Source organism: Pseudomonas sp. AD21 (assembly GCF_002878485.1).
In the GTDB taxonomy this organism is placed as follows: Bacteria; Pseudomonadota; Gammaproteobacteria; order Pseudomonadales; family Pseudomonadaceae; genus Aquipseudomonas.
The window spans coordinates 8,660-120,396 of record NZ_NQYG01000016.1; the positions used below are offsets into that span (position 1 = coordinate 8,660).

General features: G+C 59.8%; 90 protein-coding genes. 39 read left to right on the forward strand and 51 right to left on the reverse strand.

Going from position 1 to position 111,737, the window contains the following annotated elements; all coding sequences use genetic code 11:
* Nucleotides 1–344: 344 nt before the first annotated feature.
* From PseAD21_RS12575 to PseAD21_RS12595, 5 genes are all read left to right on the forward strand, one after another.
* Nucleotides 345–2,009, forward strand: coding sequence for an AMP-binding protein (locus tag PseAD21_RS12575; RefSeq protein ID WP_102355960.1), 1,665 nt, complete (start codon nt 345–347; stop codon nt 2,007–2,009).
* A 15-nt stretch (nt 2,010–2,024) separates the two neighbouring features.
* A complete protein-coding gene (locus PseAD21_RS12580) occupies nt 2,025–2,786 on the forward strand; it encodes an SDR family NAD(P)-dependent oxidoreductase (RefSeq protein ID WP_102355961.1) in 762 nt (253 codons plus the stop codon).
* Nucleotides 2,787–2,798: 12 nt separating this feature from the next.
* Entirely contained in the window at nt 2,799–3,992 is a 1,194-nt protein-coding gene (locus PseAD21_RS12585; RefSeq protein WP_102355962.1) for an acetyl-CoA C-acyltransferase, read from the forward strand.
* Nucleotides 3,993–4,132: 140 nt separating this feature from the next.
* Nucleotides 4,133–5,260, forward strand: a complete 1,128-nt coding sequence (locus tag PseAD21_RS12590; protein ID WP_102355963.1) for an acyl-CoA dehydrogenase — start codon at nt 4,133–4,135, stop codon at nt 5,258–5,260.
* Between the two features lie 15 nt (nt 5,261–5,275).
* Nucleotides 5,276–6,049, forward strand: a complete 774-nt coding sequence (locus PseAD21_RS12595) for an enoyl-CoA hydratase (protein WP_025109814.1) — start codon at nt 5,276–5,278, stop codon at nt 6,047–6,049.
* Nucleotides 6,050–6,149: 100 nt separating this feature from the next.
* Here PseAD21_RS12595 and PseAD21_RS12600 read toward each other — a convergent pair whose 3' ends face one another.
* The 14 genes from PseAD21_RS12600 to arnB all read right to left on the reverse strand — a co-directional run bounded on the left by PseAD21_RS12600 (nt 6,150) and on the right by arnB (nt 21,873).
* Entirely contained in the window at nt 6,150–7,301 is a 1,152-nt protein-coding gene (locus tag PseAD21_RS12600; protein ID WP_102355964.1) for an acyl-CoA dehydrogenase family protein, read from the reverse strand.
* 3 nt (nt 7,302–7,304) lie between these two features.
* Nucleotides 7,305–8,411 carry an enoyl-CoA hydratase/isomerase family protein gene (locus tag PseAD21_RS12605; protein ID WP_102355965.1) on the reverse strand — a complete coding sequence of 369 codons (1,107 nt, stop codon included), beginning with the start codon at nt 8,409–8,411 and terminating at the stop codon, nt 7,305–7,307.
* A 285-nt stretch (nt 8,412–8,696) separates the two neighbouring features.
* On the reverse strand, nt 8,697–9,392 hold the full coding sequence (locus tag PseAD21_RS12610; RefSeq protein ID WP_102355966.1) for an HPP family protein: 696 nt from the start codon (nt 9,390–9,392) through the stop codon (nt 8,697–8,699).
* A gap of 154 nt (nt 9,393–9,546) precedes the next feature.
* On the reverse strand, nt 9,547–10,725 hold the full coding sequence (locus tag PseAD21_RS12615; RefSeq protein ID WP_102355967.1) for an MFS transporter: 1,179 nt from the start codon (nt 10,723–10,725) through the stop codon (nt 9,547–9,549).
* Between the two features lie 142 nt (nt 10,726–10,867).
* The gene (locus PseAD21_RS12620; protein ID WP_102355968.1) at nt 10,868–11,386 is read right to left on the reverse strand and encodes a GNAT family N-acetyltransferase; all 519 of its coding nucleotides are present in this window, start codon (nt 11,384–11,386) and stop codon (nt 10,868–10,870) included.
* A gap of 70 nt (nt 11,387–11,456) precedes the next feature.
* Nucleotides 11,457–13,055, reverse strand: a complete 1,599-nt coding sequence (locus tag PseAD21_RS12625) for a glycosyltransferase family 39 protein (protein WP_102355969.1) — start codon at nt 13,053–13,055, stop codon at nt 11,457–11,459.
* Nucleotides 13,052–14,431: a UDP-glucose/GDP-mannose dehydrogenase family protein gene (locus PseAD21_RS12630; protein WP_102355970.1), complete on the reverse strand. Its 1,380-nt coding sequence runs from the start codon at nt 14,429–14,431 to the stop codon at nt 13,052–13,054. The genes PseAD21_RS12625 and PseAD21_RS12630 overlap by 4 nt, the downstream gene beginning before the upstream one ends.
* The gene (gene arnF, locus PseAD21_RS12635) at nt 14,428–14,841 is read right to left on the reverse strand and encodes a 4-amino-4-deoxy-L-arabinose-phosphoundecaprenol flippase subunit ArnF (protein ID WP_102355971.1); all 414 of its coding nucleotides are present in this window, start codon (nt 14,839–14,841) and stop codon (nt 14,428–14,430) included. The genes PseAD21_RS12630 and arnF overlap by 4 nt, the downstream gene beginning before the upstream one ends.
* Nucleotides 14,838–15,182 (reverse strand): 4-amino-4-deoxy-L-arabinose-phosphoundecaprenol flippase subunit ArnE, encoded by a 345-nt coding sequence (gene arnE, locus PseAD21_RS12640; protein WP_102355972.1) that lies wholly within the window; start codon nt 15,180–15,182, stop codon nt 14,838–14,840. Before arnE ends, arnF begins: the two co-directional genes overlap by 4 nt.
* Nucleotides 15,179–16,828, reverse strand: a complete 1,650-nt coding sequence (gene arnT, locus PseAD21_RS12645) for a lipid IV(A) 4-amino-4-deoxy-L-arabinosyltransferase (protein ID WP_102355973.1) — start codon at nt 16,826–16,828, stop codon at nt 15,179–15,181. Before arnT (PseAD21_RS12645) ends, arnE begins: the two co-directional genes overlap by 4 nt.
* Nucleotides 16,825–17,709, reverse strand: coding sequence for a 4-deoxy-4-formamido-L-arabinose-phosphoundecaprenol deformylase (gene arnD, locus PseAD21_RS12650; protein WP_102355974.1), 885 nt, complete (start codon nt 17,707–17,709; stop codon nt 16,825–16,827). Before arnD ends, arnT (PseAD21_RS12645) begins: the two co-directional genes overlap by 4 nt.
* Entirely contained in the window at nt 17,709–19,700 is a 1,992-nt protein-coding gene (arnA, locus tag PseAD21_RS12655) for a bifunctional UDP-4-amino-4-deoxy-L-arabinose formyltransferase/UDP-glucuronic acid oxidase ArnA (RefSeq protein ID WP_064587512.1), read from the reverse strand. Before arnA ends, arnD begins: the two co-directional genes overlap by 1 nt.
* Nucleotides 19,697–20,728 (reverse strand): undecaprenyl-phosphate 4-deoxy-4-formamido-L-arabinose transferase, encoded by a 1,032-nt coding sequence (arnC, locus tag PseAD21_RS12660; protein WP_102355975.1) that lies wholly within the window; start codon nt 20,726–20,728, stop codon nt 19,697–19,699. Before arnC ends, arnA begins: the two co-directional genes overlap by 4 nt.
* Nucleotides 20,725–21,873 (reverse strand): UDP-4-amino-4-deoxy-L-arabinose aminotransferase, encoded by a 1,149-nt coding sequence (gene arnB, locus PseAD21_RS12665; RefSeq protein WP_102355976.1) that lies wholly within the window; start codon nt 21,871–21,873, stop codon nt 20,725–20,727. Before arnB ends, arnC begins: the two co-directional genes overlap by 4 nt.
* A 436-nt stretch (nt 21,874–22,309) precedes the next feature.
* Between arnB and xerC the strand changes: the two genes are divergently transcribed.
* A complete protein-coding gene (gene xerC, locus PseAD21_RS12670; protein WP_102355977.1) occupies nt 22,310–23,200 on the forward strand; it encodes a tyrosine recombinase XerC in 891 nt (296 codons plus the stop codon).
* Here xerC and PseAD21_RS12675 read toward each other — a convergent pair whose 3' ends face one another.
* The 6 genes from PseAD21_RS12675 to PseAD21_RS12700 form a co-directional block, all read right to left on the reverse strand.
* On the reverse strand, nt 23,201–24,259 hold the full coding sequence (locus PseAD21_RS12675) for an ABC transporter ATP-binding protein (protein WP_102355978.1): 1,059 nt from the start codon (nt 24,257–24,259) through the stop codon (nt 23,201–23,203).
* A complete protein-coding gene (locus PseAD21_RS12680) occupies nt 24,256–25,851 on the reverse strand; it encodes an iron ABC transporter permease (protein WP_102356043.1) in 1,596 nt (531 codons plus the stop codon). Before PseAD21_RS12680 ends, PseAD21_RS12675 begins: the two co-directional genes overlap by 4 nt.
* Before the next feature lie 3 nt (nt 25,852–25,854).
* Nucleotides 25,855–26,868 carry an iron ABC transporter substrate-binding protein gene (locus PseAD21_RS12685; protein WP_102355979.1) on the reverse strand — a complete coding sequence of 338 codons (1,014 nt, stop codon included), beginning with the start codon at nt 26,866–26,868 and terminating at the stop codon, nt 25,855–25,857.
* Between the two features lie 211 nt (nt 26,869–27,079).
* On the reverse strand, nt 27,080–28,597 hold the full coding sequence (locus PseAD21_RS12690; RefSeq protein ID WP_102355980.1) for a glycosyltransferase family 39 protein: 1,518 nt from the start codon (nt 28,595–28,597) through the stop codon (nt 27,080–27,082).
* Nucleotides 28,594–30,315 (reverse strand): lipid IV(A) 4-amino-4-deoxy-L-arabinosyltransferase, encoded by a 1,722-nt coding sequence (gene arnT / locus PseAD21_RS12695; RefSeq protein WP_102355981.1) that lies wholly within the window; start codon nt 30,313–30,315, stop codon nt 28,594–28,596. Before arnT (PseAD21_RS12695) ends, PseAD21_RS12690 begins: the two co-directional genes overlap by 4 nt.
* Nucleotides 30,316–30,616: 301 nt before the next feature.
* Nucleotides 30,617–31,297 carry a histidine phosphatase family protein gene (locus PseAD21_RS12700; RefSeq protein ID WP_102355982.1) on the reverse strand — a complete coding sequence of 227 codons (681 nt, stop codon included), beginning with the start codon at nt 31,295–31,297 and terminating at the stop codon, nt 30,617–30,619.
* A gap of 316 nt (nt 31,298–31,613) precedes the next feature.
* Here PseAD21_RS12700 and PseAD21_RS12705 point away from each other — a divergent pair, with 316 nt between their 5' ends.
* Nucleotides 31,614–32,927: a HAMP domain-containing sensor histidine kinase gene (locus PseAD21_RS12705; protein ID WP_102356044.1), complete on the forward strand. Its 1,314-nt coding sequence runs from the start codon at nt 31,614–31,616 to the stop codon at nt 32,925–32,927.
* On the opposite strand, the gene PseAD21_RS12710 is transcribed toward PseAD21_RS12705, so the two are convergent.
* The 5 genes from PseAD21_RS12710 to PseAD21_RS12730 form a co-directional block, all read right to left on the reverse strand.
* A complete protein-coding gene (locus PseAD21_RS12710) occupies nt 32,885–33,436 on the reverse strand; it encodes a membrane integrity-associated transporter subunit PqiC (protein WP_102355983.1) in 552 nt (183 codons plus the stop codon). The two genes, PseAD21_RS12705 and PseAD21_RS12710, sit on opposite strands and share 43 nt — an antisense overlap.
* A 16-nt stretch (nt 33,437–33,452) precedes the next feature.
* Nucleotides 33,453–35,108 carry an intermembrane transport protein PqiB gene (locus PseAD21_RS12715; RefSeq protein ID WP_102355984.1) on the reverse strand — a complete coding sequence of 552 codons (1,656 nt, stop codon included), beginning with the start codon at nt 35,106–35,108 and terminating at the stop codon, nt 33,453–33,455.
* Nucleotides 35,109–35,221: 113 nt separating this feature from the next.
* Nucleotides 35,222–36,523 carry an FAD-binding oxidoreductase gene (locus PseAD21_RS12720; RefSeq protein WP_102355985.1) on the reverse strand — a complete coding sequence of 434 codons (1,302 nt, stop codon included), beginning with the start codon at nt 36,521–36,523 and terminating at the stop codon, nt 35,222–35,224.
* Nucleotides 36,520–37,608: a polyamine ABC transporter substrate-binding protein gene (locus PseAD21_RS12725; protein WP_102355986.1), complete on the reverse strand. Its 1,089-nt coding sequence runs from the start codon at nt 37,606–37,608 to the stop codon at nt 36,520–36,522. The genes PseAD21_RS12720 and PseAD21_RS12725 overlap by 4 nt, the downstream gene beginning before the upstream one ends.
* Nucleotides 37,609–37,808: 200 nt before the next feature.
* Nucleotides 37,809–39,167, reverse strand: coding sequence for a glutamine synthetase family protein (locus PseAD21_RS12730; RefSeq protein ID WP_102355987.1), 1,359 nt, complete (start codon nt 39,165–39,167; stop codon nt 37,809–37,811).
* Nucleotides 39,168–39,328: 161 nt separating this feature from the next.
* Here PseAD21_RS12730 and PseAD21_RS12735 point away from each other — a divergent pair, with 161 nt between their 5' ends.
* Nucleotides 39,329–40,240: a helix-turn-helix domain-containing protein gene (locus tag PseAD21_RS12735; RefSeq protein WP_102355988.1), complete on the forward strand. Its 912-nt coding sequence runs from the start codon at nt 39,329–39,331 to the stop codon at nt 40,238–40,240.
* A 72-nt stretch (nt 40,241–40,312) separates the two neighbouring features.
* On the opposite strand, the gene PseAD21_RS12740 is transcribed toward PseAD21_RS12735, so the two are convergent.
* The 12 genes from PseAD21_RS12740 to PseAD21_RS12795 form a co-directional block, all read right to left on the reverse strand.
* A complete protein-coding gene (locus PseAD21_RS12740) occupies nt 40,313–41,362 on the reverse strand; it encodes a hypothetical protein (RefSeq protein ID WP_102355989.1) in 1,050 nt (349 codons plus the stop codon).
* 29 nt (nt 41,363–41,391) lie between these two features.
* Nucleotides 41,392–43,209, reverse strand: coding sequence for a hypothetical protein (locus PseAD21_RS12745; RefSeq protein ID WP_102355990.1), 1,818 nt, complete (start codon nt 43,207–43,209; stop codon nt 41,392–41,394).
* Between the two features lie 3 nt (nt 43,210–43,212).
* A complete protein-coding gene (locus PseAD21_RS12750) occupies nt 43,213–44,505 on the reverse strand; it encodes a hypothetical protein (RefSeq protein WP_102355991.1) in 1,293 nt (430 codons plus the stop codon).
* A gap of 19 nt (nt 44,506–44,524) precedes the next feature.
* Nucleotides 44,525–45,445, reverse strand: a complete 921-nt coding sequence (locus tag PseAD21_RS12755) for a hypothetical protein (RefSeq protein ID WP_102355992.1) — start codon at nt 45,443–45,445, stop codon at nt 44,525–44,527.
* 66 nt (nt 45,446–45,511) lie between these two features.
* The gene (locus PseAD21_RS12760; RefSeq protein WP_102355993.1) at nt 45,512–47,881 is read right to left on the reverse strand and encodes a hypothetical protein; all 2,370 of its coding nucleotides are present in this window, start codon (nt 47,879–47,881) and stop codon (nt 45,512–45,514) included.
* Between the two features lie 10 nt (nt 47,882–47,891).
* The gene (locus tag PseAD21_RS12765; RefSeq protein ID WP_102355994.1) at nt 47,892–49,034 is read right to left on the reverse strand and encodes a hypothetical protein; all 1,143 of its coding nucleotides are present in this window, start codon (nt 49,032–49,034) and stop codon (nt 47,892–47,894) included.
* Complete coding sequence (locus PseAD21_RS12770; RefSeq protein ID WP_102355995.1) at nt 49,013–50,458, reverse strand: alkaline phosphatase family protein; 1,446 nt, start codon at nt 50,456–50,458, stop codon at nt 49,013–49,015. Before PseAD21_RS12770 ends, PseAD21_RS12765 begins: the two co-directional genes overlap by 22 nt.
* The gene (gene eboE, locus PseAD21_RS12775) at nt 50,448–51,674 is read right to left on the reverse strand and encodes a metabolite traffic protein EboE (protein WP_102355996.1); all 1,227 of its coding nucleotides are present in this window, start codon (nt 51,672–51,674) and stop codon (nt 50,448–50,450) included. Before eboE ends, PseAD21_RS12770 begins: the two co-directional genes overlap by 11 nt.
* Nucleotides 51,671–52,555: a TatD family hydrolase gene (locus tag PseAD21_RS12780; protein ID WP_102355997.1), complete on the reverse strand. Its 885-nt coding sequence runs from the start codon at nt 52,553–52,555 to the stop codon at nt 51,671–51,673. The genes eboE and PseAD21_RS12780 overlap by 4 nt, the downstream gene beginning before the upstream one ends.
* Before the next feature lie 36 nt (nt 52,556–52,591).
* Nucleotides 52,592–53,362: an EboA domain-containing protein gene (locus PseAD21_RS12785; protein ID WP_102355998.1), complete on the reverse strand. Its 771-nt coding sequence runs from the start codon at nt 53,360–53,362 to the stop codon at nt 52,592–52,594.
* Nucleotides 53,359–54,249, reverse strand: coding sequence for a UbiA family prenyltransferase (locus PseAD21_RS12790; protein WP_102355999.1), 891 nt, complete (start codon nt 54,247–54,249; stop codon nt 53,359–53,361). The genes PseAD21_RS12785 and PseAD21_RS12790 overlap by 4 nt, the downstream gene beginning before the upstream one ends.
* The gene (locus tag PseAD21_RS12795) at nt 54,246–56,120 is read right to left on the reverse strand and encodes a 3-dehydroquinate synthase (protein WP_102356000.1); all 1,875 of its coding nucleotides are present in this window, start codon (nt 56,118–56,120) and stop codon (nt 54,246–54,248) included. Before PseAD21_RS12795 ends, PseAD21_RS12790 begins: the two co-directional genes overlap by 4 nt.
* Before the next feature lie 623 nt (nt 56,121–56,743).
* Between PseAD21_RS12795 and PseAD21_RS12800 the strand changes: the two genes are divergently transcribed.
* Nucleotides 56,744–57,259 (forward strand): cupin domain-containing protein, encoded by a 516-nt coding sequence (locus PseAD21_RS12800; RefSeq protein WP_102356001.1) that lies wholly within the window; start codon nt 56,744–56,746, stop codon nt 57,257–57,259.
* A 190-nt stretch (nt 57,260–57,449) separates the two neighbouring features.
* Here PseAD21_RS12800 and PseAD21_RS12805 read toward each other — a convergent pair whose 3' ends face one another.
* Nucleotides 57,450–58,061, reverse strand: a complete 612-nt coding sequence (locus PseAD21_RS12805) for a dTMP kinase (RefSeq protein ID WP_102356002.1) — start codon at nt 58,059–58,061, stop codon at nt 57,450–57,452.
* Between the two features lie 187 nt (nt 58,062–58,248).
* Between PseAD21_RS12805 and PseAD21_RS12810 the strand changes: the two genes are divergently transcribed.
* Nucleotides 58,249–59,376, forward strand: a complete 1,128-nt coding sequence (locus PseAD21_RS12810) for an aminotransferase class V-fold PLP-dependent enzyme (protein WP_102356003.1) — start codon at nt 58,249–58,251, stop codon at nt 59,374–59,376.
* Here the strand turns inward: PseAD21_RS12810 and PseAD21_RS12815 are convergent.
* The 4 genes from PseAD21_RS12815 to PseAD21_RS12830 form a co-directional block, all read right to left on the reverse strand.
* Entirely contained in the window at nt 59,369–62,509 is a 3,141-nt protein-coding gene (locus PseAD21_RS12815) for an efflux RND transporter permease subunit (RefSeq protein ID WP_256588143.1), read from the reverse strand. The two genes, PseAD21_RS12810 and PseAD21_RS12815, sit on opposite strands and share 8 nt — an antisense overlap.
* On the reverse strand, nt 62,506–63,672 hold the full coding sequence (locus PseAD21_RS12820; RefSeq protein ID WP_102356004.1) for an efflux RND transporter periplasmic adaptor subunit: 1,167 nt from the start codon (nt 63,670–63,672) through the stop codon (nt 62,506–62,508). Before PseAD21_RS12820 ends, PseAD21_RS12815 begins: the two co-directional genes overlap by 4 nt.
* Nucleotides 63,669–65,087, reverse strand: coding sequence for an efflux transporter outer membrane subunit (locus PseAD21_RS12825; RefSeq protein WP_102356005.1), 1,419 nt, complete (start codon nt 65,085–65,087; stop codon nt 63,669–63,671). The genes PseAD21_RS12820 and PseAD21_RS12825 overlap by 4 nt, the downstream gene beginning before the upstream one ends.
* Before the next feature lie 125 nt (nt 65,088–65,212).
* A complete protein-coding gene (locus PseAD21_RS12830) occupies nt 65,213–65,902 on the reverse strand; it encodes a response regulator transcription factor (protein ID WP_102356006.1) in 690 nt (229 codons plus the stop codon).
* Between the two features lie 117 nt (nt 65,903–66,019).
* Here PseAD21_RS12830 and PseAD21_RS12835 point away from each other — a divergent pair, with 117 nt between their 5' ends.
* From PseAD21_RS12835 to PseAD21_RS12845, 3 genes are all read left to right on the forward strand, one after another.
* Nucleotides 66,020–66,712 (forward strand): response regulator transcription factor, encoded by a 693-nt coding sequence (locus PseAD21_RS12835; protein WP_102356007.1) that lies wholly within the window; start codon nt 66,020–66,022, stop codon nt 66,710–66,712.
* Entirely contained in the window at nt 66,690–68,066 is a 1,377-nt protein-coding gene (locus PseAD21_RS12840) for an ATP-binding protein (protein ID WP_102356008.1), read from the forward strand. The genes PseAD21_RS12835 and PseAD21_RS12840 overlap by 23 nt, the downstream gene beginning before the upstream one ends.
* A 75-nt stretch (nt 68,067–68,141) precedes the next feature.
* A complete protein-coding gene (locus tag PseAD21_RS12845; protein ID WP_102356009.1) occupies nt 68,142–69,206 on the forward strand; it encodes a YncE family protein in 1,065 nt (354 codons plus the stop codon).
* Here PseAD21_RS12845 and PseAD21_RS12850 read toward each other — a convergent pair.
* The 4 genes from PseAD21_RS12850 to PseAD21_RS12865 all read right to left on the reverse strand — a co-directional run bounded on the left by PseAD21_RS12850 (nt 69,178) and on the right by PseAD21_RS12865 (nt 73,361).
* Nucleotides 69,178–69,627: a fe2+ zn2+ uptake regulation protein gene (locus PseAD21_RS12850; RefSeq protein WP_178082127.1), complete on the reverse strand. Its 450-nt coding sequence runs from the start codon at nt 69,625–69,627 to the stop codon at nt 69,178–69,180. The genes PseAD21_RS12845 and PseAD21_RS12850 overlap by 29 nt on opposite strands.
* 66 nt (nt 69,628–69,693) lie before the next feature.
* Entirely contained in the window at nt 69,694–71,934 is a 2,241-nt protein-coding gene (locus PseAD21_RS12855) for a TonB-dependent siderophore receptor (protein WP_102356010.1), read from the reverse strand.
* 109 nt (nt 71,935–72,043) lie between these two features.
* Nucleotides 72,044–72,445, reverse strand: a complete 402-nt coding sequence (locus tag PseAD21_RS12860) for a ParB N-terminal domain-containing protein (RefSeq protein WP_102356011.1) — start codon at nt 72,443–72,445, stop codon at nt 72,044–72,046.
* Between the two features lie 25 nt (nt 72,446–72,470).
* Nucleotides 72,471–73,361, reverse strand: coding sequence for a CoA ester lyase (locus tag PseAD21_RS12865; RefSeq protein ID WP_102356012.1), 891 nt, complete (start codon nt 73,359–73,361; stop codon nt 72,471–72,473).
* 616 nt (nt 73,362–73,977) lie between these two features.
* On the opposite strand from PseAD21_RS12865, the gene PseAD21_RS12870 reads away from it, so the two are divergent.
* The 12 genes from PseAD21_RS12870 (at nt 73,978) to PseAD21_RS12925 (ending at nt 89,106) form a co-directional block, all read left to right on the forward strand.
* On the forward strand, nt 73,978–75,372 hold the full coding sequence (locus PseAD21_RS12870) for a Y4yA family PLP-dependent enzyme (protein WP_102356013.1): 1,395 nt from the start codon (nt 73,978–73,980) through the stop codon (nt 75,370–75,372).
* A 14-nt stretch (nt 75,373–75,386) separates the two neighbouring features.
* Nucleotides 75,387–76,430: a PLP-dependent cysteine synthase family protein gene (locus tag PseAD21_RS12875; RefSeq protein WP_102356014.1), complete on the forward strand. Its 1,044-nt coding sequence runs from the start codon at nt 75,387–75,389 to the stop codon at nt 76,428–76,430.
* 28 nt (nt 76,431–76,458) lie between these two features.
* Nucleotides 76,459–77,619, forward strand: a complete 1,161-nt coding sequence (locus PseAD21_RS12880) for an NAD/NADP octopine/nopaline dehydrogenase family protein (protein WP_102356015.1) — start codon at nt 76,459–76,461, stop codon at nt 77,617–77,619.
* A 36-nt stretch (nt 77,620–77,655) separates the two neighbouring features.
* Nucleotides 77,656–79,506 carry an IucA/IucC family siderophore biosynthesis protein gene (locus PseAD21_RS12885; RefSeq protein ID WP_102356016.1) on the forward strand — a complete coding sequence of 617 codons (1,851 nt, stop codon included), beginning with the start codon at nt 77,656–77,658 and terminating at the stop codon, nt 79,504–79,506.
* Nucleotides 79,507–79,519: 13 nt separating this feature from the next.
* Complete coding sequence (locus PseAD21_RS12890; protein ID WP_102356017.1) at nt 79,520–80,764, forward strand: MFS transporter; 1,245 nt, start codon at nt 79,520–79,522, stop codon at nt 80,762–80,764.
* Between the two features lie 15 nt (nt 80,765–80,779).
* Nucleotides 80,780–81,964: an aminotransferase class V-fold PLP-dependent enzyme gene (locus tag PseAD21_RS12895; RefSeq protein WP_102356018.1), complete on the forward strand. Its 1,185-nt coding sequence runs from the start codon at nt 80,780–80,782 to the stop codon at nt 81,962–81,964.
* A gap of 85 nt (nt 81,965–82,049) precedes the next feature.
* Nucleotides 82,050–82,565, forward strand: a complete 516-nt coding sequence (locus tag PseAD21_RS12900; protein ID WP_102356019.1) for a sigma-70 family RNA polymerase sigma factor — start codon at nt 82,050–82,052, stop codon at nt 82,563–82,565.
* Nucleotides 82,566–83,543: a FecR domain-containing protein gene (locus PseAD21_RS12905; protein WP_102356020.1), complete on the forward strand. Its 978-nt coding sequence runs from the start codon at nt 82,566–82,568 to the stop codon at nt 83,541–83,543.
* A gap of 98 nt (nt 83,544–83,641) precedes the next feature.
* On the forward strand, nt 83,642–86,056 hold the full coding sequence (locus PseAD21_RS12910) for a TonB-dependent receptor (RefSeq protein WP_102356021.1): 2,415 nt from the start codon (nt 83,642–83,644) through the stop codon (nt 86,054–86,056).
* A 61-nt stretch (nt 86,057–86,117) separates the two neighbouring features.
* Nucleotides 86,118–87,299, forward strand: a complete 1,182-nt coding sequence (locus PseAD21_RS12915) for an ABC transporter substrate-binding protein (protein ID WP_102356022.1) — start codon at nt 86,118–86,120, stop codon at nt 87,297–87,299.
* A complete protein-coding gene (locus PseAD21_RS12920) occupies nt 87,296–88,357 on the forward strand; it encodes an iron ABC transporter permease (RefSeq protein WP_102356023.1) in 1,062 nt (353 codons plus the stop codon). The genes PseAD21_RS12915 and PseAD21_RS12920 overlap by 4 nt, the downstream gene beginning before the upstream one ends.
* On the forward strand, nt 88,351–89,106 hold the full coding sequence (locus PseAD21_RS12925) for an ABC transporter ATP-binding protein (RefSeq protein ID WP_102356024.1): 756 nt from the start codon (nt 88,351–88,353) through the stop codon (nt 89,104–89,106). The genes PseAD21_RS12920 and PseAD21_RS12925 overlap by 7 nt, the downstream gene beginning before the upstream one ends.
* 131 nt (nt 89,107–89,237) lie before the next feature.
* Here the strand turns inward: PseAD21_RS12925 and PseAD21_RS12930 are convergent, their stop codons facing one another.
* Nucleotides 89,238–89,642: a thioesterase family protein gene (locus tag PseAD21_RS12930; RefSeq protein ID WP_102356025.1), complete on the reverse strand. Its 405-nt coding sequence runs from the start codon at nt 89,640–89,642 to the stop codon at nt 89,238–89,240.
* Between the two features lie 282 nt (nt 89,643–89,924).
* On the opposite strand from PseAD21_RS12930, the gene PseAD21_RS12935 reads away from it, so the two are divergent.
* From PseAD21_RS12935 to PseAD21_RS12955, 5 genes are all read left to right on the forward strand, one after another.
* A complete protein-coding gene (locus PseAD21_RS12935; protein WP_102356026.1) occupies nt 89,925–91,106 on the forward strand; it encodes a ferritin-like domain-containing protein in 1,182 nt (393 codons plus the stop codon).
* Between the two features lie 10 nt (nt 91,107–91,116).
* Entirely contained in the window at nt 91,117–91,629 is a 513-nt protein-coding gene (locus PseAD21_RS29505) for a PaaI family thioesterase (protein ID WP_146011282.1), read from the forward strand.
* Nucleotides 91,616–91,879 (forward strand): acyl carrier protein, encoded by a 264-nt coding sequence (locus PseAD21_RS12945; protein WP_158242598.1) that lies wholly within the window; start codon nt 91,616–91,618, stop codon nt 91,877–91,879. The genes PseAD21_RS29505 and PseAD21_RS12945 overlap by 14 nt, the downstream gene beginning before the upstream one ends.
* Nucleotides 91,880–91,959: 80 nt before the next feature.
* Nucleotides 91,960–93,633: an AMP-binding protein gene (locus PseAD21_RS12950; protein WP_102356029.1), complete on the forward strand. Its 1,674-nt coding sequence runs from the start codon at nt 91,960–91,962 to the stop codon at nt 93,631–93,633.
* Nucleotides 93,630–94,205, forward strand: coding sequence for a thioesterase family protein (locus tag PseAD21_RS12955; protein WP_102356030.1), 576 nt, complete (start codon nt 93,630–93,632; stop codon nt 94,203–94,205). The genes PseAD21_RS12950 and PseAD21_RS12955 overlap by 4 nt, the downstream gene beginning before the upstream one ends.
* Before the next feature lie 158 nt (nt 94,206–94,363).
* On the opposite strand, the gene PseAD21_RS12960 is transcribed toward PseAD21_RS12955, so the two are convergent.
* The gene (locus PseAD21_RS12960; protein WP_102356031.1) at nt 94,364–95,929 is read right to left on the reverse strand and encodes a carbohydrate porin; all 1,566 of its coding nucleotides are present in this window, start codon (nt 95,927–95,929) and stop codon (nt 94,364–94,366) included.
* A gap of 168 nt (nt 95,930–96,097) precedes the next feature.
* On the opposite strand from PseAD21_RS12960, the gene PseAD21_RS12965 reads away from it, so the two are divergent.
* The 6 genes from PseAD21_RS12965 (at nt 96,098) to PseAD21_RS12990 (ending at nt 102,932) form a co-directional block, all read left to right on the forward strand.
* The gene (locus tag PseAD21_RS12965; protein ID WP_102356032.1) at nt 96,098–97,372 is read left to right on the forward strand and encodes an ABC transporter substrate-binding protein; all 1,275 of its coding nucleotides are present in this window, start codon (nt 96,098–96,100) and stop codon (nt 97,370–97,372) included.
* Between the two features lie 21 nt (nt 97,373–97,393).
* Nucleotides 97,394–98,356, forward strand: coding sequence for a carbohydrate ABC transporter permease (locus PseAD21_RS12970; RefSeq protein ID WP_102356033.1), 963 nt, complete (start codon nt 97,394–97,396; stop codon nt 98,354–98,356).
* Nucleotides 98,353–99,195, forward strand: coding sequence for a carbohydrate ABC transporter permease (locus tag PseAD21_RS12975; RefSeq protein WP_102356034.1), 843 nt, complete (start codon nt 98,353–98,355; stop codon nt 99,193–99,195). The genes PseAD21_RS12970 and PseAD21_RS12975 overlap by 4 nt, the downstream gene beginning before the upstream one ends.
* Nucleotides 99,196–99,222: 27 nt before the next feature.
* A complete protein-coding gene (locus PseAD21_RS12980; RefSeq protein ID WP_102356035.1) occupies nt 99,223–100,368 on the forward strand; it encodes an ABC transporter ATP-binding protein in 1,146 nt (381 codons plus the stop codon).
* A 29-nt stretch (nt 100,369–100,397) separates the two neighbouring features.
* Nucleotides 100,398–101,864 carry a glycoside hydrolase family 32 protein gene (locus tag PseAD21_RS12985; protein WP_371859062.1) on the forward strand — a complete coding sequence of 489 codons (1,467 nt, stop codon included), beginning with the start codon at nt 100,398–100,400 and terminating at the stop codon, nt 101,862–101,864.
* 75 nt (nt 101,865–101,939) lie between these two features.
* Nucleotides 101,940–102,932 carry a LacI family DNA-binding transcriptional regulator gene (locus PseAD21_RS12990; protein ID WP_102356037.1) on the forward strand — a complete coding sequence of 331 codons (993 nt, stop codon included), beginning with the start codon at nt 101,940–101,942 and terminating at the stop codon, nt 102,930–102,932.
* Nucleotides 102,933–103,100: 168 nt separating this feature from the next.
* Here the strand turns inward: PseAD21_RS12990 and PseAD21_RS12995 are convergent, their stop codons facing one another.
* From PseAD21_RS12995 to PseAD21_RS13005, 3 genes are read right to left on the reverse strand one after another with little or no spacing between them, the layout of a single operon-like run.
* Nucleotides 103,101–103,754: a DUF1266 domain-containing protein gene (locus PseAD21_RS12995; protein ID WP_102356038.1), complete on the reverse strand. Its 654-nt coding sequence runs from the start codon at nt 103,752–103,754 to the stop codon at nt 103,101–103,103.
* A 10-nt stretch (nt 103,755–103,764) separates the two neighbouring features.
* Nucleotides 103,765–104,985: a hypothetical protein gene (locus PseAD21_RS13000; protein WP_102356039.1), complete on the reverse strand. Its 1,221-nt coding sequence runs from the start codon at nt 104,983–104,985 to the stop codon at nt 103,765–103,767.
* Entirely contained in the window at nt 104,976–107,297 is a 2,322-nt protein-coding gene (locus PseAD21_RS13005) for a hypothetical protein (RefSeq protein ID WP_102356040.1), read from the reverse strand. The genes PseAD21_RS13000 and PseAD21_RS13005 overlap by 10 nt, the downstream gene beginning before the upstream one ends.
* Before the next feature lie 106 nt (nt 107,298–107,403).
* Here PseAD21_RS13005 and PseAD21_RS30305 point away from each other — a divergent pair, with 106 nt between their 5' ends.
* The 3 genes from PseAD21_RS30305 (at nt 107,404) to PseAD21_RS13015 (ending at nt 111,584) form a co-directional block, all read left to right on the forward strand.
* A complete protein-coding gene (locus tag PseAD21_RS30305) occupies nt 107,404–107,595 on the forward strand; it encodes a TspO/MBR family protein (RefSeq protein WP_158242599.1) in 192 nt (63 codons plus the stop codon).
* Nucleotides 107,596–107,784: 189 nt separating this feature from the next.
* Nucleotides 107,785–110,190 (forward strand): glucose/quinate/shikimate family membrane-bound PQQ-dependent dehydrogenase, encoded by a 2,406-nt coding sequence (locus PseAD21_RS13010; protein WP_102356041.1) that lies wholly within the window; start codon nt 107,785–107,787, stop codon nt 110,188–110,190.
* 104 nt (nt 110,191–110,294) lie between these two features.
* On the forward strand, nt 110,295–111,584 hold the full coding sequence (locus PseAD21_RS13015; protein ID WP_102356042.1) for a carbohydrate porin: 1,290 nt from the start codon (nt 110,295–110,297) through the stop codon (nt 111,582–111,584).
* Nucleotides 111,585–111,737 lie beyond the last annotated feature (153 nt).

Sequence of the window (111,737 nt, forward strand, 5' to 3'; positions counted from 1 at the left end):
TTGCAACTTGCCTGGCAGTCACAGGTGATCCCACCTCTGAAATGCATGCTCCCTGTGATTGCAGCTTGCCCGGCAGTCACAGGTGATCCCACCTTTGAAATGCATGCTCCCTGTGATTGCAGCTTGCCCGTCAGTCACAGGTGATCCCCCATTTGAAATGCAATTCCCTGTGGGAAGGGGCTTGCTCCCGAAGGCGCCAGTCCAGGCAGCGCATCTCTGGAATCTTGGCCAAACCAGTCATCCAACTTGATGGCTTTGACCATTGCCGCCTCCGCGCCGCAGCGCGACTATCCCTGTGTTGTTTACGGTTCCCAGCCTAATAAAAACACAGAGGGATTCTGGCAATGCGCGATTACTTGTCTGCCACCGAACAGTTCAACTATCAGCACACCGTGGACGCTGCGCTGAGCGGCTCGCTGGAGGCGCTCAACGCCTGCGTCGAATGTTGCGACCGTCACGCTTTGCCGGGGCGCATCGCGCTGTTCTGGGAGGGCCGCGACGGCGCCAGTGCGACGTACACCTTCAGCGACTTGCAGGACAAAGCTGCACGCTTCGCCAATTTCCTGCTCGCCCAGGGTGTGCAGAAGGGCGACAAGGTCGCCGGCCTGCTGCCGCGCAACATCGAATTGCTTGTCACCGTGTTCGCCACCTGGCGCATTGGCGCGGTGTATCAACCACTGTTCACCGCGTTTGGTCCCAAGGCGATCGAACATCGCCTGAACAGTTCCGGCGCCAAAGTGGTGGTCACCGACGCGACCAACCGGCCGAAACTCGCCGAAGTCGCCGATTGCCCGACCGTGGTCACCGTCGGCGGCGCCAAAGGGCAGGGCATCGTTCGTGGCGATTTCAGTTTCTGGGCCGAGCTGGCCAACTATTCCAATGTCTGCGAACCGGTCCTGCTGACGGGCGAAGACCCGTTCCTGTTGATGTTCACCTCGGGCACCACCGGCCCGTCGAAAGCGCTGTCGGTGCCGCTCAAAGCCATCGTCGCGTTCCAGAGCTACACCCGCGACGCGGTGGATCTGCGCCCCGAAGACGCGTTCTGGAACGTCGCCGATCCGGGCTGGGCCTACGGCATTTATTTCGGCGTCACCGGGCCGATGGCGATGGGGCATCCGATCACCTTTTACGATGGTCCGTTCACCCTCGAAAGCACCTGCCGGGTGATCAACAAATACGGCATCACCAACCTTACCGGCTCGCCGACCGCGTATCGCCTGTTGATAGCCGGCGGCAACGAATTCGCCAAGTCGATCAAGGGCAAGCTGCGCATCGTCAGCAGCGCCGGTGAGCCGCTGAACCCGGAGGTGATCCGCTGGTTCGCCGACAACCTTGGCGTGGTCATTCACGATCACTACGGTCAGACCGAACTGGGCATGGTCCTGTGCAACCACCACGGTCTGGAACACCCGATCCACCTCGGCGCCGCCGGTTTCGCCTCGCCGGGCCATCGCATCGTGGTGCTCGACGAGCACTACAACGAACTCGGCGTTGGCCAGCCGGGGATCCTCGCCATCGACCGCCCGCAATCGCCGATGTGCTGGTTCGGCGGCTACGAAGGCGTGCCGACCAAGGCCTTCGTCGGCAACTATTACCTGAGCGGCGACACCGTGGAATGGAACCCCGACGGCAGCATCAGCTTCGTCGGTCGCAGCGATGACGTGATCACCACGTCGGGCTATCGCGTCGGCCCGTTCGACGTCGAAAGCGCGCTGATCGAGCACCCGGCCGTGGTCGAAGCAGCAGTGGTCGGCAAACCGGACCCGGAGCGCACCGAACTGGTCAAAGCCTTCGTCGTGCTCAACCCGCAATACCGCGCGGAACCCGCGCTGGCCGAAGAGTTGCGGCAACACGTGCGCAAGCGTCTGGCCGCACATTCATACCCGCGTGAAATCGAATTTGTCAGCGAATTGCCGAAAACCCCAAGCGGCAAATTGCAGCGCTTTATCTTGCGCAACCAGGAAATCGCCAAGGCTCAAGAGGCCGCGGCGCACAACGTTTCAGCTTGAATCAGGAAGTCAGTCATGCAGATCGAGAACAAGGTTTTTATCGTCACTGGCGGCGCGTCCGGCCTGGGTGCGGCGACCGCTGAACTGCTGGTCAACGCCGGCGCCAAAGTGATGCTGGTGGACATGAACGCCGAAGCCGTTGCCGCCCAGGCCCAGCGCCTTGGCGCGCACAGTGTGGTGGCCGATATCAGCAATGAAGCTGCCGCCGAGGCCGCGGTGCAGGCGACTGTCAAAGCCTTTGGCAGCCTCAACGGCCTGGTCAACTGCGCCGGCGTCGTCCGGGGCGAGAAGATCCTCGGCAAAAACGGCCCGCATGCATTGTCCAGTTTTGCTCAGGTGATCAACGTCAATCTGATCGGCAGCTTCAATATGCTGCGCCTGGCAGCGGCGGCCATCGCCGAGAGCGAAGCGAATGCCGATGGCGAGCGCGGGGTGATCATCAACACCGCGTCGGTGGCGGCGTTCGACGGCCAGATCGGCCAGGCGGCGTATTCCGCCTCCAAAGGCGCAATCGCCAGCCTGACCCTGCCGGCCGCCCGTGAACTGGCGCGCTTCGGCATCCGCGTGATGACCATCGCCCCGGGCATTTTCGAAACCCCGATGATGGCCGGCATGACCCCGGAAGTCCGTGAGTCGCTGGCTGCCGGCGTGCCGTTCCCGCCGCGCCTGGGCAAACCGGCCGAGTACGCCGCGCTGGTTCGGCATATCATCGAAAACAGCATGCTCAACGGTGAGGTGATCCGTCTCGACGGCGCCTTGCGCATGGCCGCCAAGTAAGGAGGATTTTTCATGACTATTTCCAACGATCCGATTGTTATTGTCAGCGCCGTCCGCACCCCGATGGGCGGTTTTCAGGGCGAACTGAAAAGCCTCACTGCACCACAACTCGGCGCTGCCGCGATCAAGGCTGCAGTGGAACGCGCCGGGGTTGCCAGCGACGCGGTCGACGAAGTGCTGTTCGGTTGCGTATTGCCGGCAGGCCTCGGTCAGGCCCCGGCGCGGCAAGCGGCACTCGGCGCCGGGCTGGACAAATCCACCCGTTGCACGACAGTCAACAAGATGTGCGGTTCGGGCATGGAAACCACCATTCTTGCCCACGACATGCTGATCGCAGGCAGTGCCGATGTGGTGATCGCCGGCGGCATGGAAAGCATGTCCAACTCGCCGTACCTGCTGGACCGTGCCCGCGCCGGTTACCGCATGGGCCATGGCCGAGTGCTCGACTCGATGTTCCTCGACGGCCTCGAAGACGCCTACGACAAGGGTCGCCTGATGGGCACCTTCGCCGAAGACTGTGCCGAAACCAACGACTTCAGCCGCGAAGCGCAGGACGCCTTTGCCATCGCCTCGACCACCCGCGCCCAGCAGGCGATCAAGGACGGCAGCTTCAAGGCCGAGATCGTGCCGCTGACGGTGACCGTCGGCAAGGAACAACTGCTGATCAGCAACGACGAGCAGCCGCCGAAAGCCAAGCTGGACAAGGTTGCTTCGCTGAAACCGGCGTTCCGCGAAGGCGGTACCGTGACGGCGGCCAACTCCAGCTCGATCTCCGACGGCGCGGCGGCACTGGTGCTGATGCGCCAGTCGCAGGCACACAAACTCGGCCTGAAGCCGCTGGCGGTGATTCATGGTCACTCGGCGTTTGCCGACACCCCGGGCCTGTTCCCGGTGGCGCCGATTGGCGCAATCAAGAAACTGGTGAAAAAGACCGGCTGGGCGCTCGATCAGGTCGATCTGTTTGAGATCAACGAAGCGTTCGCCGTGGTGGCGATGGCCGCGATGAGCCATCTGGAAATCCCCCACGACAAACTCAACGTGCATGGCGGCGCCTGCGCGCTGGGCCATCCGATCGGCGCCTCGGGTGCGCGAATTCTGGTGACCTTGCTCTCGGCCCTGCGCCAGAAAGGCCTGAAACGCGGGATTGCGGCAATCTGCATCGGCGGCGGTGAAGCCACGGCCATGGCCGTGGAATGCGTCTATTGATCCACGCAATCCCCCTGTAGGAGTGAGCCTGCTCGCGATAGCGTCGTGTCAGTCAACATTTATGTCTATGACACACCGCCATCGCGAGCAGGCTCACTCCTACAAAGGGTATGCGGTGCGACTTAATTTAAGGATTCACCATGATTCCCAACGAAGACCAAACCCAGATCCGCGATATGGCCCGGCAGTTCGCCGAGGAACGGCTGAAGCCGTTCGCCGCCGAGTGGGATCGCGAGCACCGTTTCCCCAAGGAAGCCATCGGCGAGATGGCCGGGCTGGGCTTTTTCGGCATGCTGGTTCCGGAGCAGTGGGGCGGCTGTGACACCGGTTACCTGGCCTATGCCATGGCCCTGGAAGAAATCGCCGCCGGCGACGGTGCCTGCTCGACCATCATGAGCGTGCACAATTCGGTGGGGTGCGTGCCGATCCTCAAGTTCGGCAACGACGACCAACGCGAACGTTTCCTCAAGCCACTGGCCAGCGGTGTCATGCTCGGGGCTTTCGCCTTGACCGAGCCACAGGCCGGATCTGACGCCAGCAGCCTGAAAACCCGCGCACGCCTGGAAGGCGATCACTACGTGCTCAATGGCTGCAAGCAATTCATCACCTCCGGGCAGAACGCCGGGATCGTGATTGTGTTTGCGGTGACCGACCCGAGCGCCGGCAAACGTGGCATTACCGCGTTCATCGTGCCCACCGATTCGCCGGGCTACAAAGTCGCTCGGGTCGAAGACAAACTCGGCCAGCACGCCTCGGACACCTGCCAGATCCTCTTTGAAGACGTGAAAGTGCCGGTCGCCAACCGCTTGGGCGAAGAGGGCGAAGGCTACAGGATCGCCCTGGCCAACCTTGAAGGCGGACGGGTTGGTATCGCCTCGCAATCGGTGGGCATGGCCCGCGCTGCGTTTGAAGCGGCCCGCGATTACGCCCGTGAGCGCGACACCTTTGGCAAACCGATCATCGAGCACCAGGCCGTGGCCTTCCGCCTTGCCGACATGGCGACGCAGATCGCCGTCGCCCGGCAAATGGTGCATTACGCCGCCGCCCTGCGTGACAGCGGTCAACCCGCGCTGGTCGAGGCCTCGATGGCCAAACTGTTCGCCTCGGAAATGGCCGAGAAGGTCTGCTCGATGGCGTTGCAGACGCTGGGCGGTTACGGTTATCTCAATGACTTCCCGCTGGAACGGATCTACCGCGACGTGCGCGTCTGCCAGATCTACGAAGGCACCAGCGACATTCAGCGCATGGTTATTTCGCGCAATCTCTGACAAGGAATCTTGCCCATGACTTACGAAACGATTCTGCTGGAAAACCACGGCCGCGTCGGCCTGATCACCCTGAACCGCCCGCAGGCGCTGAACGCCCTGAACGCGCAACTGGTCAGCGAAGTGAACCACGCCCTCGATGGCCTGGAAGCGGATGCGAACATCGGTTGCATCGTCATTACCGGCTCGAAAAAAGCCTTCGCCGCCGGTGCCGACATCAAGGAAATGGCCGAGCTGACCTACCCGCAGATCTACATGGATGATCTGTTCAGCGACAGCGACCGCGTGGCCAACCGACGCAAGCCGATCATCGCGGCGGTCAATGGCTTCGCCCTCGGTGGCGGCTGTGAACTGGCGTTGATGTGCGACTTCATTCTGGCCGGCGACAATGCCAAATTCGGTCAACCGGAAATCAACCTCGGCGTGCTGCCGGGCATGGGCGGCACCCAACGCCTGACCCGCGCTGTGGGCAAGGCCAAGGCCATGGAGATGTGCCTGAGCGGGCGCCTGATCGATGCAGTCGAAGCCGAGCGTTGCGGCATCGTTGCGCGGATCGTGCCGAGCGATGAGTTGCTGGACGAAGCGCTGAAAGTCGCCGCCGTGATCGCCAGTAAATCGCTGCCGATTGCCATGATGGTCAAGGAAAGCGTCAACCGCGCCTTTGAGGTCAACCTGACTGAAGGCGTGCGCTTTGAACGCCGGGTGTTCCATGCGGCGTTTGCCACGCAGGATCAGAAGGAAGGCATGGCGGCGTTTGTGGCCAAACGGGCGCCGGAGTTTCAGGGCAAATAAAGCAGCGCCTGGGCTGACCTCATCGCGAGCAGGCTCACTCCTACAGGAGATTTGTGTACGACACAGATCCAATGTAGGAGTGAGCCTGCTCGCGATGCTTTTAGAGCTGGTAGTTCTTCAGCTCACGCGCAATCACCATCCGCTGAATCTCGCTCGAGCCTTCGTAGATCTGGGTAATCCGCGCATCGCGGTAGTACTTCTCGACCGGATAATCCTCCAGATACCCATACCCGCCATGAATCTGAATCGCCGAGGAGCAGACCTTTTCGGCCATTTCCGACGCGAACAGTTTGGCCTGTGAAGCCTCCGACAGACACGGTTTGCCCGCCGTGCGCAGGCGCGCCGCGTGCAGGATCATCAAGCGCGCCGCGTTGATTTGCATGTGCATGTCGGCCAGCAGGTTGGCGATGCTCTGGTGTTCGTTGATCGGCTTGCCGAACTGGATGCGATCACGGGAATACACCAGCGCCGCGTCGAACGCCGCCCGGGCGATGCCCAAGGCTTGCGCGGCGATGCCGATACGTCCGCCTTCGAGGTTGGACAGGGCAATCGCCAGGCCCTTGCCGCGCTCGCCGAGCAGGTTGGCCTGGGGAATGCTGCAGTTGTTCAGCGTCACCGCACAGGTGTCGGAGGCGCGGATACCCATTTTGTGTTCGGTACGATCGACGATGAAACCCGCAGTAGCGGTGGGCACCAGGAACGCGGAAATGCCTTTCTTGCCCAGATCCGGGTCGGTCACCGCAAACACGATCGCCAGTTTCGCCCGTTTGCCATTGCTGACGAATTGCTTGGCGCCGTTGATCACCCACTGGCCGTCGCGCAGTTCGGCGCGGGTGCGCAGGTTGTGCGCTTCGGAGCCGGCCTGCGGTTCGGTCAGGCAGAAACAGCCGATTACCTGACCGCTGGCGAGATCGGCCAGCCAGGTCTGTTTCTGCTCTTCGCTGCCGTAGTTCATTACCGGGCCGCAGCCCACCGAGTTGTGGATGCTCATGAACGCGCCGGTCGCGCCGTCGCCGGCAGAAATCTCTTCCACGGCCAAGGCGTACGCCACGTAATCGACGTAAGTGCCGCCCCATTCCTCGGGCACCACCATGCCCAGCAGGCCCAGTTCGCCCATCTTCGCTACCAGCGCGTCGTCGATCCAGCCGGCCTTTTCCCAGGCTTGCGCATGGGGCGCGATTTCGCCACGGGCAAAGTCCCGGGCCATGTCGCGGATCATCACTTGTTCTTCAGTCAGTTCGAGATCGTGCATGGCTCAGTTCCCGCTCTCATCAAACCCGTGGAAGAAACTCGCGACGTGCTCGGCGTCCAGCGCAGCGAGGGTCGGCGGGTTCCAGCGTGGTGTCTTGTCTTTGTCAATCAACAGGGCGCGTACGCCTTCGATCAGGTCGCCGCGCTCGAACCACTGGCGATCCAGATGCAGTTCGAGGGCGAAGCAGTGTTCCAGGCTCAGTTGCCGGCCGCGCCGGAGCATCTCCAGGGTCACCGCCATTGCCAGCGGTGAGCGGGTCTCCAGCAGGTCGGCAGTGGCGGTGGCCCACGCGTGGCTGTCGGCGACCGTGACCGCGCGCAGTTGCTCGACGATGCTCGGCACGTCCGGCAGGGCGAAGAAGTGGTCGATGACCGGGCGCAGTTTCTGCAGTGGTGCATCGGCCAGGGTCTGCACGCCGTTTTTCGCGAGCAGGCTCTGCAGGTCCTTGAGCGGTGTGTCGTGCCACTCCAGGTGATCGAGTTGCTCGTCCACGCTCGCCAGTTTGCAGCTGTCGACATACCAGTCGGCCAGCCCGCAATACAGCGCATCGGCCGCGCGAATCTGCACGCCGCTGACGCCCAGATAAATCCCCAGTTCCCCGGGAATCCGCGAGAGGAAATAGCTGCCGCCGACATCCGGGAAATACCCGATGGCCACTTCCGGCATCGCCAGACGGCTCTTCTCGGTGACCACACGCAGATCCGCGCCTTGCACCAGACCCATGCCGCCACCGAGGACGAAGCCGTCCATCAACGCCAGCACCGGTTTGCGGTAGTGGTGAATCGTCAGGTCGAGGGCGTATTCCTCGACGAAGAAGTCTTCATGCAGTGTGTCGCCGCTTTTGAAGCTGTCGTACAGGGAACGGATATCGCCGCCGGCGCAGAACGCCTTTTCTCCGGCACCGCGCAACACCACGGCGTGCACATTGGCGTCAGCGGCCCAAGCGTCGAGTTGGCGCTGCAACTGGCGAACCATGTCGAGGGTGATGGCGTTGAGACCGGCGGGGCGGTTGAGGGTCAGGTGACCGATGTGATTGCGAACCTCGGCCAGCACTTCGTTTTGCGTGGCATCCATGGACGGGGTCCGCGGGGATGAAGCCTGAGCAGTCATCACTAACTCCCTGCTTTTATTGTCTTTATTCGAGAAGCTCGCGCGCGAGCGTTGATGGATCGTAACAGTGCAAATTTGCCGTGTACAACGGGGATATGTGCACAGGCTGTCTGCGTTTTTGCATTGAGCACCGACCCTGTTGTGGCGAGGGGGCTTGCCCCCGTTCGGCGGCGCAGCCGTCGCAAATTCGCTGAGTCGGTTGAGCCACAAGGAAACCGCGAGCAGTTATGGGGCGCTTCGCGAGTCAACGGGGGCAAGCCCCCTCGCCACAGAGAAGCGCGATTGTCAGGTACGTTGTGACAGGACTTCACTGATACTGCGCCGTTTGGCGTGCAGCTCGCTCGCGTGAATCAGTTGCTCCAGATCCTCAGGCGTCACGTCGATGAAGGCTTCCATATCCGCCAGCGCCAACTTCAGGTCCTCGGCGGTAATTGCCTGGCTATCGACCGGTGCTACAGGTGGCGCAGGCTCAGCTGGGCGTTTCGGGTAGCGGATGCGCGTCAGGTTGTTGTAGGCCAAAGCGCTGAGCAGCATGCACGAAGCGGCCAACATCACTGGCTCCATGGCTTTCCAGTCCATGGCGATGGTGGCGGGATCGGCCAGCACCAGGGTCAGCGCGAGCGCGCCGGCCGGTGGGTGCAGGCAGCGCAGCCAGCACATCAGGATCAGCGCCATGCCTGCCGCCAGACACGCACTGCCCAAGGTGCGGCCGAGTACGTGGGCCACCAGTAACGCGACAACGCTGGCGCACAGGTAGCCGCCAATGATCGACCACGGTTGCGCGAGCGCGCCGGAGGATACGGCGAACAGCAGCACTGCCGACGCGCCCAGTGGTCCGATCAGGTGATACGCCACTTCATGGCCGAACACCTGACTGCACGCCCAGACGCTGAACAGAGTGCCCAACGCCATGCCGATGGCAGCGCGGCTCCATTCGGTGGGGCGGGTGTTGATGGCGGCGGGCAACCAGCGAGCGAGCATGTGAATCGGGTCCTTGCAGTAAATTCGAGGCAAAAAAAAGGACTTGTCCGTTTCGGAAAGTCCTCGAAGCGTTCCAACTATTGGGGGAGGAACGCGCACAGTGTGCCGTGCAATGTCGATGCTGACAAATTCATATTAATGCTGCTTCAGTGCATTATTGTTGAATTGTCGCCACGCGCCGTCCGCTGACAAAACATAAATCCCCGCCGAGGGCGGCCAGGGCGCTCAAGGCGTAGAACATGCTCGGCGCCGGCGTGTGCATCAGCAGGAACCCGCACATCACCGGACTCACGGCGCCGCCCAGTGCGGCCAGATTCTGCGCACCGTAGTAGCTGCCGCGCAGTTCTTCCGGGGCCAGCGTGTCGACAAACAGGAAATCCGCCGGGTAAATGATCATCTCGCCCAAGGTGAAGATGAACATCGCCACGCACCAGCCGACGAGGCTGTCCGCCAGGCTGAAGCCGATCAGGCCGACGATGAACAACGCGGTGCCGCCGGCAATCCAGAACCGCAGGTGTTCGCGCTTGAGGAAACGACCGATCTGGTATTGCAACAGGATCACGGTGATCGCGTTGCAGGCGAGCAGGGCGGCCATGGTGTCGAGCGTCTGTTGTTGGGTGTGGGTCGCCAGCAGGTATTGCGACAGGTACAGGGTGAAGCGCCCGTGAACCAGAGTGCTGAGCAGGCAGCCGAGGGTAAACAGGATCATCGTGCGGTCGTTTTTCAGGATGATCAGGGTGTTCAGGAAACTCTGTGGCGGGCTGCCCAGCGACACCGGACTGACCTGGCGGGAGACGCCCAGCAACAGGAAAATGCTGCCACCGGCAATCAGGCCCGCAACGATAAACGGCGCCGAGGGCCAGACTCCGGCAATCACCACGCCAATCATTGGGCCGACGGCGTAACCAATGTTGGTCAGCGTGTAGTTCAACGAGAACGCTTTCACCCGCTGGCCAACCGGCAGGTTTTCACTGAGGATCGCCTTGGAGCAGATCAGGAACAGCGCCGACGCGGTCTCGCTGATGATCAGCACCAGTGTGACCAGGTACAGATTCTGCGCGAAGGTCAGCAGGATCAGGCCAACCCCGCTGGAAAGCATGGTCAGAATCAATAGCCGGCGCTTGTCGAGCCGATCGATGATGTAGCCGCCATACAGCGAAAACAGCGTGGCACTGAACACTGCGATGCCCAGCAACAGACCGACGTCCTGCGGGTTGAGGCCCAGTTTGTTACTGAGGAATAGAGTCAGCAGCGGACTGATCAGGGCACGGCTGATGACGATGCTCAGCGAGGTGATCATCAGTCGGCGGATCAGGCGGGAGTAAGTGGCCACGGCAGTGCAAATGTCCTTATTTTTATGACGCGAAACCCTGTGGGAGCGAGCCTGCTCGCGAATGCCGGGTTTCAGGCGCCAACACAGTTAACTGAGAGGACGCTATCGCGAGCAGGCTCACGCCGACAAGGGATTTGTCGGCTCAGGGCAATATCAGGTGCATGGCGCAGCGTCGCTCGGCGGCAAAGCCGTGCTCGACTTCCTTTTGCAGTGCCTCGATCAAGTGCGCCTCAAGCTCACCCGGCGCAGCCACGACAAAGCCCATCCGCTGATAAAAAGGCGCATTCCACGGCACATCGCGAAACGTGGTCAGGGTCACGGCGCGCATCTGCCGGTGGCGCGCATGCTCAATCGCGGCCATCACCAGCCGGCGGCCCGCGCCCTGGCCCTGAAACGCCTGGCTGACCGACAGTTCTTCAATGTGCAGTTGGTTGCCGACGTCCAGCGCGCGGATAAATCCTGCGAGTTGCGCGGTCGCGCTTTCGGCAACCCAGACGTGGGCCTGTTCGATGGCCTGGCGGTGTTGTGCGGCGCTTGCCACGTCACTGTCGGCGAGCCAGGCGAGGGCAGGATCTACGCGAAACAGCTCGGCGGCCGAGCGTTCGATGGCGGGGAGGGCGGATGCATCAGTAGCCCGTGCGGGGCGAATCGTGAGGGTCATGTAAGCGTTGCCGATGGCTGCGATCGTTTGATCTTGAGAAAGACCCGAAGATCGCAGCCTTCGACGGCGTCTACAAGGGCTTGACGTACAACAGCACGTAATCGTTCTTGTCGAAGCTTCCCGTCACCACCGGTTGCAGGCCGGCCAGCGCGGTGCCTTGCAGTGTTTGCAGGTCCTTGCTGTCCATCATCAGCCACGCCGGGCCCTTGATGGCTTCGAGTTGCTGCACCGTCTCGGTGAACTGCGGCTGCAGGTCGTGCTCGACGTTGACCATGAACTTGATCGCCTTGGCGTCTTTGCCCATGCCGTGCAGCACCAGCGGTGCCGGATTGGCCTGGACCTGAGCGAACGCAGCGCGACTGAAGGTCTGCGTGTCGTACAGGCGGCGCTCCACCGGCTCCAACACCGCGGCATACACCGTCCACAACGCGAGGACCGAGCACAGCGCCAACACTTCGGCACGCCAGCGCGGGATCAGCAAACGCGACAAGGCGAGCAATTGCAGGGCGCCGAGCACGACCAATATCAGGGTGAGGCCGTTCAGTTGCTCGGGAAAGCGGCGCTTGGCAACCAACAGGACCACCATCAACAACCCCGGTGTCAGCAGCCACAGCCCTTGAATCACGCCACGCAGTACCCGGAATACCCGACCGTGCAGCACCTGGAACGGATACGCTGCGATAATCGCCGCCATTGGCAGCATCGGCAGCAGGTAACGCGCTTTCTTCGCCTGCGGAATCGACAGGCCGACCATCACGATCAAGCCGGCAGCCGCGCAGTATTGAACCAGGCGTAACGCCGGACCACGCTGATGCGGTTTGCTCAGCCAGGTCGCGGCCAACGCCAGGATTGCCAACGGATACGCCAGCGCGTAGTTGCCCATGGAGCTGGTGAAGTAATACAGCGAGCCGCTGACGCCTTCACTGCCATCCATGCGCCCCATGAACTGCATGCGGATCACGTCCTGCAAGAAGGCTTCGCCACCGCTGAGCTTCGCCAGCCACAACAGCAGGCCGACGCACGCGGCGAGCAGAATCGACGCCAGCACACCGAACACGAACAGGCGTTTCCACTCACGGTTGAGCAGGTAGTAACTGCAGAGCATGCCGGTTGGCACCACCAGACCGATCGGCCCGCGAATCCCGAAACCCAGCAACAGCAGGACAAAGATCAGCGGCCAGCGGCGGCGAGAGCCGAAGTGGTCGTGCGCGTAGCCCAGGTAAAACACCGACAGCGCCACGGCCGCCAGCATCAGGTCTTGCGACACCGCGCGCACTTCGGTGATGAAGGTGCTGGTGAGCATCAACAGCGCAATGCTGATCAAGGCCCAACGCTGCGAATGCACCGCCAGCAAGCGGTACATCAATGTCACGATCAGCGCACCGGCAATCGCGCTGGGCAGCCACGCAGTCAGGGTATTGACCGCACCGAAGGGCAGGGACAACAGCCAGATGAACAGCGTCGAAACCGCTGAATAATCAGCGTACGGCTGGCCGTAGGTGGTCGGGAATACGGTTGGCCCGTGTCTCAACATCTCTTGGGCAAACAGTACGAAGCGTGAATCGAAGCCAATGGGAGCCTGTCCGTAAACCCCGGCGATAAACAACAGCAGTGCCAGCAGCCCTGCGATCAGGGACTGCCGGCGGATGACAGGCGACAACGTGATCAAGCGACGACCGCGTTGTTAGGCCACTGTTGCAGCGGGATCGGCAATTTGCGCGAATCACCCCGGCCGATCGGGAAGTACTTGAAGCCATTGCGCGCCAGACGGTCGGCGTCGTACAGGTTGCGGCCGTCGAAGATCACCGGGTCTTTCAGGCGTTGCTGGATCAGGTCGAAATCCGGCGCCTTGAACTGCTGCCACTCGGTGCAGATGATCAGCGCATCGGAACCTGACAGCACCGATTCCGGGGTGCCCATCAGCATCAGTTTTTCTTCGTTGGGGTACAGATGCTGGGTTTCCTGCATCGCTTCCGGGTCGAACGCGCGCACGCTGGCGCCGGCGGCGAACAACGAGTCGAGCAATACGCGGCTTGGCGCATCGCGCATGTCATCGGTGTTCGGCTTGAACGCCAGGCCCCACAGGGCGAAAGTCTTGCCGCGCAGATCACCCTTGTAGAACGCATTGATGCGATCGAACAGCTTGTGCTTCTGGCGCTCGTTGATCGCCTCGACCGCTTGCAGCAGGTCGCTGGAGCAATGCGCCTGTTCGGCGCTGTGGATCAGGGCGCGCATGTCTTTGGGGAAGCACGAACCGCCATAACCGCAGCCCGGGTAGATGAAGTGATAACCGATGCGGGTGTCGGCGCCGATGCCCTGACGGACCGACTCGATGTCGGCGCCCAGGTGTTCGGCCAGTTCGGCGATCTGGTTGATGAAGCTGATCTTGGTCGCCAGCATGCAGTTGGCGGCGTATTTGGTCAGCTCGGCGCTGCGCAGGTCCATGAACATGATGCGGTCATGGTTGCGGTTGAACGGCGAGTACAGGTCGCGCATCACGTCGCGCACTTCGTCACCTTCGCAGCCGATGACGATGCGATCCGGACGACGGCAGTCGGACACCGCCGAACCTTCCTTGAGGAATTCCGGGTTGGAGACGATATCGAACTGCAGTTGACGGCCAGCCTTGTCCAGCGCGGCCTGAATGTGCGCGCGCAGGGTGTCGCCGGTGCCGACCGGTACGGTGGATTTCTCGACCAGAATCAGCGGCTGCTCACGATGACGCGACACGGCGTCACCCACCGACAGCACGTACTTCAGATCGGCTGAGCCGTCTTCGCTGGACGGCGTACCGACCGCAATGAAGGCGACGCGACCGTGTAGCACTGCGAGTTTTTCATCGGAGGTGAAATGCAGGCGACCGGAGTCCAGGCCTTCGCGTACCAGGCTCGAAAGCCCTGGTTCAAAGATGCTGACGTGACCCTGGCGCAGCAGTTCGACTTTCTTCTGGTCGATGTCCATGCACACGACGTCGTGACCGACTTCGGCCAACACGGCGGCCTGCACCAGACCGACATAACCGCTACCAAATACTGTGATTTTCATGGAGCACTCCTGAATTCGGGCGCACGAGACGGACGAGTGTTAATAGTAATGACCCCGAGCATGACCAGTGTCACGCCCAGTGATTTAGTGAGACTGAATGATTCGTTGAACAGCGGCAGACTGGCCGCCAGCAGATAAACCAGCGCGTAACTGATGCTCAGCAGCGAATAAGCCCGACCCAGCGGCAGATCGCGCAGGGCGGGGAGCCAGCAGAGCATCGACAGCGCGTAAGCCAGAATGGCTACGAACACCACGCCCAGCGCGACAAGATCGACGCTGCCGGCGGTGAGCGCGGACCACCATTGTTCCGGCTGCGGCAGACGCGTCATGCTCCAGCGCATGCCCAACTGGGCACCGCTGACCAGCAGCACGCTGCCCAGAGCGAAAGCGATTCCACGTCCCTGGCTCATGAGTGTTGCCCCAACAGCACCACACCGCCGATCACCAGGGCTACGCCCAGCCAATGGCGGCGGTCGACCGGTTCACGGAAGACAAACCGTGCGATCAGTGTGATCAGTACAAAGTTGAGGCTGAGCATCGGGTAAGCGATGCCCACTTCCAGCCGTTGCAAGACCAGCAGCCAGACCAGCAAGCCGCTGCCCAGCGCCAAAAGTGCCAGCCACAGCCAGGGCGAACGCAATTTGTCCGCCCAGGATGAGTCGCCCCCGCGCCAGCTCTCAACCGCGTATTTCTGCGCAACCTGACCCAGGCAGGTAAGCAGGCATGCCGTCAGCAGCAAGATCCAGCTCATGACGGGTCCTTGGGCAGAACCATGATCACCAGATTGCCTTGCTCGTAGCGAGTACCGTCCTTGGGCAGCAGGTCGACTTCGTGCAGCTCGTCATCGCCCTTGACCCGCATGACCACGCCGACCGAACCGGTACGACGGGCATCACGCATCCAGGCTTGCACCTTGTCGGTGGTGATCCGCTGTTCGGCGCCTTCCGGATAGGACAGGCCGTACTTCAACTCGCCCACGGTGTTGTACAGCGCGACGTTTGGCCGTTGCAGGCGCCAGGCCAGCGCCGACGCAGCGCCCAGGTCATTGCTCAACAAGTGAGTGGTGCCGGACAGCTCGTCCATGTGATGCAGGATGAATTGGTCCGGAGTCTTGTTGGACACCACGGACTTGGGCAGTGCCGCCGGCAGGACACCGATCAGCAACAGGCTGCCCAGCGCTGGCGCCGCCCAGCACTGCAACGGCAGGAACGCTTGCGCCAGGTTGGCGATGATCCAGCCGATCAGTGCAATGAACACCAGCACCAGACTGTGCAGTTCGTGGTCATACACGGGTTTTTTCAGTTGCAGGTAAACCAGCGCAATCAGCAGCACAATGCCCAGCAGCAGATTGAGCAGGCCGTTGATGCTCAAGGCACGGCCCTGTTCAAGGCGCAACCGGTCCGCCAGGGCATTGCCCAGCAGCAACGCCATCGGCAGCAGGCAAGGCAGAATGTAGGTCGGCAATTTGCCGTTGCTCAGGCTGAAAAACAGCAGCGGCATCAGCAGCCACAGCAGCAGGAACGCAATCGCCGGTTGAGCGCGGGTTTGCCAGGCTTGCTTGAGGCTGGTCGGCAACAGACCGACCCACGGCAAGCTGAACGCCACCAGCAACGGCAGATAGAACCACCACGGCGAATCATGCTGGGCATCGTCGCCGGCAAAACGGCGAATGTGTTCATGCCAGAAGAAAAACCGCCAGTAGTCCGGCTCATGGGAGTGAACCGCCAATGCCCACGGCAGGCTGACCGCAATCGCCACGACGATCGCCACCGGCCCGAAGACCAGCAGTTCACGCCAGCGCTTTTGCCAGAGCATCCACGGCAGGGCGATCAGTACCGGCAGCGCCCAGGCGAGAAAACCCTTGGTCATGAACCCCATGCCGCACGCCAGGCCCAGTACCGCCCAACCTGCGAAGCGTTGCCCGCCAGTGCGGCTGTCCAGCGCAAACCACAGCGCGACGAGGCTAAGGTTGACCCAGAAGGTGAATTGCGGATCGAGGTTGGCGTAACCGGCCTGGCCGGCAACGATGGTGAAGCTCATGTAGAGCAGGGCGCAGACAAAGCTTTTGCGTGGGTCGTTCCATAACCGGCGAGCGATCAGGTAACCCAGCAAAACGCTCAAACCGGTGCTCAGCGCCGAGGCGAAACGCACGCCGAACAGGTTCTGTCCGAACAGCTCCTGACCGATGGCGATCATCCAGTAGCCGGCAATCGGTTTTTCGAAGTAACGCAAACCCATGAAGTGTGGCGATACCCAGTCCCCGCTCAGCAGCATGCTCTGGCTGATTTGCGCGTAACGGGTTTCATCGGGAATCCACAAGCCATGGGTGCCCAGCGGCAACAGATAGGCCAGCAGACAAAGTCCGACCAACAGCGGCAGTGCCCAGCGTTTGGTCATGCGCCTTGCACTCCCAGCCAGCCTTCACGGCCTTCAAGTACGCCACGTTGTACGTGGCCCACGGGCAGGGTGTTGAAAAACTCGGGCAACAAGTCGCCCAGCGGTTTGAAGTCAATACTGCGCTGGCGTGCAGCGGCCAGCAATTGACGAAAGTCCTGAGCCATCAGAATCCCTTCTACTTCGGCATGAATGGTGTAGACGTTGAGTGCCTGCTGACGGAACCGGTCGAGGATGAAGGTGTTGAAGTCCTTGGCAGCCACGGTCGGACCGACGACTTCATCGAAGGTCGGCAGGTCCACCGGGATTTGCGGCGCGCCAGGTGTGCCATCAGCCAGCAGCGGACGGAACAGGCTTTGCCCGCGGCAATCGCTGTTGTAGCGAAAGCCGAAGGTTTGCTTGGCCTGGATCACGCGTTCGTCCGCACGCCAACCGGCGGAGGCCGAACACTGGATCTTTTCTCCGAGAATATCGCTGAGGGTGTCGACGCCCCGACGGATCTGTTCGATCAGTTGGGCCTCGCTCCAGCGCCCGGCATTGGCCTGCCAGCCATGGTGATCCCAGGCGTGCAGGCCGACTTCGTGACCAGCGTCCCGGGCCTGACGCATCAGGTGCCCGAGATCACGGCCAATCGGTTTGCCTGGCCAGGCAGTGCCGGCCAGCAGAATGTCCCAGCCGTACAGGCCGGCAGCGTTGGAACGCAGCATTTTCCAGAGGAACTGCGGGCGGATCAGGCGCCACAGATGCCGGCCCATGTTGTCCGGGCCGACACTGAAGAAAAACGTTGCCTTGACCTGAGCCTCGTCGAGCATCTCCAACAGTCGCGGCACACCTTCACGGGTGCCACGGTAGGTGTCGACATCGATACGAAGACCTGCCTGCATTACTTCTTGTCCGCGATTTCGAGCATGGCTTCACGCAGGAAGAAGTCCAGGGTGTTGCCGATGGTCTCGCGCATTTCCACGGTCGGCTCCCAGTTCAGCAGGCGCTTGGCGTTGGCAATGCTTGGCTTGCGGTGTTCCACGTCCTGGTAGCCGGCACCGTAGAACGCCTTGCTTTCCACGTCGCGGAAACCGGCGAACGGAGGGAAGTTGTGACGCAGCGGGTGCGCTTCGAACTGACGCAGCAGCTCTTCGCCCAACTGACGGATGCTGGCTTCGTTGTCCGGGTTGCCGATGTTGATGATCTGGCCGTTGCAGACATCGTTGTCGTTATCGATGATGCGTGCCAGTGCCTCGACGCCGTCAGCGATGTCGGTGAAGCAGCGCTTCTGCTCGCCGCCGTCGAACAGACGGATTGGCGTGCCTTCGACCAGGTTGAGGATCAACTGGGTGATGGCGCGGGAGCTGCCGATACGGGCCGAATCCAGACGGTCCAGGCGCGGGCCCATCCAGTTGAACGGACGGAACAGGGTGAAGTTCAGGCCTTTGGCGCCGTAAGCCCAGATTACGCGGTCGAGCAGTTGCTTGGAGACCGAGTAGATCCAGCGCTGCTTGTTGATCGGACCGACGATCAGGTTCGAGCTGTCTTCGTCGAAGTTCTTGTCCTGGCACATGCCATAGACTTCCGAAGTCGACGGGAAGATCACGCGCTTGTTGTACTTGACGCAGTAGCGAACCAGTTTCAGGTTCTCTTCGAAGTCGAGTTCGAATACGCGCAGCGGGTTGCGGGTGTATTCGATCGGGGTGGCGATGGCCACCAGCGGCAGGACCACGTCGCACTTCTTGATGTGGTACTCGATCCACTCGGAGTGAATGCTGATGTCGCCTTCGACGAAGTGGAAGTTCGGGTGGCTGCGCAGACGCTCGATGGCGTCGGAGCCGATGTCCAGACCGTAGACTTCGTAGCGGTCGTCACGCAGCAGGCGCTCGGACAGGTGGTTACCGATGAAGCCGTTGACACCGAGGATCAGCACGCGAGTACGGCGTGGTGCACGACCGGATTCGGCACCGCGCAGCAGCGAGCCGTCAACCAGACCCAGTTCGTTGGCCAGTTGCGGGCCGCTCAGGTACAGACCGTTGTCGTTGCGCTGACCGGCGTTGATCACCAGCGAGTCTTGACCACAAGCGATGCGCAGCGGATCGACGCTGATCACGCGGCCAGGTGCCTGACCTTCGTTGCCCTTGACGACTTCGGCGCTCCAGACAATCAGCTTGTGCTCGCCCACGGCGCAGAAGGCACCCGGGTATGGACGGGTGACGGCGCGAACCAGGTTGAACAGTTCTTCGGCCGGTTTGGCCCAGACCAGTTTGCCGTCCGCCGGGGTACGACGGCCAAATACGGTGGCCTTGGATTCGTCCTGCGGGGTTTCGGTGATCTTGCCTTGCAGCATGTTCGGCAGGGTGTCGCGCAGCAGGTCGCTGGCGGCCGTGCGCAGTTTGGCGTGCAGGGTCAGGCCGGTGTCGCTGCGCTCGATGGCAACGCGCTGCTGGGCAACGATGGCGCCGGCATCAGCGCGCTTGACCATGCGGTGCAGGGTCACGCCGGTTTCGGTTTCGCCGTTGACCAGCACCCAGTTCGCCGGAGCGCGGCCGCGGTAGCGTGGCAGCAGCGAACCGTGCAGGTTGAACGCGCCTTTTTTGGCCAGGGCCAGCAGTGGCTCGCTCAGCAGGTTGCGGTAGTAGAAGGAGAAGATGTACTCCGGGTCCAGCTTGGCGATGCGCTCGATCCACAGTGGGTGGTTGGCGTCTTCCGGTGCGTGCACCGGGATGCCTTTGTTGGCGCACAGTTGCGCAACCGACGCATAGAAAGCGTTTTCTTTCGGATCATCGGCGTGAGTGAACACTGCTGCAATGTCGTAGCCGCTGTTGAGCAGGGCTTCAATGCCGGCGCAGCCAATATCGTGGTAGGCGAAGACAACAGTTTTTGCACTCATGAGAGAACCTGATCGGAAGTGGAAGAAGTAGTGGTAGAAGAAAGACCATCAACGGTGACGGCAGGGGCCGGGGCGGCCGGCTGGCTGCGCAACACCTTTTCAATGAAGAAACGCGGACGGGCGCGCACATCGCTGTACATGCGGCCCAGGTATTCACCCAGAAGCCCCATGCCGATGAATTGACCACCGGTAAACACGAACAGCACGGCGAACAGCACGAAGGTGCCGTCGCCGGCCCAACCGGCACCGAACGCCAGACGCAGAATGATCAGCGCGACCGCGAACAGCACACCCAGGCCAGCCATGGCGAAGCCGACGATGCTCAGCAGACGCAACGGGGTAGTGGTCATGCAGGTGACCAGATCGAACATCAGGTTGATCAGGCGCATCGGGCTGTATTTCGAATCGCCGTGTTCACGCTCGGCGTGGGCCACGACGATTTCGGTGGTGTGGCGGGCGAAGCTGTTGGCCAGGATCGGGATGAACGTGCTGCGTTCGCGGCAGGCGAGCATCGCATCGATGATGGTGCGGCGGTAGGCGCGCAGCATGCAGCCGTAGTCGCTCATGGCCACGCCGGTGGAGCGTTGCACGGCAAGGTTGATCAGCTTCGACGGGTAGCGGCGCAGGGCCGAATCCTGACGGTTGCCACGCACGGTGCCGACCACGTCGTAACCTTTTTCGGCCTCGGCCACCAGCCGTGGAATTTCTTCCGGCGGGTTCTGCAGGTCGGCGTCGAGGGTGATCACCACATCGCCTTTGCACTGTTCGAAACCGGCCATGATCGCGGCGTGCTGACCATAGTTGCGGTTGAGGATCACCGCCACGAACGGGCTGTTTTCACGGCCGGCGGCTTCTTCAAGCATGTTCGCCGATTCGTCGCGGCTGCCGTCATCGACCAGCACGATTTCGAAATCGTGATTCAGCTGACGGCAGGCCGCTTCGGTACGACGCAGCAGTTCCGGCAGGCTTTCCTGTTCGTTGTAGACCGGGATAACGATCGACACGCTACGGATTGGATAAGGTTTCACAGGCGTTTTTCCATGATTTGTTCGATGGCACCGACCACGCGGTCAAGGTCTTGACCGGTCATGTCGGGGAACAGCGGAATCGAGCATAACCGCGCCGAGTTCCATTCGGTATTGGGCAGATACAGGTCGGGGTCACGCTGGCGATACCAGGTGTGCAGGTGGGTAGCAATGAAATGGATACCGGTGCCGATGCCCTGATCCTGCAAAGCCTTCATGAAGGCTTCGCGGTCCATGCCGCAGCGTTCGCTGTCGATGCGCAGGATGAACAGGTGCCAGGCGTGTTGCTGGGCATAGGCGGGCAGGGCCAGCGGTTGCACCGGCAGGCCTTCGAACCTTTGCAGATAGGTCGTGGCCAGTTCGGTGCGACGGGCGTTGATTTCGTCCAGACGTTGCAGTTGCACCAGGGCAATCGCGGCATTGATGTCGGACAGGTTGTACTTGAAACCCGGCTCCATCACTTGTGCCTGCGGCTTGCGGCCACCGGTCAGGCGGTCATAGGCGTCGACGCCCAGACCGTGGAATTTGAGCATGCGCACACGGCTGGCGAGGGCTTCGTCGTCGGTGACGAACATCGCGCCTTCGGCACAGGTCATGTTCTTGATCGCATGGAAGGAAAAAATCGCCGTGCCTTGCGAACCGACGTGACGCCCCTTGTAGCGGGTGCCAGCGGCGTGGGCAGCGTCTTCGATGACCGGGATCCCGTGCTTGTCAGCCAGGGCATACAGCGGATCGAGGTCGAACGCGGCGCCGGCGTAGTGCACCGGGATGATCGCCTTGGTACGCGCAGTGATGGCCGCTTCGATGCGCGAAGCGTCGGTCATCAGCGTATCGCGGTCGACATCGACGAACACCGGTTTGGCGCCGAGCAGGGAAATCATGTTGGCGGTCGAGACCCAGGTCTGCGACGGAGTGATGACTTCATCACCCGGGCCGATGCCCAACGCCAGCAGGGTGATGTGCATCCCGCCGGTGGCCGAGGACAGAGCCACGGCATGCTTGCAGCCCACGTATTGGGCGAATTGCTCTTCGAGTGCCTGATTTTTTGGCCCGGTCGTGATCCAGCCTGAGCGTAAAACCTGCTCGACAGCTGCAATTTCTTCTTCGCCTATACTCGGGCGGGAGAAGGGGAGAAACGCCTGACTCATGGGCACCTCGTTACGGATAATGATGGACAGATCCTTCTGATTTTCATCGGATCCAATTCCAGAGTAGACGCAAAAAAAGGTTTTGCATCAAGCGTTTGCCTAAAAGACAGGACGTCGGGAGCTGGTTGACTTTTCAGGCGTTGCCCGGCAGGTTGGGCGATATCGGCTGAGGATCGGTCGGGCCCAAGGTTATTCCCGATTTTGTGAAAGGAATATGAAAAACCGGTCGGTGAATCATTTATCTCCCCTTCATACAGCCACTGTTCAGGCTTGCAGCGCTTATCGCGGCGCTTTTTTGCAAAGTCCGACAGAGTCACACGTGTTTTATATTAAGTAGATTGCAGTTGTTAGTTGTTGTGTTGAACAGTTTTTAATCAAGGCCTTTCGTTTGATTGACTTACCCGCTTTACCTGCCGTTACCCCGAAAACCAACCCTATGTCCTTGTATCTGGCGCGTTTGGCACCTTCCAGCCAACTCACCATGCGTTACGTTTTACAAGACGCTGCCGACCGTTTGGGCTTCGAAGACATGAATGTCGAAGAGATCCCGTGGCACGCCTTGCAACCGGAAGATGTCGTGGCCTTAGTCGCGGCTTTGCGCGAAGACAACTATGCGCCCAATACCTCATCACTCTATGTAAACGCCGTGCGTGGGGTTATGAATGAGGCGTGGCGCATGAGCCTGATCAGTCAGGAACACCTGCTGAAAATGCGCTCCGTAAAAGGCATCGCCGGCACCCGGTTGTCGCAGGGGCGCAATCTCAAGCGCACGTTGATTCACGAGTTGATGGAGGTCTGCGCCGCCGACCCGCGCCCGCAGGGCTTGCGCGACGCCGCAGTGATTGCGCTGCTGTACGGCACCGGCATGCGCAAGTCGGAGTCAGTGGATCTGGACCTGAATCAGGTCGATTTCACCGAGCGCAGCCTGTGCGTGACCGCCAAGGGCAACAAACAGTTGATCAAGTACGCCCCGGCCTGGGCCTTCGCCAAACTCGATGCCTGGCTTGAGTTGCGTCGTTCGCAGCTCAAGGAAGGCGAGAGCGATGATGCCTTCCTGTTCAACCGTATTCGCCGTGGCAGCCACATCACCCGCGAGCGCATCACCAAGCATGCGATCTACTACATCGCCCGCCAGCGCGGCACACAGGTCGGGGTGAAGATCATGCCTCACGACTTCCGTCGCTCGTTCATCACCCGGGTGATCGAGGAGCACGATCTGTCGATCGCGCAGAAACTCGCGCACCACAGCAACATCCAGACGACGGCCAATTACGACGTCCGTGATGACAATGAACGCCGGCGGGCGGTGGACCGTTTCGACCTCTGATCAGCGCATGTCAAAAACGTGCGCGGCACCGAGAATCGACAACTGCACGGCGCTACCGGCTGGTGGCGCATGCATGCCGGTGCTGCGCACCAATAGCGAGCGCCCGGCATCCTGTGCAGTCTGCGGGCGCAGTTCGACGGTCAGGGTGCAGGTATTGCCACCAAAATCCCGCTCGGTCACGACCGCATGGCAGCCTTGGGTGTCGGCAGGCGCATCGGTTATTTGCAGTTGCTCGGGCCGCAGCATGATCTGCGCGCTGCCGGCAAAACCGTTGGTGTTCACGGCCACACGCCCGAGATCGCAATGTGCCCAGCCGGACTCGATCCGCGCTGGCATGACCACGGCTTCACCGAGGAAATGCGCCGTCTGTTCATCGCTCGGATAACGATAAAGGTCCATCGGGTGCCCGGACTGCACCAGCCGGCCGCCGCGCATCACCGCCAACTGGTCGGCAAACGACAGCGCTTCGCTTTGGTCATGGGTGACCAGAATGGTGGTCACCCCGGCGTTCTCCAGCAGCCGCGCAACCATTTTGCGCATGGCCCCGCGCAAACCGGTGTCGAGCGCTGAAAACGGCTCGTCGAGCAGCATCAGACGAGGTTGTTGCGCCAGAGCCCGCGCCAGCGAGACACGTTGCTGCTGGCCGCCGGACAACTCGTGAGGCCAACGCGTCGCCATGTTGGCGTCCAGCGCTACGCTGTCCATCAACTCAAGGATGCGCTGGTTTCTCGCGGTGCCGTTTTGCGTCAGGCCGAAGCCGATGTTGGCGGCGACGGTCATGTGCGGAAACAGCGCGCCATCCTGCGGCACATAGCCGATCTGGCGTTGATAGGCCGGCACCGCGTGGCTGCTGTCGACCAGCACTTCGCCGTTGAGCGACAGGCTGCCGGCATCGGGGAATTCGAACCCGGCAATCATTCGCAACAAGGTGGTTTTACCGGAGCCCGACGGCCCGACGATGACCGTGCGGCTGCCCGACGGCACCGACAGGCAGATGTCATCCAGAGCAGTCTGGGCACCGAAGGCTTTGCTGAGTGAGGTGATTTCGAGAGCGTTCATCGGCCAGCCGTACGTCTTGATTGGTGATAGAGAATGGCCGTCAACGGCAGCGAGAGCACGATCATCAGCAGGGCGTAAGGCGCTGCGGCGGCGTAGTCGATTTCGCTGGTCATGGCCCAGAAACCGGTGGCCAGGGTGCGCGTGCCGTTAGGCGCGAGCAACAGGGTGGCGGTCAATTCATTGGTGATCGCCAGAAACACCAGTGCCGCACCGGCAGCCGCACCCGGCGCAGCCAGGCGCAGGGTGATCAGCCACAGGGCGCGCACGGGTGAGCGGCCGAGGCTTTGCGCGATGTTTTCCAGCTCTACCGGCGCTTGCGCGAAACCGGCGCGCAAGCTGACCAGCGCGCGTGGCAGAAACATCAGCAGGTATGCCAGCAGCACGGTGATGGTGGTCTGGTAGATCGGGCGGGCGAAGTGAATGGTGACCGTCACCAAAGCCAGCGCCACAACAATGCCGGGCAGCGAACTGGTGATGTAATTGCAGCCTTCGAGCAAGCGCTGCAATCGGCCGGGAGCACGGATCGACAGCCAGGCAATGGGGATCGCCGCCACAGTGGTCAACAGCGCCCCCGCGACACCCAATGCAAGCGTCTGCAGCAAGGCCGGCAGCCACTCGCCACCTTCCCAGACCTCTACGCCACCGGCCATCAACCAGCGGCCCAGCGTCAGCAGCGGCACGCCGAGGGCCAGCAGGCAGGTGACGATTTGCAGGCCGAGGCCGAGGACGATCGCACCGCGACTCAAGCGCACCGTGCGCTGTTCACGGGCGCTGCCCGAGCCAATCCGGGCGTAGCGCGCCTGGCCACGCGCAGTAGACTCGGCGCTTAGCATGGCCAGGCAGCAGAGCGCTAACACCCCGGCGAGCATGTTCGCGGCCGGGCCGTTAAAGGTCGATTTGAACTGATCGAAGATCGCCGTGGTGAACGTGTCGAAACGGATCATCGCGTACAGGCCGTATTCGGCCAGTAAATGCAGACCGACCAACAGTGCGCCCCCACAAATCGCCAGCCGCAACTGCGGCAAGACCACGCGCAAGAACACCGCCCGGGGTTTGAGCCCGAGAGATTCGGCAACGTCTTCAATGGCTGGATCGAGACGACGCAACGTCGCGGCCACCGGCAGATAAAGAAACGGAAAGTACGCAATCACCGACACCAGCACACCGGCCGGCAATCCGTGAATCGAGGGCACCAGGCTGACCCACGCATAACTGTGGACGAACGCCGGGACCGCCAGCGGCGCAACCGCGAGCAACGACCAGAGGCGGCGCCCGGGCAGATTGCTGCGTTCGGTCAACCAGGCCAGTGCCGTGCCGAGCACGACGCAGATAGGCAGGGTGATCAGCACCAGCAAAACGGTGTTGATCAATAATTCGGCCACGCGTGGGCGGAACACCATGGCTTCGATAGTCGCCCAGCCGGTATACCACGACACGCCGATCACGAACCCGATCGGCAGCAGCGACAGCAAGGAAACGATAATCGCCAGAACGACCACCCACGATCCCCCGCGACCATTGAGGGCGCGGGTGGCACGTGAGCGCTGGGCGGGGGAGGCCGAAACCACCCCCGCCGGCAGGGTTTCAGGCATCACTTACAGCAGTCCGGCCTGAGTCATCAGCTCGACGGCTTTCTTGCTGTCGAGTTTCGAGGCATCGACCTTTGGCGCATCGAGGTCTTTGAGTGGTACCAGTTTCGGGTTGGACTGGGCGCCCTTGCCAACCGCGTACTCAAACGAATTGCCGGTGTGCAGGACTTCCTGGCCCTGTTTGCCGGTGATGTATTTGACGAACTGCTGGGCTTCGTCCTGATGCTTGCTGGAAGCCAGTACGCCAGCGCCGGAAATGCTCACGAACGCACCCGGGTCCTGATGTTTGAAGTAGTGCAGTTTGGTGTTCTTGCTGTTTTCGCCGGTCTTGGACTGATCGACGAAGCTGTAATAGTGGTAGATCACGCCGCTGTCGATCTGGCCGGCATTCACCGCTTTGAGCACGGCGCTGTTGCCGCGATAGATCGTCGCGTTGGTTTTCATGCCTTTGAGCCAGTCCAGCGTGGCAGCTTCGCCTTTCTGCTCAAGCACGGCGGCGACGATCGCCTGGAAGTCGGCACCGGCAGGCGAGGCGGCCCAGCGACTTTTCCAGTCAGGTTTGGCCAGGTCGAGCAGGGATTTTGGCAAGTCTTTCTCGGCCAGCTTGGCCGGGTTGTAGACGAACACCGTCGAGCGGGCAGCGATGCCGACCCATTGGCCGTGAGCCGGGCGGTAAGCCGAATCCACCTGCTCAAGCGTTGTCGGTGCTACCGGGGCGAACAGCCTGGCGTTATCGACCAGCACCATGGCCGGGGAGTTTTCCGTGAGGAACACGTCAGCCGGCGAGGCCGAACCTTCCTGAACGAGCTGGTTGCCCATCTCGGTGTCGTCGCCATTGCGAATCGTGACCGGAATGCCGGTTTCCTGGGTGAAACCGTCAACCCAGGCTTTGGTCAGACTTTCGTGTTGCGCGTTGTAGACCACGATACCAACGGCGTCAGCAGCCACTGCGTGGCTGGCAACGAGCAGGGCGGTCGTCAGCAGAGCGGGTTTGAAGAACGATGCAATACGTGGGTGCATGACCGGTGAGCTCCTGTTTATAAGACGTTATAGGCAAGCCTTCGCAGCGTGATGCAATGCGAATGATTTGCAAGTGTTAAGTCGCAGGGCAATTTAGGGGGGCAAATGAGAAAAAAACGTCAAACAAACCGTTAATACTTGTCATTGTCATTCAGATTAGGCGACGACGTCACAAGGCGCACGATTGCCGTGCGCCCGATGACGTGGTTTTTCAGGAAGGGTTTGGGATGTACGCAACGCTCTGGTCTTCACGGCCGTGAAAGAGCTGCTCGCCGCGGGTGGGGGTGGTGGTGATGACCTGATGGTCGCTACTCAGATAATTCAGCGGCGGTGTTTCGCCGGTGCGGTACTGGGCGACAATGATCGTGCGTTGCGGATCCCAATGCTGGCCGCTGGTGCGCTCCAGCCAGTTCATCAGCGCTGCGGTGTCTCCCGAGCGCGGAAAGTCCTGACCTTCTTGCACGTAATAGAACGGTGCACCGCCGGTTTGCAGGTACATCGGCACCTTGTTGTCGACCTCGACCATGACCATCCGCCACTGGTTGAGCGGTGCCTGTTGGCTGGCCTGCTGACGTACCGAGTCGCCAAACGGAATCGCGCCGCCGCCACTGTTGGTCCACGGATAGAGCACGCCAAGGATCGCAACCAGGGCAACGGTGGCCACGCCGAAGCCGATTTTCCAGCCACGGCCTTCGGAGTTGCGCGCGGCCATGCGTCGGGTGATCCACCAGGCGCCGAGCAATTGCGCGAACGGCACCAGTGGCAGCACGTAGTAACTGCGACGGCTGCCGCTGGCGGTGAAAAACAGCATCAGCAAGCCGAGGCCGAGGATCAGCCAGCGGGTGTCCGGCTCGATCTCACGCCAGTTGCGGATCGCCACCCACAACGCAATGATCCAGCACGGCGCCCAGGGCAGGGTGTAGACCGGCAGATAGATCAGGTAGGTGTAAATCGGCCCGAATTGATCAAACGGCTGGAAAAACCGCACGACGTTTTCCCGCAGAACCAGGCCCAGGCCGCTTTCGCCGTAGTTCGGCGCACCGTAGAGATGCGACAGCAGGAACGGCACCATATAGAAGGCGCCGGCAATCAGCAGGGCGGCGCACAGGCGCAGGTTCAGGTGGCGTTTCCAGCGATGTTCGCTGACCAGGTGCGGCAACAGCACCAGCCCGGGCAGGATGAAACCGATCAGTCCCTTGAACAGCGATGTCAGCGACAGCAAGCCGAAGAACACCAGATAACGCGAAAAGCGCGTGTCATCCGGCCCGCGCCAGTACCACCAGACCGCGGCCAGAATCCCGCACACGGTGAGGATGTCGGCCGTGGCCACCCGCGCCCAGAACACGAAATAGAAGGTGGTCGCCAGCATCCAGCCCGCGATCAGTCCGGTGCCCTTGCGAAACAGTTGCTCGCCGAGCAGGTACACCAGCCACACGCTGAACCACGCCGAAATGACCGAAGACAGTCGCAGCGACCAATGCCCCAGCCCACCGGTCAACCAGGAGGTGGCGGTGATCAGCCAGTACGACAGCAGCGGCTTGTCGTAATACGGACTGCCCTTGAGGTACGGGTCGAAATAGTCACCGCTTTGCAGCATCTGCAGCGCGATGTTGGCCCAGCGGGTTTCCGCGCCCCACAGTTCGCGACTGCCCAGGCCGAGCAATAACAGCAGGGCAGTCGCCGCCAACAGGAGCAGCAACGGCCCCCGGTCAGTGTTGTTCCGGGTCATGGCTGGCTCTGGTCGAAGATGAGGATTTCCAGTTGGCCACGGCGGTAGTGCTTGCCATCGATGGGCAGCAGCTCGAGTTGCTGCGCATCCGATGTGCTGTTGACCCGCATCACCACGCCGACCGAGCCTTTTTTACGCGCTTCGGTCATCCACTCCCCGACACTGTCCAGACTGACTTTGCGCGAAGCCATGGCCGGGTCATCGAGACCGTACTTGAGTTCGCCAACGGTGTTGAACAGATCCACCTGCGGGCGGCGCAGGCGCCAGGACAACGCAGACGCTGCCCCCAGGTCGTTACTCAGCAACGAGGTGGTTGCGCTCAGTTCCTGCTGGTGTTCGGCAATGAACTGATCCGGCATCTTGCTGTTGACGATGGTCGCTGGCATGGCGGCCGGCAGCAGCGCGATGAGCAGGCCAATGCCCAGCGCCGGCATCGCCCACAGCGTCAGTGGCCGCAATGTCTGCAGCGAGCCGCCGATGAGCCAGCCGAGCAGCACGATGTAGGCCAGCGACAGGCTGAACATTTCGGCGTGTTCGTAAACTTCGCGGGTCGCCTGCAGATAGATCAGCGCGACCAGTCCGGCACAGGCCAGCACCACATTGACCACGCCGTTGGTCCGCAAGACCCGGCCGTCCTGGCGATCGAGCCAGCCCATCAGCGTGTGGCCCATCAACAAGGCCAATGGCAGCAGGCACGGCATGATGTAGGTCGGCAGTTTGCCGCTGCTTGCGCTGAAAAATGCCAGTGGCAATACAAACCACAAGGCCAGGAAGCCGATTTTCGGATCGCGCTTTTCGCGCCAGGTGCGCAGCAGCGTCGAAGGCAACAGCAGTGCCCACGGCAAGGTGGAAGCAAACAGCAGCGGCAGATAGAACCACCATGGGCGCGCATGCTGTGCGTCTTCACCGGCGGCAAAGCGACGGATGTGTTCGTGCCAGAAGAAGAAACGCCAGAAGTCCGGTTCACGGGCGTTTACGGCCAGGGCCCACGGCACGCTGACCAGTGCCGCCACCGCCACGGCCACCAGGCCATAGCGCACCAGTTCGCCAAAACGCCGCTGCCAGATCATGTAGGGGAGGGCGATCAGCACCGGCAACATCAGGGCGAGAAAGCCCTTGGTCATCAAACCCATGCCGCAAGCGAGTCCGAGCAGCGCCCAGCCCCCCAGGCGACCGCGCGGGGTGTGGCTGTCGATGGCAAACCAGATCGCGACCAGGCTCAGGTTGACCCACAACGTGAACTGCGGATCGAGGTTGGCATAGCCCGCCTGACCGGCGATCAAACCGAAGCTCATATAAAGGAGGGCACAAGCAGCGCTGATGCGTGGGTTGTTCCACAGACGGCGGGCCAGCAGATACGCCAGCCATACGCTGACGCCGCTGCTGAGCGCCGAGGCGATGCGCACGCCGAACAGGTTCTCGCCGAAAATCGCCTGGCCGATGGCAATCATCCAGTAGCCGGCAATCGGTTTTTCAAAATAGCGAATGCCCATGAAGTGCGGCGCCACCCAGTTGCCGCTCTGCAGCATTTCCTGGCTGATCTGGCCATACCGGGTTTCATCGGGAATCCACAGGCCGTGGGTCATCAGTGGCAGCAGATAAAACACTACGAACGCCAGTACCAGACCGGGGATCGCAAAACGCTCGATCAAGCTGCTCTGGTGGAGGCGTGGCAAATTCACAGCCGCGTGATGCAACGGTTTGTTCTCAGACGTCATGACTGGACCTTGGTGCAGTACAAGTGTGCGTTTCAATGACGCGCCTGGCGATTTCCGTAGCAGGCGTGTCACCGGGTTGGATGAATGCAGGTGCGAGCACGTCCGGTGGACGTCTCCTGTATTCAGAGAACTGGCGTGCCTCCAGCTCTAAGTTCTCTCTGGAAAGACAAGCTTTAAAACGGAATATGTCCAGTTTTTGAAACTAAAAAACATGTTTTATTACAAATTGGCAGGCGCCAACCCGCAGGCCAGAGGCTTGTTTGCGCAATACCGCAAAGTTGCGCAGAAAAAGCTTGCTTATTTATTTGTTCATGTGTTGCCAGCCTTCGGGATTCATGATGCCAATCACTTTGAGTTGGCCTTGCGCGTCTATCCGGACTAAAACCGCGCTGCCATATTCGGCAGCAACTGCCCGGGGATAACCGGTTTGCCTTTCAAAGTCGGCGATGCAGCCACTGTGAGTCACCAGGATCATGTTCTGCCCGGGCGTCTTGTGCGCCACCACGTCATCGCGCAGTGACGGGCCACAGGTTTCCAGCCATTCCTGGGCGACTGCATCGTGGCCGAGCATGTAATGCGCGGTCTGCATGGTGCGCGTCAGCGGGCTGCTGAAGAACTGGGTTTTCTGCAGACCCAGCTGCGTGAAGCCACGACCTACGCCAGCTGCAGCAACACTGCCAGCCTGAGTGATACCGTCCGCCGGACCCAGGCAGGTATTGGTCGAGCGGTCGCAACGCTCGGTATGACGCACCAGCGCGACGACTTCGCCGGCCTGCCAGGCGTTCACCCATTCCTGGGTGGCAGACGCACTGGCATAGCGCAGATTGGCGGGCGAGCGTTGCATCCAGACGAAGCCGCAAATGAGTGCGATCACCAGCAAACCGGCAGCAATGATTGCCCAGGTGCGCGGACGAGACAGATCCCATCGCTTGGACGCTGATTGTACTTGTATTAATTCAACCAAAACGTTGCCCCTTGTCATTCCCGAGTTCCATTCAGCGCACACAAAGTGCAACGTAAGCTCGAGAAGGTTAGTTACTTTACGGTGGTTTGCTTGAATGGCTGCTGAACACTACGGTCAGACACGTGGCGGGGCAGTGAAGAACATGTGAAAAATTTGCGAGGGGCAGCGTGTTTTAACTAAAACGGCTATTTGATAAACAAACTCAAATACGCGTTTTGTTTATCGGAGCTACTTAACAATGGCAGCGATGGAGGCGAAGCTGCGCCCCTTGGGCAACGTCATCGCGCGCAAGCTTGCCTATGTTCTGATATCAGCCCTGGAGTCATTGAACCGGATGGACCTCAAGCAAAGCCTCGCCAATCGAATTGTGATTGTGTTCGCCTTGATGAGCGCTCTGGTTGCCGGTGTGTTCGCCATGGGCATTGTCGCCACCGTACATGTCGTGGAACACAAGTTGACCATGACCGCCCTGAACGGTGGGTTGCGCCGGTTGCTGGCGATGGACGACATCAGCCAATGGCGGCATGAGCCGGAAAAAAGCGAATTGTTTTTCTTCGAGAACGGCCCGGGTCCCATGGCGCTGACGGAGCCATTGGCGAGCCTGCCCTTGGGTTTCCAGGAGATATCGCTCAACGGCGATGACTTCTACGCCATGGTCGACGCGGTTGGCGGACGCAAATATGTGCTGCTGCGCAATCAGGAAAGTTTTGAACAGCGGGAGCACCTGCTGTTCGTCGTGGTGATCGTCGGCTTCATCCTCAGCGTCATGTTGGCTGTCGCGCTCGGCAGGTTGTTGGCGCGTCAGGTCATGGCACCGGTGATTCGCCTGGCGGGGCAGGTGCGTCATCGTGATCAGTTGATTGCGGTTGCCCCGGCATTGCGTCCCGATTATGCCGATGATGAGGTAGGGGAGTTGGCACAGTCTTTTGACCAGACCCTTGGCCGGTTACGAGAAACCCTGAATCGGGAAAAGCTCTTCACCAGTGACGTGAGCCATGAACTGCGCACGCCATTGATGATTCTGGCCAGCTCCTGCGAGCTGTTGCTGGTCAACCCTTCGCTTGATCCGCGTTCCACTGCGCAGGTCAAACGCATTGCCCGCGCCAGCGCCGAGATGCGCCAACTGGTCGAGACCTTTTTGATGCTCGCGCGCAAGCCTGAAGAGCTTGGCACCGCAGCCACCTGCACCCTCAAGGATATTGCCGATGCTCAGGTGGAAATCTGGGGGCGACTGATTCGCGAAAAGGGTCTGGAGTTTATCTACGAGCCGCAACTGGCTGGCACCACGCGCTATGACCTGACGTTTTTGCAGTCGGTCATGGGCAATCTTTTGCGTAATGCCTGGCACTACACCGATCACGGCTTTGTCCGGTTGTCATTGCTCAAGGACAGCTTCGTGGTCGAGGACAGTGGTATCGGAATACCGGAAGAGAAACGCCACGCGATGTTTCAGCCATTCGTGCGCGGTGATGAACAGCGCGGTGAAGGGCTTGGACTGGGGTTGTCGCTGGTGCAGCGGATCTGCAGCCATCAACGCTGGCAAGTCCAACTGGTGACTCGCGAACCCAACGGTTGCCGTTTCACCGTCACGCTATCGGCGGCGACTCAAGTTGCCGACGGACACGTGCGTGAATTGCCCACCGCCTGATTGATCAGTGCCGCCAGGCGTCTGACGTTATTCTGTTGTGCCGTCACCAGCTCATCGATGCTCGGGCCGGAGGGTGTTTGCAAGGTCGAATGGCACGTCAGCAGGCTATTGTCCGCCGCACCGCTCGGGCGCAGGCGCCATTTGACGTCGATCAGTCCGTATTGGCCGGGGATCGAATCAAACCGCTGCACATCGATGCGCACCGAGACATTGCCGCGACTGCCGGTATTGCTCAGTTGATCGCTTAACGCACTGCGTAACTCATCCGCCAGACTTGCGCCCCACCATTGAGTTTCCAGAATCGCCAGGCCGTTGTTGCCCTGACGGATGACGATTTGCGGGCGGTCGACTTGCGGCGGCACGCTGATGCCCTCGATGGGAATCTGCGTGCCGGCGCGGGAAGTGGGCAACTGCACCGGGGTCAGGGTGTGAAAGCTGATCGGTTCGCTGCGGCAGGCGCCAAGGAGCAAAAACGCAGCGAGCACGGTGATCTTCAGCGGTAAAGCCATGGGGTAGCTCCTGTGCTCAATTGCGCGGTGGTCCCTTCAGGTCCAGCGGTGCAGCGTTGTCCGGGCGACCACGGATCAGCGATTCCGGATGGCGCCCCAGGTAATCCGACAGCTCCCGCAGCGAACGCGACATGCGCCCGAGTTCGTCGAGGGTTTCGGTCAGTTTCTCACGCTGTGGAGAGTCTTCGGCCAATGTCGAACTGGCGGACTGCAAGGTCTTGCTCACGTCGGCCAGCGTGTTCTGCACGCCCGGCAAGGTTTTCGCGTTGAACTGGGTCAGGCCTTTGCGTAACTCCACGAGGTTGCTGTCGAGGTTGCTGGCAATCCTGTCGACCGGCAGTTTGTTGAGCTTGTCGACCACCGACTCGAGTTTTTCCTGCAGTTGCTCGAGGCTGCCGGGAATGGTTGGCAGGATCACTGGCCGGACCGTTGCATCGAATGCGACTTTCTCGGCTTTCGGGAAGAAATCCAGCGCGATGTACAGCTGTCCGGTCAGCAGGTTACCGCTACGGGCCTGGGCGCGCAGGCCGTTATCGACGAAGGTGCCGAGCAGGCGAATGCCGGCGGCTTCGTCGTTGGGATCATGCTTGAATTCGGTCAGCATCTTTTTGTAGGCCTGGCCGAGGCGCTGCGGGTAAATGACGATCCCGACATTAAGCGGAAAGGTGCGCTTTTTCGCGTCGAAATCCAGGTTGATTCCCACCACCCGGCCGATCTCCATGCCGAGGAACTCGACCGGCGCGTCGACCTTGAGCCCGCGCAGCGACTGGTCGAAACGCAGCACCATGTATTGCGCCTTGCCGTTGGGTGGGGCAAGGGCGGTCTGCTGGTCGGCGAACAACTCGAAATCCTTGTCATCGGCGGCTGCGACATCGTTGGGGCTGTAATCCGGAGCACGGAAAGCGATGCCGCCCACTAGCAGGGTCGACAGCGATTCGGTCTTCACCGCAAAGCCATTGGCGCCGACATTGATATCGATGCCGCTGGCATTCCAGAACCGGGTGTTCTCGGTGACGAACGTGTCGTTCGGCGAGTGAATGAAGACTTCGATATCCACCCCTTTGCCCTCGGAATTGAGGGTGTAGGTGACGACCTGGCCGACCGGAATCTTGCGGTAATAAACCGGAGAACCGATGTCCAGCGAGCCAAGATCCGGCGCGTGAAGCATGAAGCGCTTGCCCGGTTCGCCGTAGGTGATGGGGGGTGGATTTTCCAGGCCCTTGAAGTGTTTGGCGCGGTTGTCGGCCTGACCAATGTCGGCGCCGATGTAGTCGCCGGAGAGCAGGGTGTCGATGCCCGACACACCGCCGGCGCCGATGCGGGGGCGCACGACCCAGAATTGCGAGTCTTCGCGGGTGAAGGTTTCGGCCTGTTTGGACAGTTTGATGGTGGCGTCGACGCTTTTCTGATCGCCGCTCAACTCAACGTCTGTCACCTGACCGATCACCACATTGCGGTATTTGACCTCGGTCTTGTTGGCGGTCAGGCCGCTGCCGGTCTTGAAGTTGACGATGATCGTCGGGCCTTCCTGCATCAGGTTGTGCACCACCAGCGAAACGCCGACCAGCACCGCCACGATCGGGACGATCCACACCAGTGAAATGCTGAAACGTCGGGTCTTGATCGGGGCTTGGCCCGGTGCTCGCGGCTCATCGGCGGCTGACGACTTCATCCATGTCCTCCTCGGTTTGTTGGGCACTGAGCGCCAGGAACGCAAAAGCACTTCATCAATATAGAAGTGCCTTGCGATAGAGCAAACCGAAAGGATTAATTCCTGTTACGCCGTCAACCCACCAGCTCACGCAGCCGATACCAGAACATGCCCAATGCCAGCAGCGGCGAACGCAGGGCCGGGGCACCAGGGAAAGTCATGTGTGGCACCGCGCTGAACACGTCCATGCCCTGACTGTGGCCCGCGTGGATTGCCTCGCCCAGCAACTTGGCGCACCAGTGCGTGACGTTCAGGCCGTGACCGGAATAACCCTGAGCGTAGAACACGTTCGGCTGCTGTTTGAGACGCCCGACCTGCGGGAAGCGGTTGGCGGTAATGCCGATCTTGCCGCCCCACTGATAGTCGATGCGCACATCCGCCAGTTGCGGGAAGACTTTCAGCATCTTCGGTCGCATGTAGGCGGCGATATCCGCCGGATCGCGACCGGAGTAGTGGCACGCACCGCCGAACAACAGACGCCGATCTGCCGAGAGCCGGTAGTAATCGAGGCCGACTTTCTGGTCGCACAGTGCAAGGTTGTGCGGGATCAGTTGCGCGGCGCGCTCCTCGGACAACGGCTCGGTGGCGATGATGTAGCTGCCGGCGGGCAGTACTTTGCCGCTGAGCTGCTGTTCGAGTTCGTCCAGGTGCGCGTTGCAACCGAGCACCAGACTGCCGGCGCGCACGGTGCCGTTGGCGCAGCGCACCAGGACGGTTTCGCCGTGGATGATCTGCTGCACCGGGCTCTGTTCGAAAATTCGCACGCCGAGGGACGCCGCCAGGCGCGCTTCACCCTGCACCAGGTCCAGTGGATGCAGATGGCCGGAGCCCATGTCCACCAGACCACCGGCGTAGACGTCGGCGTTGACCACTTGCTTGCGAATCTGCTCGGGGCCGACCAGCCGGGTCTCATGGCGGTAGCCAAGTTCTCCGAGGCTGACTTGCTCCGCCTTGAACGCGGCGAACTGGGCGGGAGTGTTGGCCAGCTCACAGAAGCCCCAGCGCAAGTCGCACTCGATGTTGTGGTCAGTGATGCGTTGGCGCACCAGTTCCACCGAATCAATGCCGGCGCGTTGCAAGTAACGCACGCCGTCATTACCGACATAGCGGGCAAAGCCTTCGACTTCATGGCCGATGCCGCGGATCAACTGCCCGCCGTTGCGCCCGCTGGCGCCCCAGCCGATGCGTCGGGCCTCGATCAACACCACCGACAACCCGCGCTGAGCGAGTTCGATGGCGGTGTTGACCCCGGTGAACCCGCCGCCGATCACGCAGACATCAACGCTCAGGTCGCCGTCCAGCTTGGGGTAGGGAGTGGTTGCCCGCGCCGAAGCTGCGTAATAGGAGCGGGCGTGTTCCTGGGTGTACTGATTCATTTGTTCGACTTCACTTTGCTCCAGGACCGGGTCATCAGACGCATGATCGACTGGGGCGGGGTGGTGGAAATGTACAGTTTGTCGAGGACTTCCTGCGACGGATAAACCTCTGGGTTGCTCACCAGCGCCACGTCCATGTACTGCTTGGCGGCCGGATTCGGGTTGGCGTAACCGACTGAGGCGCTGACCTTGGCGATCACCTGTGGATCGAGCAGGTAATTAATGAAGGCGTGGGCTTCCTTGGCGTTGGCCGCATCCGTGGGAACGGCCAACAGATCGAACCACAGGTTGGCGCCTTCTTTGGGAATGGCGTAGGCGATGTTCACGCCATTCTTGGCTTCCTTGGCGCGGTTGGCGGCCTGGAACACGTCACCGGAGTAACCGAAGGCCACGCAGATGTCGCCATTGGCCAGGTCTGAGACGTATTTGGAGGAGTGGAAGTAGGTGATATACGGGCGGATGCTCAGCAGCTTGGCTTCAGCCTTTTTGAAGTCTTCCGGGTTTTCGCTGCGCGGGTCCATACCCATGTAGTTGAGGATGGCCGGGAACACTTCGTCGGCCGAGTCCATCATCGACACGCCGCACTGCGAGAGTTTCTTGATGTTTTCCGGCTCGAACAGCACCGCCCAGGAGTCGATGTGATCGATGCCCAGCACTTGCTTGACCTTGTCGACGTTGTAGCCAATGCCGTTGGTGCCCCACAGGTACGGCACCGAGTGCGCGTTCTGCGGGTCGTTTTTCTCCAGCAGCGCAAGCAGTTTCGGGTCGAGGTTTTTCCAGTTCGGCAGCTGCTCGCGATCCAGCTTGAGGAACGCGCCGGCCTTCACCTGACGGGCGAGAAAGTGGTTGGACGGCACCACCACGTCGTAGCCGGTACGGCCGGCGAGGAGCTTGCCTTCCAGGGTTTCGTTGGAATCGAAAACGTCGTAGATCACCTTGATCCCGGTCTTGGCCTGGAAGTCGGCGAGGGTGGTTTCACCGATGTAGTCGGTCCAGTTGTAGACGCTGACCTGTGGCTGAGCCAGGGCTGCAGTGCTGCACACCAGCGCCAGTGCGGCGGGGACCATGGATTTCAGTAGACGCATATCGACACCTCTTGAAGTTATTGGATTTTTTCAGGTGGTTCTGGATTTTCAGGTCGCTCATTGTTCCTCTGCGGGAGGGGGCTTGCTCCCGAAGAGGCCGGCACGTTGAACATTACTGTTGACTGGCACACCGCTTTCGGGATCAAGCCCCTCCCACTAAAGCCCCTCCCACAGGGGGTGAAGGGGCTTTGCGGATTGGTTTAGACGCTCAGCAGCAGGAACTCGCGTTCCCATGAACTGATCACGCGCTTGAAGTTTTCGTGCTCGGCGCGTTTGACGGCGACGTAACCGCGTACGAACTTGCTGCCCAGGTACTGGGCAACGGTGTCGCACTCTTCCATTTGCGTCAGCGCTTCTTCGATGGTGATCGGCAAGCGCAAATTGCGGCGCTCGTAGGCCCGACCTTCAACGGCAGCACTCGGCTCGACCTTGTCGATCATGCCGATGTAACCGCAGAGCAAGCTCGCGGCGATCGCCAGGTACGGGTTGGCGTCGGCACCCGGCAAGCGGTTTTCCACGCGCATCGCTTCCGGGCCGGAGGTTGGCACACGCAAGCCGACGGTACGGTTTTCTTCGCCCCATTCGACGTTCACCGGTGCCGAAGTGTCCGGCAGGAAGCGGCGGAACGAGTTGACGTTGGGCGCGAACATTGGCAGTACTTTCGGGATGTATTTCTGCAGCCCGCCGATGTGATGGCGGAACAGGTCGCTCATCGTGCCGTCGGCATTGGCGAAGATCGGCTTGCCGGTGGCGATTTCCACCACACTCTGATGCAGGTGCATGGCGCTGCCGGGCTCGTCGCCAATCGGCTTGGCCATGAAAGTGGCGGTGACGTTGTGTTTGAGCGCCGCTTCGCGCAGGGTGCGTTTGAACACGGTGATCTGGTCCGCCAGATCCAGTGCGTCGCCGTGACGGAAGTTGATTTCCATCTGCGCCGGGCCGTCTTCGTGGATCAGTGTGTCCAGATCCAGACCTTGCAGTTCGCACCAGTCGTAGACGTCTTCGAACAGCGGATCGAACTCGTTGGCGGCGTCGATCGAAAACGACTGACGACCGCTTTCCGCACGGCCCGAACGGCCCAGTGGCGCCTTGAGCGGCAGGTCCGGGTCTTCGCAGCGCTGGGTCAGGTAGAACTCCATTTCCGGTGCAACAATCGGCTTCCAGCCTTTGTCGGTATAGAGTTGCAAGACTTTCTTCAGTACGTTGCGCGGCGACAGTTCGATCGGGTTGCCGAACTTGTCGAAGGTGTCGTGGATGACGATGGCGGTCGGCTCGATCGCCCATGGAATCACGTAGACCGCGTCAGCCACTGGCTTGCAGACCATGTCGATATCGGCAGGATCGAGCAGGTCGTAGTAGATGTCGTCGTCGACAAAATCCCCGGTTACCGTTTGCAGCAGCACACTTTCCGGCAGGCGCATGCCTCGCTCATGCAGGAACTTGTTGGTCGGTGCGATCTTGCCGCGGGCAATGCCGGTCAGGTCGCTGACCACACATTCAACTTCGGTAATCTTGTGATCTTTCAGCCACGTGAACAGCTGATCGAAAGGGGCATTCATAAAGACCTCGTTATTGGTTTTATAGACGCCGGGGAGGGCGGGTTTCATCTTCCGCCCCTTCCCCTGTGGCGCGTTGACGACTATCTTGGGCGTGCCTCGCAGTTCCATCTATCCACTTTAAGCAGCACCAAAGCGCACCAAAAGAGTGCGCAAGGTCTCCCATGACAACGTGCAATCCGCTACAGGTTCAGGCTTTCAATACCGCTGATGTCACCGAGCAAATCCGCGCCACGCCGGGTTGGGTCCAGCATTACCAGCAGATGTCTCCCGGGCATTTCGCCGGGCAGATTCGCTATCTGGACTTGCAGGGCGTGCAGGTTTACGAAGAGCAGATGAACACCCGCGTCGAGCAGAATTTCAGCGCACCGCCGGGTGCCTTGGCGTTCTGTTTCGACCGTAGTGACAACGCGCTGTATCTGCTCAACGAAGAGAGCCGCAACATCTGGATCACCCCGGAGAACTACCAGGAAATCGCCGTGGTGTTTGGCCCGGAATTTGTCCGTCAGCACGGTCTGGATGTGGCGAGACTCGAGGGATTGTTCATGGCGCCGCTGAACGGCGGACAGAACGCCTTGTTCAGTCGCTGGTTAAGCTCGACGCTCACGAAGTTGACGCAAACCCTTGATCCGCCTAGTAAAGAAGCGCTGACTCAACAGTTGCTGGAAGACTGTCTGTTTATCCTCGATAACGCTCGCGTGCACCTGGATCGCGACGGTTTGCAGCGCCGTAGCGAGGAGCGGACGATCATGAAGCGAGTAGGGGAGTGGGCGGCCGATTCGCCGGAAGAGACTGTCAATTTGTTGGAACTGGCTCAGGTGGCGGGCGTCTCGCTACGGCAGTTGCAGCATGCATTCAAAGACTTCACCGGCATGACGCCGAGCCACTGGCTGCGCTTGCGACGGTTGAACAGCGCACATCGCGAGTTGCGCAAACGCGGGCCGACAGAAACCACAGTGGCCGAAGTGGCGATGAACTGGTCGTTCTGGCATCTGGGGCGGTTTTCCAGCAGCTATCGGGCGCTGTTCAATGAGTTGCCGAGCGAAACGTTGAAGCGAGCGTGCCTGGCGTATTGATCGGCAAGATTGTGCTCACCCAATACACAGAAGGTGCGTCCTTGACAGGGCCGCACCTTTTTTCATCTGTTTTCAGAGCTGTACTCGACGCAGCCTGCCGCTCAACGCAACCACTTTATTGTCAGGGGTGGGCAGCGGCCGACCTGTCAACCCCATGCCTTCGCTCACCAGCACCGCATCCTGCAACAGGCACAGGTTGGACGGGGTATCGAGGTCGCGGGCAAGCACAGTCACCTCGGCGGTTTGCAGGTTACAACTCAACAGTCGCCCGCTGAACCGGCTGAAGCCGCCATGCATGGGCTCGCCATTCCAGTCAGGCGGCAACGGCTGTTGCAAGTGGCTGCAGAGTTCCAGCACCAGCACGTTCCCTTGCGGACACAGCGCCAGCCCGGTGGGCAGCTGCAGGCCGCGAATCAGCACTTCGATCCGGCCGGTGTCGGGCCAGACCCGGATTACCTGGCCGGCCTGATCGGCAAAATCGATGCCTTTGCGGCCCGGGTCGCTTTGCAGCTCTCCGGAGAACAGGCTGATCAGTATGGCGTCCGTCGCCGGTTCATACACCAACGTGACGGGGACGGCTTCCTGGCCCCTGTCCAGTTCGGGCAACTGCACCAGAACCTGCTCAACTTCGCCGGTGCTGAATTCCACCAACTGATTGGTATCGGGTTTGACCGCCAGCCAACTGCGGCGGGTCGGGTGATAACACAGCGCATTCAGATTGCCCCGGCTGTGGAAGACCGGCTCGGGCGGGGTGTATTGCAGGTCCAGCAGTTTTGAGCCCTCGACATAATCGGTCTGGCTGACCAGGCAACGCCCGTCACCACAGGCGATGTCCGACAGCCCCATGATTTCATCGCGCAGCATACGGGCCTGCATGTTCATGGCGCGAAAACCTTGTGCCAGGGTTTCGCGGGCGAGCCAGGCGCCGTCCTTGAGCGGGTCCGGTCGTAGTTGGCTGATGCGACCGCTGAACGTCTGGTCTGGCAGGCCTGAACCGGCTTCGACCAGCAGCAGGCTGCCATCGGCCTGCACGCAGGCGCCGCGTGGGTTCAGCAAACCTTCGGCGATGATTGTGCTGGGGCGCAAGGTTTCGCGTGGGTGCGCAGGAATATCAACAGTCATAGATTTCTCTCCATGGGCGGGGGGCGCGATCACAGCGGCGGTTGCCACGGCTCGCCCGTGAGATAGGCCCGCAACAACGCCCGCTGAGAGGGCGACATCGACCGCACAACCGGCATGAACAGCGTGGTGCCTTTATAGGCATCCGAGGTTCGGGCGAGGATCGGGTTCTTCGCGCCCATGATCGCGTCGGGCTGGTTCAGCGGGATGTAGCGAGACATGGCGGGGAAGGCCAGGTAGTGAAAACGCAGGACATTCGGATACATCAGTTCCCATGTGATGGTGGTGCCTTTGGGGATGCCGAAGTCGGTCTGGGCGTATTTGCGGAAGTTGGTGAAATAGGTGCCGCTGTCCTGACCGTTGACGGTGTAGGTCAGGGCGACGAAACCGGCGAGGGGCGCCGCTGCGGGTTTTACGTTGACGGAGAACGTGACGGACAACTGACCGGGGCTCACCGTCAGGGCAGGTGGGAAATAAAGGAAGTCGCAGTACCGCTGTTGCGTGTAATACGGTCCCGAGGGCGCGGCGGTGAGATCGATTTCAGTTGTCCTGGTCACCGCAGCACCCAGATACCGGACCTGCAGCGTAATCGACAGTCCCTGTGGGTAGTCCTCGGTATAGACACTGCGTTGATCTGCATAGATCCGATAGACGGACTCTGTTGCCTGCAACGTAGTCCCGGCGACCGTGCCGGGGGCGTTGATGGCCAACGCTGAGGATCTGACAGCAGACTGTTGAGTTGTATCGAGCGGCAGATCGACAATGCCGCCATACACGTAATAATCGAGCAGTGGACTGCTGGTCGGATCGAGTGTGGTCAGGGTGGTCGTACCGGCTGCCAGGGTCACAGGACCGTAATTCCCGTTAGGTCCGATTGGGCTGGTGATGTCATCCCTGACGGTCCTGAACGTCTCTTTCGGAATGATGTTGACCATGTCGACGCTCAGCATTGCCGGGCTGCTCAGGTCTGCGTAGCCGGTGCCGCCCGTGTCCTGATTGACGATCTGACGGCCCACCTGACAGTTCAGCGGCTCATTTGCGAAAGCCGGAGCCAATGTACCGATGACCCGGCCAATGCTCGGGTTCGGGGTGTCTCTGCCGGCGGCATAATCGGCTTGCAACTGGGGAGTGGTCATCGTCGGACACATTTCGAACATCACGAAGCGCAGGACGATACCGGTGGCCCCCGGTGCCTGGATGATCGATCGCAAACCGCTGCTGTTCTGGTTCCAACTGACAATACTGCTCAGCGCAAAGGTCAGCTGGAATGTGCCACTGATACGGCAAGAGCCGGGTGCATCCATCTCCTTCGGTAGTGGCTGCAGCACCCGCATGCCGAGATCCAGACTGCTGCAAACAGTATTGGCGCGAATCAGCAATTGGATATTGTCACTGCCACCGATTTGCAGACCACCGACAAATATCTGGGTGGTGGTTGTCGAGGTGGGGTCGAGGTCCACCATCATCGGGCCCGATACCGGCCCTTGTCCGGTCACCGGGTCCACAGAACCCAGCAGATAGACCGGCTGGCCCACCATATCCCCAGTGGTACTGACGCTGCCCGGGCTGCCCTGAGAACTGATCAGCGCGTTTTGCATGTCGACGACATGCTGCCCGTAATGATTCCAGCCGCCGGCGGTGTAGTAGTCGCCCGTGGGCGCATTGATCATGCTGTTCAACTGATCATCGGTGTAGGACTGGGCAGTCGGTGCGAGGGTCGAGGTAGTCAGGTCGAAGATCGGCCAGTTCTTGATGCCGTTGTACTGCATGGTCGGTGAGTTGTTCGGCAGGCTGACATCCGTGCGGATACCACCCCAGAAATTCAGTCGCGGGCCATTGAGGATGCTCATGATTTATTTCCCGTCCTTGATGGTTTTGCCGAGCGGCGAATTGGCGAATTTGAACAGATAGGAGTAGTCGGACTTGTAAGGACTCTTGACCGGCGTCGCCATGGAATGGCAGTTCATGCAGCTGCTGTTGGGCTGGATGTAGCTTTCCATGGTCACATTGGCCGAGAGTGCCGGCGTCGGCTGACCCAGCGGATTGCCCGGGTTGTCAGGCATCAGCGGGCGCTGGGTGGTGATGAGCTGGTAGTACTTCAACACGCTTTTTTGCAACCCCGGGTCGGTCTGGTAACTGGCGTTGATCTGGTTCGTGATGTCGGCGATCGGGGTGACCCGGTTCAGCGGGTTCGGGGTCTGGAACGTGGTGCCGGGCTTGGGAACGCAGACCTGATGCGGGCCCTGAGTCTGCCAGTCGCACGGTGACTGGTTGAGGGACGCGGCGGGTGCGGCGGCGTTGAAGTAGGAATAGGCCGTGCCCGCGACTGGTTGATCGACCCATTTGCCGTTTACCAGTGCCTTGGGCGGAACGTTGTCGACCTGTTCAAATGTCGACCAGATCCACTGCGGATAGCCGTTGGCCTTGGTGATGATGTGCAGGCCGACCAGCCCCAGATACGCCTCGGTGACACCGTTCTTCTGGCCCTGATCATTGAAAGTCGCCACCCGGGCGAGCATGGTCAGGTAACGGCTGGCGTTGTCATTGGAGGTGAGGATGCGCCAGCTCGATTTGATCTCGATGACGCCCCAGGGGAATTGGATGTTGTTGGCTTTGGAAACGACGTCGGCGTTATAGAAGTTGTTGCCCACGATGTAGTTGTAGGAGGTCTCGTTGGCCGAAATGTCGTAATAGGTCGGGTTTTTCGCCTGATCGATCAACCAGCCGCCGACCGCCTGATCGACGGCATTCACCTGAGCGCTGTTTTTCAAAGAGGCGATGTTGATGATGTTGAAACTTTTTGCGATCTGCGGGGAATTCCACGGCCCCGGATTGGTGGCGTTCGGCAGAAAGATTTCGCCTACGGTCTTGTAGGTCTGCCAGACGGTGTAGCCGGCCGCACCGGGCTGTTGGGTGCAGTCGGGATTGCCGCGCTGCCCGCTCTTTGCCGGCCAGCTCAGGGCGATGAACATCTGCCAGCTGTATTGATCGAACTGATCCTGTCCGGCCGTGGCGGCCGGTGCCGTACTGGGCGGCTGGCAGTTCAACTGGCTGGACTGCACCGACGGCATGGCTTGTTCCCTGGCCAGCACCGGCAGGCTGGCCAGACCCAGCAACATCACGGAATAACGGAGTGTGGTTTTCATGGCGATCCTTCGTCGTTGATCACGGTTTACGCTGCATGAGTTTGTTCCACTGCGCCTTGTGGCCATTGCTCTGCGACTCTGGTGGCTCGAACAACTGGCAGGGTGGCGGATTCGACGGGCACATGGCGGCGACCTGCGCCCACGTCTGTTTCGGGTTCGGTTTGGCGATGCGGAAATCGGTGTAGTTCTGGCTGACGATCGGTGCGTTGGCGACGCTGGTATCGCCTGAAAAGAAGAACGATTGCGGTGGCCGGTAGGGCGGTTGTCCCGACATTTTTTTGTAGAAGGCATAGCCGAACAGGATCGGACCTTGCGGCGAATCAAGATCCAGGGCGTAGGCCTGCACGCTGCCATCGAGGTTTTTACTGCGCTCGGCGCTGTAGGGCAGGTGCTCGATGAAGTCCTGCCGTGGCGGATGATTCATCGGGGAAAACATGCAGCAGGCCGGCATGTCTTTCGGGCGGTCTTGCGGATACGTCAGGAAGTACGCCTTGTTGCCAAGGGAGACGAACGAGCAGGTGTAGTTGTTGTTCTTGATCGGGAAGATCGGCAGACAGTATTTCTCGTAGTGCTCCATCATGGCGCCGAAGCCGTCGCCATCCGGCGGGATGTAGGTTGTGTCGTAGTAGCTGGTCCCGTGGGAGACGGTGTAGTCCGCAGGCGTCAGGGTCGTTGGTGGGTTGCTGTACGGCGGCGGGTTGTTTTCGTAGTTGTGCATCACCCGGTACAGGGTCCAGTTGCTGATCCAGAATGCCGGGAAGAACGGATCGGAAGGCTCACCCGGATTGCGTTTGGCGATGCAGTTGCCGTTCTGTTCATTGCACCCCAGCGTGTTGTGTACGCCATTGGTGAAGTAGACGGCGCCGCTGTCCTGGGCGAATGCGGATGGACAGAACAACAGGATCAACAGCAACAGACGGTTCAAGAGGCTGACGTTCATGGGTCACTCCCTGGCAAGGCGCACTGCGGGCCTGAACGCCCGCAGCGGCTCATCTTTCCTGATGGATCAGAGGTCGTCGTAATCACTCATCTTGAGTTGCATGGGCGGGAAGTTGCGCTTGACCAGTTTCTGCGCCCACAACTCCAGCACGGCGCGCCGGCTTTGCGACAGGTCGCGGGTGATGGGCATCGCGAGGGTGCTTTCTTCCTGGTACTCCTTGCTGATCAGCCGGATCAACTGGTCGACGGCACCTTCCACCCGTGTCCGGGAGTTGAGCGGCATGAACTTGTTCATGATCGGGTACAGGTAATAGAACGTCTTGAGAACCCGTGGGTAGATGAAGTCATCCCAGATCGCTTCGGGCGCATTCTTGTCCTTGTAGATGTCGTTCCAGTAATTGACGAAGTCCTGCTGCAGTTGCATGTCCAGAGGCAGGACGCGCAGCGGCGCGAGGAAGTCGGTCTGGGCGTTTGTGAGCGCGAAGCTGAAGGGGATGACCGGGTCGCTGGTGCCTTCCTTGACGATGAAGCGCAGCGTAGGGAAACCCGGGGCCAGAGCCTTGAAACTCACCTGGGCGATGCCATTGGCGTCGGTGGTGGTGGCGACGTAGGAGTAATCCACCGTCTGATCGTTATCCAGCGTTCCGCTGACGTAGACGCCGGCGTCGAATTCCAGGCAAGGGGTCAGGGGGACCGTGATCGGTTTACTTGAGCCATTCATGAATGACTGATAACTGACCGGAACGCCCACCGGTTTGTCTTTGGCTTCCAGATTGACCAGTCGACGACCGCTGCCGGTGGCCAGGTAGTTCGCTACAGGTGCCATGCCCTTGAACTGTGGCAGGTGGGCGGTGTTTTTGTTGCGGTCTGCGTTGTCGTAGAACAGCGTGAAGTCGGGGTTGTTTCTGAACGTCAGGTAGTAGTCGCTGGTGGTCACGTTGTAAGGGTTGCCGTATTCCACCACCCAGAGTGTGGTGTTGGCGGCCGGTTGACCATTTTTCTGCACCATGATGTTCAGCGTCTTGCGATCGTTCACGTCGACGAAGGTGCCACTTTCTACTACCTCCGCAGTCCACACTTGCTGAGTGGCGGCTTTCACGGGGCCTGATGCAGTCTGTTGCTGCAGTTCCAGCGGGCCGGATTGCAAGGTGGCCGTTTGCGCTGCGCTGAGGGGTAGGTCCAGCAGGCCCGAGCGCTTGTCGAATGCCGACTGTTGGTACTGATCGAAACCGATGTCGATCACCGGCACGAAATTCCCGTTCTGCGATACGCCCAGCTTATAGTCGCCGGCCTGGAACTTCTCGGCAGTCAGGACATCGGCGTTCTTGTCCAGCGGATAGAACGGAAATGTGTTGGCCAGATCCAGCGACAGCGTGTTGTTGGTGATCTGCGCCGATGTCACACCCAGATTGGTGCTTGTCGGCTGAGACATGCCGGGGCGAGTGACCATGATCTTCTGGTCGGTGACCAGACGCGGGCCGGCGGGCGCCGTGGGGTATTCGTGGTCGAACCACAGACCCAGGGTCGCTACGGTACGGTTGTAGGCGGGGTTGAAGAAAATATCGGAAACGTTGTCCAGCCCCTTTTGATACATCGCTGTCATACGGGCCAGCGCCGATGGGTCATTGTTGCGGGTGTTGATGTACGGGAAGTCGTTGAACACACCGTTCCTGTCGTAACAGGTGAGGTACGTGGCGAACCTGAACATCAGGCCCTGAGCGTTTTGAGCCTCCATCTGTTGCTGGAGATTACTCAGCAGGACGGAATCGCCGATGACCCATTCCAGATTGTCCCGGGGAAAACAGGTCTGCCAGGTGGTGGTGACATACGCCAGACCGCCAAAGTCACCGGCCCAATTGAACGTCAGGAAGCGGTCGAGCATCCGGTATTGACGGTTCAGGGTCAGGCCACAGGTGGCATCCCCCAACTGCAGCTTGTCGAAGTACAGCGCCGTGAAGGTGTTCTGCCACGGGCTGATATCGACGAAGCGGGCGGCCGTCGGGCTCTGACTGCCAAAGGGATTGCCGAGCAGCTGGAAGTCCCTGCCGACCAGCGCGTCCTTAGCAATGTAGGTGTTGGCCTGCAACTCGCCGCCAATAATGGTCGAGCGGGTACTCTGGTAACTCACCGTCCCGCAGGCGTTGTCGCCAAACAGGTCCCATTCGGCGGGTATGAACGGGAAGGTGTTTGGGCTTCCGTTGGTCGGAACCTGCTGCACATAGGGCGGCAGATTATTCTGCTGCACGGGTGAAATGATCCAGGGCATCAGGGTGGTGGGAGCGTTCTGCTGCGTGATGTCGTAGTAGCTGGTAAACGGCCAGTTGATATCCATCTTCACCGCGTCATAGAGCGGCAGCACATCATTGTTGTTGGCCGTCGGCGGGTTCCAGAACATATGGCCGTTGAGGTAGATGCGGGGGAAGTTCAATACGCTCATGTCATGCTCCTTAGCGTTGCCACTGGGCGCGTTTCAGCGACCAGACAAAGTCCAGTTTTTTGTAGCCTGCGAAGTCGGAGGCCGGCAGCGGAGTGGTTGGGTAGACGATGCCGCCACCTTGCTTGAGGGCGAAATTGAAGTAGCCCTTGTCGTTCGAGTAGGCGGCGGTGCCATGGCAGGCCAGGCAGGACGAGGTGTTCTGGAAAGCCGATTCCAGCTGCGAGTTGGCCAGTACCTGGGTGACGGGCTGGTACTCGACTCCGATCAATTCGTACTTCGACAGCGTCGGATTACTCGCCTGGAAGCTGACATTCACCGGTTTGGCGGCCGGGGTCGGCCCGGTGGTGTTGGTCATCGGCGTCGGTGTCGGCGCGTTGGTCACGGTGTATTTGCTGTTGTTGATGTTTTCGAAGGTGGTCCACACCCAGCTGTCGTCCAGTTTGTTGACGACATGCAGCCCGCTCAATGCCGCATAGCCAACCTGATAAGTGCCGTCGTCCTGCTGGAAATAGGCCTGGGCTACGTAGTAGCCGTCGTTGACCAGAGTTTGTCGGTAGGTCGTGTCCGAGCCGATCCACAGCCAGGCGGCTTTCAACTCCCAGGCAGTCGCCGGGAAGTGAAGGTTGTCGGGCAGTGCGGCCTGACCATTCATGTTGTAGACCTGACGCTGCACGATGTAGTCGAACGTGTCTTGCCCCATCAGCAGTTGAAAGCGTACGGGGTTGCCTTTTTGCGCCGCCGGCACGGCGCCGCCCATGTGCAGCGCCAGACCATCGACCTGTTGGGTGGCATTGATGTTATGGAACGCGCGGGACAGGTCCATACCCTGGGCTTTGGCTTGCGTCTCCACGGCGGCCGGGAGCGGCGCGTTACTGGCATAAGGGCCGGGCGCAGCACCATTGGGCAGGTAGACCTGGTCCGAAGGCTTCATCGTTTCCCAAACCCGATTACTGGTCTGGGCGGCGCTGGGCTGGTTCAGACAGACGAACCAGTTCCAGGCCATGGTCTCGGGATTCTGCTCGAACGCAGCCCGGGTCTTGGTGATGTCAGTCCCAAACTTCAGAAATTGGCTGCAATCGAAAGGGGTGGTGTCCTGTGCCTGAGCCAAACCGGCCAGTGCACTGAGAACAGTTATAGAAATGGCTCGCCGCATGGAAGCTCCTTGGCATTGGCCGAGTGGGTGTATGAGTGCCCCAGAAAATGCTGAAGGAGCAGTTGTTTCACTGCCGTTGCCGCAAGGGTTTGCGGCAACGGCAGATCGCAATTGGTGATGAACAGCGGGCCGGTTTCCTCGCGCTCGGGCAGGCGACCGTGACTGCCACGGACCAGTCCGGTGTCCAGTGGAATCAGGTCCATGTAGTAGCGAAAGCCGAGTTTCTTCTGCAGCAGGCGCCGCGCGACTCTCAATTTCGGGAAACGAATGGCCGGGTCGATGAACAGTTCCAGCGGGTCGTAGCCGGGCTTGCGGTGGATGTCCACGGTGCGGGCAAAGTCGGGCGCCTTGCGATCATCGAACCAGTAGTAGTAATCGAACCAGTAACCGGCTGCGGCCACGGCCACCAGCTCGCCGCTGCGCGGGTGATCCAGCTGAAACGCCCGCTGTTCGGCCTTGTCCAGCACCTGCTCGATACCGGGCTGGCGCTGCAGCAGCGCTTTGACGCGGGGAATGTCCTGGGTCCGTTTCACGTAGACATGCGCGATCTGATGATCGGCCACGGCAAAGGCTGCACTGGCGCCGGAGTCGAGCAGTTCCCAGGTCAGCGATTGGCGCACCTCCAGCAAACCTTCCGAGCGCAGCAGGCGGTTGATTGAAACCGATTGATTGACCGCTTCGATCCCGTATTCCGACAGCAACATCACCGCCGCGCCCTGTTCTTCGGCAAACGCCAGCAGGCGGCCGACTTCCTTGTCGATGGCCCGAACCTCGTCGGCAATCGACGGATGCTCCGGCCCCACGCGCTGAAGGCTGTAGTCGAGATGCGGCAGGTAGATCAATTGCAGGTCGGGCCGATTGAGCTGAAATTCGGCGATGGCGCAATCGACGATCCAGCGGCTCGAGGCAATGCCGGCCGCCGGGCCCCAGAAGCCCGGAAACGGAAACTCGCCAATCAGTTGCTCGATACGCTCGTGCAGCGCAGCCGGTGACGAATACAGACCGAACATTTTCCGGCCATCGGCCGGGTAGTGAGGGCGCGGGGTGATGGCAGCATCCACGTCGGCGTACATGTTGTACCACCAGAACAACTGGCTGCAGCGAAACCCGGGCAACTCGCGTTTGAGCGTCTCCCAGACCTTTTCGCCCTGAATCAGCGCATTGGGTTGCAGCCAGAAACGCACTTCAGCCTGGTCGCGAAAATACCAGCCATTGCCGACGATGCCGTGCTCGGACGGTGGACGCCCGGTGAGAATCGAGGCTTGCACCGACGATGTGACGGCCGGAAACACCGGTTGCAGGCTGGCCATTTTTGCGACTTTCAGCAGGGCATTGATGTGCGGCGTCGCTTCTCCAAGCAACGACGGCGTCAACCCGACCACGTTGATCAGCAGCAGTGGTTGACGCGCAGAGTCAGAGCGCATCGGCGTACGCCTCCTGCGCTTGTGATTGCAGCAGTCGCCGTTGCCGCAACTGGTCCTCGACCCAGTTCAGTTCTGCGGCGATCCCCTGAAGCTGGGCGGACTCGGTCGTCGGCCGCAGTTGCGCGGGCAGGACGCCCCAGCTGTAGGTTTCCACCTCCAGCACCGGACGAAAGTCCTCGTGGCTGGCGAGAAAATCGAAGGTCTGCGACAGGGCGATCTGACTGCCGCTCAGCTCGGGCAACAACAGCTGTTCGCTGAACAACGGGATGTGGAAATGAATCCTCAGTTCGGGGTAACGCCCCGGGAGTTTTGCGCATTCGACGAGGGCGGCGGGCAGATCCGCCCAGGCCTGCAGGCGACCCTGCGCATCGCGCGCCTTCACTTGATGCAGGTAGGTGGTTTCGCAGAAGTCACTCAACGTCTTGAGCACCTGTTCGCGGCGCCCGTCGTCAGGTAGACGACAAATCAATGCGTTGGACAGCTGGATCTTGCCGATGGGTACCTGTGCCTGACGCAGCTTTGCCAACGACTGAAAGCAGTCTTCGAACATCACCGCCTGATGGCAGACATCAAAGCACAGCGCCAGATAGGGATGGTTCGGGTCTGTGGTTTGCCAGCGGCGGAAGAAGGCGATGGCCTGGTCAGTGGTTTCCAGCACGCAATCCGGCTCCATCTCCAGGCAGAACACGATCTTCTTGCCGGTTTCCCGATGCAGTTGGGCCAGCGAAGCGGTGAGTTCGCGCAGTTGCTGCTCGGCCCGTTGTTGCAGCGTCGGGGTCCAGGTGGCGGCATAGCCGAGCGGCACGGTGGAGATCACCCCTTGATGACAATCCGGCGGCAATGCCTGCGCGAGGATGTGCGCCAGGTTGAGGCTGTACGCCAGGCGTTTCGGCTCGGCCCAATTGGGCAGGTAGACCTCGGCTTTTATCGCACGGTCATGAAATTGGCCGTAGGGAAAACCGTTCAGCGATGTCAGCCGCAGTCCGCTGCGTTGCAGCAGGTTCAGAAACGCCGAACGCGCCGATTTCTGCTGCAGCCTGGACGCGGCAAGGGCGCTGATCCACAGTCCGCTGTTCTGCGCTTGCAGCCCGCGCAGGGTCCGCACGCCCTGAAAGTGCTGCTCGATCGAAGACTGCAACCCGGCCAGGTCGCGGGTAGGGTGCACATTGCTGCAATAGCCGATCTGTCCGGGCGTCCAGCCCTTGCCGGCGTTCATTTGATCACCGGTTCCTGGCCACGCAGGGCGGAGTTTTCCTGATACTGCCGGCGCTGATCGATGGGCAGCGGGGTGCTGACCAAGGTTTTATCCAGTTGGCCGCTCTGGGCGAAAAAATCGACGGGGTTGTGGAACAGCACCTGCTCGACCTGGGCTTCACTGAAGCCGGCCGCCAACATCGCCTGACCGGTTTTCGGCACTTTGAGCGGATCGCTGATGCCCCAGTCGGCAGCACTGTTGACCACCATTTTCTCGGTGCCGTATTGCTGGAGCAGGGCGACCATCCGTTGTTCCGACATTTTGGTGTTGGGATAGATCGAGTGACCGCGCCAGCAGTCGCTGTCCAGCACCAACGGCAGGGTCAGTTCATTGAGGTGATCGATGATCACCAGACTCTCGTTGATCCCCACCTCGCGAATCACCGCCAACGTCCGCTTGGTGCCGCCGATCTTGTCGCGGTGCGGCGTGTGTACCAGCACCGGCAGATTGAATTGTCTGGCCAGCTCCAACTGCGCCGCGAGAAAACGATCTTCCTCGGGCGTGATGTCGTCGTAGCCGATTTCGCCGACCGCCACGACGCCGTCCTTCACCAGATAACGCGGCAGAATCTCCAGCACCTCGTTGGCCACCGACAAGTCATTGGCCTCCTTGGGATTGAGACCGATGGTGCAGAAGTGATGGATGCCAAACATGCTGGCGCGAAAGCGCTCCCAGCCCAACAGGGTGTCGAAGTAATCAATGAAACTGCCGACACTGGTTCTGGCCTGACCTTGCCAGAAGGCTGGCTCGATCACCCCGGTAATTCCGGCAGCGGCCATGTTCTGGTAGTCATCAGTGGTGCGGCTGACCATATGAATGTGCGGGTCGAAATACTTGGGCATGATGAATCCTCGTTGAGGGAAAGGAGTCGTTGGGCATCAGTTCGATGGCGTGTCGGTCAGGTGATCGCGCCATTCCGGCGGCAAACGTCGCTGCTGGTTCAGGCCGATAAGTCGCTGACGTTGCACAGGGCCGAGCTGGTCGAAGGCAATCGCCAGGGGCAAGCCGGCGGACACCGTTCGGTCAGCGGCGAGTTGCTCTTCCAGCAGGTCGAGGGCTAATTGATTGAGGGTGACGCTGCGTCGTTGCGCCAGACCGATCAGGCGTCGCACGTCGAGCCCCATGCCCAGCGCTTTCAGCACCAGTTGGTGGAAGGCTCGTTCCGGGTAGTGACGCGACGGGTAGAGCGTGTCGAGGGCGAGGGCGGCAAACACCTGGCTGTTGCTGGTGCGTCCGGCCTGCAACGCCAGTTCCACGCACAGCCCATGACCGTCGAACCAGTCGAAGGCTTTCAGGGTGGCGACCTTTTCCTGATCGTCACCCCACAGAAATAGCTGACGCAGCAGAGGCCGTTGCCCGACTGGCGGTGATTGCTCAAGGACTTGCGCCAGCAACAAGGCGCGGGCCAGCTGGATCAGGTTCCAGCGACTGTCGGGCAGTGCACGATCACGCAGATGACGCCTGCACTGGCCGCTCAGGAGCGACGCGGTACTGGCGTCCGGCTGGCGGGCAAGTTGCGCCTGCGCCTGACGCCACCAGTGCAGCTCGTTCTCATCGAGTTGCCCGGTCAACACCTGATGCTGTTCGGCAAGGCAATCGTGGCGCATGCCGAGGGCCGCCGTTGGCGGCGCAGTGACGTCCATGTTCATGTCGGTTTGATCCAGCGCTGGAAATGTGGGAGCAGCAAAAACACCAGAACACACAGCAGGCTGCCCAACGGTTGGTTGGCCACGGCCATCACCAACGCATCGAACAGTGGCAGTGCCGCAAGACCTGCACCGATAAAGGCGCGGACTTGCCGGCGTTTCGGGTTGGCAAGGTTGTGCCAGTAATGCCAGCCCAGCCAGCCGAGCCAGAGCAACAGCACCGGCCAGAACCACAGGTTCTCGGAGTAGATCGCCAGGGCCAGAGGACTCAGCATCAGGATCAACGGCAGGCGGCTGAGCAACTGGTTGTGGTGCTCATGCCGGGCCAGATAAGTCAGCCCGCTGATGTAGACGCCGAGCAAAATCGCGCAGAGCCAGATCGGCTCCGGTGGCACCGCCAGACTGGCCGCTGCCGTGAGGTACAGCGCCGAGCGGCAGGCGCCCATCAACCACACGCTGTGGGCGTATCTTTTGTGCAGCACGTTGTAACCGATGATGCAGCCCACCAACAGCGTGACGCTGGCCAGCAGCCAATGCGGCTGATCGATCAGTTGGCTCAGGCCGAGTACCGAGGCCGCGGCCAGTGTCAGCAGCAACACCGTGGCGAGGCGCACTTGTTGGCGACTGACCAGGCCCAGCGTGATGGGCCGCGGATTGTGGTGTTGCTGATCCCAGTCCGCATCCAGTAGATCGTTCAGCAACATGCCGGCCAGATACACCAACGACAGGGTGACCAGCAGCAGAACCCACACCAGCGATGAGGGCGGCGCCAGTGCACCGGCGCTGCTGGCCAGCAGTGCGGCGGCCAGGGTGTTGGTCCAGACCGTGGGCAGATTGGATACCCGGCCCAGCGTCATCCAGGTTTTAAGGCTTTGCGGGGTCTGGTTCATTTCGCGAAGCCCTCGCTCAGGCTGCTGGCCGCAGCGCTGCAGGTAGACAGCCGCATCAGCGCCTGCTCCATCCGCGCGTCGTCGATTTCATGCAGGTCTACCGATTGGCCGATTCCGCTGAGCATCGGGATGGAAAGTTGTCCACCCAGGTGCTGGCGGAACTCTTCCAACCCGAGCAATACCTGCGAACGACCTTGCACATCTTTCAGGTTCAATTCCGGTGGGCTCAGGTTGAAACCGAGCTTGGTCAACAAGCTCATCACCCGCTCACTGTCAGCATCGCTCAGAAGCCCGAGGGCATTGGCGTAGAGTCCGTCGAGGGCCATGCCCACGGCGACCGCTTCGCCATGGCGCAACCGGTGGTGGCTGAGGTTTTCCAGTTTGTGCGCCGCCCAGTGTCCGTAATCCAGCGGCCGCCCATTTGCGCGCTCGAAAGGGTCGCCGGCACCGGTGATGTGCTCCAGGTGCAGTTCGGCGCAGCGGCGAATCGCATAGCGGCTTGCCGGGTGATCGAAGCGGGCGAGGGCGTCGGCCTGTTGCTCCATCCATTGGAAGAATGCCTGGTCCTTGATCAGCGCGACTTTCACCGCCTCGGCCAGCCCGGCGATCTGGTCACGGCGGATAAGGCTGGTCAGCAACTGGAAGTCATTGATCACGGCCGTGGCGGGGTAGAAGGTCCCGAGCAGATTCTTCTGGCCGAAGGCATTGATGCCGTTTTTCACCCCGATGCCGGCATCGTTCTGGGCCAGTACGGTGCTCGGCACGCGAATCAGGCGAATGCCACGGTGGAAGGTGGCACAGGCGTAGCCCACGGAGTCCAGTACAGCGCCACCACCGAGGGCGAGGACATAGCAGTGCCGGTCCAGCCCATGTCTCATCATGTCGGTGTAGAGCTGCTGTAACACCTGTGAATCCTTGCTCAGTTCACCGGCCGGAACGGCAATCGGCGGTGCCTGCAAATGCACATCCACTGTATAGGCAGCAAAATAGCCATCGATCTGTTCCAGCAATTGCGGGGCGCTTTTCAGCAGTTGTTCATCGGCGAACACCAGTACGGTCACGCGGCCACTTTGCCGAGCGGTGAGTTGCTGATGCAGGCAGGCATTGGACGGATCGAACAGATGATCGGTGAACACCACCGGGTAGTCGTAACTGACCTCGAAACGTCCGCGGAGCGTCTGCTCGGCGCCGTGCTTGCGCAAGGTCTTGAACAGGCTGTACCCGGCGATGAACAGTCCCGGCAACACCATACTGGCGAGGATAGTCACCAGCAGCGCGTTCTCTTCGACGAGGAACGCGCCAATGGCGCTGTAGGCCAGTGCCAGACCGGCGTTAGCCAGGGTGGTGACCAGCAAGAACGAGCGTAGCGGATAACGTTGCATGCCAGCCGCCACCACTGAGGTTTCGGCCAGCACGGGCACGCCGCGCAGGCAGATCAATGACAGCGTGCCCAATCGATACCCGAGTTGCCCGGGCCGGCGTTGATGCAAACCGAGGCGACTCGAAAGCATCCGGAAATAGCCGGCCCCTAGCGCATACCCCAACCCGGCCCCCAGGCACAGGCCAATGAAAATCACCAGATAACCGCCGACACTGCCCAGCATGGCCACGGCCAGTAGCGCGACCACACTGGAAGGCACGGGCAGCACCACATCCAGCGCCAGTAAGGCGATCAGTAGCAGCGCGAGGTTGAGTTTCTGGGTGGGGGAGGACGGAAGGTACAGGTCGAGATGAGTCAGGAAATCCTGGATCTGCTGTTCGAACAAGACGAAGCTGGCGATTACCAGACCTGAAAAGCAAAACAATGACAGCCAAAAATGTTCGGCTGGCGCCTTTTTCGAGAGCGCACGATACCAACGGCTGTGCTTCATCAAGCATCCCTCTTGATTGTGATGACTGAGTTCCGTTCAGTAACTAAAAGCAGAGTCTTAATTATTTCAGGGGAATGAGTTCTCCCGCCTTGAAGGCTGTTCTTATTATTTGACTGATGTGCCTGTGAAGATATTCATGAACCTAGACGGTTGTTGTCGTTTTGCAAATAAAATACGAAGTGGCGTTTTTCAGGCGTTATTGAGTCGATAGGCAAGCATCGAAATCGGGCATCTGCGGGTGAGTTGTTTATTCAATGTATTCAAGGTGATGAGGGCCTTTGTTGTTGTGAATCAGAGACTGCTTGATGTTCGAAACGAGGAGGACTTTCAATGGGCTTAGTTAGCAAGCTAATTAGATAGTGGCCAGGTGGCATTATTTTGTTATCTAATTTATTGCCTCTGGCTATAAGTGGTTTTGATCGCTGACTCAAACAACATGTACAAGGTATTTCCCGCTATGAATGCTTGTTATCTTTCTCTCGGGGTATCGGCTATTCGCGACGGGAATGGCGAGGCGAAATGAGGCATACGTCTTCGATTAGGGTGCTATTTTAGGTTAACTACACTAAATAGCCGTTTAGTTGAGCTATCAAGTGAATGGCGCTAGATCGAAGGAGCAGGCCATGACTCAACGCAAAATCACCGTCGAGGCCTTGATTGCCGAGCTGAATCTGGAGGCTCACGTTGAAGGCGGTTATTTGCGTCGAACCTTTCAAGCCGATCAACGCGGCATGCTGCAAACAGCATCCGGTCCGCGCTATCTGATGACGTCGATTTATTATCTGCTGACCGAGCAATCGCCGGTGGGTCAGTTTCATTTCAACCAGTCCGACATCCTGCATTATTTCCACCTGGGTGATCCCATCGAGTACAGCCTGATCCATGCGGACGGTTCACTGCAGACATTGATCATGGGCAACGACATGCTTGCAGGTCAGCAATTGCAATTACACGTGCCAGGTGGAATCTGGAAAGCTTCACGGTTGCTGAATGGCACGAATGGATTTGGTTTGATCAGTGAAGCGGTTTCACCAGGATTTGATTTCGCGGACATGCAAATGGGTGGGCGTCAGAAACTCACGGCGCAGTTTCCGCAGCATCGAAATCTGATTGAAGAGCTGACGCGAATTGAGGATTGAGGATTGAGCGACGTAGATTTCAAGGATGGCCAAGCATCAGGGGAAGACGTTTTATAGCAGCTGCTGGAGATTCTAAACCTGCGCGCAACTGGGCTGACCCTGAAACACTTTGTTACGTGTAATGTATATTATGTTAAATCATGTATTACGTTGCGCGCCCCTGCATCACCGCCTGTCTCCATTCAAGCAATCACCCCAACACCCTATAGATTTCAGAAACCATCTGCATCGTGGCGTCCTCAATCGTTCCCTCATTACGACATAGAACCCAACCATGCTCCTTGACCGCTTGTTCGAACATCTCCGTGCATCGCACATGCTCTGCGTGCTTCTGGATCACAGTGCCGCCCAATCCTCGAGATCTCGCCGTAGCCCTTGCCCATGAAATATCCGCATCGGTAACGACGCCGACATGCAAGTCCGGCACTCGCACGTCCCGCTCCAGGTTTAACTGGAGAATCTCGGCAAACGGGATGGATTGGCGAAATGCGGCATCAGATGGATACCAGCGATCGATCAAGATAATGCTGTCCAGCGGCTGCTTCGTCAGTACGTGCCGGGAAATCCAGCGACGACTATCAGCCAGGCGCTGACACACAGCCCATTCCAGATCCATGGATGGATTTCTGGCAAGCGTGTTAACCAGGGCCATGGTTTCCCCCCTGAAAGGATCGCTTTTTCTCTCGCAAAGCCGGATGACTTTCTTGTTGCCCGCCCTCAGTACTTTCGTAACGGCCTCCAACAGCGTGGTTTTGCCGGTGCCCTTGGGCCCATCGAGAGAAACAAACAGCGGACGATTCATTGTTCACATCGCTTGGTTGTGGCCGCCGGACCGAGAGTCTCGATGAGAAAATCGATAAACACATTGATCCGGCTGAAGGATGATTGTGCATCACTGTTCCCCTGTCGTCTTGTACCGCCATGCTTGAAAGCAAGTGCTGCCGAGGCTAGGGTCGATATCACTACATCTCTGCCAAAGGAGTTACGCCATGTCAAAGCTCTATCCCGGTATCGATCCTGAGGGCCTGGTCGAGTATTCAGTGGTCTACACCGACCGCTCGCTCAACCACATGTCGCAGTCCTTCCAAGGCGTGATGAAGAACGTTTCCAAGACCCTGAAACAGGTCTACAACGCCGAATCGGTTGCGGTGGTCCCGGGCAGCGGCACATTCGGCATGGAAGCTGTCGCGCGACAGTTCGCCACTGGCCAGCAATGCCTGGTGATACGCAACGGCTGGTTCAGTTATCGCTGGAGCCAGATCCTCGATATGGGCAACATTCCGGCAGCGACCACGGTGCTCAAGGCCCGACCGGTCGACACTGATCGCCAGGCGGCCTACGCCCCGCCGCCGCTGGACGAAGTGTTGGCAGCCATTGCGGCACAGAAGCCGCAGGTGGTCTTCGCGCCCCACGTTGAAACTTCATCCGGGATCATCCTGCCCGACGAGTACCTGCGGGCGGTTGGCGATGCCGTGCATGCGGTGGGTGGCTTGTTCGTGTTGGACTGCATCGCCTCGGGCACGATTTGGGTGGATATGCACAAATGCGCAGTCGACCTGCTGATCAGCGCTCCGCAGAAAGGCTGGAGCGCCTCCCCTTGCTGCGCTCTGGTGATGTTCAGTGCTTTGGCCCTCGAACGCATCGAGCAGACGCAAAGCAGCAGCTTCGCCTGCGACCTGAAAAAGTGGTTGCAGATCATGCAGGCCTACGAACAGGGCGGACATGCCTACCACGCAACCATGCCCAGCGATGCCCTCGCGCGCTTTAACGACGTGATGAAGGAAACGCAAGCCTACGGCTTCGACAGGATCCGCGACGAACAACAGGCACTGGGTGATCGGGTACGCGCGATGTTGACCGGCAAAGGTATCAAAAGTGTGGCCGCTGCCGGCTTTCAGGCCCCCGGTGTCGTGGTGAGCTACACCGATGATGCCGACATCAAGAGCGGCAGGAAATTTGCCGATCACGGCCTGCAGATCGCCGCCGGAGTGCCGTTGCAATGTGACGAACCGGCCGACTTCCAGACCTTCCGCATCGGCCTGTTCGGACTTGAGAAGCTGCAGAATATCGAGCGCACGGTCAGTACGCTTGAGCAGGTACTGGATGAGGTTATTTAGAGACCGGGTTGTCTGGCGCCGGCGCTCCCGGGAAAACCGGATGGAGTGCGGTGATCGGGCCACTCACCCTGGTGGCGTCGGGCTGTGTCTTGCGGCGTCGACGCTCAAACCAGAGATAGACCACGGGCGTGGTATACAGCGTCAGCACTTGCGATACCAATAGGCCGCCAACAATCGCAATACCCAATGGCTGCCGCAATTCGGCACCGGCGCCATGCCCGAACGCCAAGGGTACTGCGCCCAGAAGCGCAGCAAGTGACGTCATCAGAATCGGCCGCAGTCGCAGCAGGCACCCTTCCCTGACCGCTTCGCGGGCTGACAGCCCTCGCTGCTGCGCCTGCAGCGTGAAGTCGACGATCATGATCGCGTTCTTCTTGACGATCCCGATCAGCAGAATGATGCCGATCATGCCCAGGACTGACAGATCCTGGCCGCAGAGCATCAGTGCCAGCAGCGCACCAAACCCGGCAGAAGGCAGTGTGGAGATGATCGTCAGCGGGTGGATGGCATTTTCGTATAGCACGCCAAGCACGATGTAGACCGTCAGGATCGCCGCCAGAATCAGCCAGGGTTGCGACTTGAGCGAGTCCTGAAACGCCTGGGCCGTGCCCTGGAAACTGCCCGTCACTGTATCGGGCAGCGCGACCGCCAGAGAGGCCTGGTTGATTGCAGTGACCGCGTCACTCAAGGCATGGCCGGGAGCGAGATCGAACGACAGGGTAATGGCCGGGAATACGCCCTGGTGGTTGATGATGATCGGCACCTGTTCGGTCTTGACGCTGGCCAGCATGTTCAGCGGCACCAGCGCTCCGGAACCGGCGCGTACGAACAGGTGTTCGAGCGTCGCAGTGGATGTCTGCCAGGCCGGGTCGAGTTCCAGAATCACATGGTTCTGATCCAGTTGCGTGAACATCGTCGCAATCTGCCGCTGACCGAAAGCGTCATACAGCACATCGTCGATCGCCTGCACCGTCACCCCCAGACGCGCCGCCGTCGGACGGTCAATGACCAGAGTCGATTGCGCAATGGCCTGCTGCTGATCGGACGTCACATGTTGCAACTGAGGCAGGGTCTTGAGTTTAGCCAGCAGCACCCCGCTCCAGTGATCCAGCTCGGCGCTGTCCGGGTCCTGCAAGGTGTATTGATACTGGGTTTTACTGGCCCGACCGCCAATCTGGATATCCTGGTTGGCCTGCATGTACACCTTGATCCCGGACAACTCGTCGAGCGCCGGTTGCAGGCGCCGGATGACTTCGGCGGCGCTGACTGTGCGCTCGCTGAACGGCTTGAGGTTGATCATCACCTTGCCCTGGCTGACGGTCGGATTCGGGCCGATCCAGAAGTAGACGCGGGCGACCGCCGGATCCTTACCGATCACTTGCGCGGCGCGATTGACCTGCGCGCGCATGGCGAGCGGAGAAATATCCGCCGCCGCTTCGGCCACGCCCTGAATCAAACCGTTGTCCTGTTGTGGAAAGAAGCCCTTGGGGATGCCGACATACAGGATTGCCGTCGCAACTACCGTTGCGATGGCGACGGCCAGGGTCGTGCGCTGATGATCGAGCACCCAATCCAGGCTGCGACGGTATCCGTTGTGCAAGTGCTCGAACCCTCGTTCGCAAGCCTGGGCAAAACGACTCTCTGCCCGGTCGTCATGGGGTTTGAGCAACCAGGCGCAAAGCATTGGCGTAAGGGTCAGCGAGACGATGCACGACATGATGATTGCCACGCTGACCGTGACCGCAAATTCGCGCATCAGGCGCCCGACAATCCCTGACATCAACAGGATCGGCAGGAACACCGCAATCAGCGACACCGTCATCGAAACAATGGTGAAAGCCACTTCTCGCATCCCGTCAACGGCCGCTTGCAGTCGCGATTTACCCGTTTCCAGATGCCGGACAATGTTCTCCATGACCACGATGGCGTCGTCCACCACGAACCCGACGGCAATCGCCAGGCCCATGATCGACAGATTGTCGAGGCTGTAGCCCAGCAGGTACATGACGCCGAACGTGGCCACCAGCGACAGCGGAATCGTCAGGCTCGGAATCAGTGTCGCCGTGGCTTTGCGCAGGAAAACAAAGATCACCACGACCACCAGGGCGACGGACAACAGCAAAGTGAACTGCATGTCATTGACCGACGCTTCGATGGTCTGGGTGCGGTCACCCACCACCTGCACTTGCACGTCTCGCGGCAACGAGGCGGTCAACTCGGGCAATTTGGCCTTGATCGTGGCAATGGTCGACAACAGGTTGAAACCCGGTTGCTTGTGAATGTCGACGATGACGGTCGGGTCGGCGCCCAGTTGCGCCGCCTGCTGGGTGTCCTCGGCCCCGGCGATCACCCGGCCGAGGTCGCCCAGTTTGATCGGCATGCCGTTCTTGTAGGCAATGACCTGATCGCGATAATGCTGTGGGTCCAGCAACTGATCGGTTGCGCCCAGCGTGATCGAACGGCTCGGGCCATCGAGGCTGCCCTTGGGCTGATCCAGCGTGCTGACGCCGATGACGCTGCGCACGTCTTCAAGGGTCAGTCCTCGGGCAGCGAGTGCATCAGGATCAATCTGTACGCGCACCGCCGGTTTCTGTTCGCCGTGGAAATCCACCAGGCCCACCCCGGGCATCTGCGACAGACGCTGAGCGATGTAGTTGTCGGCGTAGCGATCGAGCTCCGGCAAGGTGCGCGTTGGCGACGTTACCGCCAGTGACAGCACAGTGCCTTCGGCCGGGTTGACCTTGTTGAAGGTCGGCGCGCTTGACATGGTTTTTGGCAGGTTGGGGGTGGCGGTGTTGATCGCCGTCTGCACGTCCTGCGCAGCGCCATCGATGTCCCGGGACAGATCGAATTGCAGCACGATCTGGGTCTTGCCGGCGGCACTCGAAGAGGTCATCGAGGTGACTTGCGGCACGGTGGCAAACGCGCGCTCCAGCGGCGTGGCAACCGACGACGCCATGGTTTCTGCACTGGCGCCGGAGAGTTTTGCCGTGACCTGAATGGTCGGGAAATCCACTGTCGGCAATGGCGCCACCGGCAATTGAAAGTAGGCGAAAGCACCGAGCAGCATCACGCCCAGGGCCAACAGACTCAGGCCTACCCGTCGTTGAATCAAACCGGCCAGGGCGTTCATGGGTTCACCTGCGCCAGATCAGCATTGGCATCGGTCTTGACCGGCATGACTTTCAATCCCGGTGCAACGCGGGATTGGCCCTGCACAACCACCGTTTCGCCGGCCGTCAATCCCTCGCGTATCCATTGTTTGCCGCCGACCACAGTCGCAGCATCCACCCGTCGCGGTTGCACGCGTTGCTGCGCATCGACCACATAAACGAAATTGCCCTGACGTCCCAACTGCACGGCTTCCGCCGGCACGACCGTCACATTGCGCCGGGTTTGTACCAGCAGACGCGCGCTTACCAGTTCACCGGGCCAGAGTTTTGCAGCAGCATTGTCGAACTGTGCCTTGAGCTGGATCTGACCACTGGCGGCGGTCACCTGACTGTCGATGAAACTCAGTTGACCACGGGCGATTTCCTGTTGACCGTCGCGGGTCATCGCAACCACTTGCAACGCGCCCTTGGCGTTCTCTTCGAGGATTTCTGCAAGGTCGTCCTGCGACACGGCGAAAGCCACGGAAATCGGGTTCATCTGCGTGATCGTTACCAGCCCGGAAGCTTCGGCACCGTGAGCAATGGCGCCGACATCCAGCAAGCGCTGCCCGGTTCGGCCGGTCAGCGGAGCCTTGACCTGAGTGAACTCCAGTTGCAGGCGCGCATTGTCCAGCGCTGCCTGATCGGCCTGCACCGTGGCCTGCTGGGCCGCCAATTGCGCGCGATACGTGTCGACGTCCTGGGTCGGCCCGGCCTTGGCGGCGGCGAGTTTCCCGGCTCGGTCGAGATTGACCCGCAGGTTGGCCAACTGGGCCTGATCCTTGGCGACCAGCGCCTGGGCCTGAGCCACCTGGGCTTGATAGACACGCGGGTCGATCACTGCCAGCAGGCTGCCGGCATTGACTGTCTGCCCTTCGTTGAACAGCACTTTCTGCAGCTCGCCGTCGACCCTCACCCGCACATTGACGCTGTTGAGTGCCTGTACATTGCCGATGGCACTGATCCAGATCGGCAAGTCCTCGACGCTGACCCGGGCCATTTGTACGGGCACCGCGCCGGCGTCGGTTTTTACCGGTGCGGCCTGGGCATGTCGGACCCATTGCGCAGTACTGAAGACAGTGGCCAGCACGACCAACACCAGACTGCCCAAAACAATCGGACGACGTGAGTAGGAGAGATTCATGGGTAAGCCACCTGGGCAGGAGATAGAGAAGCGAGGGTGTTCGGCGCGAAGTCCCCGCCCAGCGCGCGGAACAGTCCGACGGCGGCTTGCAGGTGTTGCAGGTGCACCTGCAACAGCGTGTCTTCGGCCTGATATTGAGTGCGTTCGACGATCAGCAGCGTCTGGAAATCGGTTGAGCCCAGGCGATAACGCACTTGCGCCAACCGCGCGGCTTCGCGCGCCGACGCCACGGCCGACTGGTTCAGCGCGTAGCTTTTATCCAGTTCGCGCGCGGCGCTGAGCTGGGTTTCGACGTCTTGCAAGGCTTCGATGATCGATTCGCGGTAACTGGCGGTCAGCTCCTCGACATGCGCCTGATCAAAATGCAGCTGTCCCTTGAGCTGGCCGCCGGCGAATACGGGCTGGCTGAGGGTGCCGATGGCACTCCAGATTTTTCCACCGGCGATCGTATCGATACCACCGAGCAAGTCCAGTGACAGATTCGGCAGGAACGCCGCGCGAGCCACCCCGACATCGAAATTGGCCGACACCAGCCGCGCCTCGGCAGCTTGAATGTCCGGACGCTGGCGCACTAGACCGATCGGCAGCCCCGATGCCGGGTGCGGCACTTGCAGAGCGTCCAGACCGTTGCCTTGCACATGAAAACCCTGGGGCTGCGCGCCGACCAGCACCGCCAATTGATACAGGGCCAGATCGCGCTGCTGACGCAACGCAGGCATGGCGGCTTCGAAGGTCTGCATGGCGTTGCGCTGCTGCTCGACTTCGAGGTTCGACACAGCGCCCTGGCTGGCCTGGACTTCCACCAGTTGCAGAACCTGTCGGGCATCGTCGGCAATCGACTGCGCCAACCGCAGCCGATCCTCCAGCGACAGCACCTGAAAGTAACTGTCGGCGATACTCGCACCCAGACTCATGCGCAAAATATGGGCATCAAATACCGTCGCTTTCGCCAGCGCATCAGCGGAATCGGCGGCAGCGCGTTGCTTGCCCCAGAAGTCCACTTCATAAGTGGCCTCGGCAAATACACTGCGTTTCTGCGTGGTGCCGTAATTGTTCTGGCGTTGAAAGTTGCCGCCCAGGTTCAGCGCCGGGTACTGCCCTGCCCCGACCACTTGTGCCGACGCTCGCGCCTCGTCGATGCGGCTGGCCGCCGCTTTGAGGGTGTAATTGGATGTCAGGCCCCGGTCGATCAACGCATCCAGTTCAGCACTGTGAAACTGCAGCCACCACTGCCCTCCTCCCGCTGGCGACGGGTCAGCAGTGCCGTCCCATTGCTGAGTCAACGGTAAATCCGGTCGCCGGTATTCGGGCACCATCGAGCATCCGCCGAGCGTCATCGCGCCGACGAGCAGCAACAAAACCGATAGATGCAACGCCCGGCGCGCACTGCGCGTCGGCAAGGTTGTAACTGACATGGGCACGCTATCCCCCGCTTGAGCCTCTGTGGACTGCTCCACGAATGCGGGGAAGATAGCGAGGGGCGCCTGCCAGAGCGTTCGCCGGCAGATAAACTTTTATTTAACTGCCACAGTCCCGGGGTTCACTCCTCGACCGGCTCGACCTGAAAACTGTACCCGGCGCCCGGCACCGTCCTGATCAGCGAGTGCTCGAAGCCCTCATCAAGTTTGCGGCGCAAGCGGTGGATGTGTTTATCGATGACGTTGTCGTTGGGGTCGAAGTCGTAGTTCCAGGCACTGTCGAGCAACATGTCGCGCGTTACCACCTGCCCGCTGTGGCGCATCAGTTTTTCCAGCAACAAGGCTTCGCGGTGCTGCAGGACAATGACCCGCCCGCCGCGCACGGCGGTACGCGTGGCGCAGTCCAGTTGCAGTTCGCCAACCGCCAGTTGCCGCGCCGGGCCGCTGACCTGATCGCGACCGCGCAACAAGGCATCCAGACGCGCCAGCACTTCGGCGAATGCATAAGGTTTGCCCAGGTAGTCATCGCAACCGGCTTGCAGGCCTTCAACCTTTTGCGCAGTGGTCGATTGTGCGCTGAGCATCAGGATCGGTACGCGCAACTGCTGTGCGCGGACGGCTTTGATCAAGCCAATGCCATCCAGACCGGGCAGGCGCCGATCGACAATCAAGGCGTCGTGAATCTGCTCAAGAGCCATGTCCAGACCGCTGTTGCCATCGCTGGCGATATCCACCACGTGGCCACTTTCACTCAATCCGCGCTCCAGATAAGCCGCCGTCTGGGCGTCGTCTTCAACCACTAGAATGCGCAAGGAAAACTCTCCATCGATCGAACCTGAACTTTTATTTAACTGGCGGGAACGTGGCGCCCCGGCAAGCTTTGCCACACTATGCCATCTCAGTCTGACAATGTGAGCGGTTCAACTGCCATGACCCATGTTCTGGTCGTCGAGGACGACTTGCCTACCTGCCGTGAAATCGAAGCGGCGCTGTCTGATCACGGCTTTACGGTGAGTTGCGTCAACAATGGACGCGAAGGCTTGCTCAAGGCCTTGAGTGAACCGTTCGACCTGATCGTGCTTGATCGAATGTTGCCCGGCGGCCTCGACGGCCTGGGCGTGCTGACGTCCTTGCGCGCCGCGAGTGTGACCACGCCGGTGCTGATTCTCAGCGCCCTCAGTGCACTCGACGAGCGCGTGCGTGGCTTGCGCGCCGGCGGTGACGATTACCTGACCAAACCGTTCGAGTTCATCGAGTTGACCGCTCGCCTGGATGCCTTGAATCGTCGTCGCAACGAAGTGCCGACGCAGGCCCGCGAAACCCGTCTGCGGGTTGCCAGCCTGGAAGTCGACCTGCTGAGCCGGACCGTGCGACGCGGTGAGCGGGTCATCGATCTGGTCCCGCGCGAGTACGCCTTGCTCGAACACTTGATCCGCAACGCCGGCCAGGTCGTCACGCGCACCATGCTGTTCGAGGCCGTGTGGAATTACAGCTACGACGAACGTACCAACGTGATTGAAGTTCACATGAGTCGTCTGCGCCGCAAGATCGACGGTGAAGGCGAACCGCCGATGATCCATACCATTCGGGGAGCCGGTTATGTTCTGCGTTCACCTGAGTGAAATTCCGCGCACCATCAGTTTTCGCACCGCGCTGCTGTTTCTCGGCCTGTTCGGCGCATCGTTCCTGGCCTTGTTCGGCTACATCTACTGGCAAACCGCGTTCTACCTGAAAACCGAAGCCGATACCGCGCTTTACCGCCAGGTGGAAAACCGCAGCGCGCAGCCCCCTGAGTTGCAGTTGCAGGAAATCCGCAAGCATGCCGTGCAGGATGCCGAAGCGCGCTTGCCGCATAGTCTGTTCGACGCGCAGGGCAAGTTCATCGCCGGTGCAATACAGGAACTGCCGCCCTACTCCGCTTTTGACAAGCCGCAAGAGTTTCGCTGGCTCAAGGCCAATGGTCACCACCGCCCTGTGCGGTTCATCGTGCACCGCCAGGCCGACGGCAAGATCCTGATGGTGGCCCAAGATGTTCATGACATCCGGGAGTTCGATGAACTGCTGATCAATGCGCTGATTTCCGGCGGTGTGCTGTTACTGGTCGTCGGTCTGTGCGGAGCGGTCGTCCTGGGTTATTCGGCCCACCGGCGTCTGGACAAAGTCAGTCGCTCGATCAAAGGCATCATCGAAGGCGATCTCACCGGGCGACTGCCCATTCAAGGGACCAACGACGATATCGACCGCCTTGCCGATGTGGTCAACGGCATGCTGGATGAACTGGAGCGCCTGATGAGCGAGGTCAAAGGCGTGTGCGACGACATTGCTCACGACTTGCGTACACCGCTGACCCGGCTGATCGCCGGGCTTGAACGCGCCCAGCGACGCGGGCTGGATGAAGCGCAATACGCCGCCAGCATCAATGCTGCGTTGACTGAAGCCAAGGCGCTGTTGCTGACGTTCAAGGCACTGTTGCGTATCTCTGAAATCGAAAACAGTGCACGCCGCAGCCACTTCGCGACGCTGGACCTGAACCTGATCTGCGCCGATGCCGCCGAGCTCTATGAGCCCTTGGCCGAAGAGCGCGGTATCAGCCTGACGCTTGCTGAAAGCCGACTTCCGGCGATGATTGCCGGCGACGCGCAGCTATTGTTCGATGCTGTCTGCAACTTGCTCGATAACGCCATCAAGTTCTGCCCGGATCACAGCCAGGTGCGCCTGAGCGTTATCGCTGATCAGGAGTCGACAGGCATTCAGGTAGCCGACAACGGCCCGGGCATTGCGCCGGCGGAACGTGAAGCGGTGTTGCGCCGGCTTTACCGGGCCGAATCGAGCCGTCATACACCGGGCAACGGTCTGGGGCTAAGCATGGTAGCGGCCGTTGCACGCCTGCATGATATGAAACTCAGCGTCAGCGATGCGTCTCCGGGCTGCCGGATTGATCTGCTCGGCAAGACCGGAGCAAACGCCCTCGCGTGATTGCTATGATGCACCCCGTTTTGACACTCGGGCCGCGCCCACACCTCTAGATACCTTTGGATGTGAAGAACATTGATGCCGTTGCGAAAAAACCTGCTGGCCCTTGCGAGCCTTGCTACCTGCCTGCTTAGCGTCCAGATGACCGAGGCCAGCGAACCGTTGCTGTACACCGTCAGCGCTACCCGGGCCTTGGCGGGTGAAGGCCACAGTTGGGGCTTTGGCGCACTTGATCCGCAACGGCCTTACTTGTTCATTGCGCGCCGGGAGAACGGGCTGGCGGTGTTCGACGTCGAGCAGCAACGGTTGCTGAAAACACTCGACAACTCCGCCGGCGCCAATGCAGTCACCTTCGTGCCTCGGCATAACCGCCTGTATGTGGCGAACATGGACGGCTCGCTGAGCATCGTGGCGCTGGATCGGCTGGAGGTGCTACAGCGGCTGGAACTGGACTCAGGCAATCTGAACAATCTGCTCTACGACGCCAGTCGTGACCGGGTGATTGTCACCAGCGGTCGCCGTGGGGATCATTCGACGCTCTACCTGATCGATCCGAAAAGCGATCGGCTGACGGGCTCTGTCGATGTCCCGGCACAAAAGCTCGATGGCCCACTGGTGCTGGATAACGGCACCTTTATAGTGCCCATGCGTGATGAAGACCAGGTGGCCGTGCTGTCCGGCGCCACGCTGGCGCAGCAGCAATTCTGGAGGTTCGAAGGCTGCCGCAAGCCCGGCGCCATTGCGGCCGATCAGGTGCATCAGCGTTTGTTCGTGGCCTGCCGGGGTGACAAGCCTCGCCTGGTCATCGCCGACCTCGCGACCGGCAAATCCCTGGATACCCTGCCCATCGGTCACGCGGTGAACACACTGGCCTACGACCATCAACGCGACCAACTGCTGGCTCCCAGCGGCGCCGATGCGAGTCTGGCAGTGATTCAGCGCAGCGCTCAGGGTAGCTATCGATTGCTTGGTTCGATCGGCACCCGGCCCTGGGCACACAACATGGTACTGGATGCCAAGCGCGGGCAAGCCTACCTGTTCAGTGCCGACTTCACGCAGCCGGCCCCGAGTCCGGATCAACCCAAACCGGACCCGGTGTTCCATCCCGACACGTTTACGGTGCTGACGTTGCAAGCGAATTGAGGCAGCGATGCGACGCAGTCGCCGGGATCTGACTGTTCGAGTCGCGCTGTGCGAGATACGGCTCGAGCATGTCCCACGCCTCGGGAGTAAAGCTGTAACTTCGGTCCGTTTGAGCGGTGATGACGCCCACCTCGGCAAGACGCTTGAGTACTTCGCGCACACTGACGATCGGCAGCTGGGAAAAAGACGCTTCTATATAAGCATGCACACCGTGCACGCCGATCAAGCGTCCCTCTTGTGCCGCGAGGATCAGTGCATTGATCACCTTCAGCCGAAAGAGGCTGGTGCGCAGTCCGTAAACCCGCAACATCTCGCGGATATGGCGGTTGCCGCTGCAATCATATTCGAGGGCAAGTGGGTGGCTCGTGACTTGACTCGGGCGAGCCTTGATTGTCGAGATAAATCCCGGGTTTTCCAGCATGTGAGTACTCCTGTTCACCCATTGACAAGGCAGGCAGCAGCTACTGGCTGTGCCTGCCCTCGCGCATCAGAAATCGACCGTAGCCGACAACTGCAAGGTGCGCGGATAACCCGGCGAGAACGCGCCGTAAGAAGCAACGCCCGACCAGTACTCACGATCAAACACGTTCTGCACCGTGGCGCGGAAGGTCGTCGGCCGGCCTTCGATTTTCGTTGCGTAGCGTGCGCCGGCATCGAAACGGGTCCAGGAATCCAGTTCCTGGGTATTGGCCTGGTTGACGTACTGACTGTCGGTATAAATGGCGCCGCCCGTCAGGGTGAAACCCTCCAGCCATGGCGTGTCCCATTCAGCCCACAGATTGGCCTGCACATCTGGCACACCGACAGGCTTGTTACCTTTGTTGGCCGCTGTCGCTGAATCGGTCAACTTGCCATCGAGCACCGTCACGCCGCCCATCAAGCGCGTGCCCGTCGCCACTTCGCCGAACATGCTCAATTCGATCCCCCGATTGCGTTGTTCGGCCTGCACCGAGAACACGTTGTCAGTGCCGACTTCTCCGCTTGGCTTCTCTATCTGGAACAACGCCAGGGTGGTCATGAACGTGCCGTGCTCGTACTTCACGCCGAGTTCATGCTGTTTCGATTCGTAAGGTGCGAATGTCTCGCCGGCGTTGACCGCTGTGCCGGGGGCAATGTCGCCTTTGCTCAAGCCTTCGACATAGTTGTAGTAGAGGGAAACGTCTTCCCAGGGCTTGACCACGACACCCACCAGCGGTGTCGTCGCGCTGTCGTTGTACTTCGAACTGACGGAGCCCGAAGCGTTGTAGTTGCGCGACTCGATGTCTTGACGGCGCACGCCGAGCGTCAACTGGAAACGGTCGTCGAGCATCGACAGCGTGTCGGTGAACGCAACGCCGGACAGATCCGATTCGGAAACCCGCAGCACTTTCGGTGAGCTGATGTATTGCTTGGGTACATCGATCGGGTGATAGATGTTCGAACGGATTTCCGTGCCGTTGTTGATGCCGCGGGACAACTCATCCTGGTACTGGGTCGCCATCAATGTGGTCGTATGGGTGATCGGCCCGGTGGCGAACACGCCACGGATGCCGACATCGGCGGTGGAACGGTCGACGTTGAATTTGTAGTAGCCCGGAATGTTGCTGGTGTCCCCTGCCTCATTGAGGATGCGCGGCACCTGGTCGGACATGCGCTTGACGTCCGACTTGCCGCCACCGGCATGGGCAAACACGGTGACCGTATCGCTCAGGTCATATTCACCGCCGAGCAACGCCGACTGCTCTTTGGTGTCCGACCAGCCCCAGTCCTGCGACAGGTTGGTGCGGCCATTCGGCGCGGACGGTACATCGACGCCCGGCGCGATGGTGAAAGGTCGCGAGGCGCCCTCCCAGCTTTCTTTCTGGCTGATGTAGTCCAGGTTCAGGCGCAAGCGCTCACCGCGATAATCCAGGGCGATTGCACCGATCCCCAGGTCTCGGTGCTGATCGTCGATGGCCGTGTCGCCGCCCTGCAGGTTACCGTTGAAGCGCACACCGAACTGGTTTTCCGAGCCGAAACGACGGCTGAGGTCCAGATGACCACCGACCTGGGAATCCGAGGCGTAGGTGGTAGTGACCCGTGTCAGGTCTTCGTCCAGCGGACGCTTGGGAACGATGTTGATCACCCCGCCTACGCCACTGTTCGGCGAGATGCCGTACATCAATGCGCCCGGCCCCTTGAGCACTTCGACACGCTCGGCGTACTCGGTGAACACCCGGTAATTAGGCGCGACGCCGTACACGCCATCGAACGCCAACTCTCCCAGGTTGCCTTCGCCAACCGGGAAGCCACGGATGTAAAACGAGTCGACGATGCCGCCCGTCTGGCCGGTGGAGCGCACCGAGGGATCACGCTCCAGCGCGTCGGCGACGGTGACGGTTTGCAGATCAGCGAGGGTTTTGGCGGTGTAACTGGTGACGCTGAACGGCGTGTCCATCACGTCTTTGTTGCCCATCATGCCCAGCCGCGCGCCCCGTGCAACTTGGCCACCGGCGAGGGTTTCCGGCAACGCCGTGGCGCCGTTGTAACGGGCGTTGATGTTGGTGGTGTCGAGGGTCAGCGCGTCGGTGCTGTCGTCGGCCAGGGTGACTGGCGTAGCGTTCGAGGTTTTATCGGCGGCAACGTCTTGTTGCTCGGGGCCGGCGGCCCAGGCGTTGGCGCTACCTGCGACCAGAACGAAATTCAACATGGCGGTACGCACGGCGAGTGTTAGCACTCGCTCACCGCTAGGACGACTGACAACAGGCATGACGAGAGGATCCTTTCATCGAGAGAAAATGGTAATCACTCCTATTGCCAGTCGATCTGCGAAAAAGTATCACCTGCAGCAAATTTTTTTGTTTTGGCCCGGCCCGGGATCAGTCGTAGAGGCGTTCCAGCGGGATCGCGACCACCGGCAACGCGGGGTCAAACGCGTGCCGGGTGGTCTTGTACGGGAAGATCTCGCCCCGGGCGATGGTGCTGAAAATCCGCGCCACTTCGAACGCTTGCCCGGTCTGCCAATGCCGCACACACACTCGCGGATCGGCGTAGTCGAGCTGGATGCACGGCACGCGCTTGAGGCCCAACTGCAACGCCGCGTTGAAGCGGTGATTGCCGTCCATGACGATGCCTTGCGAACGCTCGACGATGATCGGCTCCAGCCAGTGACCGGCGCGGACAATCGACTCGCGCAGCATCGTCACGTTGGCCGGGTCGACCTGCTCCGACTGCAGCACTTCACACAGCGGCCGCAACGCAATCTGATAACCGTGTTCCATGGTGGGTCTCCTGATTGAGCGGTTTTCAGCAGGCGTCGGCGCGGGGAGCCGGCGCGTATTGGCTGGCCACATCGAGCAGCCGCTGGGCGTGTTCGATCAGCGGCAAGTCGACCATCTCGCCATCCACTTGCACAGCGTGGCTGCCCGTGGCGACCGCCCTCATCACCCGGCCAGCCCAGGCCAGTTGACGCGAGTCCGGCAGGAAGGCGCGTTGTACCGACACCAGTTGCGCAGGATGGATGCACAGCTTGGCGCCGAAGCCCAGCGAGCGTGCGTAGTGCGAGTCTTGAGCGACCACCGCCAGGTCGCTGATGGCCGGAGTAACGCCGTCGATCGGTGACGGCAAATCCGCTGTCCGCGAAGCCAGCACAATGCGGTTGCGGGCAAACAGAAACGCTTCGGGAGTCTGGCTGCAGTCGATATCCAGCGAGAAATCCAGCGAACCGAACGCCAGCCGCGCCAGGCCCGCAATAGCGGCAATCGACTCGACCTGCTGCAGGCCTTTGGCGGTCTCGATGATCGCCACGATCTGCAGTCGTGGCTGCCACTCCAGCAGGTGTTCAACCACCCGCGCCAGGGTTTCGGGGCATTCGGCCTTGGGCAGGAATATTCCGTCGCATCGTTCGGGATGGCGCATGTCGCCGAGCCAGGCCAGGTCCTGGCGAAACAGCGTGCTGTTGACGCTGTTCAGGCGAATGTAACGCTCGCAGGCGACCTTCGGCGTGCTCTCCTGCCATGCGCGGATGGCGGCGCGAGCGGCGGCTTTGCTGTCGGGGTGAACGGCATCCTCAAGGTCGAGAATGATCGCGTCCGGGCCAGCCTCCACGGCTTTGGAAAACCGCTCGGGGCGGTTGCCCGGCACGAACAGGTAGCTGATCGCGGGTGGGGTTTTGCGGCTGAGTCGATCGGATTGCATGGCGTTGCTCCTTGGCGTGAACCAGTCGTGATTTCTGAAAAATTTCAGGCCCTGCCGACAGCGATTTTCGCGGCGCTGCCCGGGCTTCTCGCAACAACCCTCAACGCCTTGTTGATCAAGGAATCAAGGGGCTTTTTTATCTCGGGGCGAACGCGTCCTTGAGCGTGTAAATACACGTTCATTGATTCGCCTTTCGTAGGTCTTTATTCAAAAATATTTGAAAACCTTACTTGATAATCGTTCCTGTTCGCAATATTGTTCACGCCGCCAAGAGGAACTATCCTCGTTTCAAAGCCGGTAATCAGCGTCACGGGAAGTACATATTACTGATGTCATTTGAATGTCAGTTACTGTCCCGCAACTGGAAATTGACCACTCAACTAGTGGTCAGTTAGCACATCCGTACAAGCCTTAGGGAATGGGGTTCTCATGCCGTTTTTTTGTGAGCCATTTATTACGATCGATGCTGCGGACTTATCTTCATTTTTCATCTGGCCGCCGCCAGCATTGCGTTTAAAGTCTCGTGACTGACGAGTAAAAAAAGACCACATCCATCGATAACGATCGGTTATCGAAACATTAATGGCGAGGTTGTTTTCGACGCCAGGGGTCAACTATGCCTACAACAAATGCAGCACCTGTTGAACAGCAAAACAACGTTCATCAACCGGAACTGTTAAATCCGCTGATTGATCCTCTTATCTCCACATTTATCAATGATTTCCCGAGCAAGCTTGAAAACCTGGTTAAACGACACGGTTCGCCGTTGAACCTGGTCTGGCCCCACGCCTTTGAATTGAATACACAAGCGTTGTTGGCCGTATTGAAGCAATACAACGTGGCTCATGCGCTCTTCTACGGAGCCAAGGCCAACAAGTCTCAGAGCCTGCTCGCTGCTGCGGCAAATTTGGGCATCGGCGTCGATGTATCGAGCATCCACGAGTTGCACGCCGCACGGCGGGCCGGTACACCGGCAGGCAGAATCTGCGCCACGGGACCGGCCAAAACCACTGAATTTCACCAGGCACTGGTGAGCGCCGGCTCGTTGATTTGCGTGGACTCGCTGGAAGAATTCGACCACCTGGCCAGCGTGATTGCCTCACAGCCAACGCCGATAAAGGCCCGAGTTTTACTGCGTTACAGGCCGAAAAGCAGTCTGAAAAGCCGATTTGGAATGGGCACCGAGGACTTGCTTGAATGCCTGCAACGTCTGACCGGGCAGCCGGCGCTTTTTCACTTCGAAGGTTTCCACTTCCATCTCGGTGGCTATGGATACGAATCCCGCGCACAAGCCTTTCGTGAGGTGACCGGGTTCGTCGAAGCGGCCAGAGAAATGGGCCTGCACCCGCAGATGATCGACATCGGCGGGGGCTTGCCGATCCGCTATGTCGAGCCTCAGGCCTATGCCCGGTTCCTGCAGAACGACAACAATCCCGGCAATTATTACAACCACAAAGTTCCGACCGCTTATTATCCCTACGGCGGTGACCTGACAGCCCCACAATGGTTGGCATTATTGCTCGAGGCCGAGCATTCACAAGGCTTGTCGATCGCCAATTACTTGAAACTTCACAATATAACCCTGGCACTCGAGCCCGGCCGAAGCCTCGTCGATCAAGCGGCCATTTCAATATTCCGCGTGACCCGAAGCAAACAGCTCGCCGACAACAAAACCGTTCTGTTTGTCGAGGGCAGCAGTTTCAGCGCCTGTGAAACATGGTTCGCCTCTGAATACCTGGTCGACCCAATACTGATCAGTACCCAAGAACTCCCCGACACCCCCACCCAAGCCTATATCGCTGGCCATAGTTGTCTGGACGATGACGTAATAACTCATCGCCTGATCAACTTTGCCACCGCACCCAAGGCCGGCGACTTATTGATCTACGTCAATACTGCCGGTTATCAGATGGACCTGCTGGAGAACGAGTTTCATCGCCACCCCCTGCCCCGGCGGTTGACGGCGACCTGCTGTACGGAAGGTAACTATGTGTTTTCACCTGACTACTAAAGGGAACAATTGAAATGATATTGACCAAAGTCTCGGACCTTATTGGTAATACACCGATGTTGGGTATTGATGTTCCGGACACCAACGCCCGTTTGTTGTTGAAGATTGAAAAAAACAATCCCGGCGGCAGCATCAAAGACCGCATGGCGCGCAACATGGTGCTGGCCGCTCTCAAGTCCGGTCGATTGAAACCCGGCGGCGTGGTTGTCGAGTCGTCATCCGGCAATACCGGGATCGGTCTGGCGATGGCAGCGGTCGAGTTCGGTCTGCATTTCATTGCTGTGGTCGATCATCACGCCGCGCAAGACAAGATTGCCGTGATGAAAGCCCTCGGTGCCGACATTCGCTTCGTCAAAGGCACCTACCGCGAAGACGAAGTCGCAGTGGTCGAGCGCCAACAGATGGCCGCGGAACTGGCGACCGAGATTCCCGGCGCCGTGTTCATGAACCAGTCCGACAACGCAGCCAATGCCGGCGGCTACAGTGATTTCGTCCGCGAAACCGTCGCTCAGGCTGAAGGCGCTATCGGTGCTTATGTCGGATGTGTCGGCACCGGCGGCTCGATGACCGGAATCGCTCGCGGCTTGAAAGTGCACAACCCGGACACCGTCACCGTCGCGGTGGAACCCGCCGGCTCGATCGTCTTCGGCCATCCCGGTTATCCCTACTATCAATCGGGCACCGGCACGCCAGCCGGCGACACCGTGGGCCTGGTGCTCGATTACAGCTGCATCGATCTGGGTGTGCAGGTCACCGACTCTCAAGCGTTTGAAACGGCCCGCTACATCGCGCGCAATTTCGCCCTGCTGGTGGGCGGTTCGACCGGCGGTGCGATTTTCAAGGCACTGGAGCTGATCCACAAAGGTGCGCTGCGCGGCAACGTCGTCGTGCCGATTGCCGACGGTGGTGAAAAATACCTGCACACCGTGTTCGACGACAAATGGCTGCAGGAACGCGACCTGATCGACGCGAGCATCGCCCCGCAACTGGACGCCTGGCTGGGCAAGACCCAATGGCTGGATTCCGTTTCCGCGCCGCTGCAACTGAGCGTCGCATGACCCATCCTTCGCACAGGAACGCCTCTCGATGAATCTGTTGAAAGTCGCCATTTGCGGTGGTGGCAGGACCGGTCACCTCAACGCCATCCTGTTCAAACAGCTGCCCGATGTTCAGGTTTCGATGCTTACCAGCAACCTGGAGATCATCGAACAACACGCCCGTCAGACGCCAATGCAGGCGCTGCTGCCTGACGGTTCGACCCTGAGTGCCCGACTGGATCGGGTGACCACCGATGCCAGAGCTGCCGTCGAGGATGCCGACATCGTCATCATCACCGTGCCGGCCCATGCCCGCGCGCAAATCCTCAAGGACATCGCCCCGCATCTGAACGCGAGCAAGCCGGTGTACATCGGCGCGATTCCCGGTTTCTGCGGTTTCGACTGGCTGGCCGAAGCCACCCTGCCCGACCGCCCGAACCTGGTGATCTGGGGCATGAAGGACGTCCCGCATACCGCGTTCGAACTGACGCCGGGCCGCTCGATCAAAATGGGTGGCGGCAAAAGCCAGTTGTATGTGGCGAGCCACGCCAGAGAGCCGCAAACCGCCCGCCGACAACTGGAGAAAATACTCACCAGACTGTACGGCCCCTGCATGACGATGCTGGAAAATTACCTGGAGATCACCCTGACGCCGGGCAACCCGATCATGCACAGCTCGGTGATTTATGGATTGATCGGCCCCTACGGCCAGTGGCATCGCAAGATTTTTCCGCAGCGCATGTGCTGGTGGACCGAATGCCCGGAACTCGGCGCCTACTTCCTCGAGCGCATGGACCAGGAAAGCCAGGATTTGTGCGCGGTCATCAGCCAGCGCATGGGCGTCGACCTGTCCTCGGTCAAGTCACTGAAACAGGAAATCGTCGAGGCCTATGGCGAACAGATCCGTGACCAGAGCAGCATGTTGTCGATTCTGCGCACCAATCAGGCCTACAACGACATTCTCGCGCCGATGGTGCCCGCCGCCGACAACCGCGCCGGTTACGTGATCGAACGCGAGAGCCGGGCCTTCAACGAAGACGTCGCCTACGGCCTGGTGCTGTTGGTGGAAATGGCCAAGCGATTCGACCTCAAGGTGCCCTACATCGAAGAGGTCTTGCACTGGAGCGTTGACTACATGCAAGGCCTGCGCGACTCGGCACTCGACTATTTCCCAAGCCACTGGCCTCGCACGACAAGCGCCGCCGCGTGATCTCTTTACTCAATTTTCGACGAGCAGACCGCTGATATGGATGACTTCAAGACACTGATCGCCTACTCCCGCAAAAACGCCATGCGCCGCTTGATTCGCTGCCTTTTTGCGGAAAACATCCTCGACCGTTCGGCCCTGAGCTTTTGCGTCGAGGGCAACCAGGCCACTTACCCGCTCAAGGGTGGCCGCGCTCACCTGGCCTTTTCCGATATCGCCAAAGGCCCGGCCGACACGGTGGTCAACGACGGTGACGTGGTGCTGGTGACGGACGAAGGCGTTCGCCAGGTCATCACCAGCCATCAGGACATGCTCGATGTGCTGCGCAACAGCTTCGACTTCGAACCGACTGACGAAGGCGTGGCCGGGCTCAAGGCCGACATGGAAAACAGCCTGACCAACGACGCTCACGCCCGTCAACATCGCCAGCAATGGAATGCACGACTGCAGCAGGCCACCACGGATGCCGGGCTGAACAGCTTCACCGACTACCTGCGCCAGCACGCCAGAACCAAGGACGCTGCCATTCTTCTGGATCAGTGGGGTTCGCTGGAAGGCCATCCGTACTACCCGACATGGAAAGCGCGCCCGGGCCTGAGCGATGAGGAAGTCGAGCAACTGTCACCCGAGTTCAATGCGCAGGTGCCGCTGCGCATCGCCGCACTGCGCGCCGACAACGCGAAAAGCGAAAGCATGCCGCACGTGATCGATTACCGCGCCTGGTTCGCCGCAAACTTCCCGGCGCAATGGGAACAATGGAAAGCCTCGCTGAACAACAAGGGGCTGGACGAACACCAGTGGTTGCCATTGCCAATCCACGGTTGGCATTTGCAGGCCTACGTGCTGAAAAACTTCGCGCAAGAAATCGCCGACGGCATTTTGATTACCGACGGCCCGGTCCTTCCTGCCCTGCCGACCATGTCATACCGCACGATGATGCCGCTGCTGGATGAATGCGCGCCGCTGATCAAGCTGCCGATTGCCGTGTGGATGACCAGCGAACTGCGCAGCCTGCAAGCCAAATCGATTCACATGGGCCCGCGCATCAGCACTGTGATCAGCAAGATTCTTGAGGTTGAAAACGGCTTTGATCAGCGCCTGGAAATCTTCCCGGAAGAAATCGGCGTGCGTTACAAAAACGCAGTCACTCAGGACGATCATCCGGGCCGGCACTTGTCCGTGGTGTATCGCGCCAGCGCCCCTGCGTTCGAGCGCCGCGACGATTGCCTGCCGATTACCGTGGCGTCGCTGTTCACCCGTTTACCGGGCAGTGGTCGTCCGCTGTTCACCGATCTGATCGAGCGTGATGGCGTGCGCGCCGACGCTGCACAAGTCGAGCGCTGGTTCCGTGAGTACGCGAAAGTGGTCACTCACCCGGTGGTGGCGATCTATCTGATGTACGGCGTGGCCCTCGAAGCCCATCAGCAGAACACCATGGTGCTGTTTTCCCTCGACGGCAAAGCACGTAGTCTGCTGATCCGCGATTTCGGCGATGGCCGCACTTACGCGCCGCTGCTTGAAGAGCGCGGTTACAGCCTGCAACCGCATGTGCAGCCGGGCATTCTGCCGACCGTATTCTCGGGCGATATCGAGCCGGTGCGCATGTTCGTCCTGGATGCGGCGTTCCTCACGCACCTGCACGAAATGGCCCTGTGGCTGACCAAGGAATACGGCTTGAACAACACGCGGTTGTGGCAGGTATTGCGCGAGGAAACCGACCTGGCCTTCGAGGCTGTGCGCGATCGTGTCGCGCCGGCTCTGTGGGAAGTCGAGCACAAGGCGTTCGTCGAAGATCCATGGCCGACCCGGTCGTTGTTGCGCATGCACATGATGCAGTACAGCAACTATCGTTTGCAGCACACCCTGACCAACCCGCTCGCTAGCGTTTAACCGAGGCAGACTCATGTCCCATGCAGGTGTCATCCAGGGTTCGAGAGTAAGAATCCTGATTTATCTTCTATTTGCGATCCAGTTAGTGTCCATGGGCGCGATGGAAATGAGCGGGCCGTTCTGGCCTGTCCACCTGCGTGGACTGACGACTTCGGAGTCGGTTTTCAGCTTCGCCAGCATCGCCGTGTATGTCGGACCGATGCTGGGCATTATTCTGACCAGTGCATTCTGGGGCCGTATCGGCGATCGCTACGGCCACAAGTTGATGATGATCCGCGCCCTCGCCGGCTTGTCATTGACCCAGCTTGGGCTGGCCCTCTTCAGTGATATCTGGGTCATTCTGATCCTGCGTTTTCTGCAGGGCGCCTTCGCCGGCTACATTGCCCCGGCACAGGCTTACGGGGTCAGTATCGAGCCCCCTTCGCGGCGAGCGCGATTGTTCGCCATCCTGCAAATCTCCACCAACGTCGGCTCGTTGCTCGGCGCGGTGGTCGGCGGGTTGATTCTCGACTACGCGACGTTCTTCTGGATCAACATCATTGCTTCGGTACTGTGCGCCGTGTGCACGGTGATCGCTGCTGTGACCTTGCCGGACGTACCGCCGGTGAAAAAAGCGCCGGTCGCGGACAACGCCGCCCCTGTGCGCCGTTCCGGCAATCTCTGGCAAGGTTCGCCATTGCTGTCGCTGCTCGGGGTAATGGGCATACTGCTGTTGGCGCGGATGCTGCCGCAGACCTCGTTCTCGCTGTATGTCAGCTCGGTGTTCGAGGTCAGCAATTCGGTGGTCGGCCTGTGCTACGGCTTGCTGGCACTGGGTTTTATTCTGTCGGCCACGGCCTGGTCGCGCTATTTCGAACACCGGAGCCAGCAGGACACCCTGCACCGCATCACTTACATCGTCATCGGCTGCATCGCCCTCACTGCTGTGGCGGGCGTCACGCGCAATCCGCTGGTGTTTGTGGTCGCCTACTTCATCTGGGGCGTATTGCTGGGGGCTACCACGCCAGTGCTGATGGCCTTGATCTCGAAAACCGCTGACAGTTCGCAGCAGGGTCATGTGCTGGGAATCGCACAGGGCACTGCGCAGTTTGCCTCGATTGCCGGGATTTCCGCCGGTGGCCTGCTCAGTCAGGTCTACGGCTTGCAATACACCTATCTGTTCGTTTGCCTGGCCTACGTGGTGGCGCTGATCCCGATTGTCGCCCTGCGTTACTGGCCCGCGGTGATGCAACCGAGTGCAGCCCCGCCGGGGGACTGATCAAGGAGTCTGCTTTTGAACATTGAACAACTGCGCGCCGACACCCCCGCTGTCGCGCATCTGATCCATTTCAACAATGCCGGTGCGGCGCTGATGCCCGCGCCGGTGATCGAGGCCATGACCCGGCACATTCATCTTGAAGCGAATCTTGGCGGGTACGAAGCCGCCGGACAGTGCTCAGCCGAAGTGGAAAATGTCTATGGCACCATTGGCCGCCTGATCAACGCACAACCCGATGAAATTGCGGTCATCGAAAACGCGACGCGCGCCTGGGACATGGCGTTCTATTCGTTGCCATTGCGACCGGGCGATGTGGTGCTGACCTCGACCACCGAGTACGCCGGCAACTATATTCCATACCTGCAATTGCAGCAGCAGCGTGGCATCGAGATACGCGTCATTCCCAATGATGAACGGGGCCAGGTCTCGTTATCGTCGCTCAAGGACATGCTTGCCGATGATCGGGTCGCACTGATTTCCCTGCCCGTGATCGCCACCAATGGTGGGCCGGTGCAACCCATCGAACAGATAGGCGCCCTCGCTCGTGCGGCCGGCGTGCTGTTTCTGCTCGATGCCTGCCAGGGTGTCGGGCAGATGCCGATCGATGTGCAGAAAATCGGTTGCCACATGCTCGCCGCCACCAGCCGCAAATACTTGCGCGGGCCGCGTGGCATGGGATTTCTGTATGTCGAACGCGGGCTGTGTCAGAACCTTGAGCCGGCATTCCTCGACTTGCATGCGGCTTCTTTGCAAACCGCTGACAGTTTCGAAATTCGCCCGGACGCGCGGCGTTTCGAAAACTGGGAATGCAACGTCGCGGCCAAACTGGGCCTTGGTGCGGCGGTGGAATACGCGCTGGCGCAAGGTATCGAACCGATGTGGTTGCGAATTCAGCACCTGGCGGAGTACCTGCGCCAGCAACTGTCCGACGTTCCGGGCATCACCCCGCGAGACCTCGGCGCGGTCAAGTCCGGCATCGTCACCTTCACGCATCGCGATAGCAGCGCCGTGCAGGTTCAGCAGTGGCTGGCTGCTCAAGGCAAACGCATCAACGTCACAACCTCGACCTGCGGTTCGACCCTGCTCGACATGCAGCACAGAGACTTGCTTGAAGTCAGTCGCGCATCACTGCACGCGTACAACACCGAGGCGGAAATCGACACGATGATTGCAGCCCTGCGGCAACTGCCATACGCCTGAACAGGACACCAATCGGCGCTTGCGTCAGAGCCAGTTTGTAAACTAGCATTGGGAATACTTCTCAATTGCATGAATGCCTGCAGCCATGAGCCAAACCCTTCCCGCGAACAACGACAATCACCTGCGCGCGATCGAAGCCCTGTACAACGGCCATCATGGCTGGCTGTACGCGACGCTGAGAAAAAAACTGGGTAACGCCATGGATGCGGCGGACCTGGCGCAGGACACCTTCACACGCATCCTCGCCTCGCAAGTCACCGTCATCGAGCAACCGCGGGCCTATCTGAGCTGTGTGGCCAAGGGCATTCTGGTCAACTGGTATCAGCGCAAGGCGCTGGAACGCGCCTATCTGGACGCTCTCGCCCACGTACCTGCGCAGGAAGTACCTTCGCCGGAATTGCGTTTCATGGTGCTGGAGACCCTGCACGAAATCGACGCGATGCTCGATGCGCTGCCGCCATTGGTCAAACGTGCGTTCCTGCTTTCGCAGATCAGCGGCCTCAAATACGACGACATCGCCGAACAGTTGGGTGTGTCGCTGATCACCGTCAAACGCTACATGAAGCAAGCCTTCGTGCAATGCCTGCTGCTGGTGGAGTGAATGCTCACCCTGCGCAGTCAGCCTCATCCCGATCAACAAGCCCTTGAGGAGGCGGCCGACTGGCTGATCCGCTTTAGTGAAGGCGAACTCAGCGACACTGAGCGAGCCGAATGGGAATACTGGAAAACCAGCACCCCTGAACGCAGTCGCGCCTGGGCGCGGGCGCAGTTGCTGCAGAGCAAACTCGGTGGGCTGCCACCGTCGTTGGCGATGTCGTCGCTTGATCGTCCGAGCAGCCCTGAGCGCCGTGCGGCACTGGGCAAACTGGCGATGATCCTGGCGATCCTGCCGGCCGGCTGGGGCAGCTGGAAGCTGGCAGAGTCTCAGCAATGGTCAGCCGACTATCGCACCGCTGTTGGCCAGCAACGCGAGCTGACCCTGGCCGACGGTTCGAAAATCACTTTGAATACCGCCACCGCCATCGACGTCCTGTTCGATGCCAATCAACGGCTCATTCATCTGCGCGAAGGCGAAATACTGGTGCAGACCGCAGCGGACACTTCGCCGGTGCCCCGGCCATTTCTGGTCAGCACCCGCCAGGGCCGCATGCAGGCGCTGGGCACACGTTTCACCGTGCGAGAGCTGGAACCGCGCACTCACCTTGCGGTACTCGAAGGCGCGGTAAAAGTCGAGCTGGCGGAAAATCGCCAAGGGACGCCACTGATTGTCAATGCCGGGCAACGTACCGATTTTTCGGCGCATACCTTCGGCCAGGTCAGCGTCGCCGAGCGCTACGTCGGCGCCTGGGCGCAGGGCATGCTGATGGCCGACAAAATGCGCTTGGCGGACTTCGTCGGCGAGTTGACGCGCTATCGCCGTGGGTTTGTGCGCCTCGACCCGGCGATTGCCGATCTGCGTGTGTCCGGCGCCTACCCCATCAGCGACACCCAGCGCACCTTGAACATGCTCGCGCAAACCTACCCGATCCTTGTCAGCGGCCATTTGAATGGCTTCTGGGTCATGCTTTCCCCCGCCTGAATCAAAAAAACATTTACCGATCCGGTGATACTTTTTCTGATCTCGACTGGCTTGTAGGGAGAAGCACTCTACCGTCCTGTTTATAGGTCCATCCATTCATGCTCGCTGCACGCCCTCTGCGTCCGGATCGTCAGTTCAAACCAGTTATTCGCAGTGCGTTGCTCAGCCTTGCCCTGATCGCGGCCGTCAGCCCGCTGGTTGTGGCAGGCATGCCGGTGCAACTGGGCACTGTTGCGGTGCGTGCCTACAACATTCCCGCAGGGCCGCTGGGCGCGACCCTGTCGAACTTTGCCGTGGATGCCGGTATTGCCCTGTCGTTTCAGCCAGCGTTGACCGAGGGCCTGAACAGCCCTGCGCTGATCGGCCAGTTCTCGACCCGGGACGCGGTCAATCGCTTGCTCGAGGGCAGTGGTCTGGACATGGTGTTGCGCAGCGACGGCAGCTACACCCTGGTACAGCGCCGACTGACCCTGGACGAAACCGCCGTGATCGGCAGCGAAAAAACCGCCGATGCCTTGCCACCGGTGTACGCCGGCGGCCAGGTGGCCAATGGCGGGCGCCTGGGGATCCTCGGCAATACCGATGTGATGGACGCGCCTTTCAGCATCAGCACCTACACCTCGACACTGATCAAGGACCAACAGGCGGTCACCGTGGGTGATGTTCTGGAGCGCGATTCTTCGGTGCGCTCCACGGGCCAGACCGGGGGCATCGTCGACTCGTTTTTCATCCGTGGTTTTCCCGTCGGTGAAGGCAACCTCGGTGAACTGGCATTCGACGGCGTGTACGGCGTGGCGCCCAACTACCGGGTGTTCACTGAATACGCCGAGCGTATCGAGCTGGTCAAGGGCCCCGGCGCCCTGCTCTACGGCATGTCGCCGAACAACGCGGTCGGCGGTGTGATCAACGTGGTACCCAAGCGTTCCCTTGATGAGGACCTGACCCGTGTCACCACCAGCTACGCGATGAACTCACAGCTGGGCGGCCACCTCGACGTCAGCCGGCGTTTTGGCGAGGAGCGTCGATTCGGCGTGCGCCTCAATGGCAGCACGCAACTGGGCGATGCCGCCATCGACGATCAATCGCGCCATGTCGATATCGGCGCCCTGTCCCTTGACTATCAAGGCGAACGCCTGCGCACCAGCTTCGACTGGCTCAATCAGGAAGAACGCTTCGACGCCGCATCACGGCCCTTCCTGATCGCCCCGGGCGTGGACATTCCGTCGGCAGCCAATGGCCGCATCAATGTCAGCCAGGACTGGGGCTGGTCGCGAACCCGTGACAAATCCGCGCTGCTCAGTGGCGAATACGACCTCAGCGACGCCCTCACGGTGTTCGCCCATGCCGGCGGCGGCAAGTCGGATGTCGCGCGGATGTCCGACCAGACCCCGACCATCATCAACGCGGCGGGCGATACCTCGTCGATTCCCGGCTATTACAAGTTCGAAGTCGAGCGCTACACCGTTGACACCGGTGCGCGCCTGCGATTCGACACCGGGCCGATCAGTCACCGCACATCCCTGCAGGTCAGCCGTTATCGCGATGTGCTGTCGCGCGGGATCATTTCCGGTGCGCCGATCCTGTCGAATATCTATCACCCGGTGGATCGCCCAAAACCGTACATCCCCAAGCCGGACACGCCAAAAGTCTCCGAGAGCGAACTGACCGGCGTGGCGCTGGCCGACACCCTGTCGGTACTCGATGACCGGGTACAACTGACCGTCGGCGTACGCCAGCAGCACATCAAGTCCGACAACTACAACGCCGCCGGGGTCGTCACCACGTCCTACGACGACGGCCGGGCCACGCCGCTCTATGGCGCGGTGATCAAGCCATGGGACCACGTTTCGTTTTACTACAACTACATCGAAGGCCTGAGCAAGGGCGACATTGCCCCCTCCACGGCATCGAACGCCGGCGAAATCTTTGCCCCCTACATCTCCCGTCAGCACGAGCTCGGGGTCAAGGCCGACTACGGCACCTTCACCTCCACCCTCTCCCTGTTCCAGATCACCAAACCCAGCGGCGAACTGGCTTGCGGGGGGTTTTCGGTGCAGGGCGAGCAACGCAATCGCGGACTTGAGCTGAATGTGTTCGGCGAAGTCGCCCCGGGCACGCGACTGCTCGGTGGCGTGACCCTGCTTGACGCACAACTGAGCAAAACCTCGGTGGCCGGCAACCGTGGCAATAAACCCGTGGGCGTACCCGAGGTGCAAGCCAATCTGTGGGCCGAATGGGACACCTCGTGGGTTGAGGGACTGACGCTCACCGGAGGGGCGATCCATACCGGCAGCCAGTACGTCAACCAGGCCAACACGCAGAAACTCGATGACTGGACCCGCTTCGACGTCGGCGCGCGCTACACCACACGCATCGACGAACGACCGACCACGTTTCGCGCCACCGTGCAGAACGTGTTCGATCACGAGTACTGGTCGGGCGTCGCCTCCTACGGCGCGTTCTCCCAAGGCTCACCGCGCACTTTATTACTGTCGGCAACTGTCGATTTCTGAAACGTTCAGCCGGGTGGCGGTGTGAGCCGTTGGCCGAACTGACTTTGCAAAGGCTTTGAGCATGGTGATTTTCGATCGACGCAGCTACGCGCTGGCGGCGCTGCTAATGGCAGGCGTGCTGGCTGTGTTTTCTCTGGTGCCGCGCACGGCGCACGCCGCCGAGGCAGATCCGGCGCGCACCGAGGTCACCGATCTGCTGGGGCGCAAGGTCAAGGTTCATCTGCCGGTCAGGCGCGTCATTCTTGGCGAAGGACGGCAGTTGTATCTGGTCGCCGCCCTCGACACGCAAAATCCCATCGAACGCATCGTCGGCTGGCGCAAGGACCTGATTCAGTCGGACCCGGACACCTACAACGCCTACCTGCGCAAATTTCCCGACATTGCCAAAATCCCGACCTTCGGCGGCTTTGAAGACGGCACCTTCGACATCGAGCAGGCGATCTCGCAGCGCCCGGACGTGATCATCCTCAATGTCGAGGCACAGCACGCCACCGAGGATGCGCGCTACATCGAAAAACTCGACGCACTGGGCATTCCAGTGGTGTATGTCGACTTTCGCAACAACCCGATGCAGAACACCGAACCGACCATGCACCTGTTCGGCCAGCTGTTTGGCAAAGAACAACGCGCGCAAGCGTTCATCGACTTTCGCAACCAGCAGATTCACCGCGTCACCGACGTCATCGAAAAGCAACACCCGGCCCGGCCCAGCGTGTTCATCGAGCGCATCGGTGGCTACACCGACGATTGCTGTCTGAGTTTCGGCAACGAGAACTTCGGCCTGTTCGTCGATATGGCCGGTGGCAATAACATCGCCCGGCGCATCATTGCGACCACGTTCGGCCAGTTGAATCCCGAGCAAGTGATCGTCGCCAATCCGGCCCACGTGGTGGTCACCACCGCCAACTGGGAGGCTTTTGCTCCTGGTGGTCATTGGGTCGGCGTCGGCCCGGGTGCCGACATGGCCGAGGCGCGCAAGAAACTGGCGTGGTACACCCAACGGCCAGCGTATGCGGGTATCAAGGCGCAGGACACGCAAGCCTTCCACGCCATCTGGCATCAGTTCTACAACAGCCCGTATCAGTTCGTCGCTATCCAGCAATTGGCGAAATGGTTCCACCCCGAACTGTTTGCCGATCTCGATCCGGATGCGTCATTTCGCGAACTGCATGAGCGCTTCCTGCCGGTGCCTTATGAGTCTGGCTACTTTGTCAGCCTGCGCGCGCCTGAGGTCAAACCATGAGCTCATTGACTGACGTAGTGGTCGTGCAGCGCGAAGCCTATCGTCGGCTGGGGCTGCGCAAACGTCTGATCCTCACAGGGCTGGTGTTCCTGTTGCTGTGCAGTGTGCTGCTCGACCTGGCGCTGGGGCCCGCGAGTTACAGCCTCGGCGAAGTGCTTGGTGCGCTGATTTCACCGGACAGTGCCTCGCCGCAGGTGCGTGTGGTGATGTGGGACATTCGTCTGCCGGTGGCGCTGATGGCGGTGGCCGTGGGTGCCGCGCTGTCACTGGCGGGCGCGCAGATGCAGACCATCCTCAATAACCCGCTGGCCAGCCCGTTTACCCTGGGCATTTCCGCTGCCGCCGGTTTCGGCGCTGCACTGGGCCTGGCGTTCGGTGTCGCGCTGTTTCCGCTGGCCGCACAATTCATGGTGCCGCTCAATGCGTTCATCATGGCCATGCTCTCGGCGCTATTGATCCATTTTCTGAGCATGCGTCGCGGCGTCACTGCTGAAACCATCGTGCTGCTCGGTATTGCGCTGGTGTTCACCTTCAATGCGTTGTTGGCACTGGTGCAGTTTTTCGCCACCGAACAGGCGGTAGCCGCCGTGGTGTTCTGGACCATGGGTAGCCTGACCAAAGCCACCTGGCCAAAACTGGGGGTGATCTGCGTGGTAATCCTGATCACCCTGCCGATCTTCGCCAAACGCGCGTGGGCCTTGACGGCCCTGCGTCTTGGCGACGACAAGGCCGCCAGTTTCGGCATCAACGTGCGCAGCCTGCGCTTTCAGACGCTGATCATGGTCAGCCTGCTCGCCTCGTTTCCCGTGGCATTCGTCGGCACCATCGGCTTCATCGGGCTGGTCGGCCCACACATTGCGCGCATGCTGATCGGTGAAGACCAACGGTTCTTCCTGCCCGCCTCGCTGCTGACTGGCGCGCTGATTCTCTCGGCCAGTTCCGTGGTCAGCAAAACCCTGATCCCCGGCGCGATCTTTCCCATTGGCGTGGTCACTTCGTTGATCGGCGTGCCGTTCTTCATATCTCTGATTCTGGGCGGGAAGAAAAACTCATGGTGAAGCTGCAACTGGACAATATCGGCGCCCGTTACGGCCAGCGCGAAATCATTCGTGACGTGTCGACATCGATGTTTTTCGGTGGCCAGGTGGTGGCTGTGGTCGGCCCCAATGCTGCCGGTAAATCGACGCTGTTCAAACGCATGGCCGGGCTGATCGACGGCCCCGGACAGGTGATACTGCAGGACTCGAAAAAAAGTTCGGCGAGCATCAGCTACATGCCTCAGGGCTTGAATGCCAGTGCACGTTTGACGGTCTACGAGTCGGTTTTGCTGGCCCGCAAGCAGTTGACGCCCGGTTGGGCCGTGAATGATGACGAACTGAAACTGGTCGACGAAATTCTCGCGGCGCTGGGCATCAGTGAACTGTCCTTTCGCAACCTGGGTGAACTCAGCGGTGGCCAGCAACAGTTGGTGTCCATCGCACAAACCTTGGTGCGGGAGCCGGAAATCCTGCTTATGGACGAACCGACCAGTGCGCTCGACATGCACCGTCAGGTGCAGGTGCTGAACTTCATGCGCACACTGGCCCGTCAACGGCAAGTGATTGTGTTTATCGCCATCCACGACTTGAACCAGGCACTGCGATTTGCCGATCAAGTGCTGGTCATTGCCGATGGCACCACTCAAGGAAGTGGTCCCACAAATGAGGTGATAACCGAACAGATGCTGCGCAGCGTCTATAAGGTGAAAGCCCGTATCGAACAATGCAGCCTCGGGTTGCGACACATACTCATCGACGATGTCAGTTGAGTGCCCACGTGTCTTTGATGTGCATCGTGCTGGCAGATGGGCACACCTTGGAATAATGCGTTGAAGCTTCGCGCGAGTCGGTGCCGGACCTGAGTATCCGATTGGATCACGAGACACATAGCGACTGGCGCCTATGAAAGAAGCACTCTCAATGGCGCGGGAATGGGTACAACTTCTTTACTGTCTGGTGAGATACATACATGTGTGATATTCGCTGTAAAAGACAATACGCCTTTACCTGAAAAACCCTCAACCAAGAAGGTAAAAGAGTGCTCTCCAAGCTTAGCCACACCAACCTTGATAATCATTTCGTCATCCCACGTCACCGGGGCCAGCAACTCTATCGACATCGCGCGCACCGGCGGCAATATATTAAAACCCATTAAAGTTCTAAGCCCAGGCGCTCCTACCCACCTATCGAGCGCTATACCAATAGCCTCTACAGCAAAATATGAGAACCGCGGGGTGTAAACCACCCCTGCCGGATCACAATCGCCGAACAAAACAGTTCGATTTACAAAAACCGCATCCGGCATTAGTCCATCCCTGTAGTTATTGCCTGACCAAGCGGCCGGCAGCTTGCCTTAAGCCTCACCTTCTTGAAGCCCATTTATCACAAAAATACCGGATTAGCAATCAGACCAAGGTCTTGTGATCAGCGCCTGATTCACTTCTTTTTTTTGGATCCAACGTCTATATACTGCGCCCCGCCGTGACCAAGACTGGATTTATGGTCTAAAAACTGACCTTACAGTCATGGTTCTGGCGCGACACGCTCAGGTGTCGATATGGAGATGTAAACATTGCAAAGGACTTCCATGAATATCTTTTACCTTCATTCCGGTGACATTAACTCGTCCGCTATCTCGCTAGTTGACCGCAAGGGTTATTCTGTCGTCGAAAAAGCCATTCATGAGTTTGTTAATGACGTTGACTTAGAGGATTCCGGTTGCTCGGTTATTCTGATCGCCTCTGACCAATTGCATGAAGTAGAACAGGTGCTGGAAGCCGTCAAAAAACCAGGCCTGCTGGTCAGTACACGGGTTTTACTGGTCAGCGATGACCCGAAAGTGTGCACCCTCGGAGATTCGGTAAAATACGACATTCAAGGTGTCATCTCGCCTGAAACGTCAATAGCCGACATTGAGAAAGTTATCGAGAAAGCGATTTTTGCTTTTACGACCCTTCAATCAAAGCACAACATCAAGGAGTTCTATCTAGATAATAAGTTTAACGAAGTCTTTGACTGGTTCGAGCAATCACGATGGGAATGGTCGGAAATCGGGGATCTTTCAAATATCGATAGAAGCCTGTTGACTGATGAAGACATTCAGCTTCTGCATGACGGTGCTGTTGTAGAGCATACGACACTTCCCGGCTCACACAACTTCCTCAACGAATGGCGTGATGAATTCGGGTTTTCCACCTGGTCATTGATGTGGGGCGCGGAAGAAGCCAGGCATGCTTTGGTTCAGGCCAAATACCTGAAGCAATTGGGTATCGAGGTTCGCTCAAAACACGCCATGTTTACGCGTAAGCCGTATGAGGTGGGTGACTACCCTTCCGCTACTCTAATGATGAACGTGATCTCTGAGTACCGGGCGGCGAACTACTACAACCTGCGTGCACATCGCACGAATGAGCCCACACTGAAGAAAATCTGGCGCTTGCTCAGCAAGGACGAATCTCGTCATGCCAAGGCGTTCTATGTTTTCTGCAAAGAGTTGTGTGAGGAAAGCGATGTCAACATGTTGGAAGCCCTCAAGATGGCTTATGTCTGGCTGATTGATGCGTCCTATGGCGTCAAGCATCCTGCCGGCTTGTTTTTCCCGAACGCGGACTCACCCGACTCGGTCAAGACCATTGAGCAGGACGTGGTGGGCGATGATGACAATGAACGCGGTGATGCCAACGTCTATCGCGCCTTGCGTAATCTCACCGGCAATAAAGCCATCGTCGATACGCGCTCACTGAAATCCGAGATCCGCGCCAGAATGTAGGTCATGCTTCATGAAAAACGCTCTTGTAGATGAGGTAGATGTAGCATCGAATTGTTTTGGTTGCAGCGTTCAAAACGATATTGGCTTGAAATTAGTGTTTGATGACGGCTTGGACGAGGTGTCTGCCCCCGTATCTCTGGGGCGTGAGTATGAATCGTACCCCGGCATAGTTCACGGTGGAATTGTTTCTACGGTTCTGGATGAGTCCATGGGAAGAGCCATTATGGTCTTCACTGGCAAAATGGCGGTGACGATGGGGCTGCGAGTGCGCTTCATCAGTATCTGCGAGTCATTTGCAGCATACCGAGTCACCGGCAAAATCATCTCCATGACCGGCAACATGATTAAAGCTGAAGCACGACTCTTGACCCCGGCAGGCGATCTGGTTGCCTTGGGTGAGGCATCGTGGATTGTGATTGAGCCTGAGTCGGTCATCAGTGGGCAGACTAAAGTCCCACATAGAACATCTCTTTATATAGAAAATGAAGTTAACCGCAATGGAGCTGCTTGTGAACGAAATTGAATTCGATGTGTTGGACATTATAACCAAGGTCGTTGGCCTGGACGTCGGCTCGGTAACGACAAGTACCAGCATCAGAGATCTTGGCGTGACATCGATGAAGATCGTCGAAATGATTTTGATGATCGAGAAGAAATACAACATCGAAATGCCTGATGACGCAACATACACTATTGAAACTGCGGGACAGCTGATTGCAACCGTGCAGGTGTTGGTTGAAGCCAATCAAGTTGAGTCGCTCGTTATTAGTTGATCGGCCAATAGGTTGCGCCTTGCCGTAGATCAATAGACGGCAAGGCGTTTATTCGCCAATTTTAAAAATCAGGGAATGATGTGATTACGATATTGACTGCACTTTCACGTACAGCCAAGCTGTCACCAGAGCGCGGATTTCACGTTATTAAAAATGGCAAGGTTACGTCATTTTTGAGCTATGCCAGCCTGCATGAAAGCGCACTGGCCAACGCCAGTTCAATGCGTGGGCAGGTAAGGCTAAACGAACGAGTCGGGTTGATATTTTTCAACGAACTCAGCTTTATCGAAAGCTTCTTCGCCATCCTGTTTGCGGGTGGCGTCCCCGTCCCCATCGCACCGCCGCAACCGTTCTCCCCGTTGCATGGTTTCTTCCGGCGGGTCGGGCTAATTGCCAGGCAATCCAATATCCACAGAATTCTGGTTTCCGAATCGATCAGCGATGAGGTCAAAGAATCTCTCGGCATTCATACCTCCTCGATCGTGCAAACGCTTGATGAGTTCTGCGCTCTGGATGAGAGCGATGCAGTGGTTCCACTTGCTGCCCCCAACGCAATCAGTGATACCGCGTTGATCCAGTACACTTCCGGCAGCACTTCGGATCCGAAAGGGGTCGTGGTCTCTCAAGAAAATCTGATCTTGAATGTCGCCGCGATGTGCGAAGCGTTTGAAATGAATGCCGAGTCTGCCGGTGTGACGTGGCTTCCGTTCTTTCATGACATGGGTTTGATCGGGGGGCTTTTATTGCCTGTGTTTGCCGGCTCTGACTCTTACATCATGCGAACCGCTGACTTTGTTAAAGCGCCGCTTAGCTGGTTAAGGGCCATCTCCGACTTTTCCTTGAAGATTTCACCCGCGCCCAACTTTGCCTATAAGTATTGCCTGGAACGATTCAACGCCGACTCTTTATCAGGCTTGAACTTGACCTCCTGGCGCTCCGCCACAAGCGGAGCGGAACCCATCAACCCCAAAGTCATGCGAGCCTTTGCGCAGGCTTTCGCTCCTTACGGCTTCTCTGCAGATTCGATCATGCCTCTGTATGGAATGGCCGAAGCGACGCTCGGGGCAACGTTCAGCGCCGTAGGCGCAGGCATGCAAAGTATCTATGTCGACCGTGAGGCCTTGAACAAAGGTCTGGTTGTGCGGACAGACAACGATGCCCCCGGAAACAAAGAGATCGTCTCGTGCGGGAAGCCCATTCGCCATGTAGAAGTTAGCATTCGTGCCGACAACCTGCAGTTTATGAATACCCCGCTCCTGCTGGGTGAAATTGCGCTGAAAGGCCACTCTGTATGCAGCGCATATGACAACGATCAGAAAAACACCACGGCGATGCTTGAAAATGGCTGGTTCTTGACTGGCGATATAGGCTTCTTGCTTGAGGAGCAGTTATATGTCGTGGGGCGAAGTAAGGAAGTCATCATTATCAACGGCGCCAATTACTTCGCCAATGACATTGAAAGTTATACCTCTGAAGTCGATGGCGTTCGAGGCGTTGTGGCCGTTGCGCAGATCGGATCGGACAGCGAAGAGTGCGCGTTACTCATCGTTCCGGCAAAAGGCAGTGACCCAGACAATCTGACTAAAATCGTTCGCAGAAAGATCAATGACGAACTGGGAATCCACATCGCGAGTATCGATATCATTGCTGCCGGGCAGCTGTTCAAAACGACCAGTGGAAAGATTGATCGAGCGAAAATGAAATCACTCTACAACGAAAACTTCTCACGATCCGCCGAGGCCGTTAACCCATGAACCTGTTTTTCAGATTATTCATCATGTCGTTGGCGGGTGCTGTAATGCGATGGCGCAAACCTGCCAATTTCAGGAGCGCGACAACCATTAAATTCACCGCCGCACCGCTCGATATCGATTTGAACATGCACATTAATAACGGGCGTTTCCTATCACTTGCAGATCTCGGCAGGCTGCATTTCCTGTGGTCTGTCGGCACGCTTGGGGGGATTCTGAAAAACGGCTGGATGCCTCTGGTAGGCAACGTGGATATTGAATACAGAAAGTCGATAAAACTTTTTCAACGGTTTGAAGTTAAAACCGAACTTCTTTACTGGGATGAAAAATGGTTTTACTTCCAGCATGTCTTCATGCTTGGATCGAAGGTGTCGGCAGTGGCCAACGTCAAGGCACTCTTGATCGACCGCTCGCGCAAAACTGTTGAGCCTGCCCGAATATTTGCACTGATCGGTGAATGCCCTGAACGTCCAGCCGTGCCCGATTCCATCAAGGATTGGGTAATACGCCCCCGGGCACAACCCCAAACTGCGACGTCCTTACCGCCCAAAGCCCTCGAATCACAGAGCGAGTAACACTGATGGCTTGAACGACGCATCCCAAAGCGGCTGCTCTTCGTTTTGAGCCATCAATTTATAGCCAACCTCAAAGTGGATGGCTGCAGCCGACATCTCTGTTTGCGACAACAGCCAACAGGTGTGCTCAGGACGTGTTGGCCGAACGCGTTCAAATATTAAAACCAGGTTTCCATCTGAATGCCGTATTGCCAGACACCTCCAGCGTGGAAGTCGGTCATGCCGAAGGAATCCGTGGTACTGAATCTGTCCAGGTCCGAAGACCAGTTCATGAAGCTTGCGAACACTCGCAACTCGGGACGCGTGAGAAGATCTGCGACGTCAAGTTTGAATGTCGGGGCGACCGTGAATTTCCAGAAGTTACCGTCGACCGCATTACGCTGCAGATAGCCCTTGGGATCGAGATTCATGGTTTGCCAGCTCATTTCGTAGGCCATTTCGAAGTTGCTGTTGATTTTGTTAGCCAATCGCACGTTCAGGGTCAGCCAGCGGTAGTCGTCACCCTTGACGTATCTATCCTTGCTTTGCTCGGCCAGCAAGCTGGGCCCGATACGCCAGTCAGGCGCAAGCGGGGTCTCACCGTAAAGTGCAAGACGCAGCGCGCGGGCGTCGTCAATCAGTTCCCCGTCCGAGCCGACGTTCTTGACCTCTGCCCCCAGACCTTGCCCATAGAGCAGCGCCGTTTTGAAGAAGCCTTCCCTGCCGAAAAAGTTTTTCTGATGGTTGGCCAGCATGCTGTGCAAGCCGGAATTCGCAGGCGTCAAACCGGCTTTATTGGTGCGCGTAGCGAAATCGTTTTTCTTGGCGCCGATGGCGTTGTACATCCACTGCCACTGGCCATCGTTGAAGAACTGGTTGGAGGTCAGGATGTAGCTCTCCACGTCGGCATTAATACCGCTTTGACTGAAATCCCCGTAGCTGCGCCCAATCAAGGAGTAGTTCGAGCGCCAATTCTTGCTCATCTGCACATCGTAAATTCCGCCGCCGGTGCCGGCCAGGTAAACGACGTCCGAGTCCAGCCAGTGGATATCGAAATTATCTCTGTCGAAGCGCTTGCCTGCCCACAGCGTGGAGTTCTCGAACACTGAGTTCCCTTTGAACGCAGCGACATGGTCGAGCGTTGTGAATACCTGGCGTACGTTCAGTTTGCTTTCGTCCGCCGTCCAGTCGTTGGAACTTTCCACACCGTCGGCGATGGAGACCGTGAATTTGGAGCGGGTGCCGTTTTGCGCATAGATTTCTTTCGACAGGTCTATGCGCATGTAGGTGTCGTCTTCGTTACCAAGTCGCCCGACTGCCCCGCCCACCGAACCGGCCGGCGTTGTATAAGGGCCGCCACGGCCACCCCCCAGCCCCTCGTCGATCAGCAATCCTGAGCGGGCATAGCCGTTGAAGCTGAACCCGTCAGTGAGGTGTCCGGTATTGCTCTCTTTCTCCAGGCTTTGCTGACGGGCTTCGAGTTTTGCCACTCGGGTATCCAGGGCCGGCGCCGAAGTGACTGGCGCAGTGGACGCGGCGGGCTGTAAGGCGGGAGTGGCGAGTTTGAGTTGCTGCAATTCCCTGGCAAGTGCCTGGGTTTGCTGTTCGGCTGCGGCTGCACGCCTTTCTGCTGCGCTGGTGCGGGCTTCAAACGCGGCCATGCGCTCTTCCAGAGTCGCGGCCTGAGAGGTCACCGCCGATGTGCCCAGCACACCTGCAAGTAGCCAGCTTGTTCCTTTCTGCATGTGAATTTCCTGTTTTGTTTTTATTGTTTGGTTACGCCATCTGCCCTTTTTTTCGTGAGTGGCGAGTTGTCACAATCGATTAAAAAAAGGGTGCCTCATCGCAAATACGCTGCTACATTTGGCGATGTTAACGTTAACTTTTCTAAAAACAAAAATAAAGGATGCTTGATGAAACATCTGAAATCGCTCCTGCCAGCCGCATTAATCACCCTCTGTGCCGGACTCCCATCCGTCTCGAGCGCAGCCGATCTGACGATCTCCTGCGGTGCGGTGGGTGCAGAGTTGCAACTGTGCAAGGAGGCCGTCGAGAGATGGTCGAAACAGACTGGCAACAACGTCGAGGTGGTTTCCACGCCTAACTCGGCGACCGAAAGGTTGTCGTTCTACCAGCAGATCCTCAGTGCGCAGTCCACCGACATCGACATCATTCAGATCGATATGGTGTGGCCGGGGATGCTGGCCAAACATCTGCTGGATCTGCGTGAGGCGCTTCCAGCCAACGCGACTCAAGGCTACTTCCAGGCACAGGTCGATAACGCCACGGTCAACGGACGGCTGGTGACGATGCCGTGGTTCACCGACTCGGGCCTGCTGTATTACCGCAAAGACCTGCTCGAGAAATACAACAAGCAGGTTCCCCAGACGTGGGAGGAAATGACCGCTACCGCCAGGGATGTTCAACAGGCTGAACGCAACGCAGGGAACGCCAATGCGTGGGGTTACATCTTTCAGGGACGCGCTTACGAAGGGCTGACATGTAATGCGCTGGAGTGGATCAGCAGCCAACCGGAAGGCGGGCTGATCAATCAACGCGGAGACATCGTGGTCAACAGTCAGGCCTCAAGAGCGGCTTTGACGTTGGCGAAAAGCTGGGTGGGAGACATCTCCCCGCGTGGCGTGCTCAATTACACCGAGGAAGAAGGCCGTGGCGTATTCCAGTCGGGTAATGCGCTGTTCATGCGCAACTGGCCTTATGTCTGGGCCCTGGTGCAAAGCCAGGACAGTGCCGTAAAAGACAAAGTCGGGGTAGCTCCCCTGCCCCGCGGCGGCGAGACCGGCGACCATGCCTCCACCCTCGGTGGTTGGGGCCTTGCGGTATCGCGCTACAGCGCACATCCCAAACTTGCCGCCGAACTGGTGAGCTATCTGACCAGTGCCCAAGAGCAAAAACATCGTGCCCTGATAGGCGCCTATAACCCGGTGATCGAGTCGCTGTATCAAGATCCCGAGTTGCTCGCGGCCATGCCTTATTACGCTCAGCTGCACAGCATTCTCAACGATGGGGTCATGCGCCCGGCCTCAATCACCGCCGATCGCTATCCACGAGTCTCCAATGCGTTCTTCGATCGAGTGCATGGCGTGCTGGCGGGCGAGTTGCCCGTCGATCAGGCGCTGGCCGAACTGGAAAGCGAACTCACGCGCATCAAACGCCAGAACTGGTAAGCCACAAGGAAGGAAACCACCGTGTCTGTCTCTACTACCCATGCCCCCTTTGACGAGCTTCTGCTCACCAGGGAAACGCCCGTACAACGCCGCCGCGTGCGTGCTGCCTGGTTGTTTCTGACACCGATGCTGCTGTGTCTGGCGCTAGTGGCCGCCTGGCCGCTACTGCGCACATTCTGGTTCAGCCTGACCGACGCCAACCTGGCTGACACCGGTGGTGGAACGTTCATAGGCTTGAGCAATTATCTGTTCCACAACGGTTCCAGCTGGTCGGGCATCCTCGTCGATCCACAATGGTGGAACGCTGTGCGCAACACCTTGCATTTCACCGTAGTGTCGGTGGGACTGGAAGTCGTATTGGGGCTGCTGGTGGCGTTGCTGCTGAACATCAAGTTCACCGGCCGCTCTCTGGTACGTGCGTTGATTCTGATTCCGTGGGCGATTCCGACCATTGTCTCGGCGAAGATCTGGTCATGGATGCTTAACGACCAGTTCGGCATCATCAATCACCTGATGCTGAGCCTCGGTCTGATTGACGCGCCCCTGGCCTGGACGGCAGACGCCGATCTGTCGATGTGGGCGGTGATCATCGTTGACGTCTGGAAGACCGTGCCTTTTGTCACGCTGCTGATGCTGGCGGCCTTGCAGATGTTGCCGAGCGATTGCTACGAAGCCGCAAGGGTCGATGGCATTCATCCGCTGAAAGTGTTCTGGCGTGTCACGCTTCCTCTGTTGATGCCTGCACTGCTGGTGGCGGCGATCTTCCGCATCCTCGACTCGCTGCGGGTATTCGACGTTATCTATGTGCTGACCTCGAATTCGTCGAGCACCATGAGTATGTCGGTGTATGCCCGCCAGCACCTGGTGGAGTTCCAGGACGTCGGTTACGGCAGCGCGGCTTCGACGCTGTTGTTTCTGGTGGTGGCAGTGATCGCCATGCTTTATCTCTACCTCGGACGCCGTCAACTGGAGGTCCGCTCATGAGCCCGCGCCTGCTGAAAAAAACCCTGTTGCGCCTCGGGTTCTGGTGTCTGATCGGGATTTTGCTGCTGTATGCGGTGTTCCCTTTCTACTACGCCATCGTCACGTCGCTGAAGCCGTCCAGCGCCTTGTTCGAGGTGAGCTACTGGATCGAAAACCCCGACTTCTCCAATTATGCGGCGGTACTCCACCAAGCCTCATTCCTGCGGGCGATTGGTAATTCGCTGGTGGTCGCACTGTGTGTAGTGACACTGGCGCTGTTCCTCAGCCTGACCGCCGCCTATGCCTTGGGCCGAGTGAAATTCCGTGGACGTGGCACGGTGTTGATGATGGTCCTTGGCGTGTCGATGTTTCCCCAGGTCGCGGTGCTGTCGGGGCTGTTCGAGGTGATCCGCGCCCTGGGTCTGTACAACACGTCCTGGGCGTTGATCCTGAGCTACACGATTTTCACCCTGCCCTTCACCGTCTGGGTGCTGACCACGTTCATGGGGCAACTGCCCCATGAACTGGAGGAAGCGGCAATCATGGATGGCGCTTCACCCTGGGTCACGCTGACCCGCGTGCTGTTGCCGCTGCTCTGGCCTGCACTGGTCACCACTGGCTTATTGGCCTTCATCGCGGCGTGGAACGAGTTCCTGTTTGCCCTGACCTTCACCCTCACCGACACCCAACGCACGGTGCCGGTCGCCATCGCCTTGATTTCCGGCGGCAGCCCCCATGAGTTGCCTTGGGGATTGTTGATGGCTGCATCGGTGCTGGTCACCGTCCCACTGGTGATTCTGGTGCTGATCTTCCAGCGCCGAATCGTTTCCGGTCTCACTGCCGGCGCGTTAAAGGGTTGATGCCCAACAAAGACAAGGAACAGCATCGTGATCAAATTGAAACTGGACAACGTGAACAAACAATTGGGTGGCGCGCGGATTCTTCGCGACATCAACCTGGAAATCGCTGCGGGTGAGTTCGTGGTGTTCGTCGGCCCTTCGGGCTGCGGAAAATCGACCCTGCTACGGCTGATCGCCGGGCTGGATTCGATCTGCGCCGGCGAGCTGCTGATTGACGGGCGACGGGTCAACGACCTGGAGCCGCGCGAGCGTGGCGTCGGCATGGTGTTTCAGTCTTATGCGCTGTACCCGCACATGAGCGTCTACGAAAACATCAGTTTTGGTCTCAAGCTGGCCAAGACTGAAAAGAGCAGCCTGCGCGAGCGCGTGCTGAAAACTGCGCAAATCCTGCAATTGGACAAACTCCTGCAACGCAAACCGAAAGAACTGTCTGGAGGGCAGCGTCAGCGTGTGGCCATGGGCAGAGCCATGGCGCGGGAACCGGACATTTTGTTGTTCGATGAGCCGCTTTCCAACCTTGATGCATCCTTGCGGGTGCAGATGCGCAACGAAATCGCCCGGCTGCATGACCGACTGAGCTCGACCATGATCTACGTCACCCACGATCAAGTGGAAGCGATGACCCTGGCCGACAAAATTGTCGTGCTCAATGGCGGTCACGTAGAACAGGTCGGTTCACCCCGCGAACTCTATGAGCGTCCGGCCAGCCGCTTTGTCGCCGGTTTTCTCGGTTCGCCCAGAATGAACTTTCTACCGGCACGCCTGCATGCCCTGGGCGAAACCAGCCAGGTCGACACTCCCGTTTTAGGGATGACCACCCTGCCCTTCGACAGCTCGAACCTGGCGGCAGGCGCGCAGTTGAGCCTGGGGATTCGTCCGGAGCATGTCTCCCTCAAGGCGGCGGATGGAACCGCCGGCGTTGTCGTGACCGGGGTCGAATACCTGGGCAGCGAAACCTATGTGCACCTGGATACCGGGCAGGACGAGCCGTTGACCTGTCGTTGTGAGGTCAGCGCCGGTTGGCAGGTGGGCGATCGGGTCGAACTACAACTGGACATCGACAACCTGCACCTGTTCGACGCCGACGGCGCCGCCTTGAAGCGCCATCCACAAGCCATTGAAACCCTGCCGGATGGCGCTTCTCTGCGCCCGGTACGAGCACGCGCCCTATGACCTTGTCTTTGAAAACCCTGAGCAATCCAATGTCTTCGTCCCTTGACCTTGCGCAGCGTGCGCTGAGTGACAGTCAGTCGCGCGTTATCCAGGATTATCGGCCCGGGTATCACATTTCTCCGCCGGCAGGCTGGATGAACGACCCTAACGGGGTCGTGTACTTTCGTGGCGAATACCACGTGTTCTATCAGCATTACCCCTTCGACGCGAAATGGGGCCCGATGTATTGGGGGCATGCCAAGAGTGCCGATCTGGTTCATTGGCAGCACCTGCCCATTGCGCTGGCACCCGGCGATGACTACGACCGTGACGGTTGTTTTTCCGGCAGCGCCGTGGTGTGTGGCGATACCCTGGCGCTGATCTACACCGGGCACACCTGGCTGGGGGAAGTGGGTGACGAGCGCTTCATCCGTCAAGTCCAGTGCCTGGCAACCAGTACCGATGGCATCCGGTTCGTCAAACATGGCGCCGTCATCGACACCGCGCCGCAAGACACCATCATGCACTTTCGTGACCCCAAGGTATGGCAGGAGGATGACTGTTGGTACCTGATTGCCGGCGCACGTCTGGGCGATGTGCCGCTGCTGCCGTTGTACCGCTCCACCGATCTGCACGCTTGGGAGTTCCTTGACTATGTGTCCAGCGGCAACGCGGGCGATGGTTATATGTGGGAATGCCCGGATCTGTTCCGCCTGAATGGACGCGATGTACTGCTGTACTCTCCCCAGGGCATGCAAGCCGAAGGTTACGACCGGCTCAACAAGTACCAGACCGGTTATCGAGTGGGCGAACTCGATAGCAAATGGCACTTCACTGGCGGGCCTTTTATCGAACTGGATAACGGCCACGACTTCTATGCCGCGCAAACGCTACAAGCCGCTGATGGTCGGCGCCTTGTGTGGGCTTGGCTCGACATGTGGGAAAGCCCGATGCCGAGCCAGGCCCACCACTGGTGCGGCATGCTCGGTTTGCCGCGCGAACTTGAGCTGTGTGCCGATCGCCTTTGCGTGTATCCGGCACGGGAGCTCACCGCTTTGCGCAAGGCGCCATTGCCGGGCACGGCTTGGTGGGATGAGTCCGGCACCCGGTGGGTGCCAGACGTGAAAGGCGACATGCTCGAAATCCATGTGCATCTGGATCTGCTCGGCTGCACCGGGGACTTGGGGATCGCCTTGCGTTGCAGCGATGATGGCCGTGAAGAAACCCTGCTCTACTATGATCCATCACTGCAGCGCCTGGTGCTTGACCGCAGCCACTCGGGTGCGCAAGTCAGCGGCCAGCGCAGCGTGGCGATAGACCCGACACAAGAGCGGCTGGAACTGCGTGTGTTCCTTGATCGCTCGTCCATCGAGGTGTTCGACGAAAACGGGCGTTTCAGCCTCAGCAGTCGCCTCTACCCGCGGCCCGACAGTCTGGGGGTGAAGCTGTTTGCCAGCGGGAGTGGCGGGCGTGTCTCGATTCCCAAGGCATGGCCGCTCGGTTCTGGCTGGCTATGAGTGGCGTCATTCAAGTCGCGAGAAGCCCGGGCTCTGTGTCATGATTCTGCGTCAACCTGACCGGCCTTGCCTCGCATGACTTCAGTGAAAGACGTTGCACAGCTGGCCGGCGTGTCCCTGATGACGGTTTCTCGAGCGCTCAACAACCCGGAAAAACTGAGCCCCGAAACCCTTCTGCGGGTGCGTCGAGCCATTGATGAACTGCAATTCGTACCGAGCCTGTCAGCGCGCAAGATGCGCGGCGACAACCTCCAGTCGCGAACCATCGGTGTGTTCGCGCTGGACACCGCGACCACACCATTCGCGGTCGAGTTGCTGCTGTCCATCGAACAGACCGCGCAGCAAGCAGGCTGGAATGTCTTTATCCTCAACCTGTTAAGCAACCCGCCCACCGACCAGAACATCGACCTGATGCTGTCGCACCGTCCGGACGGGTTGATCTTCAGCGCCATGGGGTTTCGCCAGGTGTGCATTCCCGAGCGATTGAAGAGCAAACCCCTGGTGCTCGCCAATTGCGTGGCCGATGACAGCCGTCTCGTCAGCTATGTGCCCGACGACGAAATGGGCCAGTATCGGGCCGTCCACCACGCGTTGAGCCTCGGCTATAAGCGTCCTCTGTGTATCAACCTGCCAAAACAAAGCCTGGCCTGGGGGCTGCGACAAAAAGGCCTGCTGCGTGCCTGTCAGGCATTCGGACTGGCACCTGACGCGCTCCTGCAATACGACCTTTCCGATCATGATGCCTATTGTGAAACAGCCGCTGTCCTCGACCGACACACCATTGATGGCCGACCCCAATTCGACATTCTGATCTGTGGCAACGACCGCATTGCCTTTTGTGCCTATCAGCTGTTGCTGAGCCGTGGCCTGAAAATCCCCGATGATGTCGCCGTGCTCGGCTATGACAACATGATCGGTATTGCGCAGCTGTTCATTCCGCCGCTGACCACGGTGCAACTGCCGTACTACGAGATCGGTCGCAAGGCTGTACGGCACCTGATCGAGTCCCTCGACGTATCGGGAGCCCAGCCAGTGGATTGTCCATTGGTGGTCAGAACATCTTTATGAGAATGGGTTGGTTCGCTGATAGCGCTGCCGATTACTTTCGATTTGCTGACCGTCTTCAACCGCACCTCGTGAATGAAATACAAAGAGAGCCCGCGAGGGGGCCCTTCTGTACTCAAACAAGTAACCGCGCTGCTCCAGCGCCGCGAACAAGGCCGCGAAGTCGATACACTACCGCGACAGAACCGGGTTCAACGCTGCTGGCGTATGCCAGGAAGTGTCGGCCCAGGCACCGCTGCCGGGGGCCAGCAACTGGCGAAGATGCTGCTCGGGGAACGCTTTACCCAGCGAGTCGACGCGAAACGCTGCAACCCACTGTTCGCGCCCTGACTTATAGGCTGTGCCGAAATCCTCCCAACTGTCGAAGCAGTCCTGCGCTCGCTGTGCATTAAGCAGCAGCACCAGCCAGGCGAGATCAGGCTCGATCCAACGCATCAGTAGCGCACAACGGACCAGAAACGCTACCCGCGCGCAGGCAAAAGCCATGGCCGCACGCGGCTCATCATTGGCCGTCAGCGCCTGCAGGTCGAGGCGGTACCATTGCTGTTCAAGGGTCGCACTGAAGTGCGACCGCACCGCCTCGTCATTGCAATTGCTGCGTATCCCGGCCTGGTGCAGCAACGCTGTGCGCATGATTTTTTGCGCTTGCTCGGTGAAGTGATCGCACGCCGGCGAGTAGAACCCCTCGACTTGCATTGCATCGGCCATGGGCCTGGCCAGCAGCAGCGACCAGTGCTTGCGCTGGCTGAACAACCGCGGGCCGCGTGGCTGGAATGCTCGCCACAACAACCACGCTGAAACAATAACTGTGATGAGTAAAAACATGCGGTTCTCCCTACCTTGCCCGGGCCTGCCACGCCTGGATTTCCTCGGCCTGGGGCGCAGCCATGTCAGGCCACGGCACACCTTCGGTCAGGTACAGCGGGTCACCAGGCTGACGCTCCATGCGGTTGCTGAAAATATGCCGGATGGCGTACTTGACCGACACCGCTTGCGGAGCAACTTGCAAGAACTGCTGCGGCTGACGCCCGGCCACCAGCCATTCGACCATCGCCGAAGGCGCATCAAGGCGCTCGTACAGCTGCGGATAACGGGCCACCAGGCGAGTCTGGGCAGTCGGATCACTGACCTCTTCGATGCGCATCCAGCCGGCTTCGGTGCGCACAATGCCGATGGCGATGCAGTCGTCTGGCGTCTGCTGATCGGTGCCCAGAGCGTTCAGGCACTGCAGCAGGTCCTGGTAGTAACGCTCGACCGGTGGCCGGTTCTGCTTGCCCTTGACCTGCTCGACGGTCAAGGTGCCGTCGGCGTGGACGATCAGGCTGATGGTGATGTGTGGCTGGCCCTGGCCATCGCGGAAACTGAACACGCGCATCTGCCCCTGCTCCACTGCTTCGGCATAGCGTTCGCCGTAGCCGCCGGTCAAGGCGCGGCGATCAGCAAACTGGCCAAGGCAATGGCGCATCACGTAGCTTTCAAAGGCCATTTCCTCACGCAGCAAAGCACTCTCGGGACGCAGTTCCTGCAAGACGTGCTCAGTGGTGGTCACCCGCGTGAGCAGGGCTTCGGGTTGACTCTGGCGCCAGCCCTGCTCGACCCGCGCAGCCATCTGCGCGTGTTCCTTTTTCCACAATGCCAGCGCCTGCGGGCAGTTGATACGGTCGAGCTTGCCGGCCAGCGCCGTGCCCTGACGCGAGGTCAGGAACTCCACCAGCAAGGTTTCCTGGGCCAACAGTGGCGCCTGCTGTGAATCGAGCCAGACCAACGGCGCAAGCGCCTGCTGCGAATCTTTGCCGGTGTCGCTCAAATGCCTGGCCACCCATGACGGCGGCTCAGCACCCAGTGCCTCGACCGCCTGCTCCAGAGTCAGGATCCGCCGCGCAGGCTCGAAGTTGCCGACCAGATGACGGTAGAAATGATTGAGCAACCATTTGCTCACCTCTGGTGTGTCACCGCGGGCTTTACTGCGCTCGGCAATGCCGCGCTTGAGTTGATCGGCATTGAGGGCGTTGCGCGGGGCGTAACCAGACTGGCGCAGCGGCGCTGTCACTTCCATATCTGCCACCAGGCCTTGCCGGCCGGTTTTGCCGAACCCTGCAACCCGGCGATGCTCTGGCGGAAGACTTCATTGTTGCGCTGGTCAAGGTCGTTGTCAGGATCACTGCGCAGGATGGCGCGCTGGTAATAGTCCAGAGCCTCTTCCTTGCGCCCGAGGCTCTTGAGCGCATCGCCGGAGCAACCCAGCAGCGAGGGTTCGTCGCTTTCATCGAAGTATGGAGCGTAACGCTGCCAGAGACTGGCGGCCGCCTCCGGCAAGTTGTACGACAGGAACAGAATAATTTTCACCCGTGAGAACAACGGCGAGTACCCAAGCTCTTTGTCGCTGATTCCACGCTCTTCCTGCCATTTGAGAATGCGCTCCAGCCAGATCAGAATTTCGCGTTCGCGATCCTGGCGGAACAGCGCGCGGGTGACCGCAAACAGGTCTTCTTCCGGGTCGAAGCGGCTGTAGCCATGGTCGGCTGCGTAGTGCCAGAGTTGCTCGGCGGCTTCGGCGATGCCCGGGTCATCCTCCAGTTGAATACGGTTGTTCAGGATGCCCTGATAATGCTCGGCGAACGAACTGGCAGCAATGCCGCGGTGATGCAACTCAAGGGCCTGCTCATACAGGTTGTAGTAGCAGCGGTAATTGATCGCCAGGTCGTTGCACAACATCGAGTACTGGTGCGCGCAGGCATCGAAACGGTGCCCGCGACCGTTGGCGAAGCATTGCTCCATGCAGGCCTGGCCTTGTTCGTAGGCGACCTTTTGTACTTCGCGCAGCAGCCACCAGGTCGGTTCTGCCTCCTCGCTCGAAAGCCCTTCGAGATGCGCTTCGACCAGGTCCTCGAGAGCGTTCGCAAACTGGTAATAGTACATGCCACTGGCCAGTGGCAACTGCGGTTGGCGCAGGGCATCAGCGATGCCGAACACGCTGGCATGAGCACTGATCAGGCTGAAGGCACTGCGGTTGTCCTGCATATTGCCGGCCGTGATGGCCTCGCGCAGCATCGCCAGTTCGGTATTGCCATCGATGCGCCCGGCCAGGCGTTCACGCACCGCCACCAGTCGGGTGATCCACGGGTGATTCGGTGCGCGGCGCCGGGCCTCTGCAAGGGCCTCGGTGAAGACGTTGTCGATTTGCTCAAGATCATCGCGCGCGGCATCCAGTGCATCGAGCAGCGGGCCCAGGGATGGCGTCGACTCATCGCGCCACGGCAAGCCGGATGTGAACCGCTCCAGCACCGCTTGATCATCGCAGGCACGCATCACGCACAACGGCCACCACGCGGATTGCTCCTCGGCATCGAGCAGACGATCGTGTACCCAGAACGCTATCCCCGGCCACATATGGCCGCGCATTTCATAGATTTCCATGAACGCGCGTTGCCCGGCCTCCTCGATCTGGCCGTTCTCAAGCAGCCAGGGCAAATGGAACTCAACGAAGTTGTCACCACCGCCAGACTCCAGGCTCAGGGCCGCCACTTCACAGATTTTCAAGGCACCGGCCAGGTCGCCCTGGGCCTGCAGTGAGCGGGCGGCCAGACGCGCCAGGCGCACTTCCCATTCCCGGCGCTGCGGCAGCGACAAATCGGTGATCAGATGCACGACAGGTTGCTCGAACATCGCCAAGCGCAACGGCAGGATTTCGATCAGCGCATCGCCCAGCCACAGCCAGTCGTTAGCATCGACATCCTGATCTTCGCCTGCGGTGCGTAACGCGGCAATTGCCGCCAACGCGGCTTCGCGAGCTTCTTCGTTGCGTTCGTGGGCGGCCAGCACCCGGGCCCGGCGGCGGTGTTGATCGGCAGCGTCCCAAGCCCTCAGGGCATGACGCCCCGGGTTGATCAGGGCCAGGGTGTGACGCACCTCGATGGCCTTGAGGGCGACGTCGAGGGTGGTGTGTTGCAGATCGTCGAAAATGCGGTCGCGACGGTAGTGCTCGATGTCGAACGGCAGCGGCTCGCTGGTCAATTGCTGCAGGGTGTCGAGCGCCTGCAAAAGGCCCTGCTCGTCTTTGAGGTAGTTGCCCAGTCGCAGTTGGGAGATCAGCAGGTTGAGTTTGAGTTCGTTGCGCGCGTCTTCAGGCGTCACTTCGATCAGTGCCTGGCCGTCGTCGGCCAGTACCGCCTTGGCCGCGTCAGCGTCACCGACGTTGACCCACAGCGCGTGCAGACGTCCGATCGACTCCAGCGAAGCCGCCTTGAGCGGCTGTGCGCGCAGTTGGCCCAACAGGTAGTCGGCACCGTGTTCCTGATGCTCGACTTCAAGACGATCCATGAACTGATCCAGCTGGATGCCGGACAGCACGGTGCTGTTTTGCGTCATTTTTCAACTCCATTTGCGAATGACTGTGCATCGCCCGATGCGTCCTGCGCCGCGCCCTTGTGTGGGGCAGCGTTTATCCGCGCGCGTCTGCCCTGGACGGGCAACGATGACGAAAGGAATCGGGCAATACAGCGAGGTGCGGCACGCTACCAGTTGGCGTTTAAAAAACCAAGAGTGTGTCGGACATGTGATTACCCGGTTGCTGCTGTTTCCTTATCTGGCCTGGCTGTGTGTCGCTGCGGCGTTGAATTTCTCGATGCTGCGCAGTCACCATGGCGCGGACCATCAGCTGTCATAAATCACATTTTTTCTGACACAAAACACCTTCTGAATCTTATTTCGGAAGGCCTCGCACGCCCTTGAAGAGCGCTCCGCGCCCGTTTGGCGGGTGATTCATCGGCGAACTATGCTTCAGGCTGAATTAGTGATTTAACTAGGTAGTTACCTATCTATATAATGCACGCCTCATTTCAACGGGACATTCAACGTGAAGCAGAGTCAACGCCTCTCAGGCATATCAAAATTCATTCTGGTCGGGCTGGGCGTGATCATCGCCCTCCTCGGCTTGGCACTTGCTGCTGGTGGCGTGAAATTGGTCAGCCTGGGAGGGTCCTGGTACTTCCTGGTGGGTGGGCTGGTCATGACCGTTTCCGGTCTGCTGATCGCTCGCTTCAAAACCACCGGTGCGTGGTTGTTCGCCGCATTCCTGGTGGGCACGGCGATATGGGCAGTCAGTGATGCCGGGCTGGTGTTCTGGCCGGTGTTCTCGCGTCTGTTCATGTTCAGCGCCGTGGGCCTGGCGGTGACGCTGGTCTATCCGCTGCTCAAGCGTGCCAACGGTGGCGTACCAGGTCGCGGTGCCTATGGCGTTGCCGCTGTATTGGCGGTGGCGCTGGCCGTGGCTGCGGGCAACATGTTCATCGCGCACCCGACTGTCGCTGCTACCGGCACTGGCCCGGGCCTGACGCCCGTCGAGCCGGCCAACGCGCAAAAGGACTGGGCGCACTACGGTAATACCGAGGGCGGTAGCCGCTTCGCTGCGTTGGACCAGATCAACCGCAACAACGTCGACAAGTTGAAAGTGGCGTGGACCTACCACACCGGCGACGTCGCCGAGAGCGATGGCAACGGTGCTGAAGACCAGCTCACCCCGCTGCAGATCGGCAACAAGGTGTTCATCTGCACCCCGCACAACAACCTGATCGCGCTGGATGCCGACACCGGCAAAGAGCTGTGGAAGAACGCGATCAACGCCCAGTCGAAAGTCTGGCAGCGTTGCCGTGGCATGGCCTATTTCGATGCCACCAAGGCCATCGCTCAGCCGAACAATTCGAGCATCATCGAAGCCAAGCCTGCGCCGGCCGCCAATTGCCAGCGCCGTCTGCTGACCAACACCATCGACGCGCGCCTGATCGCCGTAGACGCGGACACTGGCGAGTTCTGCCAGGGTTTCGGCACCAACGGCCAGATTGATCTGAAGGCCGGTCTGGGTGAAGTCCCGGACAGCTACTACCAGCTCTCTTCCGCTCCGCTGATGGCCGGCACCACTGTGGTGGTTGGCGGTCGTGTGGCTGACAACGTGCAAACCGACATGCCGGGCGGCGTGATTCGTGGTTTCGACGTGATCACCGGCACCATGCGTTGGGCATTCGACCCGGGCAACCCGCAGGACAAAAAGGCTCCAGCCGACGGCAGCACTTATGTGCGCAGCACGCCGAACAGCTGGGCGCCGATGTCCTACGACCCGGCGACCAACACCGTGTTCCTGCCGATGGGCAGTTCGTCCACCGACATCTATGGTGTCGAGCGCAGCAAACTCGATCACACCTACGGCGCCTCGATCCTCGCGCTGGACGCCACCACCGGTGATGAGCGTTGGGTGTTTCAGACCGTGCACAACGACCTCTGGGACTTCGACCTGCCGATGCAGCCGAGCCTGATCGACTTCGACAAGGACGGCAAAACCGTACCGGCGCTGGTCATCGGCACCAAGGCCGGGCAGATCTATGTATTGGATCGTGCCACCGGCGAGCCACTGACCGACGTTAAAGAAGTACCGGTCAAAGCCGCGAACATCCCGAACGAACCCTACTCGCCAACCCAGCCGAAATCGCTGGGCATGCCGCAGATCGGTGCGCAGCACCTGACCGAATCCGACATGTGGGGGGCGACGCCGTACGACCAGTTGCTGTGCCGGATCGATTTCAAATCGATGCGTTATGACGGCCTGTACACCGCGCCGGGGACCGACAAATCGCTGAGCTTCCCGGGTTCGCTGGGCGGCATGAACTGGGGTAGCCTCTCCACTGACCCGGTGCACGGTTTCATCTTCGTCAACGACATGCGCCTGGGTCTGTGGATTCAGATGATCCCGTCGCAGAACAAGGCTCAGGCCTCTTCCGGTGGTGAAGCACTGAACACCGGCATGGGTGCCGTTCCGCTCAAAGGCACGCCGTATGCGGTGAACAAAAACCGCTTCCTGTCGGTTGCCGGCATTCCTTGCCAGGCACCGCCGTTCGGCACCCTGACCGCCATCGACATGAAGACCCAGAAAATCGCCTGGCAGGTTCCGGTCGGCACCGTTGAAGACACCGGTCCGCTGGGCATCCGCATGCACCTGCCGATCAAGATCGGTCTGCCGACCCTCGGCGGCACCCTGTCGACTCAAGGTGGCCTGATCTTCATCGCCGGCACTCAAGACTTCTACCTGCGCGCCTTCAACAGCGGCAACGGTGAAGAAGTGTGGAAAGCGCGTCTGCCAGTCGGCAGTCAGGGCGGCCCGATGACCTACGTTTCGCCGAAGACCGGCAAGCAGTACATCGTCGTCACCGCCGGCGGTGCACGCCAGTCGACCGACCGCGGCGACTACGTGATGGCCTACGCCTTGCCGTAAGCCGCAGTGCCCGTTTGAACAACGGGCACTTCCCTTTGAGCGCGGCACCTGAGGGTGCCGCGCCGCTTTGCGATATCGCTAAAGACTTGCGCAGGAAGATCTCCATGTTTCGTTTTACTCAATCCGGCTGGGTCAACGGTGTGCTGTTGGGCCTGACCTGCAGCGCCGCCCTGCCCGCCTTCGCCGACACCGATTCGAACTTGCTGACCCGCAACACCCTGACCGGCGACTGGGGCGGCCTGCGTCACCAGATGGACGCTGACGGCATCAGGTTCACCGGCGATTACACCGGTGAAATGGCCTACAACGCTGACGGCGGCCTGCACCGTTCGGCGCGCTACTCGCAGAACATCAAGCTCGGCGCGCAGTTCGACCTGAGCAAACTGTACGGTGTGGACAACGCCGGCAAGGTGCAGTTGACCATCAATGACCGACGCGGCAACAGCGCCTCCGAAGACCTGGTCGGCAACCGTCTGCCGATCCAGGAAAACTACGGCGGCCTCTACACCCGCCTGACCGAACTCAGCTACGAGCGCAGCCTGTTCACCCCGGCGCTCAACGTGAAACTGGGTTACATGGCCATGGGCAACGACCTCGGCGGCCTCGACAGCGGCATTCTCTGCAACTTCATGAACGCCGGTTTCTGCGGCCATCCGCTGAACATGTCCGGCGGCAGCGGCTGGACCAACTACCCCAACGCCCACTTGGGCGTGCGCGTGAAGTACGACCTGTCGCCGTCCTGGCAACTGCGCGTGGCCGCATTCAATGTCGATCCCGAGAGCAACGGCAACTCCAGTCGTGCCTGGCATCTGGGCCCGAAACACACTACCGGCACCGTGGTGCCGATCGAGCTGGTGTACAAGCACGCGGGCGCACTGCCGGGCGAGTACAAGCTTGGCTACTACTACGACAGCTCCGACGTGAAGCGCATCGGCAGCGACAAAGCAGTCTCCGGTCGTGGCGGTCATTACCTGCTGATCGATCAGGCCGTGTGGAGTTCGCAATCGTCCGAAGGCCGCAGCCTGCACGCCTTCGGCCAGTACTCGGTGGCCAGCGAAGCGGCATCGCCGTTCAGCAAGTGGTACGGCACTGGCCTGGTGCTGTACAAACCGTTCGAAGGTCGTCCGCGTGACACCGTTGCCTTGGGCTACGGTCGCGCCGTGCCGAACCCGCGCAGTCGCGACGTGCAGCAGGACGCAGCACTGGCCAACGGCACGCAGTTTCCGAATCTGGACAGTGGCGAGCAATTGATCGAACTCGGCTACGGCTATCAGGCCACCCCTTGGCTGACACTGCGCCCGAACATGCAATACATCATCGAACCGGGCGCCTTTTCAGGGCAGGACATCGACAACGCGCTGGTGTTTGGTTTGCAGGTCAAAGCTTCACTCTGAGTGTTCCGGCAGGACTGCAGACAATAAAAAACCGGCATAAAAGCCTAATGCTGATCAGTTAAGCGAACTCAATGCTCAAAGCAACGAAGATCAATTGTGGGAGCGGGCTTGCTCGCGAAGGCTGACTCGCAGACAACACACACTCTGCTGGCA

Coding starts and splice junctions, on each gene's coding strand:
- PseAD21_RS12575 (WP_102355960.1), top strand. CDS start 345: ATGCGCGATTACTTGTCTGCCACCGAACAGTTCAACTATCAGCACACC.
- PseAD21_RS12580 (WP_102355961.1), top strand. CDS start 2,025: ATGCAGATCGAGAACAAGGTTTTTATCGTCACTGGCGGCGCGTCCGGC.
- PseAD21_RS12585 (WP_102355962.1), top strand. CDS start 2,799: ATGACTATTTCCAACGATCCGATTGTTATTGTCAGCGCCGTCCGCACC.
- PseAD21_RS12590 (WP_102355963.1), top strand. CDS start 4,133: ATGATTCCCAACGAAGACCAAACCCAGATCCGCGATATGGCCCGGCAG.
- PseAD21_RS12595 (WP_025109814.1), top strand. CDS start 5,276: ATGACTTACGAAACGATTCTGCTGGAAAACCACGGCCGCGTCGGCCTG.
- PseAD21_RS12600 (WP_102355964.1), bottom strand. CDS start 7,301: ATGCACGATCTCGAACTGACTGAAGAACAAGTGATGATCCGCGACATG.
- PseAD21_RS12605 (WP_102355965.1), bottom strand. CDS start 8,411: ATGACTGCTCAGGCTTCATCCCCGCGGACCCCGTCCATGGATGCCACG.
- PseAD21_RS12610 (WP_102355966.1), bottom strand. CDS start 9,392: ATGCTCGCTCGCTGGTTGCCCGCCGCCATCAACACCCGCCCCACCGAA.
- PseAD21_RS12620 (WP_102355968.1), bottom strand. CDS start 11,386: ATGACCCTCACGATTCGCCCCGCACGGGCTACTGATGCATCCGCCCTC.
- PseAD21_RS12630 (WP_102355970.1), bottom strand. CDS start 14,431: ATGAAAATCACAGTATTTGGTAGCGGTTATGTCGGTCTGGTGCAGGCC.
- arnF (WP_102355971.1), bottom strand. CDS start 14,841: ATGAGCCAGGGACGTGGAATCGCTTTCGCTCTGGGCAGCGTGCTGCTG.
- arnE (WP_102355972.1), bottom strand. CDS start 15,182: ATGAGCTGGATCTTGCTGCTGACGGCATGCCTGCTTACCTGCCTGGGT.
- arnT (WP_102355973.1), bottom strand. CDS start 16,828: ATGACCAAACGCTGGGCACTGCCGCTGTTGGTCGGACTTTGTCTGCTG.
- arnD (WP_102355974.1), bottom strand. CDS start 17,709: ATGCAGGCAGGTCTTCGTATCGATGTCGACACCTACCGTGGCACCCGT.
- arnA (WP_064587512.1), bottom strand. CDS start 19,700: ATGAGTGCAAAAACTGTTGTCTTCGCCTACCACGATATTGGCTGCGCC.
- arnB (WP_102355976.1), bottom strand. CDS start 21,873: ATGAGTCAGGCGTTTCTCCCCTTCTCCCGCCCGAGTATAGGCGAAGAA.
- xerC (WP_102355977.1), top strand. CDS start 22,310: ATGTCCTTGTATCTGGCGCGTTTGGCACCTTCCAGCCAACTCACCATG.
- PseAD21_RS12675 (WP_102355978.1), bottom strand. CDS start 24,259: ATGAACGCTCTCGAAATCACCTCACTCAGCAAAGCCTTCGGTGCCCAG.
- PseAD21_RS12680 (WP_102356043.1), bottom strand. CDS start 25,851: ATGCCTGAAACCCTGCCGGCGGGGGTGGTTTCGGCCTCCCCCGCCCAG.
- PseAD21_RS12685 (WP_102355979.1), bottom strand. CDS start 26,868: ATGCACCCACGTATTGCATCGTTCTTCAAACCCGCTCTGCTGACGACC.
- PseAD21_RS12690 (WP_102355980.1), bottom strand. CDS start 28,597: ATGACCCGGAACAACACTGACCGGGGGCCGTTGCTGCTCCTGTTGGCG.
- arnT (WP_102355981.1), bottom strand. CDS start 30,315: ATGACGTCTGAGAACAAACCGTTGCATCACGCGGCTGTGAATTTGCCA.
- PseAD21_RS12700 (WP_102355982.1), bottom strand. CDS start 31,297: ATGACAAGGGGCAACGTTTTGGTTGAATTAATACAAGTACAATCAGCG.
- PseAD21_RS12705 (WP_102356044.1), top strand. CDS start 31,614: ATGGACCTCAAGCAAAGCCTCGCCAATCGAATTGTGATTGTGTTCGCC.
- PseAD21_RS12710 (WP_102355983.1), bottom strand. CDS start 33,436: ATGGCTTTACCGCTGAAGATCACCGTGCTCGCTGCGTTTTTGCTCCTT.
- PseAD21_RS12715 (WP_102355984.1), bottom strand. CDS start 35,108: ATGAAGTCGTCAGCCGCCGATGAGCCGCGAGCACCGGGCCAAGCCCCG.
- PseAD21_RS12720 (WP_102355985.1), bottom strand. CDS start 36,523: ATGAATCAGTACACCCAGGAACACGCCCGCTCCTATTACGCAGCTTCG.
- PseAD21_RS12725 (WP_102355986.1), bottom strand. CDS start 37,608: ATGCGTCTACTGAAATCCATGGTCCCCGCCGCACTGGCGCTGGTGTGC.
- PseAD21_RS12730 (WP_102355987.1), bottom strand. CDS start 39,167: ATGAATGCCCCTTTCGATCAGCTGTTCACGTGGCTGAAAGATCACAAG.
- PseAD21_RS12735 (WP_102355988.1), top strand. CDS start 39,329: ATGACAACGTGCAATCCGCTACAGGTTCAGGCTTTCAATACCGCTGAT.
- PseAD21_RS12740 (WP_102355989.1), bottom strand. CDS start 41,362: ATGACTGTTGATATTCCTGCGCACCCACGCGAAACCTTGCGCCCCAGC.
- PseAD21_RS12745 (WP_102355990.1), bottom strand. CDS start 43,209: ATGAGCATCCTCAATGGCCCGCGACTGAATTTCTGGGGTGGTATCCGC.
- PseAD21_RS12750 (WP_102355991.1), bottom strand. CDS start 44,505: ATGAAAACCACACTCCGTTATTCCGTGATGTTGCTGGGTCTGGCCAGC.
- PseAD21_RS12755 (WP_102355992.1), bottom strand. CDS start 45,445: ATGAACGTCAGCCTCTTGAACCGTCTGTTGCTGTTGATCCTGTTGTTC.
- PseAD21_RS12760 (WP_102355993.1), bottom strand. CDS start 47,881: ATGAGCGTATTGAACTTCCCCCGCATCTACCTCAACGGCCATATGTTC.
- PseAD21_RS12765 (WP_102355994.1), bottom strand. CDS start 49,034: ATGCGGCGAGCCATTTCTATAACTGTTCTCAGTGCACTGGCCGGTTTG.
- PseAD21_RS12770 (WP_102355995.1), bottom strand. CDS start 50,458: ATGCGCTCTGACTCTGCGCGTCAACCACTGCTGCTGATCAACGTGGTC.
- eboE (WP_102355996.1), bottom strand. CDS start 51,674: ATGAACGCCGGCAAGGGCTGGACGCCCGGACAGATCGGCTATTGCAGC.
- PseAD21_RS12780 (WP_102355997.1), bottom strand. CDS start 52,555: ATGCCCAAGTATTTCGACCCGCACATTCATATGGTCAGCCGCACCACT.
- PseAD21_RS12785 (WP_102355998.1), bottom strand. CDS start 53,362: ATGAACATGGACGTCACTGCGCCGCCAACGGCGGCCCTCGGCATGCGC.
- PseAD21_RS12790 (WP_102355999.1), bottom strand. CDS start 54,249: ATGAACCAGACCCCGCAAAGCCTTAAAACCTGGATGACGCTGGGCCGG.
- PseAD21_RS12795 (WP_102356000.1), bottom strand. CDS start 56,120: ATGAAGCACAGCCGTTGGTATCGTGCGCTCTCGAAAAAGGCGCCAGCC.
- PseAD21_RS12800 (WP_102356001.1), top strand. CDS start 56,744: ATGACTCAACGCAAAATCACCGTCGAGGCCTTGATTGCCGAGCTGAAT.
- PseAD21_RS12805 (WP_102356002.1), bottom strand. CDS start 58,061: ATGAATCGTCCGCTGTTTGTTTCTCTCGATGGGCCCAAGGGCACCGGC.
- PseAD21_RS12810 (WP_102356003.1), top strand. CDS start 58,249: ATGTCAAAGCTCTATCCCGGTATCGATCCTGAGGGCCTGGTCGAGTAT.
- PseAD21_RS12815 (WP_256588143.1), bottom strand. CDS start 62,509: ATGAACGCCCTGGCCGGTTTGATTCAACGACGGGTAGGCCTGAGTCTG.
- PseAD21_RS12820 (WP_102356004.1), bottom strand. CDS start 63,672: ATGAATCTCTCCTACTCACGTCGTCCGATTGTTTTGGGCAGTCTGGTG.
- PseAD21_RS12825 (WP_102356005.1), bottom strand. CDS start 65,087: ATGTCAGTTACAACCTTGCCGACGCGCAGTGCGCGCCGGGCGTTGCAT.
- PseAD21_RS12835 (WP_102356007.1), top strand. CDS start 66,020: ATGACCCATGTTCTGGTCGTCGAGGACGACTTGCCTACCTGCCGTGAA.
- PseAD21_RS12840 (WP_102356008.1), top strand. CDS start 66,690: ATGTTCTGCGTTCACCTGAGTGAAATTCCGCGCACCATCAGTTTTCGC.
- PseAD21_RS12845 (WP_102356009.1), top strand. CDS start 68,142: ATGCCGTTGCGAAAAAACCTGCTGGCCCTTGCGAGCCTTGCTACCTGC.
- PseAD21_RS12850 (WP_178082127.1), bottom strand. CDS start 69,627: ATGCTGGAAAACCCGGGATTTATCTCGACAATCAAGGCTCGCCCGAGT.
- PseAD21_RS12855 (WP_102356010.1), bottom strand. CDS start 71,934: ATGCCTGTTGTCAGTCGTCCTAGCGGTGAGCGAGTGCTAACACTCGCC.
- PseAD21_RS12860 (WP_102356011.1), bottom strand. CDS start 72,445: ATGGAACACGGTTATCAGATTGCGTTGCGGCCGCTGTGTGAAGTGCTG.
- PseAD21_RS12865 (WP_102356012.1), bottom strand. CDS start 73,361: ATGCAATCCGATCGACTCAGCCGCAAAACCCCACCCGCGATCAGCTAC.
- PseAD21_RS12870 (WP_102356013.1), top strand. CDS start 73,978: ATGCCTACAACAAATGCAGCACCTGTTGAACAGCAAAACAACGTTCAT.
- PseAD21_RS12875 (WP_102356014.1), top strand. CDS start 75,387: ATGATATTGACCAAAGTCTCGGACCTTATTGGTAATACACCGATGTTG.
- PseAD21_RS12880 (WP_102356015.1), top strand. CDS start 76,459: ATGAATCTGTTGAAAGTCGCCATTTGCGGTGGTGGCAGGACCGGTCAC.
- PseAD21_RS12885 (WP_102356016.1), top strand. CDS start 77,656: ATGGATGACTTCAAGACACTGATCGCCTACTCCCGCAAAAACGCCATG.
- PseAD21_RS12890 (WP_102356017.1), top strand. CDS start 79,520: ATGTCCCATGCAGGTGTCATCCAGGGTTCGAGAGTAAGAATCCTGATT.
- PseAD21_RS12900 (WP_102356019.1), top strand. CDS start 82,050: ATGAGCCAAACCCTTCCCGCGAACAACGACAATCACCTGCGCGCGATC.
- PseAD21_RS12905 (WP_102356020.1), top strand. CDS start 82,566: ATGCTCACCCTGCGCAGTCAGCCTCATCCCGATCAACAAGCCCTTGAG.
- PseAD21_RS12910 (WP_102356021.1), top strand. CDS start 83,642: ATGCTCGCTGCACGCCCTCTGCGTCCGGATCGTCAGTTCAAACCAGTT.
- PseAD21_RS12915 (WP_102356022.1), top strand. CDS start 86,118: ATGGTGATTTTCGATCGACGCAGCTACGCGCTGGCGGCGCTGCTAATG.
- PseAD21_RS12920 (WP_102356023.1), top strand. CDS start 87,296: ATGAGCTCATTGACTGACGTAGTGGTCGTGCAGCGCGAAGCCTATCGT.
- PseAD21_RS12925 (WP_102356024.1), top strand. CDS start 88,351: ATGGTGAAGCTGCAACTGGACAATATCGGCGCCCGTTACGGCCAGCGC.
- PseAD21_RS12930 (WP_102356025.1), bottom strand. CDS start 89,642: ATGCCGGATGCGGTTTTTGTAAATCGAACTGTTTTGTTCGGCGATTGT.
- PseAD21_RS12935 (WP_102356026.1), top strand. CDS start 89,925: ATGAATATCTTTTACCTTCATTCCGGTGACATTAACTCGTCCGCTATC.
- PseAD21_RS29505 (WP_146011282.1), top strand. CDS start 91,117: ATGAAAAACGCTCTTGTAGATGAGGTAGATGTAGCATCGAATTGTTTT.
- PseAD21_RS12955 (WP_102356030.1), top strand. CDS start 93,630: ATGAACCTGTTTTTCAGATTATTCATCATGTCGTTGGCGGGTGCTGTA.
- PseAD21_RS12960 (WP_102356031.1), bottom strand. CDS start 95,929: ATGCAGAAAGGAACAAGCTGGCTACTTGCAGGTGTGCTGGGCACATCG.
- PseAD21_RS12965 (WP_102356032.1), top strand. CDS start 96,098: ATGAAACATCTGAAATCGCTCCTGCCAGCCGCATTAATCACCCTCTGT.
- PseAD21_RS12975 (WP_102356034.1), top strand. CDS start 98,353: ATGAGCCCGCGCCTGCTGAAAAAAACCCTGTTGCGCCTCGGGTTCTGG.
- PseAD21_RS12985 (WP_371859062.1), top strand. CDS start 100,398: ATGTCTTCGTCCCTTGACCTTGCGCAGCGTGCGCTGAGTGACAGTCAG.
- PseAD21_RS12990 (WP_102356037.1), top strand. CDS start 101,940: ATGACTTCAGTGAAAGACGTTGCACAGCTGGCCGGCGTGTCCCTGATG.
- PseAD21_RS12995 (WP_102356038.1), bottom strand. CDS start 103,754: ATGTTTTTACTCATCACAGTTATTGTTTCAGCGTGGTTGTTGTGGCGA.
- PseAD21_RS13000 (WP_102356039.1), bottom strand. CDS start 104,985: ATGGAAGTGACAGCGCCGCTGCGCCAGTCTGGTTACGCCCCGCGCAAC.
- PseAD21_RS13005 (WP_102356040.1), bottom strand. CDS start 107,297: ATGACGCAAAACAGCACCGTGCTGTCCGGCATCCAGCTGGATCAGTTC.
- PseAD21_RS30305 (WP_158242599.1), top strand. CDS start 107,404: ATGACGAAAGGAATCGGGCAATACAGCGAGGTGCGGCACGCTACCAGT.
- PseAD21_RS13015 (WP_102356042.1), top strand. CDS start 110,295: ATGTTTCGTTTTACTCAATCCGGCTGGGTCAACGGTGTGCTGTTGGGC.